General features: G+C 71.1%; 106 protein-coding genes and 2 pseudogenes (1 of these 108 cut by a window edge). 64 read left to right on the top strand and 44 right to left on the bottom strand.

Features of this window, described 5'->3' with window-relative positions; translation table 11 throughout:
• The 4 genes and pseudogenes from HH310_RS16570 to HH310_RS45360 form a co-directional block, all read left to right on the top strand.
• Positions 1–339, top strand: partial view of a sugar phosphate isomerase/epimerase gene (locus HH310_RS16570; RefSeq protein WP_169176447.1) — the 3' portion only. Its footprint begins 504 nt before the window's first position; the window shows 339 of its 843 coding nt (coding positions 505–843); its start codon lies beyond the left edge, outside the window; the stop codon is at positions 337–339.
• 116 nt (positions 340–455) lie between these two features.
• A complete protein-coding gene (locus tag HH310_RS16565; RefSeq protein ID WP_211192213.1) occupies positions 456–1,265 on the top strand; it encodes a hypothetical protein in 810 nt (269 codons plus the stop codon).
• 271 nt (positions 1,266–1,536) lie between these two features.
• Positions 1,537–1,977 (top strand): RDD family protein, encoded by a 441-nt coding sequence (locus HH310_RS16560; RefSeq protein ID WP_169176446.1) that lies wholly within the window; start codon positions 1,537–1,539, stop codon positions 1,975–1,977.
• Positions 1,978–2,961: 984 nt separating this feature from the next.
• Positions 2,962–3,444: pseudogene (locus HH310_RS45360) on the top strand (erythromycin esterase family protein); the annotation flags it as partial.
• On the opposite strand, the gene HH310_RS16550 reads toward HH310_RS45360, so the two are convergent.
• Positions 3,352–3,651, bottom strand: coding sequence for a hypothetical protein (locus tag HH310_RS16550; protein ID WP_169176355.1), 300 nt, complete (start codon positions 3,649–3,651; stop codon positions 3,352–3,354). The pseudogene HH310_RS45360 and the gene HH310_RS16550 sit on opposite strands and share 93 nt — an antisense overlap.
• Positions 3,652–3,660: 9 nt before the next feature.
• On the opposite strand from HH310_RS16550, the gene HH310_RS16545 reads away from it, so the two are divergent.
• The 3 genes from HH310_RS16545 (at position 3,661) to HH310_RS16535 (ending at position 5,384) form a co-directional block, all read left to right on the top strand.
• Positions 3,661–4,515, top strand: coding sequence for an erythromycin esterase family protein (locus tag HH310_RS16545; protein ID WP_169176565.1), 855 nt, complete (start codon positions 3,661–3,663; stop codon positions 4,513–4,515).
• 78 nt (positions 4,516–4,593) lie between these two features.
• Positions 4,594–4,923 carry a helix-turn-helix transcriptional regulator gene (locus HH310_RS16540; protein ID WP_169176445.1) on the top strand — a complete coding sequence of 110 codons (330 nt, stop codon included), beginning with the start codon at positions 4,594–4,596 and terminating at the stop codon, positions 4,921–4,923.
• Positions 4,920–5,384, top strand: a complete 465-nt coding sequence (locus HH310_RS16535; RefSeq protein ID WP_169176444.1) for an SRPBCC family protein — start codon at positions 4,920–4,922, stop codon at positions 5,382–5,384. The genes HH310_RS16540 and HH310_RS16535 overlap by 4 nt, the downstream gene beginning before the upstream one ends.
• Here the strand turns inward: HH310_RS16535 and HH310_RS16530 are convergent.
• Positions 5,373–5,918: a maleylpyruvate isomerase N-terminal domain-containing protein gene (locus tag HH310_RS16530; protein WP_169176443.1), complete on the bottom strand. Its 546-nt coding sequence runs from the start codon at positions 5,916–5,918 to the stop codon at positions 5,373–5,375. The two genes, HH310_RS16535 and HH310_RS16530, sit on opposite strands and share 12 nt — an antisense overlap.
• 32 nt (positions 5,919–5,950) lie before the next feature.
• Here HH310_RS16530 and HH310_RS16525 point away from each other — a divergent pair, with 32 nt between their 5' ends.
• On the top strand, positions 5,951–6,370 hold the full coding sequence (locus tag HH310_RS16525) for a DUF1810 domain-containing protein (protein ID WP_312034134.1): 420 nt from the start codon (positions 5,951–5,953) through the stop codon (positions 6,368–6,370).
• An 83-nt stretch (positions 6,371–6,453) separates the two neighbouring features.
• Here HH310_RS16525 and HH310_RS16520 read toward each other — a convergent pair whose 3' ends face one another.
• The 3 genes from HH310_RS16520 to HH310_RS16510 all read right to left on the bottom strand — a co-directional run bounded on the left by HH310_RS16520 (position 6,454) and on the right by HH310_RS16510 (position 9,476).
• Complete coding sequence (locus tag HH310_RS16520) at positions 6,454–7,134, bottom strand: hemerythrin domain-containing protein (protein WP_169176441.1); 681 nt, start codon at positions 7,132–7,134, stop codon at positions 6,454–6,456.
• A 153-nt stretch (positions 7,135–7,287) separates the two neighbouring features.
• Complete coding sequence (locus HH310_RS16515; protein ID WP_169176440.1) at positions 7,288–8,736, bottom strand: MFS transporter; 1,449 nt, start codon at positions 8,734–8,736, stop codon at positions 7,288–7,290.
• 203 nt (positions 8,737–8,939) lie between these two features.
• Positions 8,940–9,476 carry a hypothetical protein gene (locus tag HH310_RS16510; protein ID WP_169176439.1) on the bottom strand — a complete coding sequence of 179 codons (537 nt, stop codon included), beginning with the start codon at positions 9,474–9,476 and terminating at the stop codon, positions 8,940–8,942.
• A 108-nt stretch (positions 9,477–9,584) separates the two neighbouring features.
• On the opposite strand from HH310_RS16510, the gene HH310_RS16505 reads away from it, so the two are divergent.
• The gene (locus tag HH310_RS16505; protein ID WP_169176438.1) at positions 9,585–9,842 is read left to right on the top strand and encodes a hypothetical protein; all 258 of its coding nucleotides are present in this window, start codon (positions 9,585–9,587) and stop codon (positions 9,840–9,842) included.
• On the opposite strand, the gene HH310_RS16500 is transcribed toward HH310_RS16505, so the two are convergent.
• Genes HH310_RS16500 through HH310_RS16490 form a run of 3 tightly spaced genes read right to left on the bottom strand, consistent with a single transcriptional unit; the run spans position 9,831 to position 14,588 of the window.
• Positions 9,831–10,496, bottom strand: coding sequence for a GNAT family N-acetyltransferase (locus HH310_RS16500; RefSeq protein ID WP_169176437.1), 666 nt, complete (start codon positions 10,494–10,496; stop codon positions 9,831–9,833). The two genes, HH310_RS16505 and HH310_RS16500, sit on opposite strands and share 12 nt — an antisense overlap.
• Positions 10,497–10,552: 56 nt before the next feature.
• Entirely contained in the window at positions 10,553–13,516 is a 2,964-nt protein-coding gene (locus HH310_RS16495) for an EAL domain-containing protein (protein ID WP_312034133.1), read from the bottom strand.
• Positions 13,517–13,553: 37 nt separating this feature from the next.
• Positions 13,554–14,588: a Gfo/Idh/MocA family protein gene (locus HH310_RS16490; protein WP_169176436.1), complete on the bottom strand. Its 1,035-nt coding sequence runs from the start codon at positions 14,586–14,588 to the stop codon at positions 13,554–13,556.
• Positions 14,589–14,705: 117 nt separating this feature from the next.
• On the opposite strand from HH310_RS16490, the gene HH310_RS16485 reads away from it, so the two are divergent.
• Genes HH310_RS16485 through HH310_RS16470 form a run of 4 tightly spaced genes read left to right on the top strand, consistent with a single transcriptional unit; the run spans position 14,706 to position 19,231 of the window.
• A complete protein-coding gene (locus HH310_RS16485) occupies positions 14,706–15,557 on the top strand; it encodes an alkaline phosphatase family protein (RefSeq protein ID WP_169176435.1) in 852 nt (283 codons plus the stop codon).
• A gap of 4 nt (positions 15,558–15,561) precedes the next feature.
• Complete coding sequence (locus HH310_RS16480) at positions 15,562–16,788, top strand: MFS transporter (protein ID WP_169176434.1); 1,227 nt, start codon at positions 15,562–15,564, stop codon at positions 16,786–16,788.
• Positions 16,785–17,765 (top strand): PD40 domain-containing protein, encoded by a 981-nt coding sequence (locus HH310_RS16475; RefSeq protein ID WP_169176433.1) that lies wholly within the window; start codon positions 16,785–16,787, stop codon positions 17,763–17,765. The genes HH310_RS16480 and HH310_RS16475 overlap by 4 nt, the downstream gene beginning before the upstream one ends.
• 29 nt (positions 17,766–17,794) lie before the next feature.
• Positions 17,795–19,231 (top strand): MFS transporter, encoded by a 1,437-nt coding sequence (locus tag HH310_RS16470; protein ID WP_396027523.1) that lies wholly within the window; start codon positions 17,795–17,797, stop codon positions 19,229–19,231.
• 63 nt (positions 19,232–19,294) lie between these two features.
• Here the strand turns inward: HH310_RS16470 and HH310_RS16465 are convergent, their stop codons facing one another.
• A complete protein-coding gene (locus HH310_RS16465; RefSeq protein WP_169176432.1) occupies positions 19,295–19,834 on the bottom strand; it encodes a TetR/AcrR family transcriptional regulator in 540 nt (179 codons plus the stop codon).
• Between the two features lie 50 nt (positions 19,835–19,884).
• Between HH310_RS16465 and HH310_RS16460 the strand changes: the two genes are divergently transcribed.
• Entirely contained in the window at positions 19,885–20,364 is a 480-nt protein-coding gene (locus HH310_RS16460) for a GNAT family N-acetyltransferase (protein ID WP_169176431.1), read from the top strand.
• On the opposite strand, the gene HH310_RS16455 is transcribed toward HH310_RS16460, so the two are convergent.
• Positions 20,346–21,266: a 5'-3' exonuclease gene (locus HH310_RS16455; protein ID WP_312034131.1), complete on the bottom strand. Its 921-nt coding sequence runs from the start codon at positions 21,264–21,266 to the stop codon at positions 20,346–20,348. The genes HH310_RS16460 and HH310_RS16455 overlap by 19 nt on opposite strands.
• A 206-nt stretch (positions 21,267–21,472) precedes the next feature.
• On the bottom strand, positions 21,473–22,858 hold the full coding sequence (locus HH310_RS16450; RefSeq protein ID WP_169176429.1) for an MFS transporter: 1,386 nt from the start codon (positions 22,856–22,858) through the stop codon (positions 21,473–21,475).
• A gap of 89 nt (positions 22,859–22,947) precedes the next feature.
• Between HH310_RS16450 and HH310_RS16445 the strand changes: the two genes are divergently transcribed.
• The 4 genes and pseudogenes from HH310_RS16445 to HH310_RS16430 all read left to right on the top strand — a co-directional run.
• The gene (locus HH310_RS16445) at positions 22,948–23,526 is read left to right on the top strand and encodes a TetR/AcrR family transcriptional regulator (protein ID WP_169176428.1); all 579 of its coding nucleotides are present in this window, start codon (positions 22,948–22,950) and stop codon (positions 23,524–23,526) included.
• A 48-nt stretch (positions 23,527–23,574) separates the two neighbouring features.
• Positions 23,575–24,717, top strand: coding sequence for an acyl-CoA dehydrogenase family protein (locus tag HH310_RS16440; RefSeq protein WP_169176427.1), 1,143 nt, complete (start codon positions 23,575–23,577; stop codon positions 24,715–24,717).
• 59 nt (positions 24,718–24,776) lie between these two features.
• Positions 24,777–25,253: an Lrp/AsnC family transcriptional regulator gene (locus HH310_RS16435; protein WP_169176426.1), complete on the top strand. Its 477-nt coding sequence runs from the start codon at positions 24,777–24,779 to the stop codon at positions 25,251–25,253.
• A 129-nt stretch (positions 25,254–25,382) separates the two neighbouring features.
• Positions 25,383–25,622: pseudogene (locus HH310_RS16430) on the top strand (helix-turn-helix domain-containing protein); the annotation flags it as partial.
• Positions 25,623–26,242: 620 nt separating this feature from the next.
• Here the strand turns inward: HH310_RS16430 and HH310_RS16425 are convergent.
• From HH310_RS16425 to HH310_RS16415, 3 genes are all read right to left on the bottom strand, one after another.
• The gene (locus HH310_RS16425; RefSeq protein ID WP_169176424.1) at positions 26,243–26,860 is read right to left on the bottom strand and encodes a ClpP family protease; all 618 of its coding nucleotides are present in this window, start codon (positions 26,858–26,860) and stop codon (positions 26,243–26,245) included.
• Positions 26,857–27,483, bottom strand: a complete 627-nt coding sequence (locus tag HH310_RS16420; protein ID WP_169176423.1) for a ClpP family protease — start codon at positions 27,481–27,483, stop codon at positions 26,857–26,859. The genes HH310_RS16425 and HH310_RS16420 overlap by 4 nt, the downstream gene beginning before the upstream one ends.
• A gap of 1,526 nt (positions 27,484–29,009) precedes the next feature.
• Positions 29,010–29,861 (bottom strand): class I SAM-dependent methyltransferase, encoded by an 852-nt coding sequence (locus tag HH310_RS16415; protein WP_312034130.1) that lies wholly within the window; start codon positions 29,859–29,861, stop codon positions 29,010–29,012.
• Positions 29,862–29,971: 110 nt separating this feature from the next.
• Between HH310_RS16415 and HH310_RS16410 the strand changes: the two genes are divergently transcribed.
• On the top strand, positions 29,972–30,163 hold the full coding sequence (locus tag HH310_RS16410; RefSeq protein WP_169176421.1) for a CsbD family protein: 192 nt from the start codon (positions 29,972–29,974) through the stop codon (positions 30,161–30,163).
• 102 nt (positions 30,164–30,265) lie between these two features.
• Here the strand turns inward: HH310_RS16410 and HH310_RS16405 are convergent, their stop codons facing one another.
• Positions 30,266–31,642: a lysine 2,3-aminomutase gene (locus HH310_RS16405; RefSeq protein WP_312034129.1), complete on the bottom strand. Its 1,377-nt coding sequence runs from the start codon at positions 31,640–31,642 to the stop codon at positions 30,266–30,268.
• Positions 31,643–31,761: 119 nt separating this feature from the next.
• Here HH310_RS16405 and HH310_RS16400 point away from each other — a divergent pair, with 119 nt between their 5' ends.
• From HH310_RS16400 to HH310_RS16350, 11 genes are all read left to right on the top strand, one after another.
• Positions 31,762–32,802, top strand: coding sequence for an L-erythro-3,5-diaminohexanoate dehydrogenase (locus HH310_RS16400; protein ID WP_169176419.1), 1,041 nt, complete (start codon positions 31,762–31,764; stop codon positions 32,800–32,802).
• Between the two features lie 5 nt (positions 32,803–32,807).
• Complete coding sequence (locus HH310_RS16395; RefSeq protein ID WP_169176418.1) at positions 32,808–34,346, top strand: amidohydrolase; 1,539 nt, start codon at positions 32,808–32,810, stop codon at positions 34,344–34,346.
• A 6-nt stretch (positions 34,347–34,352) separates the two neighbouring features.
• The gene (locus tag HH310_RS16390; protein WP_169176417.1) at positions 34,353–35,915 is read left to right on the top strand and encodes a lysine 5,6-aminomutase subunit alpha; all 1,563 of its coding nucleotides are present in this window, start codon (positions 34,353–34,355) and stop codon (positions 35,913–35,915) included.
• A gap of 67 nt (positions 35,916–35,982) precedes the next feature.
• Positions 35,983–37,299, top strand: coding sequence for an ATP/GTP-binding protein (locus tag HH310_RS16385; protein ID WP_169176416.1), 1,317 nt, complete (start codon positions 35,983–35,985; stop codon positions 37,297–37,299).
• Positions 37,283–37,864 carry an RloB family protein gene (locus HH310_RS16380; RefSeq protein WP_169176415.1) on the top strand — a complete coding sequence of 194 codons (582 nt, stop codon included), beginning with the start codon at positions 37,283–37,285 and terminating at the stop codon, positions 37,862–37,864. Before HH310_RS16385 ends, HH310_RS16380 begins: the two co-directional genes overlap by 17 nt.
• A complete protein-coding gene (locus HH310_RS16375; protein WP_169176414.1) occupies positions 37,861–38,595 on the top strand; it encodes an OAM dimerization domain-containing protein in 735 nt (244 codons plus the stop codon). The genes HH310_RS16380 and HH310_RS16375 overlap by 4 nt, the downstream gene beginning before the upstream one ends.
• Entirely contained in the window at positions 38,592–38,957 is a 366-nt protein-coding gene (locus HH310_RS16370) for a hotdog domain-containing protein (RefSeq protein ID WP_169176413.1), read from the top strand. The genes HH310_RS16375 and HH310_RS16370 overlap by 4 nt, the downstream gene beginning before the upstream one ends.
• The gene (locus HH310_RS16365) at positions 38,954–40,207 is read left to right on the top strand and encodes a glutamate mutase L (protein WP_169176412.1); all 1,254 of its coding nucleotides are present in this window, start codon (positions 38,954–38,956) and stop codon (positions 40,205–40,207) included. The genes HH310_RS16370 and HH310_RS16365 overlap by 4 nt, the downstream gene beginning before the upstream one ends.
• A gap of 440 nt (positions 40,208–40,647) precedes the next feature.
• Positions 40,648–42,249 (top strand): apolipoprotein N-acyltransferase, encoded by a 1,602-nt coding sequence (gene lnt, locus HH310_RS16360; protein WP_169176411.1) that lies wholly within the window; start codon positions 40,648–40,650, stop codon positions 42,247–42,249.
• Positions 42,246–43,034: a polyprenol monophosphomannose synthase gene (locus HH310_RS16355; protein WP_169176410.1), complete on the top strand. Its 789-nt coding sequence runs from the start codon at positions 42,246–42,248 to the stop codon at positions 43,032–43,034. Before lnt ends, HH310_RS16355 begins: the two co-directional genes overlap by 4 nt.
• Before the next feature lie 48 nt (positions 43,035–43,082).
• The gene (locus HH310_RS16350) at positions 43,083–43,607 is read left to right on the top strand and encodes an FxsA family protein (RefSeq protein WP_169176409.1); all 525 of its coding nucleotides are present in this window, start codon (positions 43,083–43,085) and stop codon (positions 43,605–43,607) included.
• Between the two features lie 63 nt (positions 43,608–43,670).
• Here HH310_RS16350 and HH310_RS16345 read toward each other — a convergent pair whose 3' ends face one another.
• Complete coding sequence (locus tag HH310_RS16345; protein WP_014689763.1) at positions 43,671–44,009, bottom strand: RNA polymerase-binding protein RbpA; 339 nt, start codon at positions 44,007–44,009, stop codon at positions 43,671–43,673.
• A 348-nt stretch (positions 44,010–44,357) separates the two neighbouring features.
• Between HH310_RS16345 and HH310_RS16340 the strand changes: the two genes are divergently transcribed.
• Positions 44,358–44,864: an ATP/GTP-binding protein gene (locus HH310_RS16340; protein ID WP_169176408.1), complete on the top strand. Its 507-nt coding sequence runs from the start codon at positions 44,358–44,360 to the stop codon at positions 44,862–44,864.
• Between the two features lie 112 nt (positions 44,865–44,976).
• Here the strand turns inward: HH310_RS16340 and HH310_RS16335 are convergent, their stop codons facing one another.
• Positions 44,977–46,107, bottom strand: coding sequence for a serine/threonine protein kinase (locus HH310_RS16335; RefSeq protein WP_169176407.1), 1,131 nt, complete (start codon positions 46,105–46,107; stop codon positions 44,977–44,979).
• Positions 46,108–47,346: 1,239 nt separating this feature from the next.
• Between HH310_RS16335 and HH310_RS16330 the strand changes: the two genes are divergently transcribed.
• A complete protein-coding gene (locus HH310_RS16330; protein WP_169176406.1) occupies positions 47,347–48,360 on the top strand; it encodes a phosphotransferase in 1,014 nt (337 codons plus the stop codon).
• 48 nt (positions 48,361–48,408) lie between these two features.
• Here the strand turns inward: HH310_RS16330 and HH310_RS16325 are convergent, their stop codons facing one another.
• The gene (locus HH310_RS16325) at positions 48,409–48,927 is read right to left on the bottom strand and encodes a histidine phosphatase family protein (RefSeq protein ID WP_169176405.1); all 519 of its coding nucleotides are present in this window, start codon (positions 48,925–48,927) and stop codon (positions 48,409–48,411) included.
• A gap of 224 nt (positions 48,928–49,151) precedes the next feature.
• Here HH310_RS16325 and HH310_RS16320 point away from each other — a divergent pair, with 224 nt between their 5' ends.
• Together HH310_RS16320 and mycP are read left to right on the top strand one after the other, a co-directional pair.
• Entirely contained in the window at positions 49,152–49,400 is a 249-nt protein-coding gene (locus HH310_RS16320; RefSeq protein WP_169176404.1) for a hypothetical protein, read from the top strand.
• A 12-nt stretch (positions 49,401–49,412) separates the two neighbouring features.
• The gene (gene mycP / locus HH310_RS16315) at positions 49,413–50,606 is read left to right on the top strand and encodes a type VII secretion-associated serine protease mycosin (protein ID WP_169176403.1); all 1,194 of its coding nucleotides are present in this window, start codon (positions 49,413–49,415) and stop codon (positions 50,604–50,606) included.
• Here mycP and HH310_RS16310 read toward each other — a convergent pair.
• The 3 genes from HH310_RS16310 to HH310_RS16300 form a co-directional block, all read right to left on the bottom strand.
• Positions 50,603–51,184 carry a dihydrofolate reductase family protein gene (locus tag HH310_RS16310; protein ID WP_169176402.1) on the bottom strand — a complete coding sequence of 194 codons (582 nt, stop codon included), beginning with the start codon at positions 51,182–51,184 and terminating at the stop codon, positions 50,603–50,605. The two genes, mycP and HH310_RS16310, sit on opposite strands and share 4 nt — an antisense overlap.
• Before the next feature lie 66 nt (positions 51,185–51,250).
• Entirely contained in the window at positions 51,251–52,090 is an 840-nt protein-coding gene (locus HH310_RS16305; RefSeq protein ID WP_169176562.1) for a helix-turn-helix domain-containing protein, read from the bottom strand.
• A 65-nt stretch (positions 52,091–52,155) separates the two neighbouring features.
• A complete protein-coding gene (locus tag HH310_RS16300; protein WP_312034127.1) occupies positions 52,156–53,220 on the bottom strand; it encodes a DUF4037 domain-containing protein in 1,065 nt (354 codons plus the stop codon).
• 60 nt (positions 53,221–53,280) lie between these two features.
• Between HH310_RS16300 and HH310_RS16295 the strand changes: the two genes are divergently transcribed.
• On the top strand, positions 53,281–54,330 hold the full coding sequence (locus HH310_RS16295; protein WP_169176401.1) for an LD-carboxypeptidase: 1,050 nt from the start codon (positions 53,281–53,283) through the stop codon (positions 54,328–54,330).
• 14 nt (positions 54,331–54,344) lie between these two features.
• On the opposite strand, the gene HH310_RS16290 is transcribed toward HH310_RS16295, so the two are convergent.
• Positions 54,345–55,133: a trans-aconitate 2-methyltransferase gene (locus HH310_RS16290; RefSeq protein WP_169176400.1), complete on the bottom strand. Its 789-nt coding sequence runs from the start codon at positions 55,131–55,133 to the stop codon at positions 54,345–54,347.
• A 2,073-nt stretch (positions 55,134–57,206) separates the two neighbouring features.
• Between HH310_RS16290 and HH310_RS16285 the strand changes: the two genes are divergently transcribed.
• The 3 genes from HH310_RS16285 to HH310_RS16275 all read left to right on the top strand — a co-directional run bounded on the left by HH310_RS16285 (position 57,207) and on the right by HH310_RS16275 (position 59,929).
• Complete coding sequence (locus tag HH310_RS16285) at positions 57,207–58,208, top strand: phosphotransferase (protein WP_169176399.1); 1,002 nt, start codon at positions 57,207–57,209, stop codon at positions 58,206–58,208.
• A gap of 105 nt (positions 58,209–58,313) precedes the next feature.
• Positions 58,314–58,715, top strand: coding sequence for a YciI family protein (locus tag HH310_RS16280; protein ID WP_169176398.1), 402 nt, complete (start codon positions 58,314–58,316; stop codon positions 58,713–58,715).
• Positions 58,715–59,929 carry an RNA polymerase sigma factor gene (locus HH310_RS16275; RefSeq protein WP_169176397.1) on the top strand — a complete coding sequence of 405 codons (1,215 nt, stop codon included), beginning with the start codon at positions 58,715–58,717 and terminating at the stop codon, positions 59,927–59,929. Before HH310_RS16280 ends, HH310_RS16275 begins: the two co-directional genes overlap by 1 nt.
• 77 nt (positions 59,930–60,006) lie before the next feature.
• On the opposite strand, the gene mraY is transcribed toward HH310_RS16275, so the two are convergent.
• The 3 genes from mraY to HH310_RS16260 form a co-directional block, all read right to left on the bottom strand.
• Complete coding sequence (gene mraY, locus HH310_RS16270; protein ID WP_169176396.1) at positions 60,007–61,110, bottom strand: phospho-N-acetylmuramoyl-pentapeptide-transferase; 1,104 nt, start codon at positions 61,108–61,110, stop codon at positions 60,007–60,009.
• Positions 61,111–61,222: 112 nt separating this feature from the next.
• Complete coding sequence (locus HH310_RS16265) at positions 61,223–61,930, bottom strand: DUF4241 domain-containing protein (protein WP_248294061.1); 708 nt, start codon at positions 61,928–61,930, stop codon at positions 61,223–61,225.
• Entirely contained in the window at positions 61,927–62,802 is an 876-nt protein-coding gene (locus HH310_RS16260; protein WP_169176395.1) for an alpha/beta fold hydrolase, read from the bottom strand. Before HH310_RS16260 ends, HH310_RS16265 begins: the two co-directional genes overlap by 4 nt.
• 1,355 nt (positions 62,803–64,157) lie before the next feature.
• Here HH310_RS16260 and HH310_RS16255 point away from each other — a divergent pair.
• The gene (locus HH310_RS16255; protein WP_169176394.1) at positions 64,158–64,601 is read left to right on the top strand and encodes a GNAT family N-acetyltransferase; all 444 of its coding nucleotides are present in this window, start codon (positions 64,158–64,160) and stop codon (positions 64,599–64,601) included.
• 663 nt (positions 64,602–65,264) lie between these two features.
• On the opposite strand, the gene HH310_RS16250 is transcribed toward HH310_RS16255, so the two are convergent.
• The 3 genes from HH310_RS16250 to murJ form a co-directional block, all read right to left on the bottom strand.
• A complete protein-coding gene (locus HH310_RS16250; RefSeq protein WP_169176393.1) occupies positions 65,265–67,070 on the bottom strand; it encodes a prolyl oligopeptidase family serine peptidase in 1,806 nt (601 codons plus the stop codon).
• A gap of 13 nt (positions 67,071–67,083) precedes the next feature.
• Entirely contained in the window at positions 67,084–67,803 is a 720-nt protein-coding gene (locus tag HH310_RS16245; protein WP_169176392.1) for a VOC family protein, read from the bottom strand.
• Between the two features lie 121 nt (positions 67,804–67,924).
• Positions 67,925–69,481 (bottom strand): murein biosynthesis integral membrane protein MurJ, encoded by a 1,557-nt coding sequence (gene murJ / locus HH310_RS16240; protein ID WP_169176559.1) that lies wholly within the window; start codon positions 69,479–69,481, stop codon positions 67,925–67,927.
• A 134-nt stretch (positions 69,482–69,615) separates the two neighbouring features.
• Here murJ and HH310_RS16235 point away from each other — a divergent pair, with 134 nt between their 5' ends.
• Genes HH310_RS16235 through HH310_RS16225 form a run of 3 tightly spaced genes read left to right on the top strand, consistent with a single transcriptional unit; the run spans position 69,616 to position 71,947 of the window.
• Positions 69,616–70,440 (top strand): dihydrodipicolinate synthase family protein, encoded by an 825-nt coding sequence (locus tag HH310_RS16235; protein ID WP_169176391.1) that lies wholly within the window; start codon positions 69,616–69,618, stop codon positions 70,438–70,440.
• A 41-nt stretch (positions 70,441–70,481) separates the two neighbouring features.
• The gene (locus tag HH310_RS16230) at positions 70,482–71,288 is read left to right on the top strand and encodes a class I SAM-dependent methyltransferase (RefSeq protein WP_169176390.1); all 807 of its coding nucleotides are present in this window, start codon (positions 70,482–70,484) and stop codon (positions 71,286–71,288) included.
• A 53-nt stretch (positions 71,289–71,341) separates the two neighbouring features.
• On the top strand, positions 71,342–71,947 hold the full coding sequence (locus HH310_RS16225; RefSeq protein WP_169176389.1) for a bifunctional 2-polyprenyl-6-hydroxyphenol methylase/3-demethylubiquinol 3-O-methyltransferase UbiG: 606 nt from the start codon (positions 71,342–71,344) through the stop codon (positions 71,945–71,947).
• Here HH310_RS16225 and HH310_RS16220 read toward each other — a convergent pair.
• Positions 71,925–73,913 carry a methyl-accepting chemotaxis protein gene (locus tag HH310_RS16220; protein ID WP_169176388.1) on the bottom strand — a complete coding sequence of 663 codons (1,989 nt, stop codon included), beginning with the start codon at positions 73,911–73,913 and terminating at the stop codon, positions 71,925–71,927. The genes HH310_RS16225 and HH310_RS16220 overlap by 23 nt on opposite strands.
• A gap of 114 nt (positions 73,914–74,027) precedes the next feature.
• On the opposite strand from HH310_RS16220, the gene HH310_RS16215 reads away from it, so the two are divergent.
• The 7 genes from HH310_RS16215 to HH310_RS16185 all read left to right on the top strand — a co-directional run bounded on the left by HH310_RS16215 (position 74,028) and on the right by HH310_RS16185 (position 79,310).
• Entirely contained in the window at positions 74,028–74,573 is a 546-nt protein-coding gene (locus HH310_RS16215) for a hypothetical protein (RefSeq protein ID WP_169176387.1), read from the top strand.
• Between the two features lie 94 nt (positions 74,574–74,667).
• On the top strand, positions 74,668–75,015 hold the full coding sequence (locus tag HH310_RS16210) for a DUF6204 family protein (protein WP_169176386.1): 348 nt from the start codon (positions 74,668–74,670) through the stop codon (positions 75,013–75,015).
• A 64-nt stretch (positions 75,016–75,079) separates the two neighbouring features.
• Complete coding sequence (locus tag HH310_RS16205) at positions 75,080–75,772, top strand: Clp protease N-terminal domain-containing protein (RefSeq protein ID WP_169176385.1); 693 nt, start codon at positions 75,080–75,082, stop codon at positions 75,770–75,772.
• Between the two features lie 76 nt (positions 75,773–75,848).
• Positions 75,849–76,790, top strand: coding sequence for an ABC transporter ATP-binding protein (locus HH310_RS16200; RefSeq protein ID WP_169176384.1), 942 nt, complete (start codon positions 75,849–75,851; stop codon positions 76,788–76,790).
• Positions 76,790–77,569: an ABC transporter permease gene (locus HH310_RS16195; RefSeq protein ID WP_169176383.1), complete on the top strand. Its 780-nt coding sequence runs from the start codon at positions 76,790–76,792 to the stop codon at positions 77,567–77,569. The genes HH310_RS16200 and HH310_RS16195 overlap by 1 nt, the downstream gene beginning before the upstream one ends.
• 17 nt (positions 77,570–77,586) lie before the next feature.
• The gene (locus tag HH310_RS16190; RefSeq protein ID WP_169176382.1) at positions 77,587–78,702 is read left to right on the top strand and encodes a sensor histidine kinase; all 1,116 of its coding nucleotides are present in this window, start codon (positions 77,587–77,589) and stop codon (positions 78,700–78,702) included.
• Positions 78,699–79,310 carry a response regulator transcription factor gene (locus tag HH310_RS16185; RefSeq protein WP_169176381.1) on the top strand — a complete coding sequence of 204 codons (612 nt, stop codon included), beginning with the start codon at positions 78,699–78,701 and terminating at the stop codon, positions 79,308–79,310. Before HH310_RS16190 ends, HH310_RS16185 begins: the two co-directional genes overlap by 4 nt.
• A gap of 4 nt (positions 79,311–79,314) precedes the next feature.
• Here HH310_RS16185 and HH310_RS16180 read toward each other — a convergent pair whose 3' ends face one another.
• Positions 79,315–79,839, bottom strand: coding sequence for an LURP-one-related/scramblase family protein (locus HH310_RS16180; protein ID WP_169176380.1), 525 nt, complete (start codon positions 79,837–79,839; stop codon positions 79,315–79,317).
• A 137-nt stretch (positions 79,840–79,976) separates the two neighbouring features.
• On the opposite strand from HH310_RS16180, the gene HH310_RS16175 reads away from it, so the two are divergent.
• Together HH310_RS16175 and HH310_RS16170 are read left to right on the top strand one after the other, a co-directional pair.
• Positions 79,977–80,816: a sigma-70 family RNA polymerase sigma factor gene (locus HH310_RS16175; RefSeq protein WP_169176379.1), complete on the top strand. Its 840-nt coding sequence runs from the start codon at positions 79,977–79,979 to the stop codon at positions 80,814–80,816.
• Positions 80,817–80,839: 23 nt separating this feature from the next.
• Positions 80,840–81,793, top strand: coding sequence for a pyridoxal-phosphate dependent enzyme (locus HH310_RS16170; protein WP_169176378.1), 954 nt, complete (start codon positions 80,840–80,842; stop codon positions 81,791–81,793).
• Here HH310_RS16170 and HH310_RS16165 read toward each other — a convergent pair.
• Positions 81,782–82,753: an NAD-dependent epimerase/dehydratase family protein gene (locus tag HH310_RS16165; RefSeq protein WP_169176377.1), complete on the bottom strand. Its 972-nt coding sequence runs from the start codon at positions 82,751–82,753 to the stop codon at positions 81,782–81,784. The genes HH310_RS16170 and HH310_RS16165 overlap by 12 nt on opposite strands.
• A gap of 60 nt (positions 82,754–82,813) precedes the next feature.
• On the bottom strand, positions 82,814–83,272 hold the full coding sequence (locus tag HH310_RS16160) for a heme-degrading domain-containing protein (protein ID WP_169176376.1): 459 nt from the start codon (positions 83,270–83,272) through the stop codon (positions 82,814–82,816).
• 129 nt (positions 83,273–83,401) lie between these two features.
• On the opposite strand from HH310_RS16160, the gene HH310_RS16155 reads away from it, so the two are divergent.
• Positions 83,402–84,175, top strand: coding sequence for an endonuclease/exonuclease/phosphatase family protein (locus tag HH310_RS16155; RefSeq protein ID WP_169176375.1), 774 nt, complete (start codon positions 83,402–83,404; stop codon positions 84,173–84,175).
• On the opposite strand, the gene HH310_RS16150 is transcribed toward HH310_RS16155, so the two are convergent.
• On the bottom strand, positions 84,164–85,210 hold the full coding sequence (locus HH310_RS16150) for a bifunctional 2-polyprenyl-6-hydroxyphenol methylase/3-demethylubiquinol 3-O-methyltransferase UbiG (protein WP_169176374.1): 1,047 nt from the start codon (positions 85,208–85,210) through the stop codon (positions 84,164–84,166). The two genes, HH310_RS16155 and HH310_RS16150, sit on opposite strands and share 12 nt — an antisense overlap.
• 21 nt (positions 85,211–85,231) lie before the next feature.
• Positions 85,232–85,744, bottom strand: a complete 513-nt coding sequence (locus tag HH310_RS16145) for a GNAT family N-acetyltransferase (RefSeq protein WP_396027522.1) — start codon at positions 85,742–85,744, stop codon at positions 85,232–85,234.
• Positions 85,745–85,882: 138 nt separating this feature from the next.
• Between HH310_RS16145 and HH310_RS16140 the strand changes: the two genes are divergently transcribed.
• The gene (locus HH310_RS16140) at positions 85,883–86,305 is read left to right on the top strand and encodes an organic hydroperoxide resistance protein (RefSeq protein WP_169176372.1); all 423 of its coding nucleotides are present in this window, start codon (positions 85,883–85,885) and stop codon (positions 86,303–86,305) included.
• Positions 86,306–86,332: 27 nt separating this feature from the next.
• Here HH310_RS16140 and HH310_RS16135 read toward each other — a convergent pair whose 3' ends face one another.
• Positions 86,333–87,286 carry a tyrosine-type recombinase/integrase gene (locus tag HH310_RS16135; protein WP_169176371.1) on the bottom strand — a complete coding sequence of 318 codons (954 nt, stop codon included), beginning with the start codon at positions 87,284–87,286 and terminating at the stop codon, positions 86,333–86,335.
• Positions 87,287–89,399: 2,113 nt separating this feature from the next.
• Positions 89,400–90,770, bottom strand: a complete 1,371-nt coding sequence (locus HH310_RS16130; RefSeq protein ID WP_169176370.1) for a hypothetical protein — start codon at positions 90,768–90,770, stop codon at positions 89,400–89,402.
• A 103-nt stretch (positions 90,771–90,873) separates the two neighbouring features.
• Here HH310_RS16130 and HH310_RS16125 point away from each other — a divergent pair, with 103 nt between their 5' ends.
• The 3 genes from HH310_RS16125 to HH310_RS16115 all read left to right on the top strand — a co-directional run bounded on the left by HH310_RS16125 (position 90,874) and on the right by HH310_RS16115 (position 92,903).
• Positions 90,874–91,581 (top strand): VOC family protein, encoded by a 708-nt coding sequence (locus tag HH310_RS16125; protein ID WP_211192211.1) that lies wholly within the window; start codon positions 90,874–90,876, stop codon positions 91,579–91,581.
• Positions 91,582–91,645: 64 nt separating this feature from the next.
• Positions 91,646–92,335, top strand: a complete 690-nt coding sequence (locus HH310_RS16120) for a hypothetical protein (protein WP_169176558.1) — start codon at positions 91,646–91,648, stop codon at positions 92,333–92,335.
• Positions 92,336–92,396: 61 nt separating this feature from the next.
• A complete protein-coding gene (locus HH310_RS16115) occupies positions 92,397–92,903 on the top strand; it encodes an NUDIX domain-containing protein (protein WP_169176368.1) in 507 nt (168 codons plus the stop codon).
• 190 nt (positions 92,904–93,093) lie between these two features.
• Here the strand turns inward: HH310_RS16115 and HH310_RS16110 are convergent, their stop codons facing one another.
• The 4 genes from HH310_RS16110 to HH310_RS16095 form a co-directional block, all read right to left on the bottom strand.
• Entirely contained in the window at positions 93,094–93,867 is a 774-nt protein-coding gene (locus tag HH310_RS16110; RefSeq protein WP_169176367.1) for a lysophospholipid acyltransferase family protein, read from the bottom strand.
• Between the two features lie 1,316 nt (positions 93,868–95,183).
• Complete coding sequence (locus tag HH310_RS16105) at positions 95,184–96,029, bottom strand: phosphotransferase (RefSeq protein WP_169176366.1); 846 nt, start codon at positions 96,027–96,029, stop codon at positions 95,184–95,186.
• 732 nt (positions 96,030–96,761) lie between these two features.
• Positions 96,762–97,292: a LuxR family transcriptional regulator gene (locus tag HH310_RS16100; RefSeq protein ID WP_169176365.1), complete on the bottom strand. Its 531-nt coding sequence runs from the start codon at positions 97,290–97,292 to the stop codon at positions 96,762–96,764.
• Complete coding sequence (locus tag HH310_RS16095; protein ID WP_312034122.1) at positions 97,289–99,931, bottom strand: LuxR C-terminal-related transcriptional regulator; 2,643 nt, start codon at positions 99,929–99,931, stop codon at positions 97,289–97,291. The genes HH310_RS16100 and HH310_RS16095 overlap by 4 nt, the downstream gene beginning before the upstream one ends.
• Positions 99,932–100,103: 172 nt before the next feature.
• On the opposite strand from HH310_RS16095, the gene HH310_RS16090 reads away from it, so the two are divergent.
• From HH310_RS16090 to HH310_RS16070, 5 genes are all read left to right on the top strand, one after another.
• The gene (locus HH310_RS16090; protein WP_312034120.1) at positions 100,104–101,606 is read left to right on the top strand and encodes a dynamin family protein; all 1,503 of its coding nucleotides are present in this window, start codon (positions 100,104–100,106) and stop codon (positions 101,604–101,606) included.
• Positions 101,599–103,395 (top strand): dynamin family protein, encoded by a 1,797-nt coding sequence (locus HH310_RS16085; RefSeq protein ID WP_169176362.1) that lies wholly within the window; start codon positions 101,599–101,601, stop codon positions 103,393–103,395. Before HH310_RS16090 ends, HH310_RS16085 begins: the two co-directional genes overlap by 8 nt.
• Positions 103,392–103,937, top strand: a complete 546-nt coding sequence (locus HH310_RS16080) for a hypothetical protein (protein ID WP_169176361.1) — start codon at positions 103,392–103,394, stop codon at positions 103,935–103,937. Before HH310_RS16085 ends, HH310_RS16080 begins: the two co-directional genes overlap by 4 nt.
• Positions 103,938–104,006: 69 nt before the next feature.
• Entirely contained in the window at positions 104,007–105,389 is a 1,383-nt protein-coding gene (locus tag HH310_RS16075; RefSeq protein ID WP_169176557.1) for an MFS transporter, read from the top strand.
• Entirely contained in the window at positions 105,389–105,745 is a 357-nt protein-coding gene (locus HH310_RS16070; protein WP_169176360.1) for a GntR family transcriptional regulator, read from the top strand. Before HH310_RS16075 ends, HH310_RS16070 begins: the two co-directional genes overlap by 1 nt.
• Here the strand turns inward: HH310_RS16070 and HH310_RS16065 are convergent.
• Genes HH310_RS16065 through HH310_RS16045 form a run of 4 tightly spaced genes read right to left on the bottom strand, consistent with a single transcriptional unit; the run spans position 105,713 to position 109,796 of the window.
• Positions 105,713–106,201: an NUDIX domain-containing protein gene (locus tag HH310_RS16065; RefSeq protein ID WP_169176359.1), complete on the bottom strand. Its 489-nt coding sequence runs from the start codon at positions 106,199–106,201 to the stop codon at positions 105,713–105,715. The genes HH310_RS16070 and HH310_RS16065 overlap by 33 nt on opposite strands.
• A complete protein-coding gene (locus HH310_RS16060; RefSeq protein ID WP_169176358.1) occupies positions 106,198–107,034 on the bottom strand; it encodes an undecaprenyl-diphosphate phosphatase in 837 nt (278 codons plus the stop codon). The genes HH310_RS16065 and HH310_RS16060 overlap by 4 nt, the downstream gene beginning before the upstream one ends.
• A gap of 55 nt (positions 107,035–107,089) precedes the next feature.
• Positions 107,090–108,208, bottom strand: a complete 1,119-nt coding sequence (locus tag HH310_RS45805) for a tyrosine-type recombinase/integrase (RefSeq protein WP_248294060.1) — start codon at positions 108,206–108,208, stop codon at positions 107,090–107,092.
• 4 nt (positions 108,209–108,212) lie between these two features.
• Positions 108,213–109,796, bottom strand: a complete 1,584-nt coding sequence (locus HH310_RS16045) for an ABC-F family ATP-binding cassette domain-containing protein (RefSeq protein WP_169176357.1) — start codon at positions 109,794–109,796, stop codon at positions 108,213–108,215.
• Between the two features lie 154 nt (positions 109,797–109,950).
• Here HH310_RS16045 and HH310_RS16040 point away from each other — a divergent pair, with 154 nt between their 5' ends.
• From HH310_RS16040 to HH310_RS16030, 3 genes are all read left to right on the top strand, one after another.
• Positions 109,951–110,955, top strand: a complete 1,005-nt coding sequence (locus tag HH310_RS16040; protein ID WP_169176356.1) for a hypothetical protein — start codon at positions 109,951–109,953, stop codon at positions 110,953–110,955.
• 1,056 nt (positions 110,956–112,011) lie between these two features.
• Positions 112,012–113,562, top strand: coding sequence for an IucA/IucC family protein (locus tag HH310_RS16035; protein WP_312034118.1), 1,551 nt, complete (start codon positions 112,012–112,014; stop codon positions 113,560–113,562).
• A partial coding sequence (locus HH310_RS16030; RefSeq protein WP_248294059.1) for an IucA/IucC family protein occupies positions 113,559–114,049 on the top strand: 491 nt, incomplete at its 3' end. The genes HH310_RS16035 and HH310_RS16030, both read left to right, overlap by 4 nt.

Below are 114,049 nucleotides of genomic sequence, written 5' to 3'. Positions count from 1 at the left end.
GCCCGCGTCGGCGTGATTCACGACGTCGGCAACCTCGTCCACGAGGGATTCGAGGACTACACGGCCGGGCTGCAGATGCTCGGACCGTACCTGGCGCACGTGCACGTCAAGAACGTGGCCTATTCGGTGGCCGGGCGGCGCGCGGACGGTTCGGCGCGGTGGGAAGCCGACTGGGCGCCTTTGCGCGAGGGGCAGGCGGACCTCCGGGCGTACTTCCAGGCTCTGTCGTCGGTGGGTTATGACGGCTGGGTGGCGCTGGAGGATTTCTCGACGGCGGTGCCCCTTTTAGAACGCACCCGGGACAACCTTCGTTACGTGCGCGAACTGGCCGGTGCGTGAGAGCGTGCTCACTGTCCACACCGCCTCGCGAAGAGACCGCGGAAGTTGGTAGCATCCCGCGATCACGCCCGTGCCCGTGCGAGCGGCTTCGATTTTGCACGTACGGAGGTCTTCCCGTGTCCGACAACCGCATGAAGGATCGTGTAAAAGTGCTGCTCAATGGGCAAGACAGTCAGACCTCGGAGCATCCTGCGGTGCCCCCGCAGCAGCAGGGGGGTCAGCCCCAGCCGGGTCAGCCCGGTGGCGCGCACCCCAACCAGGCTCTGCAGGTCCTGACCCTCGCGCAACGCACCGCCGAGGAACATGTCGCCCGCGCCCACCACCAGGCCGACAAGATCCGCACCGACGCCCTCGCCGCGGCCGAGCAGATCGCCCGCGACGCCCAGGTGCACGGCCACAACGTCCGCCGCGAGGCCGAGAAGATCCTGGCCGACGCCCGCGCCGCCGCCGAGCAGATCGCCCGCGACTCGCACTCCCGCACCGACGAGGCCCGCCGCAGCGCCGACAAGATCGTGAACGACGCCCGCGCCCAGGCCGACACGATCGTCCAGGAGGCCGAGGCCAACTCCAGCCACCTGAACCTGCAGGCCCGCCAGCGCTACGACGACGTGGTCGGCAGCCTGGGCACCAAGCGCGAGGCGCTGCAGCAGCAGATCGAGGCGCTGGAGCAGTTCGACCGCGAGTACCGCGCCCGCCTCACCGGCTTCATGCAGGGCCAGCTGCGCGCCCTCTGGGTCGACCAGCCCCAGATGCAGGAGGAGCTGCCCGAGGAGGGCCTGGTCCAGACCGTGCTCCCGGCCGCCCAGCAGCAGACCGCCGACGCGGGCCCGCGCCACGGCGCCGAGGACGGCGAGGACGCGGTCCCGGCCCAGCGCCAGAGCGAGGAGGACGAGGCGGAGGAGGAGGACGAGGCGGCCGAGCGCTGATCCTCGTTTTGCTCGAAGCGCGCCCTCGTGCTTTGAAGCGCGTCTTTGTCCGTTGAAAGCGCGTTTTGGTCTTTTGAAGCGCGCCCTCTTCCGTTGAGGGCGCGCTTCTTCCGTTCGGCGCCGCCAGGCACCGCAGTGGCACCGCCGGGCGTTTTGCCGTCTCCAGTCGGCCGTTCGGCTTCCCGGCGCCGAGCGAACGGTCGCTGATGCGCCGGGCCCACTTTCCGTAACGTTCTGTATTCTCCGAACCCTTACGGAAGGCTTGCCGCCGATGAGCCAGCCCCAGGAACCGCTGCGCGACCTGACCTACGCCTCGCTGATGACGCCGCAGCCCGCTCCTGGTCCAGCGTCCGCGGCCGGGATGCGCCTGGTCTCCCCGGCCGGCCGGCTCGGCGCGTTCCTGCTGGAGATCCTCCTGGCCGTGGTGACGCTGGGTATCGGCTACGTGATCTGGTCACTGATCGTATGGTCGGACGGCCAGACCCCGGGTAAGCAGCTCCTGGGTTTGGTGGTGGCCGACGCCCAGACCGGCGCCCCGGTCGACTTCGGCCGCATGCTCATGCGCGAGTTCGTCCTCTACGGCCTGCTGTTCGGCCTGCTAAGCGCGGTCACGTTCGGCGTCTTCTTCGCCGTCGACGCGCTCCTGGTCTTCGGCACCGACCGCCGCACCTTGCACGACAAGCTGGCCGGCACGGTAGTCCGCTACGCCTGACTGCCGCTGCGGCGACTGCCCGCGCGTGGTGCTCGGCAGCCCGGTCCCCTCGCCGGCACGGTAGTCCGCTATGCCTGACCGCCGCCCTTCGGCGTCACTGCCCGCGCCTCACCCTGGCCGTGCCTCACCCTGGCCGCGGCTCTCACCCTGGCCGCGGCTCTCACCCTGGCCGCGCCTCTCACCCTGGCCGCGCCTCTCACCCTGGCCGCGCGTCCCGCCGAGCCGCCCTGTCGGACCGCCCTCGTCACGAAATGCCGGCTGAGCCCGCTTTGCCCAGATCACCCCGGTTGACCAAGGCTGCTGCTGCCCGTTTTGCCCGGCCTGCCCGGTCTCCCCGCACCTGTCACTTCATCTGGAGGTCAAGTGCTTCCCTGGGCCGCCCGCCTCGCCCGCGCTGATTGCTTCGCCCGCCGGGTCGCCCCGCCCGGCCCGCCTGCCCCGCCCGGGCGGGGGCTTCGCCCGCCGGGTCGCCCCGCCTGCCCCGCCCGGGCGGGCGTGTTTGTTCGGTCACCCGCCATCTGATGTCCCGACTTATGCACAAAAACCGATAAATATGGAGGAATTGGAAGCACCTGGCGCCCCACTCGGCTCCGCGCAGGCGGCCCGTGACCCGGCTGCGAGTTTGATCACCCAGGTCACGAAGCAGGTTGTGCGAGCCGCGTCCACAATGTGGGACCTGCGCCCGCTCCTCGGGACGGATGCCCACATCGTGGATCCGGGCCCGCAATGTGGGACGTCTCTCCATTGTGGAGAGTCTTTTGCTCCCGAAATGCCGGTCCTGTTCACCGCCTTCTCGGCCCTAGATGTGGACCTTGGAGACTTATGGCTCACATATGGGCGTAACTCTCCAAGGTCGCGCGGATGTCCAAAGTGTGAGCCGGAATGACCACATCGTGGAATCCGCGACGACCGTGGCCGGGGCCGCTTGGGGCGCGAGGGGTAAGTCCGACGTATGTGCGGGGTGGGGGTGGGTAAGCGTCGGATATGCACCATTACGGGGGTGACGTGGCGGCCATGGCGCGGCCGCTGCAGGGGGCGGAGGACCTGGACGTTCTGGTGGCGCGGGCGGGTGGGGCCCGGGTTGTCATGATCGGCGAGGCCAGCCACGGGACGCACGAGTTTTATGTATGGCGGGACCTGCTTACCCGGCGGCTGATTAAGGAGGCCGGGTTCTCGTTTGTGGCGGTAGAAGGGGACTGGCCGGACTGCGAGCGGGTCGGGGCGGCCGTCAAAGGGGAGCGTGGGGATCCGCGGTCGGCGCTGCACGCGTATGAGCGTTGGCCCACCTGGATGTGGGCCAACGAAGAAGTCGTGGATTTCGGCTGCTGGCTCGCCCGATTTAACGCGAAAAATCGTGAAAAATGGGTGCCGGAGCTAAAAGGGGAAGGCGCGGAACGACACGCGTGGGTGGAACGGGAGGAGCGGGAAGAACGGCAGGGACCAGAGGAGCGCGGGGAAAGGGAACGGCACGGACGCGGGGAATGGCACGAGCGCGGGCAACGCGACGAACAGGGCGCACGGGAGGAACGCGCGGAACGCGAGGAATGGGGCGAACGGCAGGAACGGGGCGCACGCGGGGAACGGCAGGAACGGGGCGCACGCGGGGAACGGCAGGAACAGGGCGCACGCGGGGAACGCGGGAAACGGGAAGTAGGGCGGGGGGTCGGGTTTCATGGGCTTGACGTGTACTCGCTGTGGGAGTCGCTGCGGCTTGTGCTCACCTGGGTGCGTGAGCACGAACCGGACCGGATCCCGGCTGCCATGCGGGCCTATCACTGCTTTCGGGCGTACGGGGAAGATCTGAACGCCTACGCCTACGCCACCCGGGTGCACGGCGCCAGTTGCGAGGAGACAGCCGTCCGGATGCTCATCGACCTGCGGGGGCGTGACCTCGACGTCTGGCAGAACGCCGAAGTCGTGGCCGGCGCGGAGCACTACTACCGGGCGCTGATGGACGGCGGGCCGCGCTCCTGGAACGTGCGCGACCGCCACATGGACGCCACCCTCGCGCGGCTGCTCGACCACTACGGCCCGGACTCCAAGGCGGTCGTCTGGGCGCACAACACCCACGTGGGCGACGCGCAGGCCACCGACCAGGCGAAGTTCGGGGAGGTGACGCTCGGCTCGCTGGCCCGTGGGCGGTTCGGGAGGGACCGCGTCCTGCTCGTCGGGCTCGGCAGCCACCACGGCACGGTCGTCGCTGGCCGGCAGTGGGGTGCGCCGATGGAGGTCATGGGGGTGCCACCCGGACGCCCCGGATCCATCGAGGACATTCTGCACGCCGAGGCCCCGGAGCGCGCCCTGTTCGTCGTCCCGCCGCTGGGGCAGCGCCCGGACCTGCTCGTCGACGAGCTGGCGCACCGCGCGATCGGTGTCGTGTACCGGCCGGAGCGCGAGGCCTGGGGCAACTACGTCCCGTCCGTGCTGGGCGACCGCTACGACGCCTTCCTCTGGTTCGACGAGACGCGGGCGGTGCGGCCACTACACACGCACCACGTGGACGTGCACGAACCCGAGACGTACCCCATGGGTGTCTGACCTTTTCCCGGGCTCTTGACCTGACCACCGCGCCGGGTAATCTAAACCCATCAGTTGATAAACCAGGTGGTTGAGAGCATGCCCGATCCGATCGACGGCGTCTTCGCCGCACTCGCCGACCCGACCCGCCGGGCGATCCTCGCGCGGCTGGCCAGTTCCGACGCGACGGCGGGGGAGCTCGCCGCCGCCTTCCCGATCACCCCGCAGGCGGTGTCCAAGCACCTGAACGTGCTGGAGACCGCCGGCCTGATCACCCGCACCCGCGAGGCGCAGTGGCGGCGCTGCCGGATCGTCCCGGCCGCGCTGCAGTCGGTGTCCACGTGGGTGGAGCAGTACCGGCGGTTGTGGGAGGAGCGCTACGACGCGCTCGGCCAATACCTGAACGATCTGCAGAAGGAGACACCATGAGCATCACCGTCACCACCCCCGGCGACCTGAGCATCCAGATGTCGCGTACCTTCGACGCCCCGCGCGAGCTGGTCTTCGCCGCGCACACCGAGGCCGACCACATCCGCCACTGGTGGGGCCGCGGCAACCCGCTCGACGTCGAGATCGACTTCCGGGTCGGCGGCAAGTGGCGTTTCGTGGAGAAGGCCGGCGACGGCGAGCACGCGTTCCGCGGCGAGTTCCGCGAGATCAACCCGCCGGACGGTTTCACCTGGACGTTCGAGTACGAGCCGATGGCCGGCCACATCTGCGTCGAGCGCTACGTCTTCACCGAGGAGAACGGACGCACCACGGTGACCGCCACGTCCACGTTCGACTCCCAGGCCGACCGCGACGGCATGCTGCAGTCCGGCATGGAGGAGGGCGCCGAGGCCTCGTACCGGGCGCTCGACGACTACCTGGCGAAGCTGTCACAGAACTGAGTAGGAGGACGGCAGCGACCCCCGTCCGGTCAGCGCCCGCAGCAGCACCGCGGCGTCCCCGCCCCGGACGGCGGCCCGCGCGGCCACCAGCGCGACCTCCTCGATCGCCTCGGCCGCGAAGGCCACCTCGAGGCCGGCGGCCCGCGCCACGTCCATCCCGTGCACCACGAGTTCGAGCGTCCGCGTCGGAATCCAGTCGCGGACCCGCATCCCGCCGGCCGGGGTCGTCACGACGTCGTCGTCCCCGGCCGCGGCGAGCGCCTGGGTGGCCCGCCCCGCGAGCTCCCCGGCAAGGCGGACGTCCTGCATGGCGGTCACGGCCGGGACCCCGCCCGCGAAATACGCCTCCGGCGCGTCCACCACGATCTCGGCGGCCGGCTCGGCCAGCACCACGGGCACCTGCCCCAGCGCCGAACTCACGGTTTGCCCGGCAAGCTCCCGCAGCCCCGGCTCCGCCCAGCGATCATCAGGCACCCGCGAGACCAGGTCGACAAACGACACGGCGGAGGAACGGAACGTCCGGCGATAATCCATGCCGACCATGGTCGCGCACTAAGGTGAGACCGGTGAGCCTGGACCGTTTCGTCGACGCACAGCACGACACCTACGACCGGGCGCGCGCCGAGATCGCCGCCGGCAGCAAGCGCACCCACTGGATGTGGTTCATCTTCCCGCAGATCGCCGGCCTGGGCTCCAGCCCGACCGCCCAGCACTACGCGATCCGCGACCTGGCCGAGGCCCGCGCCTACCTGGCCCACCCGATTCTGGGCCCGCGCCTGCTCGACTGCGCCACGCTCCTGCACGACGCGACGAAGTCCGCCACCGAGATCTTCGGCTACCCCGACGACCTGAAGCTCTGCTCGTCGATGACGCTGTTCGCCGCCGCGGCCGACGACCCGGCCCCGTTCAACCAGGTGATCAGCCACCTGTGCGGCGACCCCGACCAGCGAACATTAGAAATTCTGCGGGTACGGGACAAGGAGTAACCACCCGCAAGAAGCCCCGCCCCTGGCACGCACCCGCGGCCAACTGCCGCGAACGGCCGTAGCGCGACGCACGCGCCACCGCGTTACGAGCGCACCGGCCGGCTCCGCTGCGGGGTGGCGGTGCCGTGGATGTGCGTCGCGTAGTCGGCGTACACCCGCCGGGCCTCGTCGACCAGGATCGCCCGCAGCACCGGCGGCAACCCGGACAGGACCGCCGTCACGTCCTGCGGTGCCGCCTCGTACAGGGTCATCCCGAAGATCAGGTCCATCGTTCCGCCCGGCATCCCGGCGGCGGCGTAGGAGCCCATCTCGGCCCACTCGGCGTCGCTGAGGTGGCACCCGGCCAGCGGAATCGCGGTGACCTCCTCCATCGCCATGTGCTCGTGGAGGAGCTCGACCAGCGCGTCGAGCGATTCGGCCAGCATGTCGCGCCGTGCCGGGCTCGCGTTGTCCCGGCACCATCCGTCGGCGGTCGTCATGACCTGGTCGGACAGCTCCTCGATGCAGGCGTGCTGCTGGCGCATGGTCTCCGGGATCGCGTCGAGCTGCGCGCCCGCCCGGTCCGCGAGGGCCGGCCAGATCCGCTCGTCCTCGGCCCGGTGGTGGCCGATGAGGACGCCGACCAGGAACTCCAGGTGGTCGGCGACCACCTGCGCGCGTTCCACGTTCCCGCGGGTGACGGCGCGCACCAGGTCGGGCAGCGCCGCGAACTCGCGCCGCAGCATCGTGTGCAGCATGAACGAGTCTCGGGTGTCGGCGGGCATCGAGCACGCTCCTTCACAGCGACAACGACAGCGGCGAACGACGAATGGCGGCGAACGACGAACGGCGGCGGCGAAACGCAACCGCGAACCGCCGCCGCGCATCGTGGTGCCCGGCGGTGGGGGTGAACAACGTCACCCCCACCGCCGGATCGATCAGTCGCCCAGCACCGGCTCGAGCGGAACCGACGGAACGGTCTCCACCTCGGGCTCGGCGACGGCGGCGGGCGCCGGAGCGTGCCGTCCGTCGGCGGAGCGCAGTCCGAGCAGGACCGACGCGGCACCGACCACCAGGATCACCGCGGCGATCATGTAGCTGCGGTCCCAGCCCTTGGTCAGGGCGTCGCTGGCGGCGACGCCGGTCGCGGTCAGGCTCTTCGTGTGGGCCGCGGCCACCGAGCTGAGCACGGCCAGACCGACCGCGACGCCCAGCTGCTGCGAGGTGTTGATGAGCCCGCCCGCGAGGCCGGCCTCCTCGGGCTTGACGCCGACCGACGACACCAGGAACAGGCCGCCCCAGGCGAAGCCGGCGCCGATCGCGGTCAGGATCACACCGGGCAGCACACCGGCCGCGTACGAGTCGGTCGGGCTCTGCTGGCTGAACATGAACATGCCGGCCGCGGTGATGAGCAGGCCGATCCACATCAGGTGCTTCGGCCCGAACTTGCCCATGACCTTCTGCGCCACCGTGCTCGACGCCGCCATGATCACCGGCCACGGCAGGTAGGCCAGGCCGATCTCGATCGCGCTGTAGCCCTTGATCTGCGCCAGGTAGAGCGGCAGGAAGAACATGTTCACGAACAGACCCGCCATGAACAGCATCATCGACAGGTTCGAGACGCCCAGCGGCCGGACCTTGAAGATGCCCAGGCGCACCAGCGGCTGCTTGGACACCGCCTCGATGACGAAGAACGCCACGATCAGTACCGCCGCGGCACCGACGTACGCCCAGACCTTGCCCGAGCTCCAGCCCCAGTTGGCGGCGTTCACGACGCCGTAGACCAGCAGCAGCAGACCGGCCGTGATGGTGACCGCCCCGGGCACGTCGAGCCGTTTGCGGCCCTCGACCTGGGCCCGGCTGTTCGGCACGATCCGCAGCGCGCCGATGATGGCGATCGCGGCGATCGGCACGTTCACCAGGAAGATGGCTCGCCAGCTCAGCCATTCGGTCAGGATGCCACCGGCCAGGATGCCGGCTCCGCCGCCGGACGCGGTGACCGCGCTGAACAGGCCGAACGCCTTGGCCCGCTCACCCATCGACTCGAACGTGACCATGATGATCGACAACACGGCCGGCGACACGAGCGCGCCGCCCAGGCCCTGCACCGCGCGGCCGACGATCAGCGTCTCCGGGTTCTGCGCGAACCCGTTGACCAGCGACGCCCCGCCGAACACCACCAGGCCGACGATGAACAGCGTGCGCCGGCCGAGCAGGTCACCGGCCCGGCCGCCGAACAGCAGGAAGCCTCCGAACAGCAGCGTGTAGGCGTTGATGACCCACTGCAATTGTGTCGAACTGTCGAAGTGCAATCCGGTGTCCATTGACGGCAAAGACACCGTCACGATGGTCGCGTCGAGCACGACCATGAATTGTGCGATCAGCACGATCCAAAGAATATTCTTGGATCTCGCCATGGTTCCCCCCCAGTGCGAAGACATTCCGGCCGCCCTCTCCGGCCGTACGGTTGCGAGCGTCCCCGTTCCGCGACATGGCTCCAAATGGGGGTTTAGCTACTTACATGGAGGTAAGTGGCTTGATTCGCACCGGTAACAATGTGGCTCGTGACCGCGGCCTACAATGCGGGGCTTCAGCGGATCCACGCGACTCCGGAGTCGTCCGCCGTGATTTTCCAGCCGTCCACCGGGTGGTCGTCGCGGATGGCGTCGGCGACGGCCAGCAGCATCGCTCCCACGCTGATCCAGCGCGGTCCGCCGAACGCCAGCGACGAGGTGGCCCGGCCCACGCACCCGCGGGCGGCACCGGCCCGCAGGTCCACGAACAGGCCGTCGGACGCTATCGGCAGCCACTGGGGCAGCCACCCGACGCGGCGCGGGGTGCCGGCCGGAGCGCTCTCGCCCGGCACGGGGACGTCCACGTGGGACTTGCGGACGCTGAGGGCGGCCGGCACGGCGTACGGGACATGGCCGGGCGGCAGCAACGTCAGGCTCGCGCCGGACGTCAGGCTCCACCAGCGGGCCAGTTCGGCCGGCAGCGGACCGGCCACCTCGGCGGCGGCGGCGAGGTCCCCGGCGGTGGCCGGCGGGCCCAGGCGGTCGAGCAGGCCGTGCGGCTCGAGAAAGGCGGTGATCACGCCCCACGACTCGACGACCAGATCGTTCTGCATGCAAAGACAGTCCGGCAGGGCATCGACCCATGTCAACGGCCTGGGGTGCCGGAACAGCCGGACGGGTGTACGGGGCACGATAGAACGATCGAGCCGGAGGGAGAACCCATGCAACCCGAGATCACCAAGGACGAGTACGAGGCCGAGCTGAACCGCCTGCACGAGCGCCGCGAGGAGCTGGAGGAACGCGAGACCACGCTGACCTCGCACGACCACGGCGGCGGCCTGCCGGCCGACGATCAGAACCGGCTCGACCGGGTGCGCGCCGAGCTGGCCGACGTGCTGCAGCGCATCGGCGACCTGCGGGACCGGTGGGCCGACGCCGGGGGAGCCAGGCCCGACCCGGACGGCGCGCTAGGCGAGTGACGTGCGGCGGACCTGCCCGAACACCACCTCGTGATCGACCTCGAAGCCGAGCCGCGCGTAGAGCCGGATGGCCCGCTCGTTGGTCGTGGCGGCGTGCAGGAACGGCAGGTCGCCACGCTCGAGGATGCCGGCCGCGACGGCCAGGGTGAGCCGGGCGCCGAGCCCCTGGCCCTGGAAGGCCGGGTCGGTGCACACCGCGCTCACCTCGGTCCACCCGGGCAGGCGTAACCGCTCGCCGGCCATCGCCACGAGCCGGCCGCCGGACCGGATGCCGAGGTATCGCCCGAGCTCGATGGTGCGTTTGCCGAACGGGCCGGGCTGGGCGCGCGACACCAGGTCGAGGACCTCCGGCACATCGGTCTCGGAGAGCTCGAACGCCTCCCGGTCGTGCACGCCGGTCATCGCGCGGCCGGCCATCTGCACGCCGGCCAGTCGCGTGACCAGCTCCCAGCCGGGCTGCGGGCTGAGCGACGGGCCGGTGAGCAGGGCGTTGCCGGTGAGCGAGGCCAGGTCACGCCACGCCTGCGGGTCGCCGGGATCGGCGAGCGCGGCGAACGGCGAGACGTCGGACGAGAAACGGGCGGCGTCACCGGCGGCCTCGGCGAAGCAGGCCTGCGGCCCGGTCAGGGCGGCCCAGACAGGATTCTCCAGCACCCCTTGACCCTGCCGGTTCGAGGGGGTCCGCGCCAGTCAATAACCCGACAGGACGCTCAGACGAGTGCGGAAACCTCGGCCGCCGTCCGGGCGATCTCGTCCGGCCACATGGGCTCGGCGAACAGGTACCCTTGGCCGTACGGGCAGCCCATCCGGGCCAGCAGCGCGCGCTGCCCCGGATCCTCGACGCCCTCGGCCACGACGGCGAGGTCGAGATTGCGGGCCAGCGCCACGATCGTGTCCACCATGATCCGCTGCTGGTCGCTGTCCAGGATGTCGTCGATGAACGATTTGTCCAGCTTCAGCACGTCGACCGGCATCTCCCGCAGGTAGCTCAGCGACGAGTATCCGGTGCCGAAGTCGTCGATCGCGATCCGCACCCCGATCGAGCGCAGCATCCGCAGGTCGGCCCACACCTGGTCGGCGTCGCGCAGCAGCAGGCTCTCGGTGATCTCCAGCAGCAGGCACCCGGGCGCCGCGTTCGCCGCGTCCAGGGCGTCGCGGACCTGGTCGACGAACCCGGGCGTGCGGAACTGCCGCGCCGACACGTTCACGCTGACGTACTGAACCGGGATGTCCGCATCCCACCGGGAGAACTGCCGCAGCGCCGACCGCAGCACCCAGTTCCCGATGTCCACGATCACCCCGCTCTCCTCGGCCACCTCGATGAAGTGCGCCGGCCCGAGCAGCCCGCGCACCGGATGCCGCCACCGCACCAGCGACTCCACCCCCCGCACCACGCCGGAGCGGATGTCCACGATCGGCTGGTACATCAGCGTGAACTGCTCGTTCTCCACCGCCTCCCGCAACGCCGCCCGGGTCTCGAGCCGCTGCGCCATCGCCGTGTGCAGCTCCGGCCGGTACCGCTGCCAGGTGCCCTTCTGGTCGGCCTTGGCCTGGTACAGTGCCAGGTCGGCGTGCCGCAGCAGCTCGGTCGCGCTGTCCGCGTCGTCGCCGGCGGCCACCCCGACGCTGGCCCCGCCGCTGACGCTGTGCGTGCCGCCGATGCCATCGCTCACCTCGACCGGCACGGCCAGCGCCTCGACCAGGTCCCCGGCGAGCCGGTCCGCCAGATGCGCGTCGGCGGCCAGGTCGACCAGCACGGCGAACTCGTCGCCGCCCATCCGCGCGGCCAGCGCGGCGCCGCCGAGCGTGCCGAGGATCGACGCGATGCGCTCGCCGACGACCACCAGCAGCCGGTCCCCGACCGCGTGCCCGAGCGTGTCGTTGACCTCCTTGAAGTCGTCCAGATCGACCATCAGCACGCCGATCGGGCCGTCCGACGCGAGCTCCTCCTCGAGGCGGTCGCGGAACCGCACGCGGTTGGCGAGGCCGGTGAGCCCGTCGTGGAACGCGAGGTGCGACAGCGAGGCCTCGAGGCGGCGCTGCTCGGTGACGTCGCGGACGGTCAGCACGAGCCCGCCCACGGTCGGGTCGTCGCGCAGGTCGCGCCCGGTGCACGAGGCCCGCATCGGGGAGCCGTCGGCGCGGACCACGGTCAGGTCGCCGACGTCGAGGCCGTCGCTGACCCGCGGGTCGTCGATCAGCTGGGACAGCGGCGTGCCGGTGAGGTCCGGATACCCGAACACGGTGGCCGCGGACGGGCTGGCGTACCGGATCGTGTCGTCGTCCGCGATGATCAGGATGACGTCGGACGCGTTCTGGATCAGGGTCCGGAAGTACGCCTCGCTGTCGCGGCGGTTCACCTCACCGGTCAGCCCGATCCGGTCGAGCACCACCTGCACCTGGGTGAGCAGCTGCTCGAACGGGGGCAGCAGGTCGCGCAGCACGGTGGTCCGCGCGCCCAGCACCCCGTGGGCCAGGCGCCCGCCGGCGCCGGGCAACGGCACCGTGGCGTACAGGAAATGATCGAAATCGCGGACCGGCAGCTCGGCCGGCACCTCCGCAGCGGCCATCAACGCGATGCCCGGCGCCTTAAAACCAGAAATTTCGGTGAAAAACAGGCGGTACGGCTCGCCGGGTGGCATCACCTTGGCCACCGCCGCCCGCACCGCCCGCGACACGTCCTCCTCGCTGGCGGCCGAGAACAGCGCCGCCCCAGCCTCGCCCAGCGCCCGCTCCCGCGCCCGGGCCTGCCGCTGCGCCTCGACGAGGCCGTTGATCCGCGCGATGACGATCAGGAACATGGCGGTGGCCGCCCCCGCGATGACCGGCGCGTCGTGCACGCCGCCGCCGCTGATCCATTCCAGGTAGAGCAGGGCCGGGGCGATCAGGGCCGCCGAAGACATCCAGAGGATCCGCTGCGGGCCCATGTCGGCGGCGTGCTGCGGGGCCGGCTCGGTGAGATCGCGCATCGAGGGCAGCAGCGCGGCGAAGCCGATGGTCGCGTAGAAGACGATCCAGCCGAGGTCGACCGGGCCGCCGTTCGACCATTGCTGACCGAGCTGCGACTGGCCGTAGAAGATGTCCGAGACGAGCAGGCCCAGCAGGGCGACGCTGATCGCGGTGAGCGCGCGCGGCCGCCGCCCCGGCACGGTCAGCATGCGCAGCAGCGTGGCCAGCGCGAGCACGTCGCCGATCGGGTAGCCGGCCGACACCAGCTTCTCCGCCACCGACAGGTCCTGCGAGCGGGTGAACGGCGCGATCCAGTAGACCCAGGAGAGCAGGCCGAAACCGACGGTGGGCACCAGCGCGTCGAGCAGCGCGGCCCGGTTCGCGGCGCCGCCCGAGCGGGTCCGGACCATGACCAGGAACCCGCCGGTGAGCAGCGGATACACCAGCAGGTAGAACACGTCGGCAATGCCCGGAAAATCCGGTGTATGCCCTAACGTCACGATCAGGTTGTACGCCGTGTCGCCGCTCGTGAAGAAGGCCAGCGCGGCGGCGATCAGCAGCCAGGGCAGCCGCCGGGCCGGCCGGTGCCGCCGCACGCCGAGCACGACCATGGCCGCGGACGAGTAGCCGATCAGCGCCCACGTGTACAGGTGTGTCGCGGGCGCCGCGTAGTAGACGGCACTGAGCGCGATGATCCACGCACCGAACCCGGCTCGCGTGCTCACGATCTTCTGTTCGGTGCGCGGGCCCGCGAGTTGAGCCCTAGGCCCAGGGTGGCGCCGGAACCGTCACCGTCGCGTCGGTGCCGGCCGCCTCCTCGATCGCCAGCGCCACCAGGTGATCATGGGCGCCCTCGGCGAGCGGGTACGGCTCGGGTCCCTCGCCGCGCACCCAGGCCGCCATCCGCCCCAGCAGCGTCGCGATCGCGATCTCCTCGTCGCTGAACCGCCGCCGCGGGAACGGGTTGCGGAACAGCACCCGCTCGCCGAGCGTGAGGTGGTCGGTGTCGAAGTCGTCGAGGTCGAGGTCGTAGCCGGTCTGCCGGCGCACGATCGGCGTCCGCACGATGGTGCGCGGCCCGGCCAGCCGCACCACCTCGTCGTCGCGCAGCTCGCCGTGCGTCCCGCGCACCACGATCCGCCGGAACCGCAGCTGGTTGTGCCACTGGTTGCCGGTGAAGTCGTACAGCCCGGACTTCCCGTCGCCGAAGTCCAGCGTCGCGATCGTGGTGACGGCCGGCTTGGCGTCCGGGTCGCCGGTCCAGCCGTCGCGGGTGAGCGGGTCCACCAGCGGCGCCGTCGTCCGCGTCGCCCGCACGGTGACCGGGCCCGGCGCCTGGCCGAGGAAGCCCCGGATGATCGCCACCGCGTGGTACTGATGCGTCGAGGACACCTGCACCTGCCCCGGCTCGCCGATCAGCCCCTGCCGCACCACCGCCAGCCGGGCCGCCTGCGCCGGCAGCAACAGGTACTGCTCCGCGACCTGCACCAGACCGCTTTTCCCGTACGCCTCCCAGAGCGCGACGAGACCCTCGGCGTCCGGGGCGGGCGGCGTCTCGGCCAGCACCGGGATGCCGCGCTCGGCGCACGCGGCGATCACCGCCGGGTTGGCCGCCCACGGCACGGCGGTCACCACGAAGTCGGGCCGCACGTCGTCCAGCGACGCGAACGTGGGCACCGCGAGCTCCCGGGGCGTGCGCACCACCGCACCTAAGAACTCCAGATCGGGCACCGCCGCGGCGAGCCGCCAGAACATCTCGGCCCGCCAGCCGGACCCGACCACCACAAAGCTCGTCATGACCAGACACCCTAGATCGGGAAACTGGCACATACACATTCCTGATCGACAGACGTTCATCTGCACGCAATCCGGCGTGTATGCCCCGCTTCGCAGTCACTGGCGACGATCCCGGATATGTCGTTAAGACGCCTTTTAGTTGCTGCGGCGACCTTCGTGCTCGCCGGTGCCGGTCTGACCGCCGCCGCCGCTCCCAGTGCCCAGGCCGCCACCAGCGTGCCGCGGTTCGACCACATCGTCCTGGTGATGTTCGAGAACCACGCGAGCACGCAGATCACCTCCTCCGCCGCCCCCTACTTCAACTCCCTCGCCGCGCAGGGTGCGAACTTCTCGCAGTCCTACGCGCTCACCCACCCCAGCGAGCCCAACTACGTCGGCCTGTTCTCCGGCTCCACCCAGGGCCTGACCAGCGACGCCTGCCCGAAGTCGTACAGCGCCAACAACATCGCGGCGCAGCTGATCGCGGCGAAGCTCACGTTCAAGAGCTACTCGGAGTCGATGCCCTCCAACGGGTACACCGGCTGCACGAGCGGCACCTACGCGCGTAAGCACAACGCCGCGGCCAGCTTCACCAACGTGCCGGCCGCCAGCAACGTCATGTACTCGACGTTCCCGGCCAGCTCGAACTACGCGTCGTTGCCCACGGTGTCCTTCGTGGACCCGAACCTGTGCAACGACATGCACGACTGCTCGGTCGGCACCGGCGACTCCTGGCTCAAGAGCCACCTCGACTCGTACGCGCAGTGGGCCAAGACGCACAACAGCCTGCTGATCACCACGTTCGACGAGGACAACTCGGCGTCGCTGAACCACATCTACACCTCGTTCGTGGGCGCGCACGTCAAGACCGGCACCTACTCCGAGAAGATCACCCACTACACCGTCCTGCGGACCATCGAGGCGTCCTACGGCCTGAGCGCGATCGGCGGCGCGGCGAGCGTCTCCCCGATCACCGACGTCTGGAACTGATCGCATGTACCTAGCCTCCGTGGAGCGCCCGGCGGGTGCCGTCGACCGCGGTAAGCGGATCGCGGCGAACGTGCTCGCGCTCGGCACGGTCAGCCTGATCACCGATGTGTCCAGCGAGATGGTGTCGGCGGTGCTGCCGCTCTACCTGGTCGTCGGCCTGGGTCTGGGACCCGTGGTCTACGGCGTGGTGGACGGGCTCTACACGGGGGCGACCGCGTTGCTGCGCCTGGTCGGCGGCTATGTCGCCGACCGGGTGCGGCGCCGCAAACTGATCGCCGGCCTCGGCTACGGCATCTCCGCCGTGGCCAAGGCCGGCCTTCTGGCCGCCGGCACCTCGATTCCCGCGCTCAGCGCGGCGATCGTGGCCGACCGGGCCGGCAAGGGCCTGCGCACCGCCCCGCGCGACGCCCTCATCACGCTGTCCACCGACCCCGAGAATCTGGGCCGGGCGTTCGGCGTGCACCGCGCCATGGACAGCGCCGGCGCGTTCGCCGGCCCCCTCGTCGCGATCGCCGTGCTCGCCGCGTCCGGGCAGGCGTTCGACGCGGTCTTCGTGGTCAGCGGCTGCATCGCCACGATCGGCGTCCTCGTGCTCGTGCTGCTGGTGCGCGACCACCGCGGCGAACCGCGGGCGGCGGGTAAACGCATCGACCTGCGGCAGCTGCGCCACGCCGGGGTCCGGACGCTGCTGATCGCGGCCGCGCTGCTGGGCCTGAGCACGATCGGGGACGGCTTCGTCTACCTGATGCTGCAGCGCCGCGAAAACCTTGCCACCGGGTGGTTCCCGCTGCTCGCGGTCGGCACCAGCCTCGCGTATCTGGTGCTCGCGGTGCCGCTCGGCGCGCTGGCCGACCGGGTGGGCCGGGCGAAGGTGTTCCTCGGCGGCTACGCCGCGCTGCTCGTCGTCTATCTCCTGCTGGGCACCTCGTGGGGCGGCGTGCCCGCGCTGGTCACGGTCCTTCTTTTGTACGGCGGTTTCTACGCGGCCACCGACGGCGTGCTGATGGCCTTCGCCGGTCCGCTGCTGCCCGCCGAGATCCGCACCACCGGGCTCGCCCTGATCCAGACCGGGCAGGCCCTCGCCTACCTGGTGTCGTCGGTGCTGTTCGGCGTGGCCTGGCAGTGGTGGGACGCGAGCGGCGCGATCCACGCCGCCGCGATCGCCGCGGTGGTCACCCTGGGCGGTTCCGCCCTGCTGTTGCTGCGTACGCGTCGGGAGGTCGCCGCATGAGGCGAGGATTGCTGGCCGGTGTCTTCTCGCTGGTCCTGATCGCGATAGCCGTCACCTACGTGGTGGTGGCCGGGCACCGCAACGCGGCCCCGGCGGCGGCCGCCTCCGCGGTCGACGCCTCGCCCGGGGACCGGATCCTGTTCCGGAGCACGGCCGCCGCGAGCTACGGACGGGCGGCCACCGTGGCACGGGCGGCGCCGGCGGGGACGCGTACGGTCTCGGCCTTGGATTGCAATCGCCTCTACGAAGCCGCGGGTGTTGGCATCTGCCTGCGCCCGGACGGCCCGCTGGCCACCTACCAGCTCGCCATCCTGGACGCGCACCTCGCGGTCAAGGACACCTATCCGATGGTGGGGGTGCCGAACCGGGCGCGCGTCTCGCCGAGCGGGCACGTGCTCGCGTGGACCGTCTTCGTGACCGGCGACAGCTACAACGGCGGGAAGTTCTCCACCCGGGCCGGCATGCTCGACGTCGCGACCGGGCAGACCGTCGACACCCTGGAACGCTTCGCGGTGACCCGCGACGGCAAGCCGTACCAGGCGGTGGACCTCAACTTCTGGGGTGTCACGTTCGTCGACGACGATCACTTCTACGCGACGATGTCCACGGCCGGCAAGCGCTACCTGGTCGCCGGTGACATCGCGGCGCAGACCGTGCGCACGCTCGCCGAGAACGTGGAGTGCCCGTCGCTGTCGCCGGACGGCACCCGGATCGCGTTCAAGGAGGCGGTCGGCGGCAACCCGAACCACGGCTGGCGGCTGTCCGTGCTGGACCTCGCGACCATGCGGCGCACCCACCTGGCCGAGACCCGCAGCGTCGACGACCAGGCCGCCTGGTACGACAACGGCACGGTGATGTACGCCGTACGCCGCGGCACCCGAAACTCGGACGTCTGGTCGGTCCCGGCCGACGGCGGCGGCCAGCCGGCGATTCTCATCCCCGACGCCGAGTCGCCCGCGGCCCTCTGGAGTAACTAGAGTTTGCGTTCTTGCTTCTTGGGAACGAGGTGCCGGTGACAAGCGCCGATCCGCAACGGTGGAAGGCGACGGCGGTCGCCCTCGTCGCCGGCTTCATGACCCTGCTCGACGTCAGCATCGTCAACACCGCGCTGCCGTCGATCCGCGACCAGCTGCACCTGGGCTCCGGCGAGCTGCAGTGGGTGCTCTCCGGGTACGCGCTGACCTTCGGCCTGCTGCTCGTCCCGGCCGGCCGGTTCGGCGACGCGCGGGGCCGGCGTGACGTGTTCATCGCCGGCGTCGTCGCGTTCACCCTCGCCAGCGCGTTCTGCGGGTTCGCCCCGAACGCGCTGTGGCTGATCATCGCCCGGCTCGTGCAGGGCGCCGCGGCCGGCGTGGTGAACCCGCAGGTGTCCGGGCTCATCCAGCAGCTCTTCGAGCCGCGCGAGCGGGGCCGGCCGTTCGGGCTGCTGGGCGCCACCATCGGCGTGTCCACCGCGATCGGCCCGCTGCTCGGCGGCCTGCTCATCGCGCTGATCGGCCCGGAACAGGGCTGGCGGTGGATCTTCTTCATCAACGTCCCGATCGGCGCGGCGGCCGTGGTGCTGGCCCGCCGGTGGATCCCGGTGCTGGCCACCGGACGCCGCGGCGAGAGCCTCGACCCGGTCGGGGTGGTGCTGCTCGGCACCGGCGTGGTGCTGCTCCTCCTGCCGCTGGTGCAGGAACGCTCCTGGCAATCCGGCGCCAAGTGGCTGCTGATCCCGGCGGCGGCGATCGTGCTGGCCGCGTTCGTGGCCTGGGAACGCCGGTTCGGCCGCACGAACACCGCGGTGATCGACCTGTCGCTGTTCCGGGTGCGCTCGTACGCGCTGGGTGCGTTGATCGCGATGTTCTACTTCGCGGGATTCACCACGATCTTCTTCATCTACACGCTGTATCTCCAAGCGGGCCTGGGCTACTCGGCGCTGGAGGCGGGGATCGCGATCACGCCGTTCGCGGTGGGCTCGGCAGCGTCCTCGGCGATCGGCGGGCGGATCGTGGCGCGGTTCGGCCGGCCGCTGGTCGTGGTCGGCCTGGTGACGGTGGCGGTCGGGCTGATCCTCACCGACCTGGCCGTCCGGGCCGTGCCGGGCTCCGGCGCCGGGTGGGCGGCCGCGTTGCCGCTGCTGCTGGCCGGGGTGGGCAGCGGCCTGGTGATCAGCCCGAACCAGGCGCTGACCCTGTCCGAGGTGCCGGTGCGGCGGGCGGGCAGCGCGGGCGCGGTGCTGCAGACCGGCCAGCGCATCGGTACGGCGGTCGGGATCGCCGCCGTGGGGGCGTTGTTCTTCGCGCAGCTCGCCTCCACCCGCGGTGATTGGGCGACGTCGTTCCGGGCCGCGCTGTGGCTGACGGTGGCGCTGGTGGTGGTCGCGCTGGCCGCCGCGGTGGCCGAGGTGATCGCGGCACGGCCGGCGGCGACGGAAGGGGCCGGCGCGCCCCAGCCGTGAGCCCGGGTCCGGAGCCTGCGCGCGGTGATTTGGCCGGCTGCCGCTCCCCAGCGCGGCGTCCGCCTACGGCAGGTGCCGGTGCACCGCGGCCGTGGTGCGGGCGGTGTCGCCGGTGGCGAGCAGGTCCATCGCGGCGCCGCGCAGCAACGCCAGCGCGGCGGTGCGCCGCAGCAGGCCGTCGGGTGAGTCGCGCTCGGCCGGTGGCTGGGCGCCCGCCAGCACCTCGAGCCAGTCGGTGACCGTCGACTCGGCGAAGCCGGCCCACGGGCCTTTGGCGTCCACCAAGGACCGCGCGTACGCCTCCGCCCAGAGCCGGATGATCGGCCGGTGCTCGGGCGCGGACAGCCACTCCCAGGTCAGCTTCGCCGCGCTGGTCAGTCCCTCGGCGGGGGAGAGCCGCGCGAGCAGGGCGAGCTCCTCGGTGCGCGCCCGCGCCAGCAATGCTCGGATCAGCCCGTCCTTGCTCTCGAACAGGAACAGCAGCACGCGCGGGCTCGACCCGATCGCCGCCGCCAAGGGCCGCAGGGACACCTCGGCGATCCCGTGCTCGCGGACGTAGGCGTACGCGAGGTCGAGAAGTTGGGTTCTCCGATCGTCGGCCACGCCGCTATCATGCCAACTGAAACGACTGTTTCAGTAGCAGGGGGTAAACGATGATCCGATTACTGGACCGGCCCGGCGACCTCGGCTGGGTGGTGCTGGCGCACGGCGAGCTCTATGCGACCGAGTACGGCGTCGACGCGACGTTCGAGGCCCTCGCGGCCCGGATCATGGCGGACTTCGCGGCCGCCCACGATCCGGCGCGGGAGGCGGGGTGGATCGCCGAGATCGACGGCCGCCGCGCCGGATGCGTGCTGTGCGTGGACGCGCACGAGGACGCCACGGCCGTGCTGCGGGTGCTGCTGGTCGATCCGGCCGCCCGCGGTCACGGGGTGGGCGGGGCGCTGATCGACACGTGTGTGCGGTTCGCGCGCGCGGCCGGCTACGCGCGGATGCGGCTGTGGACCATCGACCACCTGGCCGCCGCGCGCCGGCTCTACGAGAAGGCCGGCTTCCAGCTCGTCGGCGAGGAACCGAACAAGCACTTCGGCGTCGGCGGCAACGCCCAGACGTATCAGCTCGAGCTGATCTGAAGCGCGTCGATGAGCCGTTTGGCCGAGCTCGCCAGGTTCCACCGGTCGGCCAGCGCGAGCAACGCGTCCGGGTCCTTCGGCGCGCGCGGCAGGGCCGGGTCGAAGTCCGGCAGCTTCACGTCCAGCGCGACCTTGCAGACCGGCAGCGCCCTGTCCAGGTAGTCGCTCGCGTCCTTCAGCTTGGTGCGCAGCCCCGGCGCGAACCCGGCGTCGGGGTCGTCCAGCGCGGCCATGATCTGCTCGACCCCGCCGTACCGGGTGACCAGCCGCGCCGCCGTCTTCTCCCCGACCCCCGGCACGCCCGGCAGGCCGTCGCTGGGGTCGCCGCGCATCGCCGCGAAATCCGCGTACCAACGGGCCGGCACCCCGTACTTGCGTTCGACGACGGCGTTGTCGGAGTCCTCGAGCTTGGCGACGCCGCGCCCGACGTAGAGCAGGCGGGTGCCGCGCTCGTCGTCGACGAGCTGGAACAGGTCGCGGTCGCCGGAGACCACCTCGACCGGGGCCGGCTGGGTGGCGGCGAGGGTGCCGAGCACGTCGTCCGCCTCGTACCCCTCGACGCCGAACGTGGGGATCCCGACCGCGGCCAGCACCTCGAGCAGCACCGGGATCTGCTTCTGCAGGCCCGGCGGCACGTCCTCGACGTCGCCGCGCAGCACCCGGTGCTTCTTGTAGGACGGGATCAGCTCCACCCGCCAGGCCGGCCGCCAGCTCGCGTCGAGCGCGCAGACCAGGCGGTCGGGCCGGCGGGTGCGCACGAGCTGGGCGATCATGTCGAGGAAGCCGCGGATCGCGTTCACCGGCTCCCCGGCGCTGGTCTGCCCCGCCTTCTCCGGGATGCCGTGGAAGGCACGGAAGTAGAGGCTCGGGGCGTCAACGGCGAGCAGCGGCTGTCCGGTCACCCGCACACTCTATTTGATGCGCTCGATCGCGCGTGCGCCGCTGGGAGTTGATGAGCTCGGCTCGCGTCCGACGACGGCTTCGCCGGCGGCGACCGAGAGCCGAGCTCATCAACGCGGCAACGCGCTCCTCGCTGGATTTGACGCGCGTGATCCCGCGTGTGTCGCTGGAAGGCGATGAGTTCGCCGTGCGCGCTCGTCGCGTGGCGTCAGTGTTTGCCCGGGGTCAGGATGCCGGCGATGACGGCAGCCCCGATGGCGGCGCATGTTGCCACGAGGAAGCCGTCGGTGAAGCCGTCGAGGGTCTGGCCGGCGATGCTCGCGGCGGCGACGCTGGAGACGACCGCGGCGCCCAAGGCCGAGCCGAACTCGTGGAACGTGCTGACGATGCCGGACGCGATGCCCGCCTCGTGCGGTGCTACCTGACCGAGTGCGGTGGCCGACGCGACCACGAAGCCGGCGCCGGCCCCGGCGCCCGCGATCGCCACGCCGATCACGACGGCGGCCGGATGCAGCGAGAACACCGGCACGGCCATCCCGGCGGCCGCGACGAGCAGACCGAGCACGCCGAGCGGGCGGGGTCCGACGCGGGCGATCACGCGTCCGGTCACCGCGGCGCCCAGCATCGTGGCCACCGCGACAGGGAGGAACAGCAGGCCGGTGCGCAACGGGCCGTACCCGCGCGCGTGCTGGAAATAGAACGTGCCGAGGAAGAACACGGCGATCATCAGGGCCGAGGCGATGAGGATGAAGAACGTTCCGGTCGCCACCGGGCGCCGCGCCAGCAACGACACGTCCATCAGCGGTGCGCGCGCCCGCTTCTGCCGGACCACGAAGGCCGCGTAGCCCAGCGCGGCGAGGAGGATCAGCCCGCCGGTGGTGGCGGTGAACCAGCCGTGGTCGCCGGCGTCGATGAGCGCGTAGATCACGGCGACCGACGACGCGGTCACCAGTAACGCGCCGAGCACGTCCAATCCGCCGCGGCCGGCCCCCGCACCGCGTGTCGCCGTCCCGGCCGGGCGGCTCGGCAGGATTCTGGCCAGGGTCGCGGCGATGGCCAGGCCGATGGGCACGTTGACGTAGAACACCCACGGCCAGCCGGGGCCCGCGGTGATCAACCCGCCGAGCAGCACCCCGAGGGCGGCGCCGCCACCGCCCAGCGCCGACCACACTCCCAGGGCCTTGTTGCGCTCGTCGCCCTCGAACAGCGTCACCACCAGCGACAGGGCCGAGGGCGACAGCAGGGCCGCCCCCACGCCCTGCAGGATCCGGCCGGTCAGCAGCATCTCGGCCGACCCGGCGAGCCCGGTCACCAGCGACGCCCCGGTGAAGACCAGCAGCCCGGCGAGGACCGTGCGCCGGGCGCCCACCAGGTCGGCGATCCGGCCGCCCAGCAGCATCAGACCGCCGAAGGCCAGCGTGTACGCGCTCACCGTCCAGGTCAGCGCTGCCCGGCTCAGGCCCAGGTCGGTCTCCATGTGCGGCAGCGCGATCGCCACCACCGTCACGTCGAGGATCAGCATCAGCTGGGCCACCCCGAGAATGCCCAGGATCCGCCATCGCCGTCTGCTCCCTCGCGTCTCCCGCGTCGACATCAACAGCCTCCTTGATTAACTCGTACACCCGTGTACGACATAACTCAGGAGGGTAACTCGTACATTCCCGTACGAGCTAGTGTGTTGGCATGGATCGTGCCCCAGCTCGCCCGCGGCGCCGCGCGGACGCGGAACGCAGCATCGAGCGCATCGTCTCGGCGGCCCGCGAGCGGCTCAGCCGCGACCCGGACGCCACCGTCGACGACATCGCCAAGGCCGCGGGGGTCGGCCGGATGACCGTCTACGGGCATTTCCGCACCCGGCCCGAGCTGGTCGAGGCCGCCCTGGCCGGCGCGTTGCGGGCCGGCGAGGAGACGCTCGGCGGCGTCGATCTCGGCGGGGACGCGCGGGACGCCCTGACGCGGCTGCTCGCGTCCAGCTGGGCGCTCGTGGCCGAGTCGGCGGCGCTGCTGACCGCGGCGCAGGACGTGCTGGCGCCCGGCCGCATCCGGGACCTGCACGGCGACGCGGCCGACCGGGTCGAGAACCTCGTCCGGCGCGGTCAGCGGCAGGGCGTCTTCCGCACCGATCTGCCGGTCGCCTGGCTGGTCAGCTCCATGCAGTACATCCTGCACGGCGCCGCCGAGGAGATCCGCGCCGGGCGCCTGGCGAACGCGGACGCCACGCGGATCGTCACCGCCACGGTCCTGTCGATACTCCGACGTTGATCGTGGCGGTGTTTCCCCGGTTCCCGAACGACCGTTAAGCTCAGGGTCGTGACCGTAGACCGGATCCTGCCCACCGACGAGGCCCACGATCTGCTCGAGCTGACGACCGAGCTGGCCGGCAAGGAGCTCGCGCCGAAGGCGGCCGGCTTCGAGGCGCGCGGCGAGTTCCCGCGCGAGGTGCTGCGCACGCTCGGCCGCTCCGGGCTGCTCGGCCTGCCCTATCCCGAGTCCGACGGGGGCGCCGGTCAGCCGTACGAGGTCTATGTCCAGGTCTTGGAGATCCTCGCGGGCAGCTGGCTGGCCATCGCCGAGGCGGTCAGCGTGCACACCTTGAGCTGCTATCCCGTGTACGCCCACGGCAGTGACGAGCAGCGCAAGATGCTGCCCGACATGCTCGGCGGGGAGCTGCTCGGCGCGTACTGCCTGTCCGAGCCGCAGGGCGGTTCCGACGCGGCGGCGCTGACCACCCGGGCCGTACGCTCCGGCGACTCGTTCGTGGTGACCGGCACGAAGGCCTGGATCACCCACGGCGGCCAGGCGGATTTCTACAACATCTTCTGCCGTACGGGCGTGGACGGTCCCAAGGGCATCTCCTGCCTGCTCGCCGACGCGGCCACCCCCGGGCTGCAGCCGCAGAAGCCGGAAAAGGTGATGGGCTTACGGTCGTCGCCGCCGGCGCAGATCGTGCTCGACGGCGCGCGGATCCCCGCGGACCGCTTGGTCGGCGCTCCCGGCGACGGTTTCACGATCGCGATGGAGGCGCTCGACTCGGGACGGCTGGGGATCGCGGCGTGCGCGGTCGGGCTGGCCCAGTCCGCTGTGGACTACGCGGCGGCGTACGCGAAGGAACGCAAGCAGTTCGGCCGGCCGATCGCCGATTTCCAGGGGTTGAGCTTCATGCTCGCCGACATGGCCACGCAGGTGTCGGCGGCGCGGGCGCTGCTGCTGTCGGCGGCGCGCCTGAAGGACGCCGGCCGGCCCTACTCGGTCGAGGCCGCGAAGGCGAAGCTGTTCGCGACCGACGTGGCGATGCGCGTGACCACGGACGCGGTGCAGGTGCTGGGCGGCGCCGGGTATGTGGCCGACCATCCGGCCGAGCGCTGGTTCCGCGAGGCGAAGGTGCTGCAGATCGTCGAGGGCACGAACCAGATCCAGCGCGTGGTGATCGGCCGCTCCCTGACCAGGCCCTGACGCTTGGTTGTTCCGGTCGCCCCGCTGGCGGTGACGCCCGGTTCGATATTGTTTCGCCCGTGGAAGAGACCGACCGCGCGATCGTCGCCGCGCTCACCGCCGACGGCCGGCTGTCCTATACCGATCTCGCCGAGCGGGTGGGTCTGTCGGTCTCCGCGGTGCACCAACGGGTGCGCCGGCTGGAGCAGCGTGGTGTCATCGCGGGTTACACCGCCCGGGTCTCGTACGAGGCGCTGCAATTGCCGTTGACGGCGTTCGTGGCGATCCGCCCGTTCGACCCGTCGCAGCCGGACGACGCCCCGGAGCGGCTGGCCCATCTCCCCGAGATCGAGTCGTGCTATTCGGTGGCGGGGGAGGACTTCTACATGCTCCTGGTACGCGTCGGCAGCCCGGCCGGCCTGGAGCGGCTGCTGCAGGAGATCCGGACGGCGGCCAGTGTCACGACGCGCACGACCGTGGTGTTGTCCACGCCGTACGAGAATCGCCCGCCTCGGCTGCCGGTCTCCCCGGCCCCCGCCGACGAGCCTTCAACCTAGAATCCTAGGATGCCCTACGGGTTGTGCGCACCGGACGCCGCTGAGCGCCTTCTGACGTGCCGCTACGCTGCTGGCTGAACTGGCGCCGGAGTGTTACGGCGGGTTCCGGGTGGTCGGTACGGTGAGCGCATGGCGGACATCGCGCGGCGGCCCCTTCTTCGCACCCTGGTCGGCGAGGTGCTGCGCCGCCACCGGCTCGATCAGCGGCGCACGCTCGCCGAGGTGGGGCGCGACGCCAACGTCTCGGTGCAATACCTGTCCGAGGTCGAGCGCGGCCGCAAGGAGCCCAGCTCCGAGGTGCTGGCCGCGGTCTGCGACGCGCTGCGGATCGAGCTGTCCGACCTGCTGGGCGAGGTGCGGCGAGAGCTGGTGCCGGCGCCGGTCATCCGGCTCGACGCGGCCCGGATGCGCCGCCGCGTCGCGCCACCGGTCCGGCGGCCCGGCGGCGGCGACGTCCTGTTGCTGGCGGCCTAGGCGAGTAAGTCCTAAGGCGAGTCAGTGGCCGTAGGCGATCAGCGATTTGATCGCCGTCCGTCCGCCAGCGCTCTCACCCCCACTCGCATATACGACATTTCCCGAGATTTGTCGGATCGGCTGGGCCGCTGGACAGGCGGGCTCGGTGCGCGGCCGCGCGGCGCTTCCGTTCCGTGAGACAGGCGACCGCCTGCTGAGACCCGCACCCACATCATGGACTCACCGCCCGCGATGTGAGACTAGCGTCCATTGTGGAGAATGTGTTTGTCACGTAACGAGGCTTTCGCCCGGCGGGTTTTTCCGGCCGAATGTGAACCTTGGAGAGTTATGGCTCGTATGTGGGCGCAACTCTCCAAGGTTCACAAAAATCCATCACGTGACCGCGGTGTCCACATAGCGGGACCGCCCGGCCGCGAACGAATCGCCACAGCGCCTCATCTCCGGCACCACCGAGCCACCGGCCACACCGTGACCAGGTCACTCACCGCCCACCACCACGGTCAGGACTTACTCGTCTAGGCGGCGGCGTTCAGGCGGTACGCGCGGCCGGAGCGGCGGGTGATCACCTGGTCGGCGAGGCCGTAGGCGACCGCCTCGTCCGCCGACAGCGTCATGCTGCGGTCGGTGTCCGCCCGGATCTTCGCGACCGGGTGTCCCGTGTGGTCGGCGAGGATCTGGTCCATCTCGGCGCGCACCTTCGCCACCTCCTTGGCCTCCACGGCCAGGTCGGGCAGCGTGCCCCGGGCCTGGCTGGACGGCTGGTGCAGGGTCACCTTGGCGTGCCGCAGCACCGAGCGTTTGCCCGGGGTGCCGGCCGCGAGCAGGGCCGCCGCGGCCGACGACGCCTGACCCACGCAGATGGTGGCGATGTCACAGCGTACGAAATGCATGGTGTCGTAGATCGCGGTGAGCGCGCTGAACGAGCCGCCGGGGGAGTTGATGTAGAGGCCGATCTCCTGCTCGCCCGAGGACTCCAGATGAATCAGCTGAGCGATCACCACGTTGGCGACACCGTCATCGATCTCGGTGCCCAGGAAGATGATCCGGTCGGACAGCAGCCGGGAGTACACGTCGAAGGCCCGCTCGCCGTTCGGCGTCTTCTCGATCACGGTGGGGATCGTGTACTGGCTCATGCGCTCAACCCCATCGGCTGGCGGGCCATCGCGGGCCGCACGTCGTCGACACTGTCCAGGATGTGGTCGATGAGGCCGTACTCGCGGGCCTCCTCGGCGGTGAACCAGCGGTCGCGCCGGCTGTCCCGCTCCACGGTGTCGATCGGCTGGCCGGTGTGCTCCGAGGTGAGCCGCAGCAGCGTCGACCCGATCCGCTCCAGCTGCTCGGCGTAGATCTCGACGTCGGCCGCGGTGCCGCCGAAGCCGGCCGAGCCCTGGTGCATGAGGATTTGCGCGTGCGGCAGCGCGAACCGCTTGCCGGGCGTGCCGGCGGTGAGCAGGAACTGCCCCATGCTGCCGGCCAGCCCCAACGCGAGCGTGCTCACGTCGTTGGGGATGAGCCGCATCGTGTCGTAGATGGCCAGGCCGGCGCTGACCGACCCGCCCGGCGAGTTGATGTAGAGGCTGATGACGCCGCGCGGGTCCTCGGCCGACAGCAGGAGCAGCTGGCCGCAGAGCCGGTTGGCGATCGGGTCGTCGACCTCGGTGCCGAGGACGATGATGCGCTGGTGGAGCAGCCGGGTGGCTACCTGGTCTTCGATGGATCCCGCGGTCCACGCGGTCGTGCCGTTCGCTGATTGCATGTCTCCACCTTCGGAGCATGGGCGGCCGCGATCCAAGCCGATCTGCTGTCAGCAGACGCGCCAGACGGTGTCTCAGGGGGCCCCGCCCAGCCCAGAGTGACGCGACCCGCGGCGTCCGTCGTCCAATCCAGGTGATCAACCATGCCGTCCCACGCCTTCGTGCGTATGAGGCGCGACAGCGAACTGCGATTTTGCCGTCGGCGGGAGCCAAGGGAGTCACGGGAGCTACCGGCGCGACGGGTGGGCGGTGGCCGCGCACTGCCGGGTCCTGGCCGCGCTGCGCATACCGCCATCGGCTGCGGTCTCATCATTCAGCTGGTCCGTCGGCCGGGAGTCCCCGTGCGAGGCGGCGCCGCCAGGCCCAGGCAGGTCCCAGCTCCCCACAATGGGCGCCCCCCCACCCGGGTGTGGGCAGTCGCGACGCCGGGGAGGCTGTGGTTCCCCACGCCGCGGTCACCCCCACCCGGGTGTGGGCAGTCGCGACGCCGGGGAGGCTGTGGTTGTCCACGCCGCGGCCACCCCCACCCGGGTGTGGGCAGTCGCGACGCCGGGGAGGCTGTGGTTCCCCACACCGCGGCCACCCCCACCCGGGTGTGGGCAGTCGCGACGCCGGGGAGGCTGTGGTTCCCCACACCGCGGCCACCCCCACCCGGGTGTGGGCAGTCGCGACGCCGGGGAGGCTGTGGTTCCCCACGCCGCGGTCACCCCCACCCGGGTGTGGGCAGTCGCGACGCCGGGGAGGCTGTGGTTCCCCACGCCGCGGTCACCCCCACCCGGGTGTGGGCAGTCGCGACGCCGGGGAGGCTGTGGTTCCCCACGCCGCGGCGACCCACAGCGGGTGTGGGCACCCATCACGGCCGGAACGTCCCAGCTCCCCACAGCGACGGCCCTCAGGTCCGCCACGGAAGGCCAACGCATCGGAGGGTGAGCGGCGCGAGAACCAGCTGAACAGTTCCACGATGCGGACGGATGAGACCGCATCGTGGACGATCGTCCGGACTGGACGGTCGTTTTACGGATGTCTGAGGCTTTTGGAGCCGCCGATTGCCGCCTGTTTTCGAGACCTTGGAGAGTTACGCCCACATGCGAGCCACAACTCTCCAAGGTCTCGAAGAACTTCGTTGCGGGCGCTGAAGGATCCGCACTGAACGCGGACAAAGGCAAGGAAAAGGATGTCGCCGGAGAGGCCCGCTCGGTGGGAAGGTTGGACACACGGGATCGGCTCGGTGGCCAGTGGGTGAGAGGCCTGCTTAGGCGGTCACGCCGGGTCGGCTCGGTCGCGAGTCGGTGGGAGGCCGTTTCAGGAGGTCGCACGGGTCGGTTCGGTGGCTGCTCGGTGGGAGGCCGTTTCAGGAGGTCGCACGGGTCCGTTCGGTGGCTGCTCGGCGGGAGGCCGTTTCAGGAGGTCGCACGGGTCGGTTCGGTGGCTGCTCGGTGGGAGGCCGTTTCAGGAGGTCGCACGGGTCCGTTCGGTGGCTGCTCGGCGGGAGTCGTCTCCGGTGGTCACCGCGAGGCCGGCTCGGTGCTTAGTCGAGGGGGAGGTCGGCGCGGGTGCACTCGGTTATGTAGGGGAGCTCGTACTCGGTGCGGCCTACCAGGTCGGGGTGCGTCGCCATCAAGCGGCGGACCTCGCTCAGGACGGCGGCCTTCTCGTCGGGCGGGAGCAGGATGATGCGGCTGCGTGAGGCGACCATGTCGATGAGGCGTTCCGGGCCCAGGACCTCGGTCCAGCGGAAGCGGGCGGTCTCGGACGGGCCGAACGGGGGGCCGATCGTGGTGCTGCGTTCGCGGTTCTCGCTGCCGATGATCTCGCCGAGGCGGCGGACCCAGTCGGCGGACTCGTCGCGGACGTTCCACAGCAGACCCAGGCGGCCGCCGGGGGAGAGGATGCCGGCGATCGCGGGGACGGCGCGGGAGGCGTCCACCCAGTGCCAGGCCTGCGCGACCAGCACGACGTCGGCGGAGTCCGCGGGCAGCGGGATCGACTCGGCGGTGCCCTGGACGGCGGTGACGCCGGGGACGGCGCGGCGCAGCTCGGCGAGCATGCCGGCCGACGGGTCGACGGCGGTGACGGGCAGGCCGCGCGCGGCGATCTGGCGGGTCAGCTTGCCGGTGCCCGCACCCAGATCGACGACCCTGGGCCGGCGGCTCGGCGCGCGGCCGCGAAGCGGGCGCGGGTCGGCACCGCCGAGCGGGTGGGTCGGCGGGCCCGCGTCGGGGGTGCTCGCGCGGTGGCCGGTGCCGGCCTGGCGAGAGGGCCCGCGGTGGCCGGCAGGCAGGAGCCAGTCCAGGGCCTCGGACGGGTAGGAGGGCCGGCCGCGTTCGTAGGTCTCGGCGGCGGGCCCGAACGAGTTCGCGTGGGCGGCGTGGTCGGACACAGTGACGATCTTAACTCGCAACATCCTAGGACGCTCTACGGGGTGTGTTTGGGGTGGCGCGTGCGAGGGCAGGTACTTGACCGAGGGCAAGTATTCATGGAGGTTGGACTATGAGCTTCTCGGATAAGGCCAAGAACGAAGCCGACGAACTGGCCGGCAAGACCAAGAAGGCCGCGGGCCGGGCGACCGGCAACGAGAGTCTGGAGGCCAAGGGTCAGGCGCAGGAGTCCGCCGCGCAGGCCAAGAAGGCGGGCGAGCACGTGAAGGACGCCGGCAAGGACGTCCGCGACGCGTTCAGCTAGAAAGCGACCAGAGAGGACGCGTCCGGCTAGCGAGCCGGACGCGAGAGCAAGTAGACAGAGACCACGTGAAGGCCCGGGGCAACGGCGCCCCGGGCCTTCACGTCATGCGGGCAGCGGCTCGGCCGAGGCCGTAGCCGCCTGCTTGCGCCACCAGTCCTGGCCGGTCTGCGGCAGCGTGTCGATCGGGTCGTAGTACGCGTACAGCTTGGACAAGGCCTCGGTGTCGTCCGCCTCGATCGAGGTGCGGTAGTTCTTCGTCCAGTACGAGATGCCGTGCTCGCGGTCGTACTCGGCGACCATGTGGACCCAACGCTTGCCGACGAACGGGACGTCGCAGACGATGCGCGGCGTGGCGTACCCGGGGAGGTAGCCCATCATGTCGTGCTGCAGCTGCTGGGCGTGCCACACCGGGACCCGCCAGTGCTCGGCGTTGGGGATCATGTCGCACATGTAGAAGTAGTACGGCAGGATGCCGGCCTCGCCCTGCAGCGCGAAGCACAGGTCGAGCAGGTCGGCGGTCGTCGCGTTCACGCCGCGCATGAGCACGCCCTGGTTGCGCACGTCGCGCACGCCGACCTCGAGAAGGGTGCGGGCGGCGCGGGCCACCAGCGGGGTCAGCGAGTTCACGTGGTTGACGTGGGTGTGCACGGCCAGGTTGACGCCGCGGCGTTCGGCGGTGATGGCGACCCGGTTGAGGCCCTCGACGACGTCGTCCTGTAGCCAGTGCTGGGGCAGGCCCATCAGCGCCTTGGTGGCGAGCCGGATGTCGCGCACGGTCGGCACGGACAACAGGCCCATCAGGTACGCCTCGAGCTGCTTCCACGGCACGTTCGCCACGTCGCCGCCGGACACGACCACGTCCCGTACGCCGGGGTGGGCCTTGAGGTAGGAAAGGTGCGCTTCGTAGCGGTCGACCGGTTTGAGTGACAGGCGTAACTTGTCCACGGTCGGCGTGCTATTTCCGACCAAATCCATCCGGGTGCAGTGCCCACAGTATTGCGGACACGTCGACAGCAACTCGGCGAGAACCTTCGTCGGATAGCGATGCGTCAGCCCCTCGGCCACCCACATGTCGTGCTCGTGCAGCGAGTCCCGCGTCGAGTTCGGGTGCGACGGCCAGTCAGAATGCCGGTCGGAGGCCACCGGAAGCATGTACCGCCGGATGGGGTCGGCGTAGAAGGACGCCGTGTCCGGCTCGGCGTGCGGGACCATCGTGTTCAGCATCTGCGGCGGCAGCAGCATCGACATGGTGGCCAGCCGTTCCTGGTCGGCCACGAGGTCGTCGTAGAAGCTTTCGTCGACCAGTGACCCGAGCACGGCGCGCAGCTGCTTCACGTTCTTGACGCAATGCACCCGCTGCCACTGCGCGGACTCCCACTGCGCCGCGGTCACGTCGCGCCAGCCCGGAAACCTGGTCCAGTCGGGTTCGGCCAGCGTGCGGCGCTGGTACTCGTACGGCTGGTCGGAGCTCTCGGTCACGCGGCCCTCCAAGGTCGTCCTTGACCCATCCCAACCTACTGGATTATTTACGGTCTAGATACGGGATGGCCGGAGGATTTACGGTGTACCCACGCATCGCACGAGAAGGATGGGGTTGAATGGGCTTCTCCGCAGGATTAGACCGGGTGCTGGAGCCGGCCGGTGTGCTGCCGCAGGCGGCGTGGCGGCTCGACCCGCGGCCGGAGATCGGGGCCGACGAGGTCCGGATCCGGGTGGAGCGCCTCAACCTCGACGCCGCCAGCTTCCGGCAGTTATCGGAAAAACACGATAAGAACGGCGATGCGGTACGGGACGAGGTCCTGGAGATCATCCGGACCCGTGGGAAGATGCACAACCCGGTCACCGGCTCGGGCGGCATGCTGATCGGCGTGGTCGACGAGGTCGGCCCGGCGTCGCCGCTTGCCCTGAAGCCGGGCGATCGGGTGGCGACGCTGGTGTCCCTGACGCTGACGCCGCTGAGCATCACCGACGGCCTCGCCCGGTGGGACGGGACGACCGAACAGGTGCCGGCGGAGGGGGCGGCAATCCTGTTCGGTCGCTCGGTCGCCGCGGTGCTACCGGCGGACCTGGCGCCCGAGCTGGCACTCGCGGTGTACGACGTGTGCGGCGCGCCGGCGCTGACCGACCGCGTGGTGCGTTCTTATACGGAAAAACAGGAGGATGTCACTGTCGCCGTGCTGGGCGGCGCCGGCAAGAGCGGCAGCCTCGCCCTCGCCGCCGCCCGTCTCGCCGGCGCCCGCACCACCGGAATCGTCCCCACCGAGACCGAGCGCCGGGCCCTTTACGACACGGGGCTGGCCGATGTCGTGACCATCGCCGATGCCCGCAACCCGGTCGAGGTGGCCCACCGGGTGACCGAGGCGCTGGGCGGCCCGGCCACGGTCACGGTCGTCTGCGTGGACGTGCCCGGCTGCGAGCACGGCGCGATCCTGTCCACGGCGGACGGCGGCACGGTGATCTTCTTCTCGATGGCGACGAGTTTCCCGGCCGCGGCGCTGGGGGCCGAGGGCCTGTCCGCGGACGTGACGATGCTGATCGGCAACGGGTACGTGCCGGGGCACGCGGCGTTCGCGGTCGACCTGCTGCGCCGCGTTCCGGCGGTCCGGGCGCTGTTCGAGGCGCGGCTCGCGGGACACTGACGGGCATGACAGACACCCCCTCGGTCATTTACGTCAACGGCCGCTTCTACTCCGCCGCCGATCCGCGGGCCACCGCCATGCTGGTCCGGGACGGGAAAATCGCCTGGCTGGGCGCGCGTGCCGACGCGCCGCCGGCCGACCGCACCGTCGATCTCGCGGACGGCCTGGTGACCCCGGCCTTCGTCGACGCGCACCTGCACGCCACCGACACCGGGCTGGCCGCCGACGGTCTCGACCTGTCCGGCGTGGCCTCGGCGGCGCAGCTGCTCGAGGCGGTGACGGCGTTCGCGGCGACGCGTCCCGCCGACGCCGTGGTGCACGGCTACAAGTGGGACGAGACGCTCTGGCCGGAGCAGACGCCGCCCACCGCGGAGGAGCTGGAGAAAGCGGCCGGCGGCCGCCGGGTCTATCTGTCGCAGGCTTCGGTGCACTCGGCCCTGGTGTCGACCTCGCTGCTGGGTGCCGCTCAGGGCGTTCCCGGGTACGCCTCGACGGGCTGGGTGCGGGAACAGGCACATCACGCCGTGCGCGCGCTGGCCCTGGGCGCGTTGACGCCGGCGCAGCGGACCGCGGCGCAGCGGGCGGCCCTGAGTCAGGCGGCGTCGATGGGGATCGCGGCGGTGCACGAGTGCGGCGGCCCGGGCACGTCCAGCGAGACCGATTTCGCGTCGGTTCTCGCGTTGTCCGGCACCGGCCTGCCGCAGGTGTTCGGATACTGGGGTGAGCTGGGCGCCGCCGAGAAGGCGCGGGACCTGGGCGCGGCGGGCGCGGCCGGCGACCTGTACGCGGACGGCGCGCTGGGTTCGCGCACGGCGTCGCTGCGGCACCCGTACGCCGACGGCGACGGCGGCACCGGGGAGGCGTTCGTGTCCGCCGAGCAGGCCGCCGAGCATCTGCTGGACTGCATGCGGGCCGGGGTGCAGGGCGGCTTCCACGCGATCGGGGACGCGGCGATCGAGACGGTGCTCGAGGGGTTCGCGATCGCGGCGCGGCAGGCCGGGGTGGAGACGCTGCGCCAGGCCCGGCACCGCATCGAGCACGTCGAGCTGATCGACAAGGCGATGATCGCCCGGATGGTCGAGTTCGGGGTGGTGGCGTCGGTGCAGCCGGTGTTCGACGCGTTGTGGGGTGGCGCCGGGCGGATGTACGAGCAGCGCCTGGGCCTGGAGCGGTCGATGGCGTCGAACCCGATCGGGACGATGCACGCCACCGGGGTGCATCTGGCGTTCGGGTCGGACTCGCCGGTCACGTCGCTGGATCCGTGGGCGGTGGTGCTGGCCGCGGCCGCTCCGCGTAACCCGCGGCACCGGATGAACGTGCGGGCGGCGTTCGCGGCGTCCACCCGCGGCGGGTGGCGGGCGGCCGGGGTCGACGACGCGGGGGTGCTGGCGCCGGGCGCGTCGGCGAGCTTCGCGGTGTGGGACACCCCCGCGGGCGTACGGGACGGGCTTCCGGTCTTGCTGCCGGATGTGGACGGGGCGGAGCCGGCACGGCCGGTGTGCCGGCGCACGGTGCTGCACGGCGCGACGATCTTCGAGGGGTAGGAAACGGTGGCCGGGAAGCTGGGGCTGGACCCGCGGGTGGTGCGCAAGGCGCGGCGGCTCGCCGAGCGGGCGGGCCGGCCCGTGGTGGATCTGGCGCGGTCGCACACGACCGTGTCGGTGGAACGGGCGGTGCTGCGCCTGGCCGGGGTGCGCGGGGCCGACGCGGACGGGATCCCGTGGGTGAACCGGCTGGCCGACGCGGTGGTCGCGGACGTGGGGCTCGGGCACGGGGTGGCGGTGCCGGTGTTCCACGCGATGCGCGAGACCGGGGTGGACGACGTCACGGTGCTCGCGCAGAAGGCGGCCGCGGGGGCTGTTCGCTTCGGCGTACCGGGAAAGCAGGCGGACGTGACGGCGGCCCGGCGGCTGGCGAAAAGAGCGACCGGCGCCGGGCTGAAGCTGGTGGATCGGCGGCGGGCCGAGCGGGAGCGGCTGATCAAGAGGTGGGGTGACCCGCCGCAGCGGCCGTGGATCTATCTGATCGTGGCGACCGGCGACATCTACGAGGACATCCCGCAGGCGCAGGCGGCGGCGCGGGCCGGGGCGGACGTGATCGCGGTGATCCGCTCGACCGGGCAGTCGCTGCTGGACTACGTGCCCGAGGGGGCGACGCGGGAGGGGTTCGCGGGCACGTACGCGACGCAGGAGAACTTCCGGCTGATGCGGGCGGCCCTGGACGAGACGTCGAAGGAGCTGGGGCGTTATGTGCGGCTGACGAACTACGCGTCGGGGCTGTGCATGCCGGAGATCGCGGCGCTGGCCGGGATGGAACGCCTGGACATGATGCTGAACGACTCGATGTACGGCATTTTGTTCCGCGATATCAACCCGATCCGGACCTTTGTGGACCAGCGGTTCAGCCGGCAGGTGCACGCCCGCGCGGGGATCATCATCAACACGGGTGAGGACAACTATCTGACGACGGCGGACGCGGTGGACGCGGCTCACACGGTGACGGTGTCGCAGCTGCTGAACGAGTATTTCGCGTACGAGGCGGGGCTGGCCGACTGGCAGCTCGGTCTGGGGCATGCTTTCGAGATAAATCCTGATTTGCCGGAATCGTTCCGGCTGGAGCTGGCGCACGCGCTGCTGGCCCGCGAGTTGTTCCCGACCGCGCCGCTCAAGTGGATGCCGCCGACCAAGCACATGACCGGCGACGTGTTCCGCGGCAACCTGCTCGACGGCTTCTTCAACCTGGCCGGCGCGATGACCGGCCAGGGCATCCTGCTGGTCGGCATGATGACCGAGGCGGTGGTGACGCCCTGGCTGTCCGACCGCGACGTGGCGTTACAGAACGTGCGGTACGTGCTCAACGGCGCCGGGGGGTTGCACGAGGATTTCGTCCCGGCTGCGGGCGGCTTCATCCAGCAGCGCGCCCACCAGGTCCTCGGCGAGGCGGTCGACCTGCTGGAGAAGATCGTCGACGACACGCTGCTGAACGCGATAGCGGATGGCACGTTCGGCATCATGAAACGCCCCGCCGATCGCGGTAAAGGCTTGGACGGGGTCGCCAAGATTGACGACAATTACTTCAATCCGGTCACGGAAGCCCTGGAAGCGCCGAAATGACGACGAGAACCGACGTGATCTTGCGTTTTACTCGGAGGACGAGCCCCCCATTTCGTCAGGAGCCGTCGTGTTACGAAGTTTCCAGCTGGCCAATCATCGATCGATCCGGGATGAGCACGAATTGCTCCTGTTTCCGGTTCGTGGCCGGGAGCCGCTTGTTCTGCCGGTGACCGCGATCTACGGACCGAATGCCGCCGGCAAGTCGAACCTGATTGACGGGCTGCATTGGTTCCAGCAGGCGGTTCTGCACTCCTTCCGGACGTGGGAACCCGACGCCGAGATACCGCGTGATCCGTTCCGCCTCGACCCGCAGGCGGCGGCCGAGCCGTCGTCCTACGTCGTCGTCCTGGTCCTCGACGGCACTCGGTACCTGTACGGGGTCAGCCTCGACGACGCCGTCGTGCGGGAGGAGTGGCTGTACGCATACCCCCGCCGCCACAAGCGCGTCATCTTCGAGCGGCAGGGTCAGACGGTCGAGTTCGGCTCCACGATCAAGGATCGCCGGCGCCGGGCGGAACTGCTGGGCGGGGCACTTGGCCGCAACTCGTTCTTCCTGAGCATGGCGGCACAAACGAGGCAAGAGGAGGTCCTGCCGGTCTACCGGTGGTTCCGCGACGGCCTGCGGATTCTCGACGGCGCCCGACCCTCGGCCGACAGCCCCGGCGAGGTGGCCGACCACGTCATCGATGCCGTGCATCGCCATCCCGAGTTCATCGAGCTGCTGAAAAGGGCTGACCTGGGGATCGTCGACCTGGAGATCGTCCCCACGAACGCCGAGGCCGCCTATGCGCGGTCGGCCGCCGAAATCGTTGACGACAACGTCGAGGGCCGGCACCAGATCGCCCGAAGGACTATCGAGGACCGCCGTAAGAGGGGAGACCTGCAGGACGAGCTCACCTTCCTGCACGGCGAGAAGCGGGTGCCGTTCAGCCCGGCGGACGAATCGGACGGAACGCTGGCCGTAGCTGACCTGCTGGCCGCGATCCTTTCGGCGCTGAATGACGGAGCCACGCTCGTCGTCGACGAGATCGACGCGAGCCTGCACCCGCTGCTGACCACCCGGCTCTTGGAATTGTTCCGGGACGGCAGCGCCAACCCGCACGGCGCTCAGCTGATCTTCACGACCCATGACACCGCACTGCTGGGAACCAACCTGGATCTCAACGACGTGCTCAGGCGCGACGAGATCTGGTTCGTCGACAAGAACAAGGACGGCGCCACGTCCATTTACCCGCTTACCAGTTTCCGCCCCGGCAAAGGCGAGGAACGAGATCACGACTACCTCGACGGAATCTATCGCGCTGTGCCGCGTATTTTCCCGGATTCTCTGGTACGGCAGCTCATCACGGCGCGAGACGAAAGCGATCATGACAATGCGGCGTGACGGTGAGCCGAGGAGGCGGGCCGCGTCCCGAGTTCTCATAGTCTGCGGCTCTGACGCGACGGAATCCGCATATTTCACAGGCCTGCGAGACGCGCACTGTCCGCCTTCGATGCGCCTGTCGATCATCGAGAAGGGGCAGGTGGCTCCGGAGGAGGTCGTTCGGCATGCCTGGCGGAAGATGATGGGGGGCCGCTACCACCAGGTGTGGTGTGTCGTCGACGTCGATCACTTCGAGCGGGCGGGGGGCCAGATAACCAAAGCGCTGCGGCTGGCGGACAAGCACGGCATCAAGATGGCCATCTCGAACCCGTGCTTCGAGCTGTGGCTCCTGCTGCACCGCGCCGGGTGCACCGTGCACTGCGCCGACTGCCGCGCCGTGCACCGCATTCTCAAGCGCGACCTGCCCGCGTACGACAAAACGCGGTTGAGGTTCGAGGACTTCTCCGCCGGCGTGCCGGACGCGGTGAAACGAGCCCGGGAACTGGATCCCACCGGACCCGACCACGCGACCAACCCCTCGACCGGGGTCTGGGCCCTGGTCGCCACGATTCTGGAGCAACCGTGACGATTATCCGGCCGTACGGGGACACCACCGGGGACGGGATGGTGCAGCTGTCGTTCACGCTGCCGGTCCCGCACGACAAGCGGGCCGAAGGGGCCGCGTTGCAGCTCGCCGCGAAGATGGGCATGGAGCCGGCGATGCTGGTGCACGCGAAACAGATGGGCGACGCGTACACGTTCTTCGTCGTCTACGGCAAGGTCGGTCACCTCGTGGACACCGGCAAGGTGCAGGTCGTCGAGCGTGATTACCCGCTGCTGAGCGCCAGGGAGGTCAACGCGGCGGTCAAACGCGGGCTGCGGCGGCCGTTGAGCGTGGTGGGGGCCTGCATCGGCACCGACGCGCACACCGTGGGCATCGACGCGATCCTCAACCTCAAGGGCATCGCGGGGGAGAAGGGCCTGGAGTCCTACACCGAGCTGTCGGTGACCAACATGGGCGCCCAGGTGTCGGTGCCCGACCTGGTGGAGACGGCCCGCGCGAAGAAGGCCGACGCGGTGCTGGTGTCGCAGGTGGTCACCCAGCGCGACGCGCACCTGCAGAACACGCGGGCCATGTCGGCGGCGTTCCGCGAGGCGCTGCCGGAAGGGCGGCGGCCGCTGTTGATCGTGGGCGGGCCGCGGTTCGACGAGCTGATGACCGGGGAGCTGGGCGTCGACCGGATCTTCGGCCGGGGCACCACGCCGCGCGAGGTCGCCTCCTATCTGGTCCACGCCATCATCAAGGAGCCGAAGTGATCACCGTGACGCATCGCCGGTACGTGCCGTACGCGCACGCCCACTACGCCGGGAACCTGGTCGACGGCGCGTACTCGCTGGGCCTGTTCGGGGACGTCGCCACCGAGGTCTGCATCCGGCTCGACGGCGACGAGGGCCTGTTCGCCTCCTACGACGACGTGCAGTTCAAGGCCCCGGTGCAGGCCGGCGACGTGCTCGAGGTGACCGCCACGGTGGTGCACATGGGGAAGCGCTCCCGCAAGATCGCGTTCACGTCCACGGTGGTGTGCCGCGGTACCGGCGGCTCGTCGGCGCGGGTGCTGGACGAGCCGATCGTCGCGGTGAGCGCCACCGGCACGGTCGTGGTCCCGCCGAAGCCGTGACGACGGTTGTCTGCGCGGACGTCGGGTCCACGTACACGAAAGCGGCCCTGATCGACCTCGGCACCGCGACACTGGTCCGCCGCGCCGAGGTGCCCACGACCGCCGCCACCGACGTGCTGACCGGTTTGGATCAGGCCGTCGCCGCGGTCGGCGGCACCGGCGACGAGCTGTACGTCTGCTCCTCGGCCGGGGGCGGGCTGCGGCTCGCGGTCGTCGGCTACGAGGCGCTGGTCACCGCCGAGGCCGGCCACCGGGTGGGGCTGTCCGCGGGTGCCCAGGTGGTGCACGTCGCGGCGGGCCGGCTCGACGGGCGGTCGGTGCAGGCGTTGCGCGCGTCGCGGCCGGACGTGATCCTGCTGGTCGGCGGCACCGACGGCGGCGACGCCTCGGTGCTGATGCACAACGCTGGGCGGCTGGCCACCTCCCGGTTGCGGCTCCCGGTGGTGCTGGCCGGCAATTCCCGCGTACGCCCGGACGCCGCGGCCCTGCTCACGCACCGGCGCATCCCGGTGACCGTGACCGGCAACGTGCTGCCCCGCATCGGCGAACTCGACCCCGCCCCGGCCCGGTCGGCGATCCGGTCGGTGTTCCTGCGGCACGTCATCGGCGGCAAGAGACTCTCCCGGGGCGGCCGGTTCGCGTCGCTGGTGCGCTCGGCCACCCCGGACGCCGTACTGGCCGGGGTGGAACTGCTCGCCGACCGCACCGGCGCCGGTGTGCTGGTGGTGGACGTGGGCGGCGCCACCACCGACGTGTACTCGGCGCTGCTGCCGGACGCGGAGGCCGAGACCGGGCCGCGACGCGATGTGGCGGGCACGCTGTGGCGGTCGAGAACCGTCGAGGGTGACCTCGGTGTCGCAGCCGGTGCCGACGGGACACGCACGGCCGCCACATCGGAGAAATTGGCACTACCGAAAAGCGGACACCTCACCGATGACCGTGCGTTAGCCGCCGCGGCCGCCACGATCGCGTTGCGGCGGCACGCGCGAGGCCACTCGTCCGGTCCCGGTCAGCCCCGCACCGGCGGCCGGGACCTGCGCGACGTGCGCCTGGTGGTGGGTTCCGGCGGGGTGCTGCGCCACGGCGGCGGCGAATATGTGCTGCACGCGCTCTTGTCCGACGTCGCGGGCGGCTGGGCGGCGCCGGTGCGGGCGCGGACCGTGGTCGATCAGCGGTATGTGCTGGCCGCCGCCGGTCTGCTCGCCACCGATCACCCGGACGTGGCCGGTGCCCTGCTGAACAGCCTGTAACCCCGGCGGGTACGGGAGATGACACGCCGAGAAACCCGACACGCCCGGGCGGGGGTCAGGCGGTTGACAGGCGGGCGGGGGCAGGACTTACCGTCTTCGAATCCTGAGCACGGCAGCGGCTCTGTTCGCTTCGTCCTCTCGCCCACTGGCCGCAGTCCTCGCAGGGGTCGCGCGTACAGCCAGGTCCAGTGGGTGGGGGTCGGCGGGGCGGCGCGGACGAGGCGCGACCGTGGTGGGGCGGGGGGATCGAGCAGCGCCAGTAGACAACGGCACGACGCGGGCAGCCAGTCCGTGCCCTGTCGGTCCGAAGGCGATCGCGACGTCCGGCCCGTGCCACCCCCCGTGCGAAGGGGACGAGGGAGAACTCGAGGCGCGGCCCCGACGGGCCGCGCCTCCTCTGCCCTCACTCAGCGTCGCCCGGTAGCCTTCGGCGGGTGGAAATGACGCTGCAACCCCCCGCTACGCCGCTGGTCACGGCGTCCGGCGCGCCCCGCCCGATCCGGGCCCGGTGGGCGCTGCCGATGGCGATCCTGTCCGGAGCGGCGTTGCTGCTGTCCTTTCCCCCGTACGGGCTGTGGTGGCTGGCGCCCGCCGGCGTGGCGCTGCTGGCCGGGGCCGCGCACCGCCGTCGTCTGCGCACCGCTTTCCTGCTCGGCTGGGCGGCCGGCCTGGTCCTGTTCGTGCCGCTGATCAGCTGGACCACGATCGGTGCCGGCTGGGCCCCCTGGATCCTGCTGTCGGTGGCCGAGGGCGCGTTCCTCGGGCTGCTCGCCATGGCCACCGCCTGGCTGTCCCCGATGGTGGACCGCCGGCCCTGGATGTGGCCGCTGCTGACCGGGCTGCTCTGGACCAGCCAGGAGGCGCTGCGCGACCGTGCCCCGTTCGGGGGATTCCCGTGGGGGCGGCTCGCGTTCAGCCAGGGCGACGCCCCCGCGCTGCGCGTCGCGGCGTATGGGGGAGCGCCGTTGGTGACCTTCGTGGTGGCCGCCGCCGGCGGCGCCCTGATCGCCCTGCTGTGGCGCCGCCGCTTCTCCGTCCCGGCGTTAGGGTTCGCGGTGCTGCTCGCGGCGTTGCTGGCCGGGCCGCTGCTGGTGCCGGTCAGCCACGGCGGCTCCACCACCAAGACGGTCGCGATCGTGCAGGGCAACGTGCCGCGCCTCGGGCTCGACTTCAACTCGCAGCGCCGCGCCGTGCTCGACAACCACGTCGACGCCACCCTGAAACTCGCCAACGAGGTCGCGGCCGGCACCGCCACCAAGCCCGACCTGGTGGTGTGGCCGGAGAACTCCAGCGACATCGACCCGCTGCGCAACCCGGACGCGGCGCAGGAGATCACCGAGGCCGCCGACCGGATCGGCGCGCCCATCCTGGTCGGCGCGGTCCTGCAGACCGACACCCCCGGCGACATCAAGAACGCCGGCATCCTCTGGAATCCGGGCACCGGGCCGGACACGTCGCAGACCTACGTCAAGCGGCACCCGGTGCCGTTCGCCGAGTACATGCCGCTGCGCTCGGTCGCCCGGCTGGTCACCGACAAGGTCGACCTGGTCCAGAACATGCTCGCCGGGGACCATCCCGGTGTCATCAAGACCGGGCCGCTGACCCTGGGCGACGTCATCTGCTTCGAGGTGGCGTACGACGGGATCGTGCGGGACACGGTGACCGGCGGCGCCCAGGTCCTCGCCGTGCAGACCAACAACGCCACCTTCACCGACGCCGAGGCCCGCCAGCAGATGGCGATGGTGCAACTACGGGCCGTCGAGCACGGCCGCGACGCCCTCATGGTTTCCACCGTCGGCGTCTCCGGGTACATCGATACCAGCGGCCGCATCCACGGTGAGAGCGGTTTCAACGTGGCATCCGTGATGGTGCGTGCGATGCGTCTGGGCGGACCGACTACGCTAGCGACGCGCTTGGGCGCCGCGCCCGAGGTAGCGGCAGTGGTGCTCACGATCGCCGCCCTGGCCGGTGCTCTGGTGCTGCGCCGCCGCCGGCGCGTGATCCTTGACGACGAAAAGGACGAGAGGGCAGGGGCACGGTGAGCGAGACCGAAGGCTACCCGGGAGTCGGACGGGTCCTCGTGGTCATCCCGACCTACAACGAGGCGGACAACATCCGTTCGATCACCGAGCGGGTGCGCCGGGCGGTCCCGGCCGTCGACATCCTGGTCGCCGACGACAACTCGCCCGACGGCACCGGCGGCATCGCCGACGAGCTCAGCACCACCGACGACCACATCTTCGTGCTGCACCGGGCCGGCAAGGAAGGCCTCGGCGCCGCGTACAAGGCCGGGTTCGCCTGGGCGAAGAACAAGGGCTACGACGCGGTCGTCGAGATGGACGCGGACGGCTCGCACGCCCCGGAGGAACTGCCCAAGCTGCTCGACGCGCTGCGCGACACCGACGCGGTGCTCGGCACCCGCTACATCTCCGGCGGCAGCGTGCACAACTGGCCGATGCGCCGGCTGCTGCTCTCGCGCGGCGGCAACATCTACATCCGGATGGCGCTGGGCATGCCGTTCCGCGACGCCACCGGCGGGTACCGTGCGTACCGGATGCCGGTCCTCGACGAGATCAACGTGGAGACGGTCGCCTCGACCGGCTATTCGTTCCAGGTCGAGCTGGCCTGGCGTACGTACAAGTCCGGTTTCCGCATCGCCGAGGTGCCCATCACGTTCACCGAGCGCGAACACGGCGTCAGCAAGATGAGCGGCAACATCTTCAAGGAACAGCTGCTCAGGGTCACTGTCTGGGGCATGCAGTCGCGGGGCAGCAACCTGATGGGCATGCTCGGGCGCAAGCCCCGCCGAGGGCAGACCTGGCCGTGACCGTGTCATGCTTGGGTGGTTCGCGTTTCGCGTGAAGCGGAGGACCTGATGCGCGGTCGTGGCCTGGCACTACTTCCTTTGGGCTTGTTCCTGCTCGCGCTCGCCGAGATCGCCGTCTTCGTGACGGCCGTGCACCTGCTCGGCGGCGCCTGGGCGATTCTGTTGCTGGTCGCCGCCAGCGTGGCCGGCATGATCCTGCTGCGCCGTGAGGGCATCCGGGGGTGGCGCCGCTTCCAGGCGGCCGCCGCCGAGGGCCGCCCGCCCGGCCGGCAGGTGACCAACTCGCTGGTCGGCCTGTTCGGCTCGCTGCTGCTGGCCATCCCGGGCTACATCTCGGCGGTTGCCGGGCTCGTGCTGCTGCTGCCCCCGGGCCGGCAGCTCGCCCGGCGTGCCGCCGAGCGCTACACCGAGCGGCACGTCGACGCCGCGGTGGCCGGCGACCTGTTCGGCCCGCGTCGCGTGCGGGTCCGGCGCGGCGACCCGGTCGTGGTCGACGCCGAACCCACCCCGGCACCCGCGTCGCCCGCGGCGGCGATCGAGGGCGAGGTCATCGAGGGCGAGGTCATGCGCTGATCCGGGCACAACGAAAGGCCGTCCCGGCTCCGGGACGGCCTTTTCGTATCTCGTGGTACCCCTTTATCGGCCCCGGCGCGTACGCACCTCCTGGAGCCGCTCGTTGAGAATGTCCTCCAGCTCGGCGATGGAACGCCGCTCGAGAAGCATGTCCCAGTGGGTGCGCGGCGGCTTCGCCTTCTTCTGCTCCGGCTCGCTTCCGTCCACCAGACGGGCGACGCTGCCGTCGAATTTGCATTCCCAGGTGGTGGGCACCTCGGCATCGACGGCGAACGGCACCTCGAACTGGTGACCCTTCACGCACAGGTACTCGCGGGTCTGCCGGGGCGCCAGCTCGGTGTTGCGGTCGGACTCGTAGCTGACTGCGCCAAGACGGCTGCCGCGCAGCATGCGTTCGCCCATGATCGGCTTTCCCCTCGCTCGTGGTGCTGCTCTCGTTGGTGTAACGAAAGGGGCGGCCGCGGGATTCCGCGGTCGCCAATGCTCCGGACCACCGTTGTGACGGCGGTGTTAACGCTACGAGCGTAACCGGACGCGGCCCATACTCGGGACTGCCGACCCCCGCCGAAGTGGACCTTGGTCCATTTTACGCCCTTATGGGAGATGTGCGGGTGGTGCAATGTCGGTCACCCGACCGGTTACAGCCCATTTCTCCGGCGCAGGTCAGGCCAGATCCGACCCGCTTGATGAACTCAGTTCGGTAAAACTTCACGACCGGGTGGCTTGCGCGGCGTTGACAGACTCGCCGCCATGATCGTGTGGATCAACGGAGCGTTCGGCGCCGGGAAGACCACGACGGCGGGTCTGCTGGCCGCGGGTCTCGCGGACGCCAAGGTTTTCGACCCAGAGTACGTCGGTTATCTGCTGAGAGCGTTCGTGACGTCGCCGACCGGGGACTTCCAGGACATACCCCTGTGGCGGCACCTGGTGGTGGAGACCCTCGCAGGGCTGGACCGGTCGTATCCGCGTACCTGGGTCGTGCCGATGAGCCTGATCGACGCGGGATATCGGGCGGAGATTTTCGAGGGGTCGCGGGCGGCCGGTGCCGGCGTGCGGGAGTTCGTGCTGGTGGTGCCGTCGGGGGTGCTGCGGGCCCGGATCTTGTCGGACGAGGTCGACACGGAGGCACGGCAGTGGCGGCTTGATCATGTCGAGCAGGCGCTGGCGACGTTCGCGGCGGCGCAGGACGCGTGCCTGATCGACGGGACCCGGGAGCCGGAGAAGGTGGCCGCGGAGATCATCGAGCGGCTGGCGTAAGCCGGCAGGGGTAAGCCTGCTTCTCCTCGCCCCTGTTCCGGGCCATCGCTGGCGCGATCGATGGATCTCTACTCGATCTATGTGGGTGATCAGCAACTCTGCGGTCCGGCGGTCAACGGCCGGCTGCCGGCTGCTGCGGTGCGACGGCCGGGCGGGACGGGCCCAGGGAGGCCAGCGCTGAGGCCAGATCGCTGACCTGAGTGGACAGCTGGGCGGCGCGGGACTGGGCGGCCTCGGCGTCGGCGACCGCGGTGGCGAGGCGGCGTTCCAGGTCGGTGCGGTCCTGGGCGGCGCGTTCCACTGCCCTTTCCAGATCCTCTTGCGTACGCCGCAGCGCGTCCCGTTCGGACAGCGCCGCCGTGGCCTGCTCGCGGAGTCCGGTCTCGGTGACGGCGGCGTCCCGGCGTACGTCGGCAAGGGTTTTGGTGGTTGTCTCCAGCTGCTCGGCGGACGCGCGCTGGGCGGACTCGGCTTGGCGGGTCTGCTCGCGGGCCGTGTCGCGTTCCTGGCGGAGTTCGTCGGCGCGTTCGGCGGTGGTCTGGGCGTCGCGGAGGGCGGTGGCGAGGTCTCGTTCGGTGGAATCGCGCTCGCGGCGGGCGTCCTGCAGCTCGGCCCGGACGGTGGCGAGCTCCTCCCGGGTCGCGGTGAGCCGGCCGGTGGCGGCGTCCCGGTCGGATTCGGCACGCTCGCGCAGGGCCGCGGCGGCGGTGGCCTCCCGGCGGGCCTCGTCCCGGGCCGTCTCGGCGTCGGCGGCGGCCTGCGTGGCAGTGGTGGCGCGGCGCTCCGACTCGGACGCGTGCTGGCGGGCCTCGTCGCGTTCCGCGGTCGCCGCGGCGGCCAGCCGGTGCGCGTCGGCGGCGGCGGCTTCGGCCTTGTCGGCGTCGCGGCGGGCGTCGTCGCGTTCGGTGTGGGCGGCGGCGACCTGCTCGGAGGTCTCGGCGCGGACCTCGGCCACGCGCCGGTCCACGCCGGCCGGGGAGAGCTCGGAGTGCAGCGACTCGGTGAGCGTCTCGACGGCCTGGTCGAGGCGGTCGACGATCTCCCAGGTGCGGGCGACCTGACCGGCGAGGCCGGGGGAGGCCCGGTGGCGCATCCGGACGTTGCGGGAGGCGCGCTGGCATTCGCCGTCGTTGTCCCGGCAGTAGCGGAAGGGCCGGCCCGCCGCGGCCCGTTGGGGGACGGGACGTCCGCAGTAGGCGCAGGGGCGGGTTTCGACGGCTTCGTCGGTGTCGTTCTCGTTCATCGTTTGCCGAGCCTAGGCCGCTCGGTTTGGCACGACACGCCACCACACCGCCGCGATTTGTGGTCTCGAGTTCGCCGCCCGTCTGCTGGCAGACCAGTCCGAGCGCTGGGTCGGCGAAACCCCAAAGACCTAGCATCCTAGGACGACTTACGGGGTGTGCGCTGGGTTACGTCACCGGAACAAACCCAAAGCAAAACCAAAAAGGAATCAACGACATCCCCGCTTTGATTTGGGTTGGGGTCTGTCGGCGGTGGCTCCCCAGGTGGACTCGGGGCTGGCGTCGTCAGGGTGAGGTTGAAGTCGTCGCGGTTGGTCGGCGCGACCCTTTGAGCCGGGCTCGAGTTGGTGCAGGCCGGTGCGGCGGGTCTGCGATCGTGCGTTTGGCGTTGGGTGCGACCAGAACGAAATGGATCTCCACGTCGGCGGTGGTCGTAATGCGGCACGGCGACCACCGAACCGGCCTGGCCGAACGTGCGCCGCCAAAGCCGGCATCGCCCCGCGCATCCTGGCCAAACCGCGTAACGCCGCACGGCGACACCCGAATCGGCCAGGTCAACCAGCGCTCGCCGCCCTCCGGGGACGGCGAGCTCGCGAGTGTCGGCCGGGAACGCGCGGGACCACTCGAAGCCCATGATGTGGGACCTGCGTCCGTTGTGCGGGATTGGCGACCACATCGTGGCTGCGAGTCCACTATGTGAGACCCGTGTCCACTGTGGAGGTACTTTCATCCCCTCTTGCGGCCTTTGTTCGCCTGCTTTCCCTGGCGTTTTGTAGACCTTGGAGATTTATGGCTCGCATATGGGCGTAGGTCTCCAAGGTCTCGAGAAAGTCCACGATGTGGTGGGGATCGCCGCATAGTGGGATCGGCGACGAGGCTCGCGGCAACCGAAGGCATGTACGACGCCGAGGATTGGCGGCGGCCACCGCAGACAAGTGCGGGCTCGTTGGTTGTCTCGGCGGCCGATGTCGGTCGGTTGCAGGTTGCGGCGGCGTGACCCGGGCGGGACTTGGGATCCGCCGCAGCTAGCTCGGGAGCGGTTACAACGCAGGTCCAGGCCCGGCACCGCAGCGGGAACGGTCAACCCGCGAGCCTGGACCCGCACCGCAGGGTGCTGAGACGGATGTCGAGCGCCCGGACGCGCTGGCCGCCGAGGTGCCGGAGGCGGGGGCGTCAAACCTGTTCTGGTTTCCGGTGACGGGCGTCGACGGGAAAAACAGATCTCCCGGTACGCTTCCGCGATGCCCCTTCCCGCCGGATTGCTGCAGCCGTCGTGGCGGGCCGACGAGCTCACGCACAGCACGGCCAACGAGGTCACCGGCGGGGTGTGGCGGGTGCACCGCGACACCGGCACGGCGGTACTGAAGATCGTGAACCGGCGGCGTGACGGTGCGGCGGCGCACCTGGCGGCCAGCGACGATCCGGGGCATTTCAACTACTGGCGGCGTGAGCCGTTGGCGTACTCGGCGGGGCTCACGCTTCCCGGGTTGCGGGCGCCGGCGCTGTACGAGGTGGTGCCGCTCGGGGCGGATTCGGTGGCGATGTGGCTGGAGGACGTGCGCGGCACGCAGGGCATCCACGGCGGGGTGGACGCGATCGCGGACGTGGCGTACCGGCTCGGCGGCGCGCATCGGCACTGGCTGGGCCGGCCGCCGTCGTACCCGTGGCTGGCCCGCGACTCGCTGCGCGACTACACCCTCGCCCAGCCGGTCAACGACGATCTCGACTGGGATCATCCGGTGGTGGCGGCGGTCTGGCCGGCAGCGCTGCGGGCGGGGCTGCGCGTGCTGTGGGAGCGGCGGCTGGACGTTCTTGCGGCGGTGGACATGCTTCCCCGTACGCTGTGTCACCACGACGTGTGGCCGATGAACCTGGTGTTCGCCGCGGACGGGCCGGTGCTGCTCGACTGGGCGTTCGTGGGGCCGGGCGCGATCGGCGAGGACGCGGCGAACCTGGCCCTCGACTCGTTCCTGGACGGGCTGATCGATATCGGACTGCTCGACGCTTTGGTGGGTGCGGTCGCGGAGTCGTATGCGCGGGGGTTGGACGGGGCGGTGGATCCGCGGCTGGTGCGGCGGGCGATCGTGACGACGGGGGCGGCGAAGTATTTCTGGCTGGCGCCGCGGATGGTGATGGCCGCGGGGGCAGGCTGGTCGCGGACTCCGGTGTATGACGAGCGGGGCATCGAGGGGATGCTCGCGGGCCGGCGTCCGGTGCTGGAGGTGGTGGCGCGGTGGGCGCGGGAGGCGCTCTAGGTGGTGCCGGAGGCCTCTACGTGGGGGCGCGGTGGGCAGGAAGGCGCCTCAGGTGATGGACAGGTGCCAGCGGCCGGCGCGGTAGGTCAGGTGCGACACCGATAGCGGTGCCACCTCCAGCGACCAGATGCCGTCGGGGGGCGTTCTCAGGGCGTACGCGAGCAGGGCCCGCACGATCGTGGTGTGCGCGACCGCCGTCAAGGTCGTGTCGGTGTGGTGGTCGAGCCAGGCGCCGGCGCGGGCGCGGACCGCGGACAGGGACTCGCCGCCGTGCGGGGCCGCGTCCGGGTCGGTCAGCCAGGTCGTGGCGTCGACGTCGGACAGGGTGCGGCCGGTCCAGGTGCCGTAGTCCGGATCGGACAGTGCCGGTTCGAGCAGGGCGTTGGTGCCGCCGAGTTCGAGGACGGTCTGCTGGGCGGCGCGCGATGGTGCGCACACCCACGGGCCGGCGATCTGCATGGTGCGGGCGGTGTTGCGGCCGGCCTCGTCGAGCGGGTCGTCGCCGCCGAACAACGCGCGGCGTAGCGACCGGGTGGGTCCGGCGGCGACCAGCCGCAGACCGTTCACGCGGCGGCCGCGGCGGCGTTCCCGGCGCGGGATGCCGCCCGGAAAGAGGGGCCTAGGGTGCTGAGCGAGTCGGTGCGCGGTGCCGCCTGGGCGCTGGGAATGGCGAACCTCCATCCGGGATGACGCGTCCTCGTCGGCGGGCCTCGACGTGAGGGTCTGGGCCGCGAGGCGAATGCACAGTGGCGCGACCGCACGGGTCCCGGCGACGCCCACAACGTAGCCGGGTGCGGTGCGCGGGCACAACCGCCCGCTACTCGGACGGGTTCGGCGAGCCGGACGAGGATCTGGACGGGTTCGGCGAGCCGGACGAGGATCTGGACAGGTTCGGCGAGCCGGACGAGGATCTGGACAGGTTCGGCCGGGCGGGCGGAGATCCGGGCGGGTTCGGCGAGCCGGATGGGGACCCGGACCGGTTCGGCCGGCCGGGCGGGGATGTCGCACCCCCTCGATACCATCCATGGCAGTCGACGTGACGGGAGGCCGGGATGGGTGGGCGACGCGCCGCGGTCACCGTCACGGCCGTCCTGGTCGCGCTTGCTGTGCCGGTGCCGGCGCGGGCGGCCGAGGTGTGCCAGACACCGGCGGTCGCGTCGCCAGTCAGCCGGGGCACGCCCCTGGAGGATCAGGTGTACGCGCCGGGCCGGCTCGCCGCGTTCGCGACCGGCCGGGGCGTGCGGGTCGCGGTGATTGATTCCGGGGTCGACGCCGGTCATCCGCAGCTGCGTGACGCGGTGCGGCAGGGGCGGGATTTCCTGCACGGGGAGCCGGACGGCCGGCAGGACTGCGTCGGGCACGGCACGGCGGTGGCCAGTCTGATCGCCGCCCGCCCGAGCCGCGAGACCGGTTTTCAGGGGCTGGCGCCGGAGGCGGAGATCGTGCCGATCCGGATCAGTGAGCAGGCCGAGATCGACGGTAAGGCGGTTGGTGACCGGGGTACGCCGGCGCAGTTCGCGGCGGCGATCGACTTCGCGGTCGACGCGGACGTCCAGGTGATCAACTTGTCGCTGGTGATGACCGACGACAACTCTCTGGTGGAGCGGGCGGTGCGGCGGGCGGTCGCGGCGGGGGTGGTCGTGGTGGCCGCTGCCGGTAACCGGGGCGGCGAGCAGGACGGCAACCCGACGCCGTACCCGGCCGCGTACGCCGGGGTGATCGGGGTGGGTGCGGTGACGGCGGACGGGAGCCGGGCGTCGTATTCGCAGCACGGCGACTATGTGGACGTCGTCGCGATCGGTGACCGGGTGACGGTGGCGGCGCGCGGCGGTGGGCAGCGCGTCGATCAGGGTACGAGTTTCGCGGCGCCGTTCGTGTCGGCGACCGCGGCGTTGATCCGGCAGCGTTTTCCGGAGCTGAGCCCGGCGCAGGTCGAGCAGCGTCTGGAAGCGACGACGGATCCGGCGCCGGGCGGGGCGCGCAGCGACGACTACGGGTTCGGGCTGCTCAACCCGTATCGGGCGCTGACCCAGACCTTGGGCCCGGCGACGCGGGCCGCGGCGGCGCCGCAGCGGATGAACCCGCAGGATCCGGGGACGATCGCGCTGGCTCAGCGGCGGGAGCACGCGCAGAGCCGGGCGCTGGTGTTCGCGGCGGCCGCGACCGGGCTGGTGCTGCTGCTGGCGGCCGTCGCGGTGATCGTGCGCCGGGGCCGCGGGCGGGGCTGGCAGCCGCCCGGCGGCTAGGGCTTGCGGACCCGGTAGCGCAGGTGAAGCACCCGGTCGCCGGCGATCACGTCCGGGTCGTCGAGCAGGTGCTGCGCGTTGACCGACCCGAAGTAGCGTTTGCCGGAGCCGAACACGACGGGGACGACGTCCATGCGTACCTCGTCGATCAGGCCCGCGGCCAGCGCCTGCCCGCCGACGTCACCGGCGGCGACCTCGACCAGGCGGTCCCCGGCAAGCTCCTGCGCCTTCGTTATGGCCGCTTCGACGCCGTCGACGAAGTGAAACGGCGCTGCGGGGTCCCAGCCGTCGGGTGCCGGCCGGTGTGTCACGACGACCACGTGGTCGATGCCGCCCGGGGGCTTGCCGTCCCAGCCGTCGGTCATGTCGAAGACGTGCCGGCCGACGACCGTCACGCCGATCTGGTCCCAGTACGGGCGGGTGTAGTCGTAGGAGGTCTGTGACACCTTCACCGCGCCGCTCTCGTCCAAGGCGACGGTGCCGTTGGTCAGCCAGTCGAACAGCGGCCCGGGCTGGTCGTTGTCGTCGGCGACGAAGCCGTCCACCGACACCGAGCTGTACATGACCACCGTGCCCACGGGCCTCTCCTCTGCTGACGGGTGCCCTCAAGTTAGCGTGTCGTGAGCTGCCGGTCTTGTAGGAAATCAATCGGCGGGCAGCGGCCATCCGTCCATCGCGTGGCCGGGGTGTTCGCGCAGGAACCGCCGCCGGACCTCGACGTAGCGGGTCGGCGTGAGCCCGGTGAACGCCCGGAACTCGTGGCCGAAGTGGGCCTGGTCGAAGTACCCGGCGCGGGCGGCGAGTTCCCCCCAGTCGACCGGGCGGGCCGGGTCGATCGCGAACACGGTGGCGGTGAAGCGGTGGGTGCGGGCCAGCCGCTTGGGTGTGACGCCGATGATCTCCTTGAACCGTTGTGCCAGATGGGTGCTGCTGACACCGGCTGCCGCGCTGAGGTCGCGGATCGGCATCGTCCCGCCGGTTCCCGCGATGACGCCGCCCAGGTGGCGGACCAGTCCCAGGCCGGCGGTCTCGCGTAGCCGCCGCGTCAGCTCGTCTTCCAGCAGCGTCAGCATCTGCTGCGGTCCGCGGGCGGTGGCCAGCCGGTCGCGCAGTGCGGCGACGGCGGGCCGGCCCCAGACCTGCTCCAACGTCAGCGGCCGGTCGCACAGCTCGGCCGCGGGCATCGGCAGCAGCGGCGCCAGCCCCCACGGTTTGAGGTGCGCGCCGACCGACCGGGTTCGCGCCGGGTAGCTGAACTCGAACGCGCGGCTGGGTGTGGTGATCACGCAGCCGTCGGCGTACTCGGCCGTGCCGATGTCGGTGCCGGCGCGGATGCGAAACGGTGCCCCGAGGTTGACGATGAGCAGCGCCGCCGGCATGGGCGGCAGCGTCAGCCGGGCGTACGGCGGCGCGCCCCGCAGGTAGTAGAGGTCGTCGATCAGCTCGTGCAGCGGCGGCCGCGGCGCTCTGGACACGTACTCCATCTCAGGAGTCATCCGCGGCCCGCCGCACAGGCTTTTCGTAACGCCGCCACCGTGCCACTCCGACATCATGGCCCTTCGTACAGTGCCGCGGTGAGCAGGTGCGGGCGGGTGCCGTGCGACAGCACGTCGGTGCTGTCGGCGAACTGGTCGACGGCGCCGGTCAGCGGCAACGCCCGCACGGCCGGGTCGGTGATGCCCGCCCGTAGCGCGGCCACGAAACGGCCCACCTCCAGGACCTGGAACGGGCGGTTGTGAAACGGTCGCGTACGCGGGTCCAGCGGGACGGTCAGGCCACCGCGGTTGTGCAGCTCGGCGACGGTCTCGTAGGCGTACACCAAATGGTTTTGACGGTCCTGCCAATGCCCGGCGCTCAGCACCGCCGACAGTGTCGCGTGCAGGGCTCCGATGCCGGGCAGGCGGGCGAACGCGGTGCCGAGCCATTTGCTGTACGGCGGGTAGCGGCGGTGCAGCAGCAGGCACAGCCGCATCAGGTCCCGCACGACGCGGGCCGCCACCACCGTCGAACCCAGCTCGTCGCCGGTCTCGCCGCAGCGGCCCACGAACGCGTCCTCCTGGCCGATGCGCTGCCATTGGCAGGCCAGCACGTGACGCCACACGTCGTCGGGATACCAGGCGAGCGTTCTGCGCACCCGCGACAACTCGCCCAGATCGTCGTGGAAGACGGCGCCGCCGGTGACCTCGGCCAGCCGCTGCGCCGGGGTGCCCAGCCAGTCCCGCGTGGTCATGCCTTCGAGGGGGTTGACGCCGATCAGCCCGTTGAGCCAGGCGCCGAGCTCGGCGACCGCGACGGCGTGCTCGACCCGGCCGGTGCTCTCGCGCATGTGCCGGGTGCCGTGCTCACCGACCGCGACCAGGCTGATGGGATAGCCGGCGATGCGGTGCGGCAGCCGGTCGGCCAGCATCTCGTGGATCGCCGTACCGTGCGTGGCCAGGTCGTCCGCGGTGAGGAACAGCTGCAGGCGCGGCCCCCAGTCGTGGTCGGTCGACCGGTCGGTGTCGAACCCGAGAACCTCCGACCCGGGACCGATCAGCGCGGCCGTGTGCGGCCGGTCCAGCAGCGGCCGTACGGCGTCGAAGTACAGCCGGCGCGACAGCTCGACACCCTTCACGCCGGTCAGGATGGCAGCACCCGGGCCGCGGCGACACCGGATTTTGATGGAATACCGTGTATGAACCGCGACCTCGTCCACCCCCGCAAAGCCCGCCCCGGGGACCACATCGCCGTCATCTCCCCGTCGTTCGCCGCCGCCGGTGCCTTCCCGGCGGTGCACGAACAGGCGATGCGGCGCCTCACCGAGGTGACCGGACTCGTGCCCGTCGAATACCCCACCACCCGGCAGGTCGGGGCGAGCCCGCAGGCCCGGGCCGGCGACATCAACGCCGCGTTCGCCGATCCGCGGATCCGGGCTGTGCTCGCCGTCATCGGCGGCGAGGACCAGATCACCGTCATCGCGCACCTGGACGCCGCGCTCGCCCTGGCCGACCCGAAACCGTTCCTGGGCACCAGCGACAACACCAACCTGCACCAGTGGCTGTGGGGACTCGGGATCGCCAGCTTCTACGGCGGATCCTCCCAGGTCCACCTGGGCCCCGGACCGGCGGTCGACGACATCCACGCGCGGTCGCTGCGGGCGGCGCTGCTCACCGGCGAGACACTCGAGATCACCGAGCCCGGCGAGTCCGAGGACACCGGGTTCGACTGGGGCGATCCACAGGCCCTGACCTCGTACGGGGAAAGGGAACCGGCCGGGCCGTGGGACTGGTACGGGCCGAGCCGCACGGTCACCGGCCCCGCGTGGGGTGGCTGCGTCGAAGTCCTCGAACAGGTCCTGACGGCCGGCCGTTTCCGGTTCCCGCCGGGCGTCCTCGACGGCGGGGTGCTGCTGCTGGAAACCTCCGAGGAGCTGCTGCCGGCCCGCAACGTCGGATGGATCGTGCGGGCCCTGGGCGAACGCGGCCTGCTCGCCGCCGTCGACGCGGTCCTGCTCGCCCGGCCGCCGGTCTCCGACTTCACCCGCCGCCCCGACGCCGCCGAACGGGCCCGGCTGCGCGAGGAGCAACGTGACGTGGTCGTGGGGATCGTGGAGCGCTACAACCCGCGGGCGGTCGTGTGTGTCGGGGTGCCGTTCGGGCACACGCGGCCGCAGTGGATCCTGCCGCACGGCGGCCGGATCACCGTCGACGGCACCACGCGGCGGATCTTCGCCGACTACCGGTAGCCGGTGTTTGGCCGCTACCCCCGCCGCCTACCCACCTGAAGAAGACTCAGGTAACGGCGGGCGACCCGGTCACCCATCCGCGTGCGGATCCGCTCCGCGATCGCGTCGAGCAGCGGCTCGCGCACATCGCCGTCCAGCGCACGATAGAGCGACGTCGACCGCAGCAGATCCGCGAAACCCTCCCCGGACAACCACTGGACGCTCGGATACCAGCGCACCACCGCCGGAGCGAACAAACCGGCAGAATCCCAGGCCTGCCCCGTACGGCGTACGTCCTCCTCGACCGGCGGATGCCCCCAGCCGGGATGCCCCGGGACGAACCGTTCGTGCAGGTCGGCCGTCTCGGCGTACACCTCGGGCTCACCCGGCCGGCGCACCACGACATTACTGAGCAGGGCCACAAACCCGTCAGGTTCCACGACCCCGTACGCCCGTGCCCAGCCAACCACCGGATCCACCCAGTGCCACGACGACGCGGCCACCAGCAGCCGGAACCGGCGTCCGCGATCGTCCCAGTCCTCAAAGGCCGACTCCTCGACCGTGACGTCGCCGAGCCGCTCCCGGGCCAGCGCCGCCAGAGCCGGCCCCGGTTCGAGCGCGATCACCGCCAGCCCGAGCCGCGTCAGCGACCGCGTCGCCTGGCCCGTGCCGCAGCCCACCTCAAGCACAGCCTCACCCGCACCGACCCCGGTCAGCGCGACCAGGTCGGCGAACAGCTCGTCGGGATACCCGGGCCGCACCCGGTCGTAGAGCTCCGCCACATCGTTGAACACCCGGCCGAGGTTGTGCCGCTCCGAGCCCATCCGAGACACGATACTGTCCCGGCGAGCGCGGGCACCGATGAGCCGGACCGCCCGCCGGTCCCGCTTTAAACCCGCGCGAGCCGTGGCCGTGGCCGGCGCGCTCACATCGGGGGACCCCGCTCGCGCTCGCACCGAGGACTTGCGGGGCCGCGGGCGCGCGGTTCCCCGACGTCGGCCACGATTCTCCGGCGCCGAGCGGGCTGCCGCGTGGTGATCCGGTCGCGGCCGGCTGGGTGCGGCCGTCGCGCTCGCATCGAGCGACCTTGGAGGCCGCGGGCGGATTTGCCGTGGTTATTCTCGTGCCAGACCGGATCGGAATGCCGCGCGCGTCAAGCGCCGGGCGCCCCAACCCGAGATCGGCCACCGAGAGGCCCTTAGGGCAGGTAGCTCCAGGCGCGCTGGAGGCCCGCGGCCGAGCTGTGCGACCGGCCGATGACGCTCGTGTCCAGGTGCCGCCGATGGAGATGACCGCAGCCCGGGGGGAAAAATTGCGCGCGAACCGCAATGGCGCGCGAACCGAGTGGCTCTCAGCGTAGATAGCGCAAGGCGCGCTGCTTGTCCAGGTGTCGCCGATGGAGATGGCGCGAGCCGCCGTCGCCGGGCGAAATGGCCGCGTGCGGCGATCGAGCGGCAACGTCGTGGGCGGCGTGGTCGTGGCCGAACCGCCTGGCCGGAGGTGCCGAAGGCCTCGATCCTGGGGGCGGGCGACGCCCGTGGCGCTCTCCTGGAGTGCGGCGATGACTCGCGATCGAGCGGGACGGCGATGCCGCGCGAGCCGCATCCATCCGCAGTGGCCGCATCCACGCCGCCGCCTGCCCCACCCGCGCGGCGGTCGAGGGCACGGCGCGCGGCTCCGTCACCGCGCCTCGCCATACCTCGGCGCCGATCCCACTATGTGGCAATCCCAGCCACATGGTGGACTTTCTCGAGACCTTGGAGACCTACGCCCATATGCGAGCCATAAATCTCCAAGGTCTACGAAACGGCGCGGAAAGCGGGCGAACAAAAGCCACGAGGGAGGACGAACTGTCCTCTACAGTGGACATGCGTCCCACATTGCGGACGCGTAGCCACGATGTGGTCGCCGGTCCCGCATTCCGGTCGCGGGTCCCACATCGTGGGCGTGGAAATGGTTGCGCGCGTTCCGGGACGCTCACGCCCGACATCGAGGCCGACGGGCGACACGTCATGATCACGGCGGGATCGGGGGCGAACAATCACGAGTTCGCCGTCCTCGAAGGCGGCGAGGGCTGGTGGACCAGGCCGGTCGGCGGTCGCCGTGCGGCGTTGCGCGGTCTGCCGGCGCGGTTGACTAATTGGCTGGTTCGAGTGTCGCCGTGAGCCATTACGCGCCCGCCGCCGAGATAGCCAATGAACCCGCACATGGTCGCCGCGCGTTGGTCAGGCCGGCGGTCGCTTTACGGCACGACGCAGCTCGCCGCCACAATGGGTGGCCAGGGTTGACCAGGCCGGTTCGGCGGCCGCCGTGCCGCATTTCGGCGCGCGGAGTTCGCCCGGCAGATCGGCCCGTCTAAAGCGGGACAAATCGCGCCGGCGTCCGGGAGGGCGTCTACGGTCCCTGCCACCGGCTCCGGCCGCGATCCGCAAAGCCTACCCACCCGGACGGCAGCAGCGGCGAAGTCGATCAGCGACGAGGCCTCCAGTCAGCGCCACGACCTCGGCCCACACGCCTACGTGTCGGTCTCCTCGTCCCGCCAACCGCCAACCGCCAACCGCCAACCGCCAACCGCCAACCGGATGGTGCAGGGTGGCCGGGCGCCTGTCGTCATACGCGTCGACAGGTGGACCAGCCCATACCAGCCGCCGACCAGATAGCGCACGGTGGCCGGTCGGCGTACGTACCGACAGGTGGACCAGCCGATGCCGGCCGACTAGGTGGCGCAGGGCGGCTGTCGGTTCGCCGCGCGGACAGGGTGGACCTACCCGGGCGCCGCCGTCGACCAGTTGACGACACTGGGCGGATGCCGGTCGGCCTGCCACGCCGACGCGTGACGGCGGGCCTTTCCGCGGGGAGCGATAGCGGCGGCGCGCTGTTGTTCGTAGGGTGCGCCGATGCGCGTTCTCAAGACCATGCACGGCAGCAAGCGTTCCCTCGTACGCCGGATGGGAGACCACACCCGCACCCTGATCCTCAAGGAGTACCTGCACGGGCGTGAGGGATGGGTGCGCGAGAGCGCGGCGCTGTCCGTGTTGCCGCCGGGCGCACCGGCACCCCGGCTGCTCGCCGCCCGGTCCGAGCCGCCCGCGGTCGAGATCTCCGACGCCGGGGACGGCGGCAGCGTGGCGGACGCGCTGCTCGGCGACGACCCGGAACGGGCCGCGGCCGCGGTGGTGGCGTGGGCGGAGGCGGTCGCGACGCTGCACCGGGTCACGGCCGGGTCGTTCGGGGCGTTCCGGGACGCACTGGCGGCACGTGCCGGCGGGGTGCCGGTCGGGGCGTGGTACGACGTGCGGGAGTCGGTTCGCGAGCTGGAACGGCACTGCGCCGAGCTGGGGGTCGCCGCGCCGGACGCCGCGATGGACGAGCTGGTCGCGCTGGACACGCGGCTGCGCGACACCGGGCCGAACGCGTTGTCGCCGGGGGACACCTGCCCGGACAACAACGTCTTCACCCCGGACGGCGGCCTGGTGCTCATCGACTTCGAAGCGGCCGAGTGGCGGCCCGTGGTGTGGGACGTCGCGTATCTGAGGGTGCCGTGGCCGACGTGCTGGTGCGCGTGGCGGCTGCCCGCGGCGGTGACGGAGGCGGCCGTCGAGGCGTACGGGAACGCTGTGGGGTTTGATCGGGTCTTGGCGCCGGAGATCGCCGCAGCGTCGGCTGCCTGGGCCTTGCTCTCGGGTGCCTGGCTGCTGCCGCGGGCCCTGCGCGACGAACCGCTGCTCAAACAGGGGCCCGGACGGCGGGCGATGATCCAGCACCGGCTGCGCCTGGCCGCCGCCGCGGAGGAGTTGCCGGCGATGGCGGAGCTGGCCGGGCGGCTCGGGCGGGTGCTGACCGGGCGGTGGGGTGAATGTCCGGTGCCGTACGCGCCGGCGTTCCGGTCGGGGCGGTGAGCGGGGTGCGCGAGAATTCTTGCGGGCCGTGTCGATCCGCGGGCCGGCCGTTCGACGTGCGGGTGTGAGGGCCGAGACGCGGCCCCGCCGGATGAGGAGAACGCGATGCCGAAGTACATGCTGATCATGCGGGGTACCGACGAGTCGAACGCGGCCATGATGGCGTCGATCGACGAGTCGATGGCGGCGACCGGCCGGCTCATCGAGGAGATGATGGCCGCCGGGGTGCTGCTCGCGGCCGAAGGGCTGGACCTTCCGGCGCAGGGGGTCGTGGTCGCGTTCGGGGGCGAGGCGCCGGTGGTTACGGACGGGCCGTACGGGGAGACCAAAGAGCTGTTCGGGGGGTACTTCATGCTTGATGTCGCCTCGAAACAGGAGGCGGTCGAGTGGGCCAAGCGGGTTCCGGCCGCGGCCGGCTCGAAGATCGAGGTCCGTCGGGTGGCCGGCAGCGACGAACGCCCGGACGACTACGAGACGGCCGGGCGTGAGAGCAGCGGCCGGATCTGATGGGGCCGGCCGACGTCGAGGCCGTCTGGCGCATCGAGTCGGCGCGGATCGTCGCCGCGCTGACCCGGCTCACCGGCGACTTCGGGCTGGCCGAGGACGCGGCGCAGGAGGCGGTGGCCGAGGCGCTCGTGGCGTGGCCGGGCAGGGCGCCGGACAACCCGGGCGGCTGGCTGATGGCCACGGCCCGGCGGCGGGCGATCGACGCGATCCGCCGCCGCAGCGCCCTGCAATCGCGATACGCCCTGCTCGCGGCCGCTCCGGCAGCCGCCGCGGACGTCGATCCGGACCGCATCGACGACGACGTCCTCGCGCTGATGTTCGTCAGCTGCCACCCGGTGTTGTCCCCGCCGGCCCGGGTGGCGCTGACCCTGCGCGTGGTCGGCGGCCTGTCCAGCGAAGAGATCGCCCGCGCGTTCCTGGTGCCGGTACCGACCGTGCAGGCCCGCATCACCCGGGCGAAGAAGACGATCGCGGCGGCCGGGGTGCCGTTCGAGCTGCCCGCCGCCGGCGAGCGCCGGGAACGGCTGGGCGGCGTGCTCAGCGTCCTCTACGTGATCTTCACCGAGGGGTCGAGCGCCACCTCGGGCGAGCGGCTGGTGCGGCCCGACGTCGCGTACGAGGCGATCCGGCTGACCCGCACCCTGACCGCGCTGGCACCGGACGAACCCGAGGTGCACGGTCTGCTGGCGTTGTGCGAGCTGACCGCGGCGCGCTTCCCGGCCAGGACCGGGCCGGACGGATCGCCGGTGCTGCTCGAGGACCAGGACCGGCGGCTGTGGGACGTCTCGGCGATCCGCCGCGGCATGGACGCGTTGGCCAAGGCGTCGGCGCGCGGGTTCGGGCCGTACGGGCTGCAGGCCGCGATCGCCGCCGTGCACGCGGCGGCGCCGTCGGTGCAGGCGACCGACTGGGACCGGATCGTGCTGCTGTACGAAGCGCTGGGCCGGGTCGCGCCGTCGCCGGTGGTGGAACTCAACCGGGCGGTCGCCGTGGCCATGGCGTCCGGGCCGGCGCAGGCGCTGAGCATCGTGGACGAGCTGGTCGCCGCGGACCGGATGCCCGGGTCACACCTGGTGCCGACCGTACGGGGCGAGTTGCTGGCCCGGCTCGGACGGCGATCGGAAGCGCGGGCGGAACTGGAGCTGGCCGCCCGGCTGTGCGGCAACGAACGCGAACGCTCGGTTCTGCTGGCGAAAGTGGCCGCGCTTCGCTGAATATCGTGTCTTCGTCGCCGCGGTGGGCCTGATCGCGGGGTCTGAGGTGCCCAAATCCTCCTAGGCCCCGCGAACATCTATCCGACGGCGGCCAGGAAGTTCGAGTAGAACAGGCCCAGGCCGGCCGCCACGCAGACGCCGGCCACCGTCCAGAACCGGACCACGATGTTGACCTCGCTCCACCCGGCCAGCTCGAAGTGGTGGTGCAGCGGCACCATCCGGAAGACCCGCCGGCCGGTGGTCCGGAACGAGACGATCTGGATCACCCAGGTGACGATGATGATGAAGAACAGCCCGCCGATCAGGATCGACAGCAGAGTGGTGCGGGTTGCCACCGCGAGCCCACCGATCAGCGCGCCCAGCCCGAGCGAGCCCACATCGCCCATGAAGATCCGCGCCGGTGACGTGTTCCACCACAGGAACGCCACACAGGCACCGGCGGCCGCCGCCGCGATCATCGCGATCTCCAGAGGGTCACGGACCTGATAGCAATATTCGTTCGCGCGGGCGTAGGTCGCGTCGGCGCACCAATGCCGGTACTGCCAATACCCGATCAGCGCGTACGCACCGAGCACCAGCGCCGACGCGCCGGTGGCCAGGCCGTCGAGGCCGTCGGTGAGGTTCACGCCGTTCGACATCGCCGTGATCACGAAGACGAACACGATCACCGAGCCGACCTTGCCGACGTCCAGCCAGCTGATGTCGCGCACGAACGAGATCCGCTCGCTCGCCACGGTCTGCCCGTTGGTGCTCGCCACGTAGAGCGCGACGACGCCGAATCCGGTACCGATGATCGCCTGGCCGAGCAGTTTGGCCTTGGCGGACAGACCGTCGGAGTTACGGCGGCGGACCTTGAGGAAGTCGTCGACGAAGCCGACAGCGCCGCAGAAGACGAACAGTCCGAGCAGGACGAACGCCGTCATGGTCGGCTTTTCCTGAGCGATCTGCCGCTCGGGCAGCGTGGTCAGCGCGACGTGCCCGGCGACGTAGGCGATCAGGGTCGCCACGATGAACACGACGCCACCCATCGCGGGCGTGCCCCTCTTGCCCTCGTTGGAGGCGAGCCCGAGGGAACGGATCGGCTGGCCGGCTTTGAGCGCGGTGAAGACCCGGATCGCCACCGGCGTGCCGAACAGGGAGATGACGAACGCGACCGCCGCCGCGACGATGACCGCCCTCATCGGCAGGTATCGGATAGGTCAACATTAATGATCACGGGGCACGATCTTGCCATCCGCCGTTCGTGCGGCGACGACCGGCGCGCTGCGCGTCGCGTGGCCACGCCTGGGAGCGTCAGCCCTCTGCTTCCGGTGCAGGGATGACCATGAAGTCGGTGACGAAGGCAGTGACCTGACCGTCGGCCGCACGTCCGACGAAGGTCGGATACACGCCGTCGCCCCAGCCGGAACTCACCACGATCACATTTGCGCCCGTGGGCTCATCGGTGACCGCGTCGATCGGTGCCGGAGCTGCAGGGATCTGAGCCGGGATGTACACCTCGTCCAGGCGGTCGAAATCCCAATCCGCCAACGCCCGCACGGCCACCACATCGGCCAGGGTGCCGACCCCGGCATCGACCGGATAGCCGAAGAAGTCGCCCACCGCCTGGCCGTCAACCAGAGCCGGCTCCCACCGCACCGCCGGCCGCTCACTGACCACAAGCTGGAGGGCGGCAGTGCGCACATCGGATTCGCTTCCATCGCGGTGAATCGACGCCACCCACGCACGCAACTCATACGTGCCCGGCCGGACCGTCACCACGAACGCGGGCGCCTCAGCATCGGCCAACGGGTCACAGCCGACAATCTGCCCGCTCGGCACCGTCACCTTGCCGACCACATGGTCCTCGATCACATACTCGACGCCCTCGCGAACGATTCGGACAGCACGCCCGAGCAACGTGGTTAAATCCGGCAAATAAGACACTCGTACTCCCGGTATCACCAGCGACCGCACCCCGGCCGATTTGGTGATCATCGTGCCAAGGGCCAGCCTGCTCATAGCCGGATCAGGTCGGCTACCTCCTCGGGCAGGCCGGGTGACGTCATGACGTGACCCATGCCGGGCACGACGTGCAGGACCGCTCCCGGGATCAAGGCAGTCAGCGCCTCGCCGTGACCGAGCGGATAGACCGGATCCTGGTCGCCGTGCACGATCGAGGTCGGTGCGGTGATCGACGACAGCGGAGCCATCAGGCTGGGGTCATCCATCCACACGGCACGGTGGTGGTTGGCCGCGGCCGCCGGGTCGACGGCCCGGGAGAACGCCAGCTCGAGCATCGCCCGGGCGGCCGGCTCGTCGAACGGCCGGACCGGCCCGTTGAAGACCCGGAACAAGGCCACGTCGGACTCGATACCCGGCGGCAGCCCGGCGTTCAGATGCGCGACGAACGCCGGTGACGGCGGCGGCAGATCGTCCGGGTCGGCCGGCTCCCCGGCCAGCGCCCGGGCCCGCGCCGGACCCGGATCGTGGCTCATCGGTGAGCTGGACATCACCGTCAAGGAACGGACCCGGTGCGGCACGTGCACCCCCAGCCACTGCGCGATCATGCCGCCCAGCGAGGCCCCGGCCACATGAGCGGAATCCAATCCATAACCGTCCAGCACGGCCAGGCAGTCACGGGCCATGTCCGCGATCGCGTACGGATGGGCCTCGAAGTCCACGACACTGGACCGGCCGGTGTCGCGATGATCGAACCGGATCACCTGAACCCCACGCTCGACAAGCCGGCCGACCAGCGCGTCAGGGCAACTGACTCCTTGAGCGGCCGAACCCATGACCATCAGAACGGCAGGGAGCTCCGGATCACCGACTCGCTCGGTCCAGATCCGCAACGCTCCAGAGGCCACGAACCGCTCGTGCGCATCCACCATGGCGGCACAGTAGCGGCCACCCCGCCGCGAACACCGAGATTTTCCGATGGCCCTCACGTGAGCCTGGACCGGTCCTCGACGTTTCCCGTTGCCGATTATGAGCGCAGCCCGCCGCCACCCGGTGTCGCCGACAACGCCCCGCACGGTCCGCGATTGTCCGACCATGCGGAAGATCCGTGTCGCGCCGCCTAAGGAGACGTTTCCGGGTCGGGGTCCGAGTCCGTGTTGTTCCCAAGCCAGGCCGCGGCGGATCTCGATACCGTGCGGGTCGAGCAGCCCGCGATTGTTCTGCGGATCGCAGCACGCGACCGACGAGCCGCACCTGTCTGCACGTCGACGCGCGCCTCTCGCCCACTCATCCCACTATGTGGCCATCCCTTCCACATTCTGTAACTGTTCAGCTGGTTCCGTCGGCCGGGAGTCCCCGTGCGAGGCGGCGCCGCCCGGCCCGGGCAGGTCCCAGCTCCCCACAATGGGCGCCCCACCCGGGTGTGGGCAGTAGCGACGCCGGGGACGCTGTGGCTCCCCACACCGCGGCCACCCCCACCCGGGCGTGGGCAGTCGCGACGGCGGGAAGGCCGCGGCTCCCCACACCGCGACCACCCCCACCCACGTGTGGGGAGTCGCGACGGCGGGAAGGCCGCGGCTCCCCACACGTGGCGACCCACCGCAGGTGTGGGCACCCGCCACGGCCGAAACGGGCCAGCTCCCCACAGCCACGGCCCTCAGGTCCGCCACGCAAGGCCAACGCATCGGAGGGTGAGCAGCGCGAAAACCAGCTGAACAGTTCCACATTCTGGATTTGGTCGAGACCTTGGAAAGTTACGCCCACATGCGAGCCCTAAGTATCCAAGGTCTACGAAACGTCAGAAACGACGGCCAACCAAACGGGGACGAAAGCGGCGAAAAGACACTCCACTGTGGATGCGATTCTCACGTTGTGGACCCACTGCCACCATGTGGTCGCCAATCCCACACAACGGACGCGCATCCCACATGATGGCGCGCGGCATCACCGGCCGGCGAGCGCCACGACGGCGTTGCAGGGCGGCGGTGGGTACCGACCGACGCGACCCGCCCCGCGATACGCAGCAATGCCCGCCCCGCGGCGATCCCGGTCACTGGCACTACGAAACGACCTGGGCCGCCATCGGCAGATCCTCTGCCAGGGCAGGGTCGTCGCGCTCGCATATCCGTAAGTTACCAGGGAGTCGAGCATAAGAGTCACTATGGTGTAAGAGTGTTTTGTCCGATTCTTGGATTATTGGATTACCGGTAATTGCAATCCAGTAATTCTGGCAAAGCTGTCTCAGCGCGGCTTCGCCGCCGGAGTGAAGGTCTGGGACGCTGGCGCGGTGACTCACCCCTCGTACCAGATCTCGTACGACGTCGCCGCTGTCCCGGTGCCGCGGCTGATGGAACTGTTCGCCTCGACCTGGTGGGCAGCCGGACGCACGGAAACGCAGACCCGCGCGATACTCGCCGGATCCGACGTCGTGGTCACGGTCGTACGGCGACAATCCACCCCACTCGCCGGGTTCGCCCGGGTGCTGACCGACCGGACGTACCTCGCCGTGGTCCTTGATGTGATCGTCGCGGCCGACGTCCGGGGCGTGGGCATCGGCGCCATGGTCATGGACGCCGTGCTGGCCCACCCCTGGGTCGCGGGGGTGCACAGCGTCGAGCTCGTCTGCCAGCCCGAGCTGACCGGGTTCTACGAGCGGTGGGGCTTCACGCAGCGGGTCGGACGATCCCGCCTCATGCGCAGGACAGCCGACGCGTCACTCGCCGGCGAATAGACATCTTCCGCGGTAGAGATCTCTTGGCTGATCGACTCTCTGCCGGCGCCGCCCTACGAGGCCATAATGTGGGATCCGTGTCCGCTGTACGGGACCAGCGCCCACATTGTGGCAGCGCGTCCGCAATGTGAGACGAGCGTCCACAGTGGAGCACCTTTTCTCTGCTTTCACGCCCTTTGTTCGGCCGGTTTGCCCGAGGTTTCGTAGACCTTGGATACTTCGGGCTCGTATGTGGGCGCAACTCTCCAAGGTCTCGAGAAAGCCCAGGATGTGGTCGAGATAGCCACATAGTGGGATGGAAGCGGGGCGAGGCGTGCATCGGCCTGGAGACATGTGCGGCTCGTCGGTCACCTCGGCAGCCGGCGCCGGTCGCGGGCTGCTGGTCGCGGGCTGCTGCGGGACTGCCCGTCGCCGGTTACCCGGTTACCCGGTTGCCCGTTGCGGGTCGCGGGTCGCGTAGTGCCAGTTGCGGTCGCGGGTTGCCCGTCGCCGGTAACCCCGTTCCCGGTTACCGATCGCGGGTCGCGTAGTGCCGGTTGCCATTGCGGATCGCGCATTGCCGATTGACGGCCGCGGCGGCTCGACACGCACGGAATCGAGATCCGCCGCTACCGAGCCCGGGAACGGCAACGACGCGAATCCGGACCCCGACCCGGAAAGGTCTCAACGGCGTAGCCACCGGTCGAACCAGGCCCGGGTCCGGTGCAGGACATCCAGCTGGTGGGCACGCTCCCGTATCGCGTGCCCCTCCCGGGGATAGATGACGAACTCGTGCTGCACGCCGAAGTGGCGCAGCGCGCGATGCAGGTACACCGCCTGACCCACCGGCACGTTGGTGTCCTCGGCGCCGTGCAGGATCAGCACCGGCGTCCGGATGCGGGCAGCGAACGAGATCGGGCTGACCGCGTCGTGCGGGTGCGGGCCGACGCCGGACCAGCCCGTACTGCCGCCCAGCGCCGCCTCGAACTGGCCGTTCTCGCCGGTCGCGGCCAGCATGCCCCAGTCGGCTACCCCGGCGCCGACCAGCGCGGCACGGAAACGGCTGGTCTGGCCGATCGCCCAGGCCGACATGAAACCGCCGTGGCTCCAGCCCGCGATGCCCAGGCGGTCCGGGTCGGCCACACCGGACGCGATCAGCATGTCGATGCCGGCCTCGATGTCGGTCCACTCCTCACGGCCGACCCGGCCCGCCACCCGCGCGGCGAACTCATGACCGTGGCCTTGACCGCCACGCGGGTTCGGCAGGAACACCGCGTAGCCGGCCGTGGCCAGCCACTGCGCACTGGGGAACCAGAACAGCTGCAACCGGTCGGCGTAACGATCGTACGGGCCGCCGTGCACAATCGTGACCAGCGGAAACGGCCCGGTCCCGTCGGGCGGCAGCACGAGCAGGCCGTCCAGGTCAAGGCCGTCGGCGGCCCGGTACGCCAGGGGGCGCTGGGTGCCGAGGGTGACGCCATCGAGTTCCGGGCGGGTGTCGGTGATGCGGCGCAGCGGCCCGCCCGGCGCTCCGATGTGCACGTTCGGGGGTGTGTAGCGGCCGCCGGTGACGGCGGCGATCGTCGACCCGGACGGGGTGACGGTGAGCTGGTCGAGGCGTCCGGGGTGACGCGACAGGACCGTGGGGCCGGCCGGGTCGAGCCGGGCCACGGTCGTGTCCAGGCCGTCGGCGAACACGACCAGCGGGGCGGCGTCCGTCTGGTAGAGCTCGGTCGGGCACATCGCCAGGCCGGCGGTGCGATTGCGGGAAGCCGCCGAAGCAAGGGACAGATCGAACACGGCCATGCCGGCCTGCAGACCCGGCGGGGTGAGCGCGAGGTACCCGATGTGCCAGCCGTCGTCGCCCGGCCACCACGCCAGGGATCGGGCGTCCGCCGGGACAGATCCGAGATCCTCGGCCGTACGCGTCGACAGGTCGAACACATGCAACCGGCCCGTGCGGGGCCCGTAGTCGCTGTCGGCACCGGCCCGGGTCAGCACCGCGAGGGGGCCGCCGCCGGGACGCTGCCGCACTTCCACGACGTGCCGCCCGGCGAACACATCCGGCGTGCTGACCCGCCCGGTGCGCAGATCGAGCAGACGCAACCGGGCACGCGGCTCGTCCTCGCCGACGACGATCGGGTCGGCCCGGTCCCCGCCGTCCTCGGCCAGCAGCACAACCGTGTCGGGATCGGCCAGCGGCAGGTAGTCGACGACGCCGACCGGATAGCTGGTCACCGTCGCGTCGGCGAGGGTGAGCCGCCGCAATTGCGAAACACCGCGGCCGGACAGGAAGAACAACGAGTCCGCCGACCACCGCGGCCGCGCGGCACCATCGGCGGTCGCCCGGCGCCACGTGACAACGTCGCCGATGTCGCCGATCCACAGTTCGGTGCCCAGGACGTAGCAGACCGAACGGCCGTCCGGCGCGATCACCGGGCTGCGCGGCACGCGGCCGTCGACCACGAGCTCCGCGCTGAGCAGTGTCACGCGACGGGCAAACCTAGTTGTCCCAGCAGAGGCAGAACGGCTTGCCGGCCGGGTCGGCGTAGACCCGCCAGTTCTCGCCGTCCGCGTGCAGCGCCGTGGCACCGAGTTTGAGCACCGCCGCCTCGGCCGCGTCGATCTCGGCGAAGGGGACGGTCACGTCGAGATGGAACTGCTGCGGATACGCCGGATCGGGCCAGCGCGGCGCCCGATAGTCGGTGATCTGCTGGAACATCACCGGCTGCGCACCCTCCGATCCGATCATCGCGACGCCCTCGTCCTCGTACGTGACGGGTTTGCCGAGCAGCTCAGCGTAAAAAGCGCTCAGGGCTGCCGCGTCGGGGCAGTCGAGCATCACGCTCATCAGCGTCGTCGCGTCGTTGGCGGGGAACAGGCACAGGTCGAACGGGTGCCCGGCCGGGTCGGCGAGGGTGTACCAGTTCTCGTTCTCGCGCAGCAGCGTGGCACCCAGCGCGGTCGCCCGCGCGGCGCCGGCGTCGAGGTCCGGTACGCGCAGGTCGAGGTGGGCCTGCTGCGGGAAGGCCGGGTCGGGCCAGCGCGGCGCCACATGCCCGGGGCTGAGCTGGGTGGCGATGCGCCAGCCGTCGGGGGTGCGCATCGCGATGAATTCGTCGTGGGCGTACAGCTCGCTCCAGCCGCCGAGCGCGGCGTAGAACGCGGCGAGCCGCCGGGCGTCGGGGGCGTCGAGCACCACCGCGCGTAACGAGCCGATCATCCGCCCATCATGCCCTACCGCCGAAGAACGAGGGCAAGACGACCGTCATGCCCTACCGCCGAAAAACGAGGGCAAGACGACCGTCATGCCCCACCGCCGAAAAACGAGGGCAAGACGACCGTCATGCCCTACCGCCGAAGAACGAGGGCAACGCGATGGTCACGAGCTGCCGCATCTCGCCGAGGCGTACGAGCCGGGCCACGGCGACGTAGACGGCCGCTCCCACGGCACCGGCGACGGTGAGGGTGAGCACGGCGGAGCCGGTGAACGGGGTCAGGGCGTACGCGGCAACTGCTCCGATGCTGCCGGCGACGCCGGCCGCGACCGCCACCTGGGCGTGGGTGCGCAGCAGGCGGTGCCCGTCGATGCGGCCGAGGCGGCGGCGCAGGATGACGATGTCGGCGAGCAGACCCACCGTGTACGCGATGGCGTAGGCGACGGGGATGCCGATGACGATGTCGGCGCGCGGCAGCAGCCAGGTCGCCAGCGCGCAGCCGGCCACCCCGACGACCGACACCAGCGCGGTGATCAGGGCGGGTGTCTTGGTGTCCTGCAGGGCGTAGAAGCCGCGCTGCAGGATCGTGTAACCGGTGAACGGCACCAGCGCCACACCGAACGCGGCCACCACCACGCCGAGCAGCATGATCGCCGACGGGGAGCTGTGGCCGTAGCCGAACAGCAGCGTGGCGATCTGCGGGCCGAGGACGAGCATCGCCACCGCGACCGGGGCCAGGGCGACGACGGCGAGGCGTACGGCCCGGGAAAGGTCTTCGGTGATCTGGCGGTGGTCGAGGCGGGCGGCGTTGCGGCTCAGGCGCGGCAGCATCGCGGTCACCACCGACAGGGCGACCACCGCGAACGGCATCTGGAACACCGCCAGGGCGTTCTGGTACGCGCTGACGCCGCCCGGCCCGCTGATCGACGCGGCCCGGGTCGCGGCGGCGAGCAGCACCTGGGAGGCGACGACCGAGACGAGCACCCAGCCGCCGAGCCGGCCGATGCGGCGGATCCCGATGCCGCGCGGGTCGAGCCGCGGCCGCACCGCGAACCCGCTGCGCGCGAGCGCCCACACGACCAGGGCCATCTGCGCGAACACCCCGGCGGTGGTGCCGGCCGCCAGCAGCAGCAACTGCGCCGTGGACAGCGTCGCGATGCTGGTGGCGCCGCCGATCAGCAGGTAGATCAGGCCGACGGCGATGACGATGACGCTGTTGGCCAGCGGCGCCCAGGTCGGCGCCGCGAACCGGCCGCGGATGTTGAGCACGGCGCCGGCGGTGGCGCTGACCCCGTAGAACAGGATCTGCGGCAGGAAGAACCGGCTGAACACGACGGCGAGCTCGCGTTGGCCGCCGGTGAAGCCGGGGGTGTAAAGGTCGACGAGCCAGGGTGCGGAGAGCATCGCGGCCACGGTGACGGCGCTCAGGCCGTACACCATCAGCGACAGCAGCCGTTGCGCGTAGACCACGCCGTCGTCCGCTTCGGTGAGCGCGGCGCGGGCCAGCAGCGGCACCACGACGCTGGCCATGGCACCGCCGACGACCAGCTCGTACACCGCGTTGGGCAGGGTGTTCGCCACGTTGTAGCTGTCCAGCAGCCGGCCGCCCAGCCCGAGCGCGGAGGCCAGCACGACCAGCCGTGCGAACCCGGCGACCCGGGATGCGAGGGTTGCCACCGCCATGCCGCGACTGGCGCGTCCTACCGAAGCCATGCCGACATTTTTAGCGCGTGGCCGCACGTCCCGTTAGCGTTGCTTAACGGTGGGGGAGAAAAACTAACTGGACCTTACGTGTACGCCCTGACACCGTAGCCGGTGTGAATGGCTTGTATGTACCACTGATCACGCCTTTCGACGCCGACGGTTCGGTGGCGTGGGGCGCGCTGGAGCGGCTCGCCCACACCGTGCTGGACGAGGGTGCGGCTGGGCTGGTCGCGCTGGGCACGACCGGTGAGCCGTCCGCGCTCACCCCGGCCGAGCGGGAGAAGGTGGTCTCGCTGCTGGCCGGGGTCTGCGTGTCGCGGGGTGTGCCGCTGATCGCGGGGGACTTCGCCGGCATGCCCGGGGTGAGTGCGGCGCTCACGCTGGTGCCGCCGTTCGTGCGGCCCGGCGAGGACGGGGTGGTCGCGCATCTGTCGGCGGTCGCCGCGGCGTCGCCGGTGCCGCTGGTCGTGTATCACGTGCCGTACCGGACCGGGCAGGCGCTGTCGGCCGCGGCCATCCGCCGGATCGCCGCGATCCCCGGGGTCGCCGGGATGAAACTGGCGGCCGGGGGCATCGACGCGGCGACGATCGACCTGATGTCGGCGCCGCCGCCGGGTTTCGCGGTGCTCGGCGGCGACGACGTCTTCATCGCGCCGCTGCTCGCGCTGGGTGCCCAGGGCGCCATCCTGGCGTCGGCTCACATTCAGACTTCCGCGTACGCCTCCCTGATCGCCCACTGGCACTCCGGCGAGCTGAAAGCGGCCCGCGACGCGGGTGACCGGCTGGCGCGCCTGTCGATGGCGCTGTTCGCCGAGCCGAACCCGACGGTCGTCAAGGCGGTCCTGCACGCCCAGGGCCGCATCCCGTCGGCGGCGGTGCGGTTGCCGTTGCTGCCGGCCTCGGCCGAGAGCGTGCGGGCCGCGTTGGCCGCGCTGTAATCGGTTGCTCGCTGCGGCCCGGGACGGGCACGATCGGCGGCATGTTGAGCGCCGAGATCATGGATTATTACCGGCTTGGTGGCGAGCGTGTGCGGCTGACGTCCGGCAACGCGCGGCTCGAGTTTCTGCGCACCTGGGACGTGCTCAGACGGGTGCTGCCGCCGGCGCCCGCGGACGTGCTGGACGTCGGCGGGGCGACCGGGGTCTACGCGGGACCGCTGGCCGAGGCCGGCTATCGGGTGCGGGTCGTCGACCCGGTGCCCGAGCACGTCGCCGCGGCCGCGACCCGGCCGGGGGTGACCGCCGTGCTCGGGGATGCCCGGTCGCTGCCCGCCGCCGACCACACTGCGGACGCTGTGCTGCTGCTGGGGCCGCTGTATCACCTGCCGGAACGCGCCGACCGGGTCGCGGCGTGGCGGGAGGCGGCCCGGGTGGTACGCCCCGGCGGGCTGGTCGTGGCCGCCACGATCAGCCGGTTCGCGTCGTTGTTCGACGGGTTCGTCAAGGGTTTCTACCGGGATCCGCGGTACCGGCCGCTGGTGGAGGGCGCGCTCGACGACGGCGTGCACCGCAACACCGACATGACAACGGGATGGTTCACCAGCGCCTACTTCCATCACCCGGACGAGCTGGTCAGCGAGGTGCCGGAGGCGGGGCTCGTGTTGCGGCAGCGGGTCGCGGTGGAAGGGCCGGTGTGGCTGACCGGTCCGCGACTGGAGCAGATCCTGGCCGACCCCGAGCAGACGACGCTGATGCTGGACATGCTGCGCGCGACGGAGACCGAACCGAGCCTGCTCGGCGCCAGCTCCCACCTGCTCACCGTGGCCACCACCGCCGGTGCGGGCTGAGCGGTTCGCGGCCGCTGCTTGCGGCGGTTCTCTGAGTCCGGCAGCCTCGGGTGATGGATGCGGCGCAGTACGACCAGGAGTATCGGAGCGGCCGGCCGCCCTGGGACATCGGGGTGCCGCAGCCCGCGCTGACCCGAGTGCTCGATGCCGGCCTGGTGAAAGGGCCGGCGGTGCTCGACGCCGGCTGTGGCAGCGGCACGTTGTCGCTGGAGCTGGCCCGCCGCGGGTTCGAGGTGACCGGGGTGGACGTCTCGCGGGTGGCGATCGAGCAGGCCCGCGCGAAAGCCGCCGCCGCGGGCCTCAGCGTGCGCTTCGAGGTAAGAGACGCCACCCGGGAGCTGGGTGCCGGGCCGTTCGACTCGATCTTCGACTGCGGGCTGCTGCACAGCGTGCACCGGCTCGGCGCGGGCGAGGCGCGCAAGTATCTGGCGTTGCTGCCGGGGCTGGCCGCGCCCGGAGCGACCGTGTTCGTGGTGGCGGTGTCGGTGGCGTCGGGGCAGAGTTTCGGGCTGACCGAGGACTATCTGCGGCGGGCGTTCGGTGAGCCACTGTGGACCGGCACCGGGATTGCGGAGATCGACATCTCGGCGGTGGTGGACGGGTGCGACTTCACCCATCGGGGGTTCCTGGCGCGCGCTATCCGCCGTGGATATCGCTGACGAACGCGCGCAGCACGTCGGCGGCCGCCGCGTCCGGCGGAATGAACTGCAGGCCGAGGTCGTCGCCCTCCTTGCTCACGACGGTGGCGTGCACGGTGATCCGCTTGTCGTCCGCGCCGAGCGCGACGGTCACGGTGTCGCCCTCGGCGATGCGTGCGCCGGGCTGCACCGTGCAGCGCAGCCCGCCCGCGCTCAGGTTCTGGGTGGTGGCCGGCAGCGGCGGCCGGCCGGCGATCGTCAGGGTGGCCGGCACCTGCGCGCCGATGCGTTCGTGCTGGCGGCGTTCCAGGCGGCTGGCCAGGTCGGACATCTGCTCCACGCGGTCCAGCGTGCTGGTCATCTCGCTGGAGAGCTCGTCGACGAGGCTGTCCTGCTCGGCGACGACCGCACGCAGCGAGTCGGTGGCGGCGCCGACACTGTTCACCCCGTCGATCATGGTGGCGATGGTCTGGGCCATGTTCGCGGTGTCGCGTTCCAGGGCCGCGATGGTATCGGTGATCTGCTCGGTCGAGCGGGTGGTGTTGGTGGCGAGTTGTTTGACCTCGTCGGCGACGACGGTGAAACCTTCGCCGAGCTCGCCCGCCCGGGCGGCCTCGATGGTGGCGTTGAGAGCGAGCAGCCGGGTCTGCTCGGCGATGCCGGTGACCAGCGCGGCGGTGGCGGCGACCCGGCGCAGGCTCTGCTCCAGCGAGGTGATGACCTGTTCGGCCTGCCGGGCCTGCTCGACGACGGCGGTGGTGGCGGTGTCGGTGGTGGCGATGCTCGCGCCGATGACCTCGGCGCCGTCGCGGACCCGGCCGACCTTCTCGGTGACCCGGCGGATGTCGTCGGCGATGACGCCGGTGGACTCGTCGATGACGGTCTGGGTGCGTTCGCGGAACTGGGCTTCGATCTGGCGCTGGTGCAGGAACCCGGAGCGTAGTTGTTCCTCGCGGGCGAGTTGTGCGCCGCGCAGCTCTTCGTCCTGGTCGTAGAGCATGGTGCGGGCCGCGGTCAGGGCCCGGCCGATGTCGCCCATCTCGTCGCGGCCGCCGGGTACCGGTTTCGCGGTGAAGTCGCCGTCGGCAAGGGCGCTGACCGCGGCGACGGTACGCCGCACGTCGCGGGTGGTGCGCGTGACCACTGCGGTGGCGAACCAGCCGGCCAGCAGGAATCCGCCGACGGCGACGGCGAGCACGCTGAGCCGTTCGGTGCGGAACCCGCCGATGCGGGCGGTGAGCAGGTCGCTGAGAACCTCGTGCAGGGGTGCCACGGCAGCGCGAGCGGCGGCGCCGAGCGCGGCGGGGTCGCTGCTGGTGTGTTTCGGGATCTGCGCGGCCAGGGCGGCGGCGGCCGTCACGACCGCGTCGATAGGGGTGAGACGGCGAGCGAGGTCGCCGCGGCCAGTGCTGCGGGTCGCGGTCGAGATGTCGGTGGCGAGGCTCTCGGCGGTGGCCGACAGCGTGCCCGCGAGCACCGCCCGGTCGCCCGGCGACGCGATGGCGGTGGCGGCCTGCACGCCGGCGAGCAGGGCCTTGGGTAACTGCACGACCTGGGCGTCCATCACGTAGAACGAGTCGAGGTCGGGGTCGAGGATCAGGTTCGAGGCGTTACCGGCGTCGGTGATGAGCTGTACCAGTGCCTGGGCGAGGGCGAGCCGGTCGGTGGGCAGGTCGGTGCCGAGCCCGAGTTCCGGCGCGGCGGCCACGGCGGTGCGTACGGCTTCGAGGTCCGGGGTGTCGCCGGCGACGGTGCCGGCGAGGGCGAGCAGCATCGGGGCGACCACGTCGGCGCCGCGTTGTTCCAGGGTGCTGAACGCGATCTGGTCGTTGCGCACCTGGGTGTACATGGTGGTGGCCAGGACGCCGGGGATGAGCAGCACGAGGACCAGCACGGCGAGGCGCCGGCCGGTGCGCAGCCGGTCGCAGACGGCCGTCATGGGGTGCAGCGCCCACGGCACGCCGTGCGGATCTTCGATGCCGGTCATCGGGATCAGTCTGAGCCGGTTTCGGGTGCTCTGCGGGCAGAATCCTCCATGCCGGGCCCTTCGATGATCGTCCCAGGCATGGGGGTGCGCGGGGGCTGTGAGAGACTCGCCGCCGTGGGTGACGACAGTCTGCTGGATGCCCGGGCGCTCGTGCCGGCCGAGGGTGGCGAGTGGAACGGTCTGCTCTTCGACAATCCGTCGGTGGGGGTGCCGCCGGCGCTGACGTGGACGTTCCGGATCCCGTTCGCCGAGGTGCACGGTGAGGCCGTGGCGCTGGACGTCGAGTGGCTGCCGGTGCCGACCGGCGGGTGGCAGGTCATGTCCGGGCTGGCCGCGAGCAGTGGCGAGTTCGCGGAGCCGGCCGAGGCGAGTGTGCGGTTTCAGGGCCATCACCGCTACGACACGGTCGAGCTGCGGGTTCTGGAGCAGGACGGGCCGCGGATCCGGGTGGCGGTGACGGTGGCCGGCGATCTCGACCAGCTGGGGCCGGAGCAGGTCAGCGCCGAGGCGTGGCTGCGGTTCACCGGCATTTTCGTGCAGCTCAGCGGGGTCGGCGACGCGGCGTCGGCGCTGGCGCGGCTGGGCGAGTTCACCGACCCGGGCGGCCTGGCCGAACAGCCGGACCCGCGCGGCATCGCCTACCTGTTCGGCGCGCCCTAGCCGCGGAAAACCTCGGCGTAGCCGCCGGAAAACCGGGAGCGCGCCGCCCGCACCGGCCCGCATACTGGCCGCCGGCAAACGGAAAGGGCCTTTCATGATCCGGGTTACCGTGCGCGGTTCGTTCGACAACCTCAGCGCGGCGCAACTGGCCGAGCTCGTCGCCGAGCAGGCCGAGCATGACTTCCTGCGTACCGAGTACACCGCCGACGGCTATCTGGCCTACGACCTGCCGGGCCGGCCGTTCTTCACGTTCCGGTTCGCCGAGCAGGCCGCGGACGAAGCCGACATCGCGCGGGCCGCGGCCCGGGCGCAGGCCAAGGCGGAGGCGTGGATGGCCGAGCGGGGCTATCCGGTGAAGGGCCTGTCCACCCAGACGGTCGACATGAACACCGTGCCGCTGGGCAAGCGCGGCCGCCGGGAGGCCGCCCGCAAGGACCAGTGACCGGCACTAACCTTGGTCAACCCTAGGTTGACGAAACGTATGCCGTCAACCTAGGGTTGACGGCATGACGAACCCTCCCGTCCGGTTGGACGACCTCATCGCCGCGATCAACGCGAACCAGCCCGACGACGCGCTCGCCCGGGTGTCCGCCGCCGTGCTCATGGGCGACCACCTGGGCGATCTCGCCGACCATCTGATCGGCCACTTCGTCGACCAGGCCCGCCGCGCCGGCTCCTCGTGGACCGACATCGGCGCCAGCATGGGAGTGTCCAAACAGGCCGCGCAGAAACGCTTCGTCGGCAAGTCCGACCTGGACCCGTCGCAGGGCTTCGCGAGGTTCTCCAACCCGGCCCGCGAGGTCGTGGTCGCCTCGATGAGCCAGGCCAAGGGCATGGGCCTGCCGGAGATCCACGCCGAGCATCTGCTGGTGTCGCTGGTGGACGTTCCCGCCTCGATCGGCGCCCGGGCACTGCGGGCCCAAGGAGCACAACCCGATGCCGTACGCCGTGCCGTGCTGCAGGCGCTGCCGCCCGGCCGGATCGAGGTGCCCGACGTGGTGCCGTTCGACGCGCGCGCCCGCAAGGTGCTCGAGCTGAGCTTCCGGGAGGCGTTGCGGCTGCAGCAGGACGGCGTCGGCACCGGGCACCTGCTGCTCGCGTTGCTGCAGGAAGAACCCGAAGGCGGTGTGCTGGCCGGGCTGGGCGTGACCAAGGAGGCCGCCGATGCGTTCGTGAGCGGGGCGGACCCGGAGAAGTAGACCCTGACAGATGTCACGGTGCGGGCATGACGCATGCCCCGCGCGCCGGCACGGGCGTACGGCAATCATGATTGTCATGACCCTCACCGCCACACCTTCGACAACGGATCGGGACACCGCGGTCCCGGCCGTGCATATGGACGGCGTCGTCAAACGTTTCGGCGCCGTCACCGCGGTCGACGGCGTCGACCTCTCGATCCGGGCCGGCGAGGTGGTCGCCCTGCTCGGCCCGAACGGGGCCGGTAAGACCACCACCGTCGACATGCTGCTCGGCCTGTCGCACCCCACCGAGGGGTCGGTACGCGTGTACGGGCGCCAGCCGCACGAGGCGGTCGCGCTCGGCCTGGTGTCCGCCGTGATGCAGACCGGCGGGCTGCTCAAGGACTACACCGTCGAGGAGACGGTGCGGCTGACCGCGGTGCTGTTCGGCCGGCCGCGCAGCAGCGTCGGCGAGGCCCTGCAACGCGCCGGCATCGCGGACATCGGCAAGCGGATGGTCGGCAAGTGCTCGGGCGGGCAGCAGCAGCGGCTGCGGTTCGCGATGGCGCTGCTGCCCGACCCGGAACTGCTGATCCTCGACGAACCGACGACCGGCATGGACGTCGGCGGGCGGCACGACTTCTGGCAGGCCATCCGGCAGGACGCGCAGCGTGGCCGCACGGTCATCTTCGCCACCCACTACCTGGAGGAGGCCGACGCGTACGCGGACCGGGTGGTCTTCGTACGCCGCGGGCAGATCGTCGCCGACGGCACCGCCGCCGAGGTCAAGGCCCTGGCCTCGGGCCGCACCGTGCGCGCCACGCTGCCCGGCAGCACCGAGGGCGACCTGCGAAAGATCGCCGGGGTGGAGAACGCCGAGGTGCGCGGCGACACCGTCTACCTGCACGGCCGCGACACCGACGGGATCGCCCGGCACCTGCTCAACAACACCGACGCCCGGGACCTGGAGATCACCTCCCGCAACCTCGAAGAGGCGTTTTTGACCCTGACCGCGGACGACACCGAAAAGAGCAAGTGATGACCACCCTCGCGCAGCCGCGCAACCTGCCCAAGTTCGGTGGCTTCTCGGCCGGGATGATCGGCCTCGAGCTGCGCCGGATGATCCGCAACCGCCGCACCGTCGTCTTCACGCTCGTCATGCCCGCCGTCTTCTTCCTGATCTTCGGCACCAGCGGCAGCTACAAGACCGAACGCATCGGCGGCGGCAACCTCACCGGCTACGTCCTGATCAGCATGGCCGTGTACGGGGCGATGCTGGCCACCACCTCCGGCGGCGCGATGGTCTCCGTGGAACGGGCCGCCGGATGGAGCCGGCAGCTGCGACTGACCCCGCTGAAACCGGTCGCGTACATCGCCGTGAAAATGGTCCTCGCCATGATCATCGGAGCGGTGTCGGTCGCGGTCGCGTTCGCAGTCGGGGCGCTTTCGGGGGCGCAGCTGCCGGCCTCGGCGTGGATCGGCTGCGGGCTGCTGGCCTGGGCCTGCGCGCTGGTGTTCGCCGCGTTCGGCCTGTTCATGGGCTATCTGCTGCCGAGCGAGAACGTGATGCAGATCCTCGGGCCGATCCTGGCGGTGCTGTCGTTCGCCGGCGGGTTGTTCGTGCCGGCCAGCGAGCTGGGCTCGACGTTCGAGACGATCAGCAAGTTCACCCCGGTCAACGGGGTCGGCGGCATCGCCCGCTACCCGCTGACGCACGACGGGAACCTGTGGCTGTTCGTGCTGAACGTGGTGGCCTGGACGACGGTGTTCGCGGTCGGCGCGATCTGGCGGTTCCGCCGCGACACCGCCCGCGTCTGATAGGTAGTTTCATGCACATGGCGACGGCACCGAAGCAGGCGAAGGGCTGGCGGTACGGCTGGCTCTTCGCCGCCGTCTGGCTGTTCTATCTGGCCGAGAACGTCAAGGCGCTGCTCGAGCAGCCGGACATGTGGTGGCGCAACATCGGCCTGGTCGCCGTCGCGTTGTTCGCGGCGACCTACCTGTACGTGGTCAGCCTGTCGCGCCACGTGCGCCGCGAGCAGCTGCTCGGCTCCGGCTCGTTCACGGTGCAGGCGTGGGCCGGCGTGCTGGGCATGCTGGCGCTGTTCGCCGTGCAGATCCCCGGCGCCGGGGCACACGCGCTGACCTGCCTGGTGTATGTGGCGGCCTTCGCCATGGTGAGCCTGCCGCTGCAGTTCGCGATCCCGCTCGCCGCGGTGCTGGTCGCGCTGGCCGAGGCGCTGCCGGCCACGGTACCGGGCTGGTCGGACAACGGGTACGGGCTGGCGGTGCTGCTCGGCTCGCTGGCCACCTGGGGCATCCGGCTCGCCTGGGACCGCCAGCACCGGCTCGTCGACGCGCAGAAAGAGCTCTCGGATCTGGCCGTGCAGAACGAGCGGGCCCGCATCGCCGGTGACCTGCACGACATTCTCGGGCACTCGCTGACCGTGGTCGCGGTCAAGGCCGAGCTCGCGCAGCGGCTGCTGGACGTGGACGTGGAACGCGCCCGCAAGGAACTGGCCGACCTGGAGTCGCTCGCCCGTGACGCGCTGTCGGACGTGCGTTCGACCGCCATGGGCGTACGGGGAATCTCGCTGCCCGGAGAGATCGCGGCCGCGCGCGAAGCCCTCGCCGCGGCCAACGTCGAGGCCGAACTTCCCGGGGCAGCCGACGAGGTGCCCAGCCGCAACCGGGAGCTGTTCGCGTGGACCATCCGCGAGGCGGTCACCAACATCGTGCGCCACAGCAAGGCCAAACACGCTTTCGTACGCCTCGGGCCCGGCAGCGTGGAAGTCATCGACGACGGGGTGGGCTGCCTGGCACCCGGCTCACCCGACGGACAGGGGCTCTCCGGCCTGCGACGGCGGGCGGACGCGCTGGGCGCGACGCTGACCGTCGGCGGCCGCGACGACCAGCAGGGTTTCCGGATTCGCGTGGAGGTCCCCTCATGATCAAGTTGTTGCTCGCCGACGACCAGGCCCTGGTACGCGGCGCCATGGCCGCCCTGCTCGACATGGAGGACGACCTGAAAGTGGTCGCCGAGGTGGGCCGCGGCGACGAGGTGGTCGACGCCGCGCTCGCCCACGAGGCCGACGTGGCGCTGCTGGACGTGGAGATGCCCGGCATGGACGGCGTCAGCGCGGCCCGCGACCTGCACCGCGCCCTGCCCTCCTGCAAGGTGCTGATGGTCACCACCTTCGGCCGCGCCGGCTACCTGCGCCAGGCCATGGCCGCCGGCGCGGGCGGGTTCATCGTCAAGGACACCCCGGCCCGCCAGCTCGCCGACGCGGTCCGCCGGGTCCATCAAGGACTACGCGTGGTCGACCCGGCGCTGGCCGCCCAATCCCTGGCCCAGGGCGACTCGCCGCTGACCGACCGCGAGGCCGACGTGCTGCGCTCGGCCCGCGACGGCGGCACCGTCGCCGACATCGCCCGGGAACTGCACCTGTCCGACGGGACGGTCCGCAACCACCTGTCGTCGGCCATCGGCAAGACCGGCGCCCGCACCCGCGCGGAAGCCGTCCGGCTGGCGGTCGACAACGGGTGGCTGCTGTCCTGAACCCTCAGTCCTCGTCCTTCTCGTCCTCGCGCTGCTCCTTGTCCTTCTTCTCGGCCTCCCGCTCCATCGCCAGGTCCAGCGCGATCACACTGCCGATGATCAGCAGCTCGTCGACACCCTGCTCGACCCGTACGGCGTAGGTGTCGCGGATCGTCAGCCAGCGCTTAGACACCTCCGCGACCGTGTCCCCGTCGAGCTCGATGTCGTACTCGTGGTTCGACAGGTCACCCTTCATCTCCAGGTCGTGGCGGCCCGGGACATCGATGGTGAACTTGTCGCGGAACGGGGTGAACAGCTTCTTGCGGACCTCCGCGGCCTCCTCCCCGCCGATGCGGATCTCGTAGGTGGGCCGCAGCGCGATGAGGTGCCGGTGCACGGTGGCCAGCTCCACGCCGTCCGGGTCCTCGATGACCACCTTGTCGCGGATGCTCAGCGCCTTGCCGTCGATGCGGTACAGCTTGGTGCCCTGCTCGTCGAGCACGTCGAAATCGTCGCCGATGGAGAAGAACCGCTCCCTGATCAAGAACATGGCGCCCATTGTGACCCCACCCGCAAACTTGAGAACAATTCGCCGGTGCAACTAATCCGCAACCGTAAGTGACCGCCGGCTGCACCCGCCGCCACGAAAAGTTCCCCCCTGTCAGCAACGACAGGGGGGAACCAACCATGAGCAGCAAGTCCGTGACCCGCGAGCAGGAAACCCTCATCCGGGAGAACATGGCCCTGGTGGGTCACATGGTGCGCGAGATGCTGTTCAAGGTTCCGCCCCACGTGCACCGCGACGACCTCGCCTCGGCCGGCTACGCCGCGCTGGTCACGGCCGCCCAGGCGTACGACGGCGAGCGGGGCGTCCCGTTCGGCCGGTTCGCCGCCGTGCGGGTGCGCGGGGCGCTGCTCGACGAGCTGCGCGCCATGGACTGGGCGTCCCGCTCGGTACGGGCCCGGGCCCGCCGCGCCGAGGTGGCCCGCCAGGAACTGACCGCCCGGCTCGGCCGCACCCCCACCCCGACCGAGCTGGCCGAGCTGCTCGGTGTCGCGGTCGCCGAGCTCAGCAACGTCGACGACGACGTGCAGCGCGCCGCCGTGCTCTCGCTGCACGGCTTCGCGGCCGGCACCGCCGAGGACATGGTCGCCGAGACCTCGCTGAACCCCGAGGAGATGCTGCTGCACCGCGAGCGCATCGGCTACCTGCACGACGCCGTGGCCGTGCTGCCCGAGCGGCTGCGTTTCGTCGTGGAGGCCTCGTTCCTGCAGGAGCGGCCGCTCAGCGACGTGGCCGCCGAGCTGGGCGTCACCGAGTCCCGGGTCTCGCAGCTGCGCACCGAGGCGCTCGCGCTGCTCAAGGACGGCCTGGGCACGCACATGGAGCAGCGCGACAACGGCGCCGCCAAGGACAGCGTCGTGGCCCGCCGCCGTGCCGTATACGCGGCGCAGATCGCCGCCCGCAGCACCCTGTCCACCCGGCTGGGCGCCACCGACGCCAATGGCCTGCGTACGGCGGCCTGAAAGCTTCTTGTAGCGTTCTGAGCATGACGGTGACGTTGCAGGACATCCGGGACGCCGCGAAGCAGATCGCCGGGGTGGCACACCGCACCCCGGTGATCCGGTCCCGCACGCTGGACGCGCTGGCCGGCGCCGAGGTGTTCCTCAAGGCGGAAAACCTTCAGCGGGTCGGGGCGTTCAAGTTCCGCGGCGCCTACAACGCGATCTCCCGGCTCACCCCGCAGCAGCTCGAGCGGGGCATCGCCGCGTACTCGTCGGGCAACCACGCGCAGGCGGTCGCGTTGTCCGCCCGCGAGCTGGGCAGCACCGCGGTGATCGTGATGCCCGCCGACACGCCGGCCTCGAAGCTGGCCGCGGTCCGCGGCTACGGCGCCGAGATCATCACCTACGACCGGTACACCGGCGACCGGGAGGCCATCGGCGCCGAGCTGGCCGCCTCCCGGGGGCTGACGCTGATCCCGCCGTACGAGCATGAGCACGTCATCGCCGGGCAGGGCACCGCCGCGCTGGAGCTGCTCGACGAGACCGGCGACCTGGACGCGCTGGTGGTGCCGGTGGGCGGCGGCGGCCTGATCGCCGGCAGCGCCACCGCCGCGAAGGGCCTGCAGCCCGGCATCCGGGTGGTCGGGGTCGAACCGCAGGCCGGCGACGACACGAAACGGTCCCTGGCGGCGGGGGAGCGGGTCACCATCGAAGTGCCGCGCACGATCGCCGACGGGCAGGCCGCGTCGATCCCGGGCGAGATGACCTTCAGCATCAACAAGCGCCTGGTCGACGAGATCGTGCTGGTCTCCGACGACGAGATCCGCGACGCCCTGCGCTTCGCCGCGGACCGGCTGAAGCTGGTGATGGAGCCGAGCGGCGCCAGCGGTCTCGCCGCGCTGCTGACCGGCAAGCTGTCCCCGGTGCCCGCCCGCATCGGTGTGATCATCTCGGGTGGGAACGTGGGCGCCGCCCGGCTCGCCGAGCTACTCGCCTAACACCTTCGCCTCGACCGCCGGGTCCAGGCCCACCCGGGCCCGGTCGGTGCGCCGCGGCGGGTCCCCGGGCAGCGAGCGCAGCCACGCCCACGTGTCCGCGACCGTCTCCCGCACCGGCCGCACGGTCAGACCATGGGTGAGCGCCTTGGTGACGTCGCCGCGGTGCAGGTGGTCGTGGTCGGGGCCCGGTGGCAGCCAGATCGGTAACTGGATCCACGGTTCGATGCCGGCCGCCTCGATCACCTCCGGGGCGGTCCAGCGCAACTCGGCCGTACCGCCGGTGACCTCGTTCGCGGTATCGAGCAGCTCGCCCATGGTGGCGTGCCCGGACGGGCTGACCACGTTGTACGCCCCGGTCAGCCCGCGCGGCACCGCGTCCAGCAGGAACAGCGCCAGGTCACGGACGTCGATGTACTGCAACGGCAGCTCACGCGGGCCGGGCGCCAGGGCCGGGCCGCCGCGGGCCAGCCGGTTCAGCCACCACGGCAGCCGGCCTACGTCCTCGTGCGGGCCCAGGATCAGCCCGGCCCGGGCCATCAACGCGCCGCCGCCGAACTCGCGGACGGCCATCTCGCCGCGCAGCTTGTCCCCGGCGTACTCCGCATCGTCCACGTCGGCCAGCGGCGAGTCCTCGGTCAGCGGCTGCGGGGTGCCGTACGCGTACACCGAGCGCGTCGACACGTACTGGTAGACGCCGGCCCGATCACGAAGCAGCGAGGCCGTACGGCGTACGGCCTCGCTGTCTGCCGACCACGTGTCGGTGATCGCGTCCCACTGCTCGTCGTTGTCCAGGGCGCTCAGGCCGCCGCCGGCCAGCCGGTCGCCGGTGAGTAACCGGACCCCGGCGGGCGGCGGTCGTAAGCCCCGGTTGAACACTGTCACGTCGTCGCCGCGCCGCACGGCCTGCTCGGCCAGGGTGCGCCCCACGAAGCCCGATCCACCCAGAATCAGCAGTCTCATGGGGACCGATCGTGCCGCCCGCACCACCGCCGGCGACAGGGGTGATCGCGGACAGCGCAATTACAAGAACGCGCGGATCGCTTCCACCACAAGCGCGTGGTCGTCCTCCTGCGGCAGCCCGGACACCGTCACGACACCGACCACCCCGACGTCGCGTACGCGAACGGGAAACGCACCACCGTGCGGCGCGTACTGCGCCGGATCCACCCCCAGGCCCGCGCCCAGCTCCACGCCGCGGGCGGCGAGACGGCGGCCGAACAGGAACGACGACACGCCGTAGCGCTCCACCACGCGCACCTTGCGCTCGATCCAGGTGTCGTTGTCGGTGACACTGCCCGGCAACGCCGCGTGGAACAGCTGCTGCGTGCCCCGCCGGATGTCGATCGCAATGGGCAGGCTGCGGCGCTGCGCCATGATCACCAGCGCGGAACCCAGCTTCCACGCGTCGTCGTTGTCGAAACGGGTGAACACGAGGTCACGTTCCTGCGCCTCGAGCTGCGAAATCACATCATCGGTCATGAGAATCATTCTTACGCCGCGCGCGCTGCAACCAACTACCGATGAGCGCCCCAGCGACGAAGATCATCATCGTGCAGCACAACGCCTTGGTGAACACCCGCGCCGCCTCCTTCGTTAGGGTCGGTACTCGTGCGCCTGGCCACCTTCAACCTGCTGCACGGCAGATCCCTGCACGACGGCACGGTACACGCCGACCGCGTCGCCGGGGCCATCGCCGACCTCGACGCCGACGTCCTCGGCCTGCAAGAGGTCGACAAGGCCCAGCCCCGCAGCGGCCTGCTCGACCTCACCGCCATCGCCGCCGAATCCCTGCACGCGAGGGTGCACCGCTTCGCCGCCGCCGTCGTCGGCACCCCCGGCGAGACCTGGCAGCCCTGGCGCAGCCACGAGGACAACCTTCATCCCCTGTACGGGATAGCCCTGATCAGCCGTTACCCGGTGGCCCACTGGCAGATCACCGCCCTGCCCGGCGCCCCGATCCGCTCACCCGTATACACCCCCGACGACGGACTCATGCTGCTCAAGGACGAACCCCGGGTGCTGCTCGCCGCCGTCCTCGACACCCCGCACGGGCAGATGACCGTCGCCACCACCCACCTGTCCTTCGTGCCCGGCTGGAACCTGCGGCAACTGCGGCACGCCGTACGGGCAATAAGGCATTTGCCCGCCCCAAGGGTGCTGCTCGGCGACCTCAACATGCCCGCCGTGCCGGTCCGCGCCGTCACCGGCTGGAAACCCCTCGGGAAAGCCCCCACCTTCCCCAGCCCCGCCCCCAGAGCACAGCTCGACCACGTCCTCGCCGACCCCCGCGGCCGGGCCGCCCTGGGACGGGTGGTGCAGGTCAGCACCCCACACGCACCCGTCTCCGACCACCGGCCGCTGGTCGTGCACCTAGACCGTTAGCTGATAGAAGTTCCACTTCTTCGACTCGATCGGGAGCAACCGCACCGCCGCGAACCCCGCCTCGGCCGCATACCGGCGCACCGTGCCCGGCCGCATCACCATGCCGGTGGCCGCCGACCCCGGACCCATCGCGTTCGGCAGACACACCATCAGGCTGACCCCGTAGTCCAGCTGCTCCTGCGGGGTACCCGGCACCGAGAACTCCTCCGCCACGTGCGAGTCCACCACCAGCACGAACGCGTCCTCGGCCAGGGACTTACGCACCGTCCGCAGCACCTCCACCGGATTCGACATGTCGTGCAACGCCTGAATGATCGTCACCACGTCGTAGCGCTCACCGGCCAGCGACGCCGCGTCACCCGCCTCGAAACGCACCCGATCGCTCAGGCCACGCTCACGCGCGTACCGGTTCGCCTCGGCGACCGCCTCCCCGTCAAGATCAATACCGTCGACCGACACCAGCGGGTACGCCTCGGCCATCGCGATACTCGACCAGCCCGTACCACTCGCGATGTCCGCGATCCGCGCACCCGGCTGCCGCAACCGGCGATCAACCTCCGGGATCGAAGGCAGCCACTGCTTGCCCAGGAAGTTCAAATACAGCCCCCGGCTCGGCTCCGAACGCCCCTCCGGCTCCCACGGCAGACTCGGCGGCGCCTGCCCCGTCCGAAACGCCGTCACCAGATCCGGAAGCCGACGCGCCGAACGCGCCACATCGGTCGTCGACGCGACAGCGGTCATCATCGAGTCCGGATCCGCCAGCACCGGCACATGCTCGGCCGGCAACCGGTACCGGCGCGGGTCCGCCCGCTCGTCCTGCACCTCGACCAGCTCCCGCACCGCCTGCTGACTCAGCCACTCCTCGGTGTAGCGCACCGACGTCCCGGTACGTTGCGCCAAACCCTCGGCGGTCAGCCAATCGCCGCCGGTCATCGCCCGGTAATAACCGAGCTGATCACCCAGATAGATCGAGTAGAGATCCAGCGCACCGATGGTTTCCTCGAACAGCCGTTGGGCGAGCACATCTGACTTCATGTGCAGGACAACGGCCCGCACTCAGGGCCTGTTCGCCGCCGTGCGCAGGAACACGTCCTCCAGCCCGTCCTCCGGATCCCACTGCTCACCGACCTTCCGGAAGCCCAGACCCGCGATCGTCCTACGGGAACCGGCGTTGTCCGGCCGGATACTCGCCCGCACCGCGCTCACTCTTGGATCGCCGTCGGCCCGCGCCAGCAGCGACTCCAGCATCGCCCGCGCATACCCCTTACGCCGATGCACCGGATCCACCGAATACGCCACCTCCACCACCCCATCGGCATCCGGCGGACCATGAAACCCAGCGTGACCGACCACCACACCCTGCGGCTCCGCCACCGCCGCCCGCGCGATCCACTCCGCGGCCCGCGGATCCCGCTCGATGTCCTGCAGACGAATCCGCCACAACCAGGACTCATCAACCAGGTACGGCGTCAGGAGAACACCCGCCGCGGCACTCGCGGCCCCGAGATCACCCTCGATCAACGCCCGCAGCGCGACGGGGGATAGCTGTACGAAACGGATATCCGGCACGCAACGCATGATCACACGCCGTGGTGATCGATGCCACCCGCTAATCCATTGCTTGCGCAATACAGTTTTTCATGAGGGGGTATCTCAGGGCGGTTCCCCAGCCCCAACCCCCCAACCGTCGACCCGACAGGAAGCACCATGGAAGCCATCTACACCACCAGCGCCACCTCCACCGGCGAAGGACGCGGCGGACACGTCCGCTCCGTCAACGGCGTCATCGACACCGACCTCGCCTACCCCAAGGAGATGGGCGGCCCCGGCGGCGACCTCCCCAACCCCGAGATGTTCTTCGCCGCCGGCTGGGCGGCCTGTTTCCACTCCGCCATCAAGGGCGTCGCCCGCTACCGCAAAATCAAGCTCGGCGACGACACCGCCGTGACCGTCGACGCCGGACTCGTCAAGAACGACAGCGGGGCGTACCAGTTGCAGGTCGCCATCGAGGTCGAGATCCCCGGCGTGGACGAAGAGACGGCCCGCGAGATCGTCGAGGCCGCGCACCAGACGTGCCCGTACTCCAACGCCACCCGCGGCAACATCGAGGTCAGCTTGTCGCTCGCCTGATCTCTGGCTGTTTTGTAAGCGGCCTCCTCAGATTCCCCGCAGCGCGCGGTTCGTGCGGTTCGCCCGCACGGCCGCGCGCTGCTGGGCCGCCGTCACATCGATATAGCCCTGCGTCGTGGCCAGCGACGCATGCCCCAGCAACCGCATGATCTCCGACGCGTTCGCCCCGTCCTCCGCCAGCCGCGTCGCGAACGTATGCCGCAACGCATGCAACTGCGCACCCCGCGGCACCCGGTCCTGCACCCCCGCACGCCGGTAACAGGACCGCACCAGATACTGCAGACCACCCCGCTTCAACGCCGCACCGTGCCGATCCACCAGCAACGCCTCATCCTTCGACGCCCGCCCGAACCGCACCCGCCGGCTGTCCACATAGCGCTCGACCACCGCGTCCAGCTCCGGCTCGATCGGCACACTGCGCGGCCGCCCGCCCTTACCCGCCACCTCGACCCACCTTTCCCCGTCGCGCCCCATGACCGAACCGACCCGGAGCGCCAGCAGCTCGGACAGCCGCAGCCCCGCACACAACGCGAGCCCCAGCACCGCCAGGTCACGCTCCGGCCAGGGGTCACGCTGCCGCTCGTCGGTCCGGCTCACCGCGTCCAGCAGCCGCTCCGGGGTGTCGTCGCCACGCAGCGGCTTAGGGGAGTGGGCCGGCAGCCTCGGCTTGTCCACCGCCGGCATCGGGTTACCCGCCATGATCTGCTCGGTCACCAGAAACGTGCAGAACGCGTTCCACGACGACCAGGCCCGAGCCACCGAGGCAGGGGAGCGCTCCGCTGCGAACCGGGCAAAGGCGCTCCGCAGCAGCCGAGGGGAGAGGTCACCGAGAGTGACCGGCTCCGTCCCGATCAGCCCCGCGATCAGGCCCAGGTCCCGCCGGTACGCCTGAAGCGTGTGCACCGACGGCTTGCGCACCGCCCGAGCAGCCAGGAACTCACCGATCAGCTCGCGAACATCCGTCCCATGCATAAGACACATTATGCATTATATCGGGACGATTCGCCTATCCGTCGATGTCCCGTTCTCCGGTTCGCGGCGCCACTACGGCGGATGTCGCCCTAGCGCCATGATCAGCAAAGTGGCGGTGCCGGGCCGCACCCGCGGCGGCGGGGAGGGAGCGCGGGCTGCTGCAGGTCGCTGGGGCGGGCTCGGCGACCTGCGGCAGCGTTCACGTGCCGCCCAGCGCCGCCGGGCCACAGGTGTCGAGCCGCACGCGGGCGGTGCCGACCGATCGCGGCGGACCCGCTGCGGCCGCCTGTCGCCGTCATCGCCTCGAAGCCGCCACGCCCGTCAACGAAGCGGTAGAACGGGCGTCTCCTGGGCTCACCGGTCGGCCGCTTCTCCCGATCGCCGGCTGGGACTGCGGGCCGGCCGCCGCTTCCATCTGCGCCGGCCGACGCCTCCATACCGCGGGGTTCGGGTGTTGCCGCGTGTCGCGGTGTTCGGGTGGCTGGGCTGGGCTGCCATGGCGGCGGTGCGGTGGCTGCCGCTGGTTGCCGCCCGTCGCGGTGTCTGGTTAGGCCGCATAAAGCGGGATTTGGCGTGCATCGGGTGCGACGGTGAGCCCACTCTTGCCGGCCGCCCCGCCTCGCCGTCTCACTATCTGGGCGGAACCGTCCATAGTCTGGACTATAGTCCACATTGAACGGTTGATTCGTCGCTTATCTCAGCTTTGCGGCGGCCGGTTCGCGACTGTTTTCGAGACCTTGGAGAGTTGCGCCCACATACGAGCCATAACTCTCCAAGGTCTCGAAAACCAGGCCGCGCCGCGCTGAATCGGCCGCACCAAAGTGGGGTCAAGGCGACAAAGCGGTGCTTGATCATGGGGTTACGGTCGACGTGCAGGCGAGTTGGGCCTCGCCACGTTGACTGCAACGACACGGTTTGGCAGCGCCTTGTGCCGGGCGGCCTGCGTTCGCCGACGCCCGGTCGGCGAGGCGCTCCGCATGAACGGCATCCGTGAGGTGGGGGCGGAGGCGACGACGTGCCCAGGACCGCATGGGGGCGGAGGCGACGACCGCGCCCAGGACCGCAGCTGCAATCGGGCCCCGGACCGGACCGGGCCAGCAACTACAACTGCGACCGGGCCTAGGACCGCACCGCGATCGTTACTGCAACCGTCGCGGTCGACCTTGTCGGTGACCAGCCGGGCTACGGAGTGCGTGCTTAGGCATCTCGTGGAGCTCGTCGACACGATCCGCCGGGTCAGCTCCGGGAGGTCGGGGCGGCTGGATCATCGCGAGAACCACGTACCGCCGAAAGGTCAGCCACCCCTCTCGGGGACCGCCCTCTCTCCGCTAGATTGACATAATGTACATTATCGACCTGGGATTTGGTCGATGGGCGGAGCAGCGGAAACGGCTGCGTTCGGCCAGCGGCCTGTAGCCCCTGCGCGACGACGTGGCCGAGCCGCAATCGCCGCTCCGAAAATTGTCCTCGTGGCCCGCGCCAGGGCTGCCGATCCCTGCAACCGGCTCAGGAACGGACTCGGCCGGTCACTGCTGCTTCACATCGATCGCGCTGTTCGTGCCGACGCCGCTGGTCGTCTGTCGCGTGCAGTACCGGACCGAGCGGGCGCGATCGCGGACAGCGCAGTCACCAGAAGCGTCAGACAGCTCCCGCCGCCTCGCGTTCGGCACGCCTCACCCACGCTCGGCCCGGAGCGCCGCAAGTGCGCCTCTGGCCGGTCCTCGCGGGTTTTCTCCGTTGCCGGCTCGTCGCTCTAACCGCGATGGCTTGGTGTGCGGGAGCTGATGCCGTACAGGGCAAGGCGGTGGTCCGCACCCGGCTTTCCTTGCGCGGTTGCGGCTCCCCTGCCCACTGAGCTCCGCGGGACCAGATGCCGGTCCGCGCGCGGCTTTCCCTGTTCGGCCGCCGCTCCCCTGACCCGCGGGACCTGATTCTGGCGGCGCGAGGCGGCGGTCCACGCCCGGCTTTCCTTGTACGGCCGCCGCTCCCCTGCCCCTGACCTCGCGAGGACCTGTTGCCGGCGGCCGCGCCCGTGAGTCATGTGCGTCTCCCGGATAGCGAGGCCGCTCGCGTGCCCGAGATTGGCGGCTCCCCCGCGCAACCACACATTCGGCCGCCGCGATTACGAGCGGCTGAAGGTTCGGGTCAGGGCGGCGGCTACGGCGGTGAACAGCAGCCAGCCCAGCGCGGTCAGGGCGTAGGCCAGCCACTGGGCGTCCCCGCTGACGCCGAAGGTGGTCTCCTGGCCGAAGTTCACGATGGGCAGCAGCAGGTCGAGGGTGTAGACGAGCGGGTGGAAGGTGGTGCCGGCGCGGCCGCGGGCCGGTGGGTCGACGGTGAAGACGATGGTGCCGGCCACGGTCAGTGCCAGCAGCCAGAGGGCGGCGCGACCGGGGCGGTATCCGTAGCCGAGCAGGATGTCCTGCAGCAGGCTCCACGCTTGGCCGGGTGGGGTCAGTCCTCGCCGGCGGCGGCGTTGCCGGGCGAGCAGGACGGTGCGGGCGTCGGTGTCGTGGCCGATCTGGCGGTACAGGGTGGCGAGTTGTTCGTACGGCTGGGGGCGGTATCCGGCGGGGTCGCGGTCGAGCCACGGCAGGCGGGTGCGGGCGGTGCCGGCGGGTTCGAGGGCGGTGTATCGGGTGCCGTCCAGGCGTAGCCGGGCGGGCCAGTGGCCGGGGTCGTCGCGCAGGATCTGGAACTGGGCGTGGCGTAGGTCGACGGTGCCTTCGATGTGCGGGGCGAGCAGGGTGAGCTGTCCGGCGCGTACGCCCCAGGCGTCCAGGGCGGTGGCGCCGGGGTTGAGCAGCAGCGCGTCGGTCAGGTTGATCTCGCCGGTGATGTCGGCGGAGCGCAGGAGTAGCCGGCCGTGCACGCGCAGGCCCTGCTGGGCGTGGATGCTGCCGCCGGCGTGCATGCCGGTGAGGTCGATGTCGCCGGTGCAGGTGGTGCCCTGCAGGTAGAGGTGGCGGCCGATCTGGACGGCTTCACCGAAGACGGCGGCGGCGCGGTCGCCGAACTGGTCGGCGGGGCGGTGGCCGGCTCGGATGTGTGCCCAGTCGAGGTCGATGTTGCCGGTGACGTGGGCGCCGTAGATGACCAGGCCGCCCAGGATGGTGGATTTGACGAGGCCGAGGCTGCCGGCGACGGTGACGGCGAAGGCGTCGAGGCCGGGCAGGGTGCAGTTGGTGAAGGAGACGGAGCGCAGGCGGGCGAACGAGAGGGTGGGCACGGTGTCGAAGGTGCAGCCGGTGAAGTTGATCGCGGGGTCGGCTTCGGCCTGGTAGAGGTCGAGGTGGCCGGTGATGTCGGCGCCGTGCAGGGACAGGGCGGCGCGGTGGCCGGGTTCGGGGGGCCGGGCGCCGAGGAGCAGGGTTCGGATGAGCGACGCGCGTACGGGCTGGGGTTGGGCGAATTTGACTGTCCGGCCGTACGGGAAGGCGTCCCATAGTTGTTGTTCGGCCGGGGATAACGTGCCCGGTTCGTCGGGGGTCACCTCTGGAGCATTCCACTTAGGAGTGCGGGCTGTCCGGGGGTGGCTTGGCGGATCTTCGTCGGGGCATTGTGACCGGTAGATTGCTGCGGTGGATGTTCGGTGGATGACGGTTTTTCTGGATTCGCCAGTACGGGTGGCGGAGGGTTTCTGGCTTGGGGTGACCGGGGCGTCGTTGTCGCGGCGGCGTGGGGCGGGTGGCGAGTTCGCGACGTTGGTGCCGCGCGACGGGGACGCGTACGTGCGGGTGCAGGTGGTGGGTGATCCGCCGGCGCGTTCGCATCTGGATCTGCATGTCGATGATGTGCGGGCGGTTGCCGGGGTGGCGGTTTCGCTGGGGGCGCGGGTGGTGCGTGCCGAGGAGGGGTTGATCGTGCTGCGCTCCCCCGCCGGGTTGTTGTTCTGTCTGGTGGGGTGGCGTGGGGAGGCGCGGCTGCCGGCGCCGGTGCGGTGGCCGGGTGGGCAGTTGTCGCTGGTGGATCAGGTGAGTGTGGATCTGCCGGATGCCGCGTACGAGGTGGAGGTCGGTTTCTGGGAGGGTCTGACCGGGTGGTCGCGCAGGCCGACGGGGTTGCCGGAGTTCGAGCATTTTCAGCGGGGTCCGGGGATGCCGTTGCGGTTGTTGTTCCAGCGTCTGGGGTCGGGGGCGGCGCGGATGCATGTGGATCTGGCGTGTGACGACGTGGACGCGGAGGTGGTTCGGCATCGGGCGTTGGGGGCTGTGGTGGTGCGGCGGGTGGTCGGTGAGTGGACGACGTTGCGGGATCCGGCGGGGCGCGAATATTGCGTGACGGCGCGTTCGCCGTTGCGGTGAGGGTTTTGTCGGTGGGTCCTGGTAGAAAGTTCTCGCACAGTTGTTCGAAGAAGGAGTGGGTGTGATGGTGACGACCGGGGTCCGGGGTTTGAGCACCGACGAGTTGCAGGTGATCCGCGACGGTGTGGACGCCGGGCGTAAGCCGCGGGTGCAGTTCACCGAGTCGGCGGGGCAGATCGCGGGGCAGATCGGGCAGGTGGTGGCGCTGACCGATCCGGCGGAGTCGGACGAGTGGGTGGTGGTGCGGTTCGGGCGTGACGAGTTGCCGTTCTCCCCCGCTGACCTGCAGGTGGCGCCGCGGGGTGCGGCGGCGAAGAAGGCGGCGGCGAAGCCCGAGCCGGACCCGGAGCCGGCCGTGCCGGAGCCGGAGTTTTTGATCGACAAGCCGTTGCCGGAGGAGAAGAAGGTGGAGACGGTGGACAAGCCCGAGAGTGTGGTTCCGGCGCCCCGCAAGGCCGCGGCGAAGACCGCGAAGGCGAAGGCTCCGGCGGGTCTCACGGTCATTTTGGCGTACGCCGAGGGCGAGTGGACGGTTGCCGCGTCGCAGGGCACGAAGGCTCTCGCCAAGCCGTATGTGATCAAGCCGGCGGAGGCGTTGCGGATGGTGTCGCTGGTCGACGTCCCGGGGGTGCAGGAGGCGGTCGAGCAGATCATGGCGTCGGAGCGGGCCGACGCGGAGCAGCAGGCGTCGCGGTTGCGGGCCGAGCTGGCCGAGATCGAGGCGCGGCTGGCGGAGCTGGGTGAGGCCGGCTGACGGGACCTCTTGGTTGGTAGCGTGCGGCGGTGCCGATTGTCCTAGCGCTTCCTCATATGCCATGACGTCGAACCTGCGTCTCGCGGTCCGCGCGATCATCCTTGATGAGGACGACCGCGTCCTGCTCTGCCGGTTCGACTTTCCGCACCCGGCGGTGCCGGAGCGGGCGAAGGCGGTTTGGGCGGCGCCGGGCGGTGGCATCGAAGCCGGTGAAGACCCGCTGACGGCTCTGCGTCGTGAACTGCGTGAGGAAACCGGTCTGGCGGTCACCGCCGATCCGCCGCACATCTGGCACCAGGAAATTTCGGCGGCCGACCATCCGCGGGGCTCCGGCGGCATCGTCAACGACTACTTCCTCATCCGGGCGAACCACTTCCAGCCCCGTGGTGAGCTGACGTCCGGTCAGCTCGCCGCGGAGGAGAATCTGGGGGCGTTCCGCTGGTGGCAGCTTTCGGAGATCGCCGGCTATTCGGGAAGTGAGTTGTTCTCGCCCAGCGACCTGAGCGCAGCGTTGACATCGCTGCTCGCGGCGGGAGTTCCGGGGCGGCCGGTCCGAATCGGGCTCTAGGCGGGTGTGCGGCTGTGGTCGATCCGCGTACGAGTTCTGCGCTGCCCGGCCTGGGCGGATGCTCGGTGAGCAGCCACGGTCTGTCGCCGTGAGCACGCTTGCCCGGTTTGCGGCGGAGCCTCCCCTGCCTCGGTGGGCCGGGTGCGATGTCGCGTCGCTGACCTTCGTCGTCTCGTCGAGGTGGGTGCTCTCAGCGTGGGGCGGGGCGTGGTCGTACGCGGGAGAGGTCCGGTGGCCGGCTGGGGTCGACGACGTGCGGGGTGCGCATCTCGGTGCGGCGCAGCGGGGTGAGGGTGTCGTCGATCGCGGCCATGATCAGGCGGGTGGCTTGCATGGCGCGGGCGCCGGGGGTGCCGGTGACGGTGCTGAGGTCGACCGGTTCGGTGCCGAACGCGACATGTACGACCGGGCGCCGCAGCATCGCCTTGAGCAGGGATTTGAGCAGCCCGTTCGGGGTGTCGTAGGGCAGCACGGCGTGCGCGCCCCACTGGGCGACCGGCAGGACCTCGGCGCCGGAGACGGCGGCCATGCGGGCGACGCCGGTCTTGCCACGTTCCGGCCACAGCCACGGGTCGAGCCCGATGCGGCCTTCCGGGTAGATCAGCAGCATCGAGCCCTCACCCAGTGCGGCGGCCGCGGCCGGGAGCGCGTCGGCGACGCTGCCGGTGTTGCGGTCGACGCGGATGTGCCCGGCGGCGCGCATCGCCGGCCCCAGGATCGGGGCGTCGAACACGCCGCCGGTGGCCAGGATGCGCGGGGCGATGCCGGCTTTGCGGCAGGCGGCGGTCATCACGACCGGGTCGAAGGGGCTGATGTGGTTCGCGGCGAGGATCAGCGGGCGGCCGCGGAGTGTGGCCGGGACGGTGCCGTGCACCCGTAGGCGGCACAGCGGGAACACCACGGCGGGGCCGATGGCGAGCATGATTCGCCAGGCCAGGGGCGTGCGCGAGGTCGCGTTCGGCATCAGGCCGACATGATCGCACGAGGTGGCGGGTGGCGGCCGAGCAGGGACGATGCCGGATCGGACCACGTGTGGGCCGGAGCGCGTCGCTGGATCGCACGTTGGGGTGGGCGGGCCACCACGCTGGACGGGGTGCGGCCTAGCCGGTAGCGATGCTTGGCCGCCCGGTGACAAATCGCGGCCTGACGAGTAAGCCCTGGTCCGGCTCAGCGGCCGTCGGGCGATCAGCGCTCTGCTCGCGCGTCGCGACGAGTACGCCCTGATCCGACTCAGCGGCCGTAGCCGATAAGCGCTCCGCTCGCGCGTCGCAACGAGTACGCCCCGATCCGACTCAGCGGCCGTAGCCGATAAGCGCTCCGCTCGCGCGTCGTCCGCTGTGCCCCCGCAGGCGCACGGAGACCGCGCCGCTGATCACCGAGTCACCTGCGACTTCACCCTCCCATCAGGTGCGCCCAGGCCACGCATATCCGATATTTCCGGTGACCGGCGCGGACCGAGCTGGTCCGCTGGCAGCCAGGCTCAGCCAGCGACCCCTCGACGCTTCCACTTCGTGGGACTCGTGGCCGCATACTGAGACCGGCGACCACCTCCTGAAACCCGCGTCCGCGATGTGGGACTCCCGTCCATTGTGGAGCATGATTTTGCCCCGAAACGCGGCTTTCGCACGGCAGGATTTCCCGGCCAGATGTGAACCTTGGCAAGTTATGGCTCGCATGTGGGCGTAACTCTCCAAGGTTCACAGAAAGCCCACGATGTGGCCGCAATGTCCACACAGCGGAAACCCGCCCCGGTCACAGAGATCGCCAGACGACCATCGCGATCCCCGTGGCCGCAGCGGGTTCAAGTTGCACATCGGGTCTTGGCCCGTTGTGGCTCGACTCGCGAGCGCCGGGGTCGAGCCGCATCGCTCCCAAGTTGCGCTCGGAGCTGCACACGGCAGGGCCAGTCCGCCCTCGATCCGCTCGACGTGACCGTTCTTGGCGAGATCATGTCCGGGCTCGATCTGCCGGCCAGGCAACACGACCGCCGGAAAACCCCGGGCGACCACCTCGATCGTCGGGTCGGCGGGGGCCGGCCGCAGATTTCCCCGGTTGCCCATCACGTCGCAGTAGCGCAACCGCACCTCGCCGGGGATGCCGCGCGCCGGCCTCCCGGCGGGCACACGCATCGCGGTGCGACTTTCGCCGAGCGGCGTTTTAGGCGGCGACGCTCATCGCGGGGGCGGCACGCCGCGGTTCAGGTTAGGCGGCGACGCTCATCGCGTGGGCGGCAGTCCGCGGTTCAGGCTGGACGCTCGATCGCAGGGCGACCACCGCGGGTCAGGCGGGGACGATGCCGGATTCGGCGACCTGCAGCCAACGTTCGACGGTGGCGCTGTCGTGGTGGCGGATGGACCAGTCGACCTGCCGCAGGCTCATGTGCGCCCAGTAGGCGCGGCGCCGCCGTTCGGAGATCGTGGCGAGGCGTTCGTCGAGCGGGCCGGTCAGGTGCGGCGCCTGCCAGCCCAGCGTGAACCGCAGGGTGACCAGGTCGAAGTGCCGGTCGCCGCGGGTGGCGCCGTCCCAGTCGACGACGCCGCTGATCCGGCCGTCCTCGACGAGGATGTTGCCGGGGTGGAAGTCGAGGTGCACCAGGTCGTCGCCGAGCATCGCGGATCCGTCGGCGCCGACGCGGTGGATCCAGTCGAGCAGCCGGGCGGTGCGTTCGTTGTAGCCGGCCAGGGGTTCGTGCAGGCAGAACCCGGGTCCGTCGCCGGTCAGGTACAGGTCGACGGGTGCGCGTTCGGGTGCGTCGGTGAGCAGCCCGGCGAGCCGGTCGGTCACGGCGATCATCTGCCGGACCAGGCCGGCGTCGAGGGCGGCGGGCGGGCTGCCGGGCAGGCGTTCCTGCACGATCACCCGTACGCCGTCGACGTGCGCGGCGAGCTGCTGCCGCGCGGTGGGCACGCCCGCTGCCCGTGCCCGGTCGACGAGGGCGCCGGTGCGGGAGCGGCCTTCGGTCAGGACGCTGCGGCGTCCGTCGGGCCAGCGCACGTACGCCGCCCCGACCTCCCCGCCGGGACAGGGCCCTTCGAGGATCAGCCGTACGCCCGTGATCTCCGCGATCTTGTCGATGATGGCGGGGACGTCCAGGCGTGCGGTGCGTGGCCACGCGTCGGTCGTCATGACCGACCGCTCCGCGCCGCGGGCGAGCTCACGAGAAGCGCGCGGAGCCGCATCGGATCGCTGCCGGCGCGGCGCCGTGGAGCAGCGGGATCGGCCGCGGCCCGATTCTGGATCGGCGCCGCTACGGCCGCGAGCGGGGTGCCACGACGGCGAACGATGGAGAGCGGCGTCACACGACGGTCTGCGGCGCATGGCCTTGCCGGGCGGCGGCCGGGAGCGCCGGCGCGTGTCAGTCGAGGCGCGGGAACCGCGGGCTGTGTCACACGCTCGCCGGCGGTGCGGTGCCGTGGCGGGCGGTGGCCGGGAGGTGCTGACCAGGCTGAAAGGGTCATGACGCGCGTGCGGGCGTCACGTCAGATGCGATCACGGCAGGCCCCCGGTGTCCGTGCACGATTGACGGACGACGATAGCCCATAACGGCAGGAAGTGGTGTCCCCTATTGGTCAGATCGATCTGGCGGAGGGTGCGCCCGGGCACGGCTTGCGGTAGTGCCGACACCGGTTGGTCTTCGCGCAGCCTGGCGTCTGACGTAGGCAGCATGGCCTCGCAGGTCGTGCCGACACCGGTTGGCCAGGGAGTCGGACGCTTCGCGGATCGTGCGGGCTCGGTTGGTCAATTCGCGCTGCGCCGAGGCAGCACGTCAGGACGGCCTCGCAGGTCGCGCTGATGGCGGTTGGTCAGTTCGCGCCGCTCGGGCGCAGCAAGTCAGGACGGCGTGCCGGCCGCGGTTGGTCAGTTCGCGCCGCGCTGGCGCAGGTAGGCCAGGACCGCCTCGCGGGTGGTGCGGACTCCGAACAGGGCGCGGGCCTCGGCGATGCGCCGGTTCGCGGTGCGCAGGGATAAGAATTCGGCGGCGGCCGCCGCGGCGATGGTGTCGCCGGCGGCGAGGCGGTCCAGCAGGGCGCGTTGTTCGGGCACCAGGTCGGCGATTTTGGCGGTGTCGCCGTCGCCGGTGGTGCCCTGGTGCACGGTGCCGAGGCGGGCTAGGTCGTCGACCAGGGCGCGGCCCAGCGCGGACTCGGCGTCGCAGATCGCGACGATGCCGGCGCCGCGGGCGGCGGCGAGCACGGCGAGTTGCAGGGCGTCGCGGTCGCCGATGCGGCCGTGCAGCACCAGCCGGTTGCCGGTGACGTCCCAGGTGGGGTCGGGCAGGGCGAACCCGTCGCGGGCGACCCAGCCGTCGCGGATCAGTCGGCGCAGGACGGTGTCGGCGTCGCCGGGGTTCGCGACGACGTAGCGAGGGGCGTCGGGCTGTCTGGTCACCGGCCATCCTTGGGGGTGTCGTCTGCGGGATTGGCGAAGGCGAGGGCGGCGGCTTCCGTTCGGGTCCGGGCGCCGAGCTTGCGCATGCCGGCGCGGATGTGGGTATCGACTGTCTCGGCGGAGATGCCGAGCTGGCCGGCTATCCGACGGGTGGGTTCCCCGGCGGCGACCAGTCGTAACACGTCCGTCTCCCGTCGGGTGAGCTGGTCGCCCGATCGAGGACTGCGAACGTCGCGGTGCACGCGGTGCCGGCGCAGGCCGCGTCGGGCGCGTCCGGCGAGGACGGTGAGCCCGGCGGTGTCGGCGAGTTGTTCGGCGGACAGCAGCGCGGCGACGGCGCGCTGCGGGTCGGTGTCGATCAGGCCGGCGGCGAGCAGGCAGCGGATCCGCTCGCGCAGCGCGACCGGCTGCCAGGTGTGGGCCGCGGCCGCGAACCCGGTGCCGGTGGCCCAGGCGGTCAGTGTGCGCCGGGCCGCGGCGGGCAGCCCCGACGGGATCGGCGGTGCGCCTTCGGTGCCCAGGTCGTATGCGGCCCAGCGGGCGGTGATCGCGTGCAGCCCGGCGAGCAGCCCCCCGCGGGTGCCGTCGGACAGTCCACCGACGGCGTCCGCGGGCAGGCCGCCGGCGCCTACCGGCAGTCCGCCACCGGTGCCGGCGGGAAGCTTGCCACCGGCCTCCGCAGCGGGCCCGCGAACGGTGTCCGCGGGTTCCCGCAGCGCCCGGTCGGGTTGCCCGTCGAGCCAGGCCGTCTCCCGCGCCACCCAGGCGGTGGCCGGATGCTGCGGCCCGGCGTCGAGGCGCGCGCGGGCAGCGCCGAGCAGCCCGGTGTCCGCCTCGATCAGCGCGGTGGCCGCGGTCGCGTACCCGCGCGCCTCGTCGGGCAGCGCCCGGTCGGCAAGGTTGGCGGCCCGGCGCAGCACTCCTTCAACCCCGTCCCACCGCGGCTCCCCGGCGTCGGGCGCGTCCCCAGCCGGGACGACGTCAAGCGGAGAGGAGTCAGGCATTGCGACGGCGGCCCGGGCGGGCTCGTCGGTCGCCGGGGTGGGCAGGCCGGTGCCGTGCAGGGCCAGGGACCAGTCCGCCGCCGCGGTGAACCGCGTCTGCCACCCGTATGCGAGGGCCGCACCGCACTCCTTGGCCGCGGCCAGCGCCACGCTTGCGGCTTCGACCAGGCGCGCGTCGGCAATGAGGTGATCGACGAGCAGCCACGCACTCCAGCGGGTGATCAGCGGGTCTCCCCCGCCGGCCGCGGCGGCGGCCAGGGCTTTGTCCCAGCCCGGACTGCGATGGTGTGCCGCGACGGCGGCGAGCGCGGCGGCGACGCCGGGTGGTGGTTGCGGCCACCGCATGCTGATCTTGTCGGCCAGGTCGGTGGCGGCGAGCGGGTCGGTGGCGAGTTCCGCCAGCAGCAGCACCCGATCCCGGGCCGCCGCGACCGAGGCCGGGGCCGCGTCCGGCACCGACCGCACCGCGCGTCGCGCGCCCGCCGGGTCGCCGGCCTGCAGCAATGCTTCCCCGCGCAGCACGTCCGCGTCGCGGCCGGACACCGTGCCCCCGGGCGCCTCATCGATCCGGCTCACGGCCAGCACCCGGGCCGCCGCGTCCGGCCGCCCAGCAGCCAGCGCCGCGTCCGCCGCCGCGATCCGCACCCGCACATCGACCGGCACGTCGAGCTCGCAGGCGAACAGCAGCAGCGCCGCTCGCTCTCCACCTTCGGCCCGATCCGCCGCCTGCAGGGCGAGCCGGTGCGCTCCCGCCGCGTCTCCCGCCGCGGCCAGGTGCCGGGCCGCCTCCGCCGGCGGTGTCAGTTCCGCCAGCCGGGTATGCAGATCAACGCGGGCGGCCGCGTCCAGCAGCCCCGCCGCCGTCTCCGCGAGATACGTCGACACCGGCACCAGCTGCCCGTCCGCGTCGGCCGCCACCAGCCCCGCCGTCAGCAGGTCCCCCGCTCCGGCCCCGAGCAACGCGCCGGGGGCGGGCCGCCCGAGCAGCCCGAGCGCCGCCAGCGCCGTACGAGCGGGCCGGGACAGGTCGGCGAGGGCCGTCGCGATGGCGTACGCGACCTGGTCGATCCCGGTCGGCGCGCGCCCCGCGGCGGCCTGCCGGGCCAGCGCGATGATCGCGAGGGGGTTCCCGCCGGCCCGGGCCGCCACCGCCGACAGCGTTTCCGGGTCGAGCTGCGGCGCGGTGCCGCGGGCCAGTTCGAGGGCTTCCGCGGCGGGCATCGGCGGCACCGCCACCCAGGTCGCCGGCAGGTCCGCGACCGGCAGCCGGTGCGGGGTGCGCAACGCGGCCAGGACCCGGCAGTGCGCGGCGATGTGCGGCAGCGCCGCCAGGGTGGCCGGGTCCGCGTACTGCAGGTCGTCGAGCACGAGCAGCCCGCCGCGGACCCGGGACCGCACGGCCTCGGCGAGCAGGTGGATGTCGTGGGCGGGCAGCCGGGCCCGCACCGCGCGCGACAACGCGAGCGCGGGCACGTTCTGCAGCATGGCCAGCCCGCCGCCGCTGTGGACCGGGCCGGTGACGGTGCCGGTGATGCGGTGCAGCATCGTGCTGCGGCCGCTGCCGGGTGGGCCGGTGAGCACCACGAGGCCGGGCCGGTGCAGTTGGGCGGCCGCTTCGGCCACCTCGTCCGCCACCTGTTCCCTCCTTGGGTGCTGGCACGAACACGGGATCCCGTGCGCGGTGCTTCTCCGTAGGCTGTGCTGCGGCAGGTGCCCCGTCCTGCCCGGCTCGAGCGAGGGAGGGTCCTGTGACAGCGGTTGTTGTCCGCACATTCTCACTGACTGCAGGCGTGGCTGACGAGTCGTGGTGACCGGTCCGCTGAGCGCCAGCGTAGCGACGCTGTGTGACCAGATCGCCGGCCAGGCGTCTGCCGAGGCCGGTGGCCTGGTCAGACAGATCTCTTCGCGGTTGTCGGAGCCGTTGCGGGTGGCGATCGCGGGCCGGTTGAAAGCCGGAAAGTCGACACTCGTCAACGCGTTGATCGGGCGTCGGGTGGCGCCGACGGCGGTGGGTGAGTGCACGCGGGTGGTGACCCGGTTCCGGTACGGGCCGGCCGACCGGGTCGATGTGGTGACCCGGGACGGGCAGCGCCGCAGCCTTCCGCTCGATGACGAGGGCATGATTCCGCAGCGGCTGGGGGTGCCGGCGGGCCGGGTGGCGTACGTGGATGTGACGTTGACCAATGAGCGGCTGCGGGAGCTGACGGTGGTGGACACGCCCGGTCTGGCGTCCGCGGACACGGTGGTGAGCCGGCGGGCGCAGGAGGCGGCGGGGTTGTCGGCGGCGCCGTTCGACGCGGACATCGACGCCGCGTCCGCGTCCGAGGTCGCCGCCGCCGAGGCGGTGATCTACGTGTTCACGCAGGCGGTGCGGGCCGACGACGTGCACGCGCTGGAGGCTTTCCGGGACGCGTCGGCGCGGCTGGCGTCGACGCCGATCAACGCGCTGGGCGTGTTCGGCAAGGCCGACACCCTGGTCGCGGGCACCGGCGATCCGTGGCCGGTGGCGGTGTCGCTGGCCGAGCGGCAGGCCGAGCTGCTGGCCCGTACGGTGTCCGACGTGGTGCCGCTGGCCGGGCTGGTCGCCGAGACCGCGCAGGCCGGCCGGCTTACCGGCGCCGACCGCGACGACCTGGCGGCGTTGGCCGGGTTGCCGGCTGCTGCGCTGCGTCTGATGCTGGCCTCGGCAGACCTTTTCCGTACGCGGCCTTCCCCGGTCCCCGCCGAGCGCAGGCAACGGCTGCTCGGCCTGCTCGACCTGTACGGCATCGGCTACGCGGTGGCGCAGCTGGCCGACGAGCCCGAGCTGAGCACCGGCGAGCTGGTACGCCGTCTCGGCGCCGCGTCCGGTTTCCCGCGTTTGCGGCACACGGTCGAGGAAACCTTCCGCTGGCGCTCGGATGCGATCAAGGCGGGGTGGGCGTTGTCGCGGCTGGAACGTCTCGCCGGGCGCAGCCGCGACGACCGTGACCGGGCGTTGCTGCGCGACGGCGTGCAGCGGCTGCTGCGCGATCCCGCCTACCACCGGCTGCGGCTGCTCGACGCCGCGCAGCGGGTCGCCACCGGCGCGGTGCCGTTGCCGGCCGACTGGGAGCAGGAGCTGACCCGGCTGGCCACCTCCGAGGACCCGCGCTGGATCCTGCGGCTGCCGCAGGCCGGCCCGGACGAGCTGTACCGGGCGGCGGTCGAGGCCGCGAACCGGTGGCGGGTGTACGCGGTCGCCGGGGCCGGACCGGCGCAGTCGCGGGTCGCGCAGGTCGCGCAGCGCGGTTTCCACCTTCTCGCGCAGCGGGTGCGCGCCGATGACTGACCTGAGCGTGGTGCTGGACACGGCGGTGCGCGACACCGTGGCGTACGTGCGCAAGCAGGACCCGGACGCCGGGGCCGAGCTGGCCGAGTTGCGCCGCCGGCAGCTGACCAGGCCGTCGATCGTGGTGGTCGGCGAGACCAAACGCGGTAAGAGCTCGCTGATCAACGCGTTGCTCGGGGTGCCCGGCCTGTCCCCGGTGGACGCGGCCGTCGCCACCGCCACCTACCTGCAGTTCGTGCCGGGTGAGAGCGCGGCGCGGGCGTGGCTGCCCGGCGCGGCCGACCCGATCCTGGTCGACGATCTCGCCGCGTGGGCGACCGGTGAACGCAAGGCCCGCCGCATCGAGGTGAGTTACCCGGCGCCGCTGCTGCGCTACGTGAGCCTGCTCGACACCCCCGGCGTCGGCGGTCTCGACCCGGCGCACACCGCCGTCGCCCTCGACGCCGTGGACAAGGCCACCGCCTTGTTGTTCGTCGCCGACGCGTCCGCGCCGCTCTCGCGGCCGGAGCTGACGTTTCTGGCCACGGCCAGCGAACGCGTCGACGCCGTCCTGTTCGCCCTCACCAAGATCGACGCGTTCGGGGGGTGGCGGCAGATCGCCGAGGACAACCGGGCGCTGCTGCAGGCGCACGCGCCGCGGTTCGCCGACGCCGGCTGGTACCCGGTCTCGGCCACCCTCGCCGAGCTGGCCGTGCACGCGGGCCCCGACGAGCAGGGCGAGCTCGCCGACGCGTCGAGGATCGCCGACCTGCAGCACGCCCTGGTCGCGATGGCCGGCCGCGGCCACCAGCTGCAACTGGCCAACGTGCTGCGCGCCGCCCGCGGCGAGATGACCCGCCTGGAGTCCGCGGCCACCGGCCGGGTCCGCGCCGCCGAGGCCGACCCGGCCGCCACCGCGAAGGCCCGCGCCGAACGCGCCGCGCTCGCCGCCCGTAAACGCACCGAGTCCCGGCAGTGGACACTGCTGCTGAGCACCGAGACCCAGCGGGCGCGGGTCGCGACCGTCGGGCATCTGCGTACCCGTGTCGCCGCCGTGCAGCAGAGCTTCTCCGAACGCATCGACACCGGCCGCGGCGACACGCTCAGCGGGCTGCCGGACGCGCTCGACACCGAGCTGCAGGCGATGTCGGTGGAGTTGTCCCGCGAGCTCGAGTCCACGTTCGCGCAGGTCGCCGACGCCGTGCTGGCGCAGGTGTTCGACGCGGCCGAACGCGCCGCCATGCTCGCCCGGCTCAACGCCACCCTGCGGCACACCCTGGCGGCCACCCCGCCGCGCGACGGGTCGGGCGAGAACATGCTGATCGCGTTGTCGGCCGGCGGGGTCGCGTTCATGGCCGGGCGCGGCGCGATCCTGGGCATGTCGGTGTTCGCCGTCGGCGGGCTGCTGATCCCGGTCGCCGGACTGGGTCTGGGGCTGGCGGCCGGCGGGTACGTGTTGTGGCGGCGGCGGGTGCAGACCGACCGGCAGCAGGCCCGGGTCTGGCTGCGTGACGTGCTCGGCGAGGCCCGCGCGGCGCTCGCCGACGAGATCACGAACCGGTTCACCGACCTGCAGTACGCGCTGTCGGTCGCGGTCGACGACGCGATCGAACGCCGGCTGCGCGACCTGGACGCGCACATCGCCGAGATCGACGCGGCCGCCGCGCAGGACGCCACCGGCCGCGCGCAACGCCGGGCCGCCGCGCAGCAGGAACTCGACGGGGTCCGGGCCCGGCTGCGCAGCCTCGACGCCGTGCTGAGCCGGGCGCGGTCCCTGACGCCCGTACCCGAGCAGGAGGAGCTTCGATGAGCGAGCACCACGACGATTTCGGGTCCTTCGACGAGCATCATGAGCCGCTGCCGTTCGACGACACGCCCGGGCACGACGACACGCCCACATTCGACCATGATGATCATGACATGTGGGCGGACGACCCACTCCCGGCCGCCGACCACCTAAGCCACGATTTTCCGGAAATGTCCGAAAGGGGCGGCGACGGGGGTGACCACGACGCCGGCGCCGCGGACCACCTCGCCGACGACCAGCCGGGCGCCGACGATCACAGCACCGCCGAAGACCCCGCCTGGACCGACCCCGTCGATGTCTTCCCACCCTCGCTCGACGTGGGTGAGCTGCCCGAACCCGTCGACGGCTTCCCCTGGATCGACACCGGCAGCCTCGGCGTCGTCACCCCCGCCGACCTTCACGACCACACCGATCCGGTACGCCCGGAGGAGCTCGCCGAGTACGCCGGCGAGCCGATCCCGCCCGGCGCCGACCCCTGGGCCACCCTCGCCGCCTCCGACGATCCCGCCACCAGCGCCCTGGCCCGATGGTGGAACCAGGACTGACTCTCCCCGCCGTACGCCTCCAGATGGCATAGTGACCGCGCCGACACAGACAATCTGGAGCCCGTGACCATGGCCGCCCCCACCGGCACCGACGTCCCCGCCCCCACCACCGGCCGGCGGGAACGCACCGGCTGGTACTTCTACGACTGGGCCAACTCGGCCTTCTCCGCCACCGTCCTGGCCGTGTTCCTCGGCCCGTTCCTCACCAACGTCACCGAGGTCGCCGCGGGCTGCCCGCTGGGCACCGACGACTGCACCGGCCGGGTCCACCCGCTCGGCATCACCGTCGCCGCGGGCTCCTTCTACCCGTACATGGTGTCGCTGTCGGTGTTGCTCACCGTCTTCGTCCTGCCGGTGATGGGCGCGATCGCCGACCGCACCCCACGCAAGAAACCGCTGCTCGCCGGTGCCGCGTTCATCGCCGCCGCCGCGACCATCGCTTTCGCGTTCGTCACCGGCGAGCGCTACCTGCTCGGCGGCATCCTGTTCCTGATCGCCAACGTCGGGTTCGGCGCGTCGGTCGTGGTCTACAACTCGTTCCTGCCGCAGCTGGCCGGCCCCGACGAACGCGACAAGGTGTCCAGCCGCGGCTGGGCCATCGGCTACCTCGGCGGCGGCATTCTGCTCGCGTTCAACCTGGTCGCCGTCACCGTGCTCTCGATCGACGGCAACGACCAGCGGACCCTGGACATCGCCCGCTGGTGCATCGTGTCCGCCGGCGTGTGGTGGGCCGCGTTCACCCTGGTCCCGCTGACGCTGCTACGCGACCACCCCGGCGCCGAGTCCGGCACCGGCCACGGCAACGTGCTGACCGACGGATTCCGGCAGCTCGGCCACACCCTCAAGGGCCTGCGCGCGTACCCGCTGACCTTGTTCTTCCTGCTCGCCTACCTGATCTACAACGACGGCATCCAGACCGTGATCGCGCTGGCCGGGCAGTACGGCAGCGAGGAACTCGGGCTGGAGCAGTCCACGCTGATCGTCACGATCCTGATCGTGCAGTTCCTCGCGTTCGGCGGGGCGTTGCTGCTGGGTGCGCTGGCCGCCCGCATCGGCGCCCGCAAGACCATCATCGTGAGCCTGGTGCTGTGGCTCGCCGTGATCATCGCCGCGTACTGGCTGCCGCACGGCGAACCGCTGCCGTTCATGCTGCTCGGCGTCGCCATCGGCATCGTCCTGGGCGGCAGCCAGGCGTTGAGCCGCAGCCTGTTCGCGCAGCTCATCCCCACCGGCCGCGAAGGCGAGTACTTCGGCTTCTACGAGATCAGCGACAAGGGCACGAGCTGGCTGGGGCCGCTGCTGTTCGGCCTGGTCTTCCAGCTCACCGACAGCTACCGCTACGGCATCGTCTCCCTGGTGATCTTCTTCGCGGTGGGTGCGGTCCTGCTCGCTTTCGTACCGATCCGCCGTGCCGTCATCGCCGCCGGCAACACACCCCCCAGACTGCTCTGATGGACATCACCATCGACGCGGGCTCGGCGGTGCCGCCGTACGAGCAGGTGCGGCTGCGCATCGCCGAGCTCGCCGCGGACGGCACGCTGGCGGCCGGGACGAAACTTCCTCCCGTACGCACGCTGGCCACCGACCTGCATCTGGCGGCGAACACGGTGGCCCGCGCCTACCGCGAACTCGAGCAGGCGGGACTGGTGCAGACCCGGGGACGGCTCGGCACGGTGATCACCGCGCGCGCGGCCGGCACGTCGGCGCAGGCGCAGCGCGCCGCACAGGCGTACGCGGAGAAAGCGAAAGCCCTCGGCCTGCCGCCGGAGAACGCCCTAGCCCTGGTCCGGGCGGCGCTTGGGCTGTGAGAAGAACGGGACCGCGCTCGCGTCGGCGGTGGCCTCGATCCGCACCTTCGTCGCCAGCCCGACCGGCGGTAACGCGTCCGGCGCGAACCAGGCCACCTCCAGGGACTCGTCGCCGTCCGGGCGGGGCTGTCCGCCGACCGCCCGGCACCGGAACCACACCACCAGGTATTCGACCCGGTCGCCGTTGGGATACTTCACCGGCTGCTTCGACACGCCGGCCAGGGACTGCACCTCGGCGATGATCCCGGTCTCCTCGGCGACCTCACGCAGCACCGCGTCGGCGGGCTGCTCGCCCGGCTCGACCATCCCGGCCGGTAACGACCAGCGGCCGTCGTGCGCCGCCCTCAACAACAGCACCCGGCCCTCGTCGTCGCGGACCACCGCGCCCGCCCCGGGCAGCAGCAACAGGTCCTGGCCGACGTGCTCGCGCAGCCGCGTCACATACTCGGAGATCATTGCGCCTCGATCGTGCCGGTCACGAGCAGCACCGCCAGCAGCAGGCCGAGCACCACCCGGTAAAGGATGAAAACGCTGTACGAATGCTTCGACACGAACTTCAGCAGCCAGTTCACCGAGAAGTACGCGACCACGAAACTCACCAGCGTCGCCACGATCGTGTTCACCCAGCCGACACCGGAGGAGATGTTGCCCGCCTCCTGAAAGCCCTGCAGCACCGAGGCACCCAGCAACGCCGGGATCGACAGGAAGAACGACAACCGCGTCACCGTCACCCGGTCGAAGTCACGCAGCAGACCCGCCGACATCGTCGCCCCGGACCGCGACACCCCCGGAATCAGCGCCAGACACTGCGCCAACCCGATGATCAGCGAATCCTTCCAGGTCACGTCGTCCTCGTGCCGCACCTGCGTGGCAGCGTGATCGGCGAACGCCATCGCCCCCGACCACAGGATCAACGCCCCCGAGACGAACCACAGACTCCGCAGCGTCGTCTCCACCGCGTCCTGGAACAACAAGCCCACGATCACGATCGGGATCGACCCGACGACCACCGCCCAGCCGAACCGGTAGTCCGGCGACTTACGCGCCGGCGCCGAGAACAGCCCCTTCAGAAACGCCGGCACGATCCGCACGATGTCCTTGAACAGGAAGATTACCGTCGCCAGCACCGCACCCGACTGAATGATCACCGTGAACGCCGTGATGTCCGGATCATCCAGCGAGAACCCGAGGATCTTCTCCAGGATCGTCAGGTGACCGGTGCTCGACACGGGCAGGAACTCGGTGAACCCCTCAACCGCACCGAGCAACACCGCTTCGAAGATATTCACACCAGTTCCCCGCCGTTGATCCCGTTCCGACCGGGGTTGAGCATAGGGGCACCCCTCACGCCCCCGACCGCCGGACCCGTGCCGCCGCAACCGTGTACGCCGGATCCCGATCCAGGTTGTGCCGATCCCGGTCATAGCGCCGCGTCGTGCGCGGATCGGCATGCCCCATCGCGTCCTGCACATCCTCCAGCGGCACACCCTCGGCCCGCGCCGTAGTCGCGAACGCATGCCGCAACGAGTGCGGCGACAACCGATCCGCCTCGCTCAGCCCCGCCTCCAGCGCCAGACGCCGCACCAGCCGAAACACCGCATGCCGGTCCAGGCGGTTACCGCGCGAGGTCAGAAAAAGCGGACCATCCCCCGTTCCCCGTACGCCGAGATAGTCGTCCACGGCCGCGGAAGCCGTCGGGGTCAGGGCCCGTCGCCGCTGCTTGTTCCCTTTGCCCACGAAGCGGATGGTGCGGTGGCCGCGCTCCCACCCGAGGTCGCCCAGGTCCAGCCCGACGACCTCGCCGACGCGCAGCCCCAGGTCCGCGAGCAGCGTGATCACCGCCCGGTCCCGGGCGACGTTACGGCTGCCGGATCGGCCGCCGCCCGCCCTAGCGCCCGGCGTTTCCGTTCCGCCCGCCCGCGCGCTCTGCTCAGCCGTTCCGTGCCCGCTCGCATCCTGCCCAGGCGTTTCGTCCACGGCCGCGTCGTCCACGGCGTCGGCCCCATCACCGCCGGCTTCCCCCGCGTCGCCCGATTTTTCGGCTTTTTTCAGCATAAGGGCGACCTCGTCGGGTGACAGCCCCACCGTCGCCGAAAAATCGCGATTCACATACGGCCGGTCCGCGCCCGCCACCGGATTCAACGCCACGGCCTGCAACTTGACCAGAAAGTCGTACCACGAGGACAACCCGGATAATTTACGCGCCACCGTCGACGGCGCCAGCCCCCGCGCCTCCAGCTCCCGCGCGTACGCGTTCACCTCCAGAAACGACGCCCGCAACGGCACCAGCTCCCGCGCCGCGCACCACGCCAGCCAGCTCGCCACATCCCGGCGATACGCCGCCCGCGTGTGCTCCGACAACCGCCGATTCGCCAGCCACCGCTCGGTGAACTCCTCGGCCGCCCCACCCGCAAGAAGCTCGCCGCCGATCTGCCTCGGCACCACAGGATGCATGGCACCCATGCTCTCAGCTCTCGATCACCGCACCGTCCACGACATGCCAGCGACGCCCGAACCCGACCGCCTCCGCGAAATACCGGTCATGCGTCACCACCACCAGCGTCCCCCGGAACCGGCGCAACGCCTCCTCCACCACGTCCAACGCGTCGAAATCCAGGAAATTCGTCGGCTCGTCCAAAATCAGCACCCGCTCCGGACTGTTCACGATCACCGCCAGCAGCAGCCGCCGCAACTCCCCGGCCGACAACGTCCGCATCCGCGCATCCCACTGATCCGGCCCGAACTGATGACCCTGCAACAGCCGCTCCGCGTCGTCCACATACACCGGAACCCGCGCACGGAAGTAGTCCATCACCGTCACATCCGTACGCAAGCCGTCCGAAGTTTGCGGCAGAACAGCCGTGCCCTCCCCGGCCAGCGCCCGCAACAACGTCGTCTTGCCCGCCCCGTTACGCCCCGTCACCAGAACACGGTCCCCACGCCGCACATCCACATCGACGCCATCCAGCAGCACCCGCTCCCCGGCGGTAACGGTCAGGTCGCGTACCTTCACCACGACCTCGCCCGGCTCCTGCACATCCGCCGCGAACGCCAGCGTCAGCGGCGGCCGGCTCCGCGGCCGCGCCACCCACCGAGCCGACTCCATCTGCCGGCGCAGCCGCCGCTCCCGCACCTTCGCCTTACGCGCCACCAGCCGCGCCACCCGCCGCAGATGCGGCGCCGCAGCCCCCGACCGCACCGTCAGCTCAACCTCGCGCGCCTGCCCCTTCGTCCGCTCGATATCCGCCTCCCACCGCCGCCGATCCTTCTCCTGCGCCTCGAAATCCAGCAGCAGCCGCTCCCACCGCCGCTGCTTCTCCACCCGGAAATGCGTATAACCCCCACCCGGATAGTCCTGCGGCTCATCGTGAATCCCGTCCAGCTCCACCACCCGCGTCACCACCGCATCCAGAAACGCGCGATCGTGACTGACGGTCAACACCGCTCCCCCGTACGCCTGCAACCAGCCCTGCAACCACACGGCCCCCTCGGCGTCCAGGTGGTTGGTCGGCTCGTCCAGCAACAACACGTCCGGCTCGTCCAGCAACGCCCGCGCCAGCAGCAACCGCGCCTGCTCACCACCACTGACCTCACGCAACGCCAGGTCATCCGGCAGCCCCGCGATATCCAGCCGCTGACGCATCTCCGCGAGCCGCGCCTCAGCCTGCCAGCCCTCCAGAGCCGTCCACCGCTCCTGCACCACCCCGTACTCCGCCAGCACATCCGCGCCCTCGGCCAGCCGCCCCTCCAACACCCGCAACCGCGCCGTCACCTCGGCCAGCTCCCCCAGCCCACCACCGAGAAACGCCCCCACCGTCGCGTCCGGATCAGGCATCTGCTGCGCCACATACCCCACCCGGGTCCCCGGCCCGTACGCCACCGCCCCACCAGACGGCCGCACCAGCCCCGCGAGCGCCCGCAGCAACGTCGTCTTGCCCGCACCGTTCGGCCCCACCACACCGACCCGGTCACCGTCGTTGAGAACGAGGTCAAACCCGTCGAACAGCAACTCGCCGTCGTAGGCGCAGGAAAGGGAAACAACTTTCAACAAGGCAAACTCCACAGGGCAGCACCGACAGGACACTCACGTCAGCGGTCCGCTCTCACATGGAGAAAGCCACACCCCCCGAGCCGGGAAAAGGGAACGGCCCCACTGTTCCCCGCCGCCGAGCCCGCCGCAACAGCTTTACGGGAACCTCACGCCCGTGACCCCCGTCTCACCCCGCATGCCCCACCACAGCCCAGCCCCCGCCGTGCTCCGGTCGCGGCTCGCCGCGCTGCTCGCGGCCCTTGCCTTGCCTGCTTTCGCGGCCGGTTGCGCAGCGCCGACCGAGAACGCCGCCACGCCCTCATCCGTCGTCTACCCTGGCTGGGAGTCCTGCACCGCAGGTAGCGCCCAGGCCGGCACCTCCGCCGCCGCGCCACATCTCGACGACGCCTTCCAGCCCGTGTCGGCCATCCTCTGCCAGCCGGCCATCGTGCACCCATCCGGCGCCTACCCTCGGCCCGGCGCCTCACCTCCGCCCGGCGCCTCACCTCCGCCCACCGCTGAACGCCGAGCCGACGACGTCAAGGCCCTGGTAGCCGCCCTGCGCCTGCCATCCGAGAAACCCAGCAACGGCGCGTGCACCACGGACGCCATCGTCATCCCCTGGATCGCCCTGCTCGACGCCTCCGGCCAGTGGATCCACCCCGGCACCCCGCTCGACGGTTGCCGCAAGCCCCGCAAAGAAGTCCTGGCCGCCCTGGACCAACTCCATCTGACCGGCGACCCACCACCGGCCCCCACCTCGTCCGCGACCCCCGGCTGCACCTCGATGTGGGCCGACATGATCTGGGTGGCCGGCGAATCCAACAACGGCGCCGGCACCCCCGACGCCCTCGCCGCCCCCGACAACACCCCCGTCCGCTTCTGCGTCTACGCGGTCCCCGCCGGCCAGCGCGGAAGCGGCAAGCCCGGCGGCGAGTTCGAATCCGCCCGAACCCTGACCCCCTCCGAGTGGACACTCATCAAACGCGACCTGTCCGCAGCCGCCCCCGCCACCCCATGCCGAACCCCAGCAACCCGCTTCGCCGTCCTGCACACCCAACGGTTCGCGAAAATCTACGTGGAGTCCGACGGCTGCCACCGAGCCCTGATAGACAGCACGTCCGGCCCAGGCGCCCTGCGTAAAGCCACCCCCCAGCTCTCCGCCGTCCTCTTCAACTGAACGTGCGCTTCGCCAACCCGCTGCGAACAGCGCGCCCGACGTTCATGTCCGCCACTGCGGCCCCCGACGCCCGAGCCCGGCATCGACGACACCCCTTACCGACACCGGCCTCGCCAAGAACCAGTTCCTCTTGTCGACCTGGATATTCGAGTTTCGGACGGCTCTCCACCTTCACCGCGTCAGCCGATCCCGCCATGTGGACGCACGCTTCCGAATCGTGGCCCTTTCGCGAACCTTGGAGAGTTGCGCCCACATTCGAGCCACAACTCTCCAAGGTTCACTTCCAGCGGCGAAAAGCGCCCAAACAAAAGGCACATCGCCGGATAAAACATCCTCCACAATGGAGGCCGGTCCCACATCGCGGAAGCGGATTCACGATGTGGACGTCTGTCCCAGCTGCCGGACGCCGTTCCCGAATGATGGAACTGCTCGGCTGGTTGTCGCGCCGCTCACCCTCCAATGCGTTGGCCTTGCGTGGCTGACCTGAGGGCCGTCGCTGTGGGGAGCTGGGACGTTCCGGCCGTGGCGGGTGCCCACACCTGCTGTGGGTCGCCGCGGTGTGGGGAGCCACAGCCTTCCCGGCGTCGCGATTCCCCGCACGTGGGTGGGGGTGGCCGCGGTGTGGGGAGCCACAGCCTTCCCGGCGTCGCGACTGCCCACACCCGGGTGGGGCGCTCACTGTGGGGACCTGCCCGGGCCTGGCGGCGCCGCCTCGCACGGGACTCCCGGCCAGCGGAACCAGCTGACCAGTTACAAATGATGGTCCCGCGACCCCTAGCCCCCACGTCCCGGCTGGCAGTAACTGGCCTCTACAGCTAGCCCGTCGCCCAGCCGTCCCTGTGGGCGATCGCCGCGAAATCGTGCCCGCGCGGCGAAAGCAAATTGGTGGATGTCGTTGATTCCTTTTGGGTTTTCCGGGTTTGGGTTTGGGTGCGCCGGTGTTCAGGCGCACCACCTCTGAGCCATCCTAGGATGTTTCCGTTCCGGGGTGCGGCGTCGCTCACGTACGCGGGCGCCAGGCACCTGAATCGAAGCGTCACGACGGAGAATGGGCGCGTGTCATCCAGTCAGCCGGGCAGCCGGCGCACCGCTGACGCCGCGCAGACCCGCGACGAGCTGCAGCGGCTCCGGCCCGGCATGGTCGCGCGGTATGACCAAGCGCTGCCCGGGGCCCGCGCCGCGGTCCTGTCCAGGCTGCTGGGGGCCGTCGCTCGCGAGCGTCTGCCCGGCCTGACCGGACGCGGATCGGGCACGGCCACCTTCGCGGCCGGCGCCACGAGCGGGGCGGTCGAGCTCAGCTTCCCTGCCGAGGCCGCCACCGCCTTCGCCCAAGCGAACGCCGGGCTGTCCGTCGCCCTTCACCCCGCGACGGGCGACGCCGGAACCCCAGCCGACACGGTCGTGGACGACCCCGGCGCCCTCGTCCGACTCCTCTGGGGTGACGTCCCCCTGGCCGCCGAGGTCGACAACAGCGTCGCCAACCTCGCCCTGGCCCGCGCCACCACCCCACCGCAAACCCTGCCCACCGACCTGGGCCGCATCGAACAACTCGTCGTCGACGGCCACCCGCTGCACCCCTGCTGCCGCACCCGCGGCGGCATGACCGTCGAGGACGTCCTCACCTACGCGCCCGAACACTCCCCGGTCATCCGCCTACGCCGCCTGCGCGTCCCCGACGACCGCTGGTCCGGCACCGCCCCACCAGTGCTCTACGCCCATCCGTGGCAGGCCGCCCGCCTGCGGGACCACTACCCCTGGCTCACCGACGACGGCGAGACCGGCCCCGGCCGTCCGCTGATGTCCCTGCGCACCATCGCCCTGGACGACCGGCACGTGAAAACCGCCGTCGACGTCCAGATGACCTCCGCCGTACGCACCGTCTCCCCCGCCGCCGTCAACAACGGCCCGATCCTGTCCGCCCTGCTCCGCAAGCTCACCGCCGACCTGCCGATCAGCGTGCTGGCCGAGACCGGGGGCGGCGCCGTCGTCGTCGACGGCGAACCCCAGAAACACCTCGCCTACCTGACCCGGGAGGCCCCGCGACCCGCGCACGGCGAGCTGATCGTGCCACTCGCCGCGATGGCCGCGAGCCCGTTGCTGCTGGCCACGGTCCACGACCCGTACGAGTGGTGGGCCCTGCTCAGTGATCGTCTGTTCGCGCCGCTGGTCACCGTCCTGGAGCGGGGCGTCGCGCTGGAGGCGCACGGGCAGAACACTCTCGTCGTGCTCAAGGACCACCGTCCGCACCGCATTCTTTACCGTGACTTCGGCGGCGTACGGGTAAGCGCGAAACGGCTGAACGAAGAACCGCCGCTGATCGGCGACCTGCCCAGCGACGACCCTCGGGAGCTGCGGACAAAACTGGCCGCCGCCGCGTTCGGCAACGCCGGCGCCGACCTGGTCGCCGCGTTCACCCGGCACTTCGGCACCGACCCGGCGAAGCTGTGGCGCCGCACGGCCGAGGCGATCCGCGGCATCGGCACCGCCGACGCGCCGCACCTGCTCAACGACCCGCTACCGGTCAAGGCGACCACCGCGATGCGCCTGGCCGGCAACCCGCTCGACGACCTCTGGGCCTACCTCGACAACCCTTTGGCGGCAGTATGACGCGCAGTCTGTCCCCCGCCCGGCTGGCCGAGGCGACCCTCGCCGAACAGGCCCCGCACCTGGTGCCCGGTTTCCTGGCGTCGCTGCCGGCCGCCGCCGACAACGTCGGGCGCAAGCTGCGCGGCGCATTGACCCGCGAGGGTATCCGCGACATGGGCCCGGGCGTGCGGCACGGTTTCGGCCGGGTCGAATACCCGTCGTCCGGCGCCGGTGACCCGGTCGAGCTGCTCGGCGAGAGCGGCATCGACGCCCCCGGGTTCGCCGCCGAGCTACGCGACGCCGTGATGAACCTGGCGATCGCGATGGCCCGCCCGGTCCCCGCGGTCGGCAACGACCCGGACTGGCAAGCAATCGGCCTGGAACGCCTCGCGGTCGCCGGGCACAACCTGCACCCCTGCGGACGTACGAGATTGGGCTGGTCCACCGAAGACGTCCTGGCCTACGACCTCGAAACCGAGACGACAAAGCTCGGCTTCGTCGCCGTGCC

The organism is Actinoplanes sp. TBRC 11911 (assembly GCF_012933445.1).
Classification (GTDB): domain Bacteria; phylum Actinomycetota; class Actinomycetes; order Mycobacteriales; family Micromonosporaceae; genus Actinoplanes.
The sequence above is the reverse complement of the archived record's forward strand: the minus strand, read 5'-3'. Positions and strand labels throughout refer to the sequence as shown.

Excerpts from the sequence above, each read along its gene's own strand:
- HH310_RS16560 (WP_169176446.1), top strand. The coding sequence starts at position 1,537 with ATGAGCCAGCCCCAGGAACCGCTGCGCGACCTGACCTACGCCTCGCTG.
- HH310_RS16550 (WP_169176355.1), bottom strand. The coding sequence starts at position 3,651 with ATGAAACCCGACCCCCCGCCCTACTTCCCGTTTCCCGCGTTCCCCGCG.
- HH310_RS16540 (WP_169176445.1), top strand. The coding sequence starts at position 4,594 with ATGCCCGATCCGATCGACGGCGTCTTCGCCGCACTCGCCGACCCGACC.
- HH310_RS16535 (WP_169176444.1), top strand. The coding sequence starts at position 4,920 with ATGAGCATCACCGTCACCACCCCCGGCGACCTGAGCATCCAGATGTCG.
- HH310_RS16530 (WP_169176443.1), bottom strand. The coding sequence starts at position 5,918 with ATGGATTATCGCCGGACGTTCCGTTCCTCCGCCGTGTCGTTTGTCGAC.
- HH310_RS16520 (WP_169176441.1), bottom strand. The coding sequence starts at position 7,134 with ATGCCCGCCGACACCCGAGACTCGTTCATGCTGCACACGATGCTGCGG.
- HH310_RS16510 (WP_169176439.1), bottom strand. The coding sequence starts at position 9,476 with ATGCAGAACGATCTGGTCGTCGAGTCGTGGGGCGTGATCACCGCCTTT.
- HH310_RS16505 (WP_169176438.1), top strand. The coding sequence starts at position 9,585 with ATGCAACCCGAGATCACCAAGGACGAGTACGAGGCCGAGCTGAACCGC.
- HH310_RS16490 (WP_169176436.1), bottom strand. The coding sequence starts at position 14,588 with ATGACGAGCTTTGTGGTGGTCGGGTCCGGCTGGCGGGCCGAGATGTTC.
- HH310_RS16485 (WP_169176435.1), top strand. The coding sequence starts at position 14,706 with ATGTCGTTAAGACGCCTTTTAGTTGCTGCGGCGACCTTCGTGCTCGCC.
- HH310_RS16480 (WP_169176434.1), top strand. The coding sequence starts at position 15,562 with ATGTACCTAGCCTCCGTGGAGCGCCCGGCGGGTGCCGTCGACCGCGGT.
- HH310_RS16475 (WP_169176433.1), top strand. The coding sequence starts at position 16,785 with ATGAGGCGAGGATTGCTGGCCGGTGTCTTCTCGCTGGTCCTGATCGCG.
- HH310_RS16460 (WP_169176431.1), top strand. The coding sequence starts at position 19,885 with ATGATCCGATTACTGGACCGGCCCGGCGACCTCGGCTGGGTGGTGCTG.
- HH310_RS16450 (WP_169176429.1), bottom strand. The coding sequence starts at position 22,858 with ATGTCGACGCGGGAGACGCGAGGGAGCAGACGGCGATGGCGGATCCTG.
- HH310_RS16445 (WP_169176428.1), top strand. The coding sequence starts at position 22,948 with ATGGATCGTGCCCCAGCTCGCCCGCGGCGCCGCGCGGACGCGGAACGC.
- HH310_RS16425 (WP_169176424.1), bottom strand. The coding sequence starts at position 26,860 with ATGAGCCAGTACACGATCCCCACCGTGATCGAGAAGACGCCGAACGGC.
- HH310_RS16420 (WP_169176423.1), bottom strand. The coding sequence starts at position 27,483 with ATGCAATCAGCGAACGGCACGACCGCGTGGACCGCGGGATCCATCGAA.
- HH310_RS16410 (WP_169176421.1), top strand. The coding sequence starts at position 29,972 with ATGAGCTTCTCGGATAAGGCCAAGAACGAAGCCGACGAACTGGCCGGC.
- HH310_RS16400 (WP_169176419.1), top strand. The coding sequence starts at position 31,762 with ATGGGCTTCTCCGCAGGATTAGACCGGGTGCTGGAGCCGGCCGGTGTG.
- HH310_RS16395 (WP_169176418.1), top strand. The coding sequence starts at position 32,808 with ATGACAGACACCCCCTCGGTCATTTACGTCAACGGCCGCTTCTACTCC.
- HH310_RS16380 (WP_169176415.1), top strand. The coding sequence starts at position 37,283 with ATGACAATGCGGCGTGACGGTGAGCCGAGGAGGCGGGCCGCGTCCCGA.
- lnt (WP_169176411.1), top strand. The coding sequence starts at position 40,648 with ATGACGCTGCAACCCCCCGCTACGCCGCTGGTCACGGCGTCCGGCGCG.
- HH310_RS16350 (WP_169176409.1), top strand. The coding sequence starts at position 43,083 with ATGCGCGGTCGTGGCCTGGCACTACTTCCTTTGGGCTTGTTCCTGCTC.
- HH310_RS16345 (WP_014689763.1), bottom strand. The coding sequence starts at position 44,009 with ATGGGCGAACGCATGCTGCGCGGCAGCCGTCTTGGCGCAGTCAGCTAC.
- HH310_RS16340 (WP_169176408.1), top strand. The coding sequence starts at position 44,358 with ATGATCGTGTGGATCAACGGAGCGTTCGGCGCCGGGAAGACCACGACG.
- HH310_RS16335 (WP_169176407.1), bottom strand. The coding sequence starts at position 46,107 with ATGAACGAGAACGACACCGACGAAGCCGTCGAAACCCGCCCCTGCGCC.
- HH310_RS16330 (WP_169176406.1), top strand. The coding sequence starts at position 47,347 with ATGCCCCTTCCCGCCGGATTGCTGCAGCCGTCGTGGCGGGCCGACGAG.
- mycP (WP_169176403.1), top strand. The coding sequence starts at position 49,413 with ATGGGTGGGCGACGCGCCGCGGTCACCGTCACGGCCGTCCTGGTCGCG.
- HH310_RS16305 (WP_169176562.1), bottom strand. The coding sequence starts at position 52,090 with ATGGAGTACGTGTCCAGAGCGCCGCGGCCGCCGCTGCACGAGCTGATC.
- HH310_RS16295 (WP_169176401.1), top strand. The coding sequence starts at position 53,281 with ATGAACCGCGACCTCGTCCACCCCCGCAAAGCCCGCCCCGGGGACCAC.
- HH310_RS16290 (WP_169176400.1), bottom strand. The coding sequence starts at position 55,133 with ATGGGCTCGGAGCGGCACAACCTCGGCCGGGTGTTCAACGATGTGGCG.
- HH310_RS16285 (WP_169176399.1), top strand. The coding sequence starts at position 57,207 with ATGCGCGTTCTCAAGACCATGCACGGCAGCAAGCGTTCCCTCGTACGC.
- HH310_RS16280 (WP_169176398.1), top strand. The coding sequence starts at position 58,314 with ATGCCGAAGTACATGCTGATCATGCGGGGTACCGACGAGTCGAACGCG.
- HH310_RS16275 (WP_169176397.1), top strand. The coding sequence starts at position 58,715 with ATGGGGCCGGCCGACGTCGAGGCCGTCTGGCGCATCGAGTCGGCGCGG.
- mraY (WP_169176396.1), bottom strand. The coding sequence starts at position 61,110 with ATGAGGGCGGTCATCGTCGCGGCGGCGGTCGCGTTCGTCATCTCCCTG.
- HH310_RS16265 (WP_248294061.1), bottom strand. The coding sequence starts at position 61,930 with ATGAGCAGGCTGGCCCTTGGCACGATGATCACCAAATCGGCCGGGGTG.
- HH310_RS16260 (WP_169176395.1), bottom strand. The coding sequence starts at position 62,802 with ATGGTGGATGCGCACGAGCGGTTCGTGGCCTCTGGAGCGTTGCGGATC.
- HH310_RS16245 (WP_169176392.1), bottom strand. The coding sequence starts at position 67,803 with ATGATCGGCTCGTTACGCGCGGTGGTGCTCGACGCCCCCGACGCCCGG.
- murJ (WP_169176559.1), bottom strand. The coding sequence starts at position 69,481 with ATGGCGGTGGCAACCCTCGCATCCCGGGTCGCCGGGTTCGCACGGCTG.
- HH310_RS16230 (WP_169176390.1), top strand. The coding sequence starts at position 70,482 with ATGTTGAGCGCCGAGATCATGGATTATTACCGGCTTGGTGGCGAGCGT.
- HH310_RS16225 (WP_169176389.1), top strand. The coding sequence starts at position 71,342 with ATGGATGCGGCGCAGTACGACCAGGAGTATCGGAGCGGCCGGCCGCCC.
- HH310_RS16220 (WP_169176388.1), bottom strand. The coding sequence starts at position 73,913 with ATGACCGGCATCGAAGATCCGCACGGCGTGCCGTGGGCGCTGCACCCC.
- HH310_RS16210 (WP_169176386.1), top strand. The coding sequence starts at position 74,668 with ATGATCCGGGTTACCGTGCGCGGTTCGTTCGACAACCTCAGCGCGGCG.
- HH310_RS16205 (WP_169176385.1), top strand. The coding sequence starts at position 75,080 with ATGACGAACCCTCCCGTCCGGTTGGACGACCTCATCGCCGCGATCAAC.
- HH310_RS16200 (WP_169176384.1), top strand. The coding sequence starts at position 75,849 with ATGACCCTCACCGCCACACCTTCGACAACGGATCGGGACACCGCGGTC.
- HH310_RS16195 (WP_169176383.1), top strand. The coding sequence starts at position 76,790 with ATGACCACCCTCGCGCAGCCGCGCAACCTGCCCAAGTTCGGTGGCTTC.
- HH310_RS16190 (WP_169176382.1), top strand. The coding sequence starts at position 77,587 with ATGGCGACGGCACCGAAGCAGGCGAAGGGCTGGCGGTACGGCTGGCTC.
- HH310_RS16185 (WP_169176381.1), top strand. The coding sequence starts at position 78,699 with ATGATCAAGTTGTTGCTCGCCGACGACCAGGCCCTGGTACGCGGCGCC.
- HH310_RS16180 (WP_169176380.1), bottom strand. The coding sequence starts at position 79,839 with ATGTTCTTGATCAGGGAGCGGTTCTTCTCCATCGGCGACGATTTCGAC.
- HH310_RS16175 (WP_169176379.1), top strand. The coding sequence starts at position 79,977 with ATGAGCAGCAAGTCCGTGACCCGCGAGCAGGAAACCCTCATCCGGGAG.
- HH310_RS16170 (WP_169176378.1), top strand. The coding sequence starts at position 80,840 with ATGACGGTGACGTTGCAGGACATCCGGGACGCCGCGAAGCAGATCGCC.
- HH310_RS16165 (WP_169176377.1), bottom strand. The coding sequence starts at position 82,753 with ATGAGACTGCTGATTCTGGGTGGATCGGGCTTCGTGGGGCGCACCCTG.
- HH310_RS16160 (WP_169176376.1), bottom strand. The coding sequence starts at position 83,272 with ATGACCGATGATGTGATTTCGCAGCTCGAGGCGCAGGAACGTGACCTC.
- HH310_RS16150 (WP_169176374.1), bottom strand. The coding sequence starts at position 85,210 with ATGAAGTCAGATGTGCTCGCCCAACGGCTGTTCGAGGAAACCATCGGT.
- HH310_RS16140 (WP_169176372.1), top strand. The coding sequence starts at position 85,883 with ATGGAAGCCATCTACACCACCAGCGCCACCTCCACCGGCGAAGGACGC.
- HH310_RS16135 (WP_169176371.1), bottom strand. The coding sequence starts at position 87,286 with ATGTGTCTTATGCATGGGACGGATGTTCGCGAGCTGATCGGTGAGTTC.
- HH310_RS16125 (WP_211192211.1), top strand. The coding sequence starts at position 90,874 with ATGACGGTTTTTCTGGATTCGCCAGTACGGGTGGCGGAGGGTTTCTGG.
- HH310_RS16120 (WP_169176558.1), top strand. The coding sequence starts at position 91,646 with ATGGTGACGACCGGGGTCCGGGGTTTGAGCACCGACGAGTTGCAGGTG.
- HH310_RS16115 (WP_169176368.1), top strand. The coding sequence starts at position 92,397 with ATGACGTCGAACCTGCGTCTCGCGGTCCGCGCGATCATCCTTGATGAG.
- HH310_RS16110 (WP_169176367.1), bottom strand. The coding sequence starts at position 93,867 with ATGCCGAACGCGACCTCGCGCACGCCCCTGGCCTGGCGAATCATGCTC.
- HH310_RS16105 (WP_169176366.1), bottom strand. The coding sequence starts at position 96,029 with ATGACGACCGACGCGTGGCCACGCACCGCACGCCTGGACGTCCCCGCC.
- HH310_RS16085 (WP_169176362.1), top strand. The coding sequence starts at position 101,599 with ATGACTGACCTGAGCGTGGTGCTGGACACGGCGGTGCGCGACACCGTG.
- HH310_RS16080 (WP_169176361.1), top strand. The coding sequence starts at position 103,392 with ATGAGCGAGCACCACGACGATTTCGGGTCCTTCGACGAGCATCATGAG.
- HH310_RS16075 (WP_169176557.1), top strand. The coding sequence starts at position 104,007 with ATGGCCGCCCCCACCGGCACCGACGTCCCCGCCCCCACCACCGGCCGG.
- HH310_RS16070 (WP_169176360.1), top strand. The coding sequence starts at position 105,389 with ATGGACATCACCATCGACGCGGGCTCGGCGGTGCCGCCGTACGAGCAG.
- HH310_RS16065 (WP_169176359.1), bottom strand. The coding sequence starts at position 106,201 with ATGATCTCCGAGTATGTGACGCGGCTGCGCGAGCACGTCGGCCAGGAC.
- HH310_RS45805 (WP_248294060.1), bottom strand. The coding sequence starts at position 108,208 with ATGGGTGCCATGCATCCTGTGGTGCCGAGGCAGATCGGCGGCGAGCTT.